This is a genomic window from Pseudomonas sp. NFACC04-2, assembly GCF_900119265.1.
Taxonomy (GTDB): domain Bacteria; phylum Pseudomonadota; class Gammaproteobacteria; order Pseudomonadales; family Pseudomonadaceae; genus Aquipseudomonas; species Aquipseudomonas fluorescens_AA.
In genome coordinates, this window is sequence record NZ_FPJC01000004.1 from 57,672 (window position 1) to 173,014 (window position 115,343).

Annotated in this window: 95 protein-coding genes and 1 tRNA gene (2 of these 96 cut by a window edge); 52 read left to right on the forward strand and 44 right to left on the reverse strand. The window is 61.7% G+C overall.

Features of this window, described 5'->3' with window-relative positions:
• Both BT125_RS06835 and BT125_RS06840 read left to right on the forward strand, forming a co-directional pair.
• Positions 1-1,545, forward strand: partial view of a bifunctional diguanylate cyclase/phosphodiesterase gene (locus tag BT125_RS06835; RefSeq protein WP_072405777.1) — the 3' portion only. 2,199 nt of this gene lie to the left of the window's left edge; only the last 1,545 of its 3,744 coding nucleotides appear in the window; the start codon falls outside the window, past its left edge; its stop codon occupies positions 1,543-1,545.
• Between the two features lie 15 nt (positions 1,546-1,560).
• A tRNA-Ile gene (locus BT125_RS06840) sits at positions 1,561-1,637 on the forward strand.
• Between the two features lie 59 nt (positions 1,638-1,696).
• On the opposite strand, the gene BT125_RS06845 is transcribed toward BT125_RS06840, so the two are convergent.
• A complete protein-coding gene (locus BT125_RS06845; protein ID WP_072405778.1) occupies positions 1,697-2,893 on the reverse strand; it encodes a type II toxin-antitoxin system HipA family toxin in 1,197 nt (398 codons plus the stop codon).
• Positions 2,893-3,144, reverse strand: coding sequence for a helix-turn-helix transcriptional regulator (locus tag BT125_RS06850; RefSeq protein ID WP_072405779.1), 252 nt, complete (start codon positions 3,142-3,144; stop codon positions 2,893-2,895). Before BT125_RS06850 ends, BT125_RS06845 begins: the two co-directional genes overlap by 1 nt.
• A gap of 348 nt (positions 3,145-3,492) precedes the next feature.
• Here BT125_RS06850 and BT125_RS06855 point away from each other — a divergent pair, with 348 nt between their 5' ends.
• From BT125_RS06855 to BT125_RS06905, 11 genes are all read left to right on the forward strand, one after another.
• On the forward strand, positions 3,493-5,856 hold the full coding sequence (locus tag BT125_RS06855) for a hypothetical protein (RefSeq protein ID WP_256573732.1): 2,364 nt from the start codon (positions 3,493-3,495) through the stop codon (positions 5,854-5,856).
• 35 nt (positions 5,857-5,891) lie between these two features.
• Complete coding sequence (locus BT125_RS06860; protein WP_060743121.1) at positions 5,892-6,353, forward strand: Lrp/AsnC family transcriptional regulator; 462 nt, start codon at positions 5,892-5,894, stop codon at positions 6,351-6,353.
• A gap of 279 nt (positions 6,354-6,632) precedes the next feature.
• On the forward strand, positions 6,633-8,315 hold the full coding sequence (locus BT125_RS06865; protein ID WP_072405781.1) for a flavin monoamine oxidase family protein: 1,683 nt from the start codon (positions 6,633-6,635) through the stop codon (positions 8,313-8,315).
• Positions 8,316-8,327: 12 nt separating this feature from the next.
• On the forward strand, positions 8,328-9,122 hold the full coding sequence (locus BT125_RS06870) for a carbon-nitrogen hydrolase family protein (RefSeq protein WP_072405782.1): 795 nt from the start codon (positions 8,328-8,330) through the stop codon (positions 9,120-9,122).
• Positions 9,123-9,184: 62 nt separating this feature from the next.
• Entirely contained in the window at positions 9,185-11,617 is a 2,433-nt protein-coding gene (gene pqqF / locus BT125_RS06875; protein WP_072405783.1) for a pyrroloquinoline quinone biosynthesis protein PqqF, read from the forward strand.
• A 170-nt stretch (positions 11,618-11,787) separates the two neighbouring features.
• Positions 11,788-11,862, forward strand: a complete 75-nt coding sequence (pqqA, locus tag BT125_RS06880; protein ID WP_003177660.1) for a pyrroloquinoline quinone precursor peptide PqqA — start codon at positions 11,788-11,790, stop codon at positions 11,860-11,862.
• 80 nt (positions 11,863-11,942) lie between these two features.
• On the forward strand, positions 11,943-12,854 hold the full coding sequence (pqqB, locus tag BT125_RS06885) for a pyrroloquinoline quinone biosynthesis protein PqqB (RefSeq protein WP_072405784.1): 912 nt from the start codon (positions 11,943-11,945) through the stop codon (positions 12,852-12,854).
• A gap of 196 nt (positions 12,855-13,050) precedes the next feature.
• Complete coding sequence (pqqC, locus tag BT125_RS06890) at positions 13,051-13,803, forward strand: pyrroloquinoline-quinone synthase PqqC (RefSeq protein WP_072405785.1); 753 nt, start codon at positions 13,051-13,053, stop codon at positions 13,801-13,803.
• The gene (gene pqqD / locus BT125_RS06895) at positions 13,800-14,075 is read left to right on the forward strand and encodes a pyrroloquinoline quinone biosynthesis peptide chaperone PqqD (protein ID WP_060740339.1); all 276 of its coding nucleotides are present in this window, start codon (positions 13,800-13,802) and stop codon (positions 14,073-14,075) included. The genes pqqC and pqqD overlap by 4 nt, the downstream gene beginning before the upstream one ends.
• A complete protein-coding gene (gene pqqE / locus BT125_RS06900; protein WP_072405786.1) occupies positions 14,047-15,216 on the forward strand; it encodes a pyrroloquinoline quinone biosynthesis protein PqqE in 1,170 nt (389 codons plus the stop codon). Before pqqD ends, pqqE begins: the two co-directional genes overlap by 29 nt.
• Positions 15,182-17,011 carry a S9 family peptidase gene (locus BT125_RS06905; protein WP_072405787.1) on the forward strand — a complete coding sequence of 610 codons (1,830 nt, stop codon included), beginning with the start codon at positions 15,182-15,184 and terminating at the stop codon, positions 17,009-17,011. The genes pqqE and BT125_RS06905 overlap by 35 nt, the downstream gene beginning before the upstream one ends.
• A gap of 80 nt (positions 17,012-17,091) precedes the next feature.
• On the opposite strand, the gene BT125_RS06910 is transcribed toward BT125_RS06905, so the two are convergent.
• The 11 genes from BT125_RS06910 to bioB form a co-directional block, all read right to left on the reverse strand.
• Positions 17,092-17,250 carry a YqaE/Pmp3 family membrane protein gene (locus BT125_RS06910; RefSeq protein ID WP_038436734.1) on the reverse strand — a complete coding sequence of 53 codons (159 nt, stop codon included), beginning with the start codon at positions 17,248-17,250 and terminating at the stop codon, positions 17,092-17,094.
• Positions 17,251-17,598: 348 nt separating this feature from the next.
• A complete protein-coding gene (locus tag BT125_RS06915; protein ID WP_072405788.1) occupies positions 17,599-19,377 on the reverse strand; it encodes an acyl-CoA dehydrogenase C-terminal domain-containing protein in 1,779 nt (592 codons plus the stop codon).
• A 245-nt stretch (positions 19,378-19,622) separates the two neighbouring features.
• Positions 19,623-21,419, reverse strand: coding sequence for an acyl-CoA dehydrogenase C-terminal domain-containing protein (locus tag BT125_RS06920; RefSeq protein ID WP_072405789.1), 1,797 nt, complete (start codon positions 21,417-21,419; stop codon positions 19,623-19,625).
• A 91-nt stretch (positions 21,420-21,510) separates the two neighbouring features.
• On the reverse strand, positions 21,511-22,800 hold the full coding sequence (locus BT125_RS06925; RefSeq protein ID WP_072405790.1) for a GGDEF domain-containing protein: 1,290 nt from the start codon (positions 22,798-22,800) through the stop codon (positions 21,511-21,513).
• 376 nt (positions 22,801-23,176) lie between these two features.
• Positions 23,177-24,982 (reverse strand): phenylacyl-CoA dehydrogenase, encoded by a 1,806-nt coding sequence (locus BT125_RS06930; protein WP_060740332.1) that lies wholly within the window; start codon positions 24,980-24,982, stop codon positions 23,177-23,179.
• A gap of 276 nt (positions 24,983-25,258) precedes the next feature.
• Positions 25,259-25,555, reverse strand: coding sequence for a pyrroloquinoline quinone biosynthesis protein PqqE (locus BT125_RS06935; RefSeq protein ID WP_072405791.1), 297 nt, complete (start codon positions 25,553-25,555; stop codon positions 25,259-25,261).
• A gap of 116 nt (positions 25,556-25,671) precedes the next feature.
• The gene (bioD, locus tag BT125_RS06940; RefSeq protein WP_072405792.1) at positions 25,672-26,352 is read right to left on the reverse strand and encodes a dethiobiotin synthase; all 681 of its coding nucleotides are present in this window, start codon (positions 26,350-26,352) and stop codon (positions 25,672-25,674) included.
• Entirely contained in the window at positions 26,349-27,161 is an 813-nt protein-coding gene (bioC, locus tag BT125_RS06945) for a malonyl-ACP O-methyltransferase BioC (protein ID WP_072405793.1), read from the reverse strand. The genes bioD and bioC overlap by 4 nt, the downstream gene beginning before the upstream one ends.
• On the reverse strand, positions 27,154-27,885 hold the full coding sequence (locus BT125_RS06950) for an alpha/beta fold hydrolase (RefSeq protein WP_072405794.1): 732 nt from the start codon (positions 27,883-27,885) through the stop codon (positions 27,154-27,156). Before BT125_RS06950 ends, bioC begins: the two co-directional genes overlap by 8 nt.
• Positions 27,878-29,056 carry an 8-amino-7-oxononanoate synthase gene (gene bioF / locus BT125_RS06955; protein ID WP_072405795.1) on the reverse strand — a complete coding sequence of 393 codons (1,179 nt, stop codon included), beginning with the start codon at positions 29,054-29,056 and terminating at the stop codon, positions 27,878-27,880. The genes BT125_RS06950 and bioF overlap by 8 nt, the downstream gene beginning before the upstream one ends.
• A 168-nt stretch (positions 29,057-29,224) precedes the next feature.
• The gene (bioB, locus tag BT125_RS06960) at positions 29,225-30,280 is read right to left on the reverse strand and encodes a biotin synthase BioB (protein ID WP_014340550.1); all 1,056 of its coding nucleotides are present in this window, start codon (positions 30,278-30,280) and stop codon (positions 29,225-29,227) included.
• 90 nt (positions 30,281-30,370) lie between these two features.
• On the opposite strand from bioB, the gene BT125_RS06965 reads away from it, so the two are divergent.
• From BT125_RS06965 to rarD, 5 genes are all read left to right on the forward strand, one after another.
• The gene (locus BT125_RS06965) at positions 30,371-31,111 is read left to right on the forward strand and encodes a ComF family protein (protein ID WP_072405796.1); all 741 of its coding nucleotides are present in this window, start codon (positions 30,371-30,373) and stop codon (positions 31,109-31,111) included.
• Positions 31,112-31,168: 57 nt separating this feature from the next.
• Positions 31,169-31,933 carry a TOBE domain-containing protein gene (locus tag BT125_RS06970; protein ID WP_072405797.1) on the forward strand — a complete coding sequence of 255 codons (765 nt, stop codon included), beginning with the start codon at positions 31,169-31,171 and terminating at the stop codon, positions 31,931-31,933.
• Positions 31,934-32,000: 67 nt separating this feature from the next.
• Complete coding sequence (locus BT125_RS06975) at positions 32,001-33,902, forward strand: PhoX family protein (RefSeq protein WP_072405798.1); 1,902 nt, start codon at positions 32,001-32,003, stop codon at positions 33,900-33,902.
• 213 nt (positions 33,903-34,115) lie between these two features.
• The gene (locus tag BT125_RS06980) at positions 34,116-35,090 is read left to right on the forward strand and encodes a serine/threonine protein kinase (RefSeq protein WP_060740323.1); all 975 of its coding nucleotides are present in this window, start codon (positions 34,116-34,118) and stop codon (positions 35,088-35,090) included.
• Positions 35,091-35,234: 144 nt separating this feature from the next.
• Complete coding sequence (rarD, locus tag BT125_RS06985; RefSeq protein WP_072405799.1) at positions 35,235-36,122, forward strand: EamA family transporter RarD; 888 nt, start codon at positions 35,235-35,237, stop codon at positions 36,120-36,122.
• A gap of 214 nt (positions 36,123-36,336) precedes the next feature.
• On the opposite strand, the gene BT125_RS06990 is transcribed toward rarD, so the two are convergent.
• Positions 36,337-36,858: a glycine cleavage system transcriptional repressor gene (locus BT125_RS06990; RefSeq protein ID WP_072405800.1), complete on the reverse strand. Its 522-nt coding sequence runs from the start codon at positions 36,856-36,858 to the stop codon at positions 36,337-36,339.
• A gap of 570 nt (positions 36,859-37,428) precedes the next feature.
• On the opposite strand from BT125_RS06990, the gene BT125_RS06995 reads away from it, so the two are divergent.
• Entirely contained in the window at positions 37,429-39,606 is a 2,178-nt protein-coding gene (locus BT125_RS06995; protein WP_072405801.1) for a malate synthase G, read from the forward strand.
• Between the two features lie 93 nt (positions 39,607-39,699).
• Here the strand turns inward: BT125_RS06995 and BT125_RS07000 are convergent, their stop codons facing one another.
• The gene (locus tag BT125_RS07000; RefSeq protein WP_072405802.1) at positions 39,700-40,146 is read right to left on the reverse strand and encodes a response regulator; all 447 of its coding nucleotides are present in this window, start codon (positions 40,144-40,146) and stop codon (positions 39,700-39,702) included.
• A 259-nt stretch (positions 40,147-40,405) separates the two neighbouring features.
• On the opposite strand from BT125_RS07000, the gene BT125_RS07005 reads away from it, so the two are divergent.
• The 8 genes from BT125_RS07005 (at position 40,406) to BT125_RS07040 (ending at position 49,786) form a co-directional block, all read left to right on the forward strand.
• Positions 40,406-42,340, forward strand: coding sequence for a putative nucleotidyltransferase substrate binding domain-containing protein (locus tag BT125_RS07005; RefSeq protein ID WP_305882487.1), 1,935 nt, complete (start codon positions 40,406-40,408; stop codon positions 42,338-42,340).
• Positions 42,337-43,044 carry a 3'-5' exonuclease gene (locus BT125_RS07010; protein WP_072405803.1) on the forward strand — a complete coding sequence of 236 codons (708 nt, stop codon included), beginning with the start codon at positions 42,337-42,339 and terminating at the stop codon, positions 43,042-43,044. Before BT125_RS07005 ends, BT125_RS07010 begins: the two co-directional genes overlap by 4 nt.
• A 224-nt stretch (positions 43,045-43,268) precedes the next feature.
• The gene (locus tag BT125_RS07015) at positions 43,269-43,787 is read left to right on the forward strand and encodes an RNA polymerase sigma factor (protein ID WP_072405804.1); all 519 of its coding nucleotides are present in this window, start codon (positions 43,269-43,271) and stop codon (positions 43,785-43,787) included.
• Positions 43,784-44,758: a FecR domain-containing protein gene (locus tag BT125_RS07020; RefSeq protein WP_072405805.1), complete on the forward strand. Its 975-nt coding sequence runs from the start codon at positions 43,784-43,786 to the stop codon at positions 44,756-44,758. The genes BT125_RS07015 and BT125_RS07020 overlap by 4 nt, the downstream gene beginning before the upstream one ends.
• Positions 44,759-45,003: 245 nt before the next feature.
• Positions 45,004-47,442 (forward strand): TonB-dependent siderophore receptor, encoded by a 2,439-nt coding sequence (locus BT125_RS07025; protein ID WP_072405806.1) that lies wholly within the window; start codon positions 45,004-45,006, stop codon positions 47,440-47,442.
• A gap of 217 nt (positions 47,443-47,659) precedes the next feature.
• Positions 47,660-48,790, forward strand: coding sequence for a PepSY-associated TM helix domain-containing protein (locus tag BT125_RS07030; RefSeq protein WP_072405807.1), 1,131 nt, complete (start codon positions 47,660-47,662; stop codon positions 48,788-48,790).
• A complete protein-coding gene (locus BT125_RS07035) occupies positions 48,787-48,966 on the forward strand; it encodes a hypothetical protein (RefSeq protein ID WP_072405808.1) in 180 nt (59 codons plus the stop codon). Before BT125_RS07030 ends, BT125_RS07035 begins: the two co-directional genes overlap by 4 nt.
• 190 nt (positions 48,967-49,156) lie before the next feature.
• Complete coding sequence (locus tag BT125_RS07040) at positions 49,157-49,786, forward strand: glutathione S-transferase family protein (protein WP_072405809.1); 630 nt, start codon at positions 49,157-49,159, stop codon at positions 49,784-49,786.
• Here BT125_RS07040 and BT125_RS07045 read toward each other — a convergent pair.
• From BT125_RS07045 to BT125_RS07065, 5 genes are all read right to left on the reverse strand, one after another.
• Positions 49,783-49,986, reverse strand: coding sequence for a hypothetical protein (locus BT125_RS07045; RefSeq protein ID WP_072405810.1), 204 nt, complete (start codon positions 49,984-49,986; stop codon positions 49,783-49,785). The two genes, BT125_RS07040 and BT125_RS07045, sit on opposite strands and share 4 nt — an antisense overlap.
• Entirely contained in the window at positions 49,983-51,356 is a 1,374-nt protein-coding gene (gene creD / locus BT125_RS07050) for a cell envelope integrity protein CreD (RefSeq protein WP_072405811.1), read from the reverse strand. The genes BT125_RS07045 and creD overlap by 4 nt, the downstream gene beginning before the upstream one ends.
• 155 nt (positions 51,357-51,511) lie before the next feature.
• Entirely contained in the window at positions 51,512-52,930 is a 1,419-nt protein-coding gene (gene creC / locus BT125_RS07055; RefSeq protein WP_072405812.1) for a two-component system sensor histidine kinase CreC, read from the reverse strand.
• The gene (creB, locus tag BT125_RS07060; RefSeq protein ID WP_072405813.1) at positions 52,930-53,610 is read right to left on the reverse strand and encodes a two-component system response regulator CreB; all 681 of its coding nucleotides are present in this window, start codon (positions 53,608-53,610) and stop codon (positions 52,930-52,932) included. Before creB ends, creC begins: the two co-directional genes overlap by 1 nt.
• A gap of 69 nt (positions 53,611-53,679) precedes the next feature.
• Positions 53,680-54,186 (reverse strand): retropepsin-like aspartic peptidase RloA2, encoded by a 507-nt coding sequence (locus tag BT125_RS07065; protein ID WP_072405814.1) that lies wholly within the window; start codon positions 54,184-54,186, stop codon positions 53,680-53,682.
• Between the two features lie 313 nt (positions 54,187-54,499).
• On the opposite strand from BT125_RS07065, the gene BT125_RS07070 reads away from it, so the two are divergent.
• Positions 54,500-55,387: an acyltransferase gene (locus tag BT125_RS07070; RefSeq protein ID WP_072405815.1), complete on the forward strand. Its 888-nt coding sequence runs from the start codon at positions 54,500-54,502 to the stop codon at positions 55,385-55,387.
• Here the strand turns inward: BT125_RS07070 and BT125_RS07075 are convergent, their stop codons facing one another.
• Positions 55,388-55,957 carry a DUF2780 domain-containing protein gene (locus BT125_RS07075; RefSeq protein WP_072405816.1) on the reverse strand — a complete coding sequence of 190 codons (570 nt, stop codon included), beginning with the start codon at positions 55,955-55,957 and terminating at the stop codon, positions 55,388-55,390. It abuts the gene before it with no gap.
• Positions 55,958-56,258: 301 nt separating this feature from the next.
• Here BT125_RS07075 and BT125_RS07080 point away from each other — a divergent pair, with 301 nt between their 5' ends.
• The 4 genes from BT125_RS07080 (at position 56,259) to BT125_RS28325 (ending at position 58,793) form a co-directional block, all read left to right on the forward strand.
• Positions 56,259-56,681: a DUF3757 domain-containing protein gene (locus BT125_RS07080; RefSeq protein ID WP_072405817.1), complete on the forward strand. Its 423-nt coding sequence runs from the start codon at positions 56,259-56,261 to the stop codon at positions 56,679-56,681.
• 105 nt (positions 56,682-56,786) lie between these two features.
• Complete coding sequence (locus BT125_RS07085; RefSeq protein WP_072405818.1) at positions 56,787-57,362, forward strand: hypothetical protein; 576 nt, start codon at positions 56,787-56,789, stop codon at positions 57,360-57,362.
• A gap of 188 nt (positions 57,363-57,550) precedes the next feature.
• Positions 57,551-57,763 (forward strand): cold-shock protein, encoded by a 213-nt coding sequence (locus BT125_RS07090; RefSeq protein WP_072405819.1) that lies wholly within the window; start codon positions 57,551-57,553, stop codon positions 57,761-57,763.
• A 22-nt stretch (positions 57,764-57,785) separates the two neighbouring features.
• Positions 57,786-58,793, forward strand: a complete 1,008-nt coding sequence (locus BT125_RS28325) for an RHS repeat-associated core domain-containing protein (protein WP_083564472.1) — start codon at positions 57,786-57,788, stop codon at positions 58,791-58,793.
• 114 nt (positions 58,794-58,907) lie between these two features.
• On the opposite strand, the gene fdhA is transcribed toward BT125_RS28325, so the two are convergent.
• The 8 genes from fdhA to BT125_RS07135 form a co-directional block, all read right to left on the reverse strand.
• The gene (fdhA, locus tag BT125_RS07100; RefSeq protein ID WP_072405820.1) at positions 58,908-60,107 is read right to left on the reverse strand and encodes a formaldehyde dehydrogenase, glutathione-independent; all 1,200 of its coding nucleotides are present in this window, start codon (positions 60,105-60,107) and stop codon (positions 58,908-58,910) included.
• A 167-nt stretch (positions 60,108-60,274) separates the two neighbouring features.
• Entirely contained in the window at positions 60,275-61,132 is an 858-nt protein-coding gene (gene purU / locus BT125_RS07105) for a formyltetrahydrofolate deformylase (RefSeq protein WP_060740301.1), read from the reverse strand.
• A 159-nt stretch (positions 61,133-61,291) separates the two neighbouring features.
• Complete coding sequence (locus BT125_RS07110; RefSeq protein WP_072405821.1) at positions 61,292-61,924, reverse strand: sarcosine oxidase subunit gamma; 633 nt, start codon at positions 61,922-61,924, stop codon at positions 61,292-61,294.
• Between the two features lie 193 nt (positions 61,925-62,117).
• The gene (locus tag BT125_RS07115; RefSeq protein WP_072405822.1) at positions 62,118-65,135 is read right to left on the reverse strand and encodes a sarcosine oxidase subunit alpha; all 3,018 of its coding nucleotides are present in this window, start codon (positions 65,133-65,135) and stop codon (positions 62,118-62,120) included.
• Positions 65,132-65,461 (reverse strand): sarcosine oxidase subunit delta, encoded by a 330-nt coding sequence (locus BT125_RS07120; RefSeq protein ID WP_014340581.1) that lies wholly within the window; start codon positions 65,459-65,461, stop codon positions 65,132-65,134. Before BT125_RS07120 ends, BT125_RS07115 begins: the two co-directional genes overlap by 4 nt.
• Positions 65,462-65,475: 14 nt before the next feature.
• Positions 65,476-66,726, reverse strand: coding sequence for a sarcosine oxidase subunit beta (locus BT125_RS07125; RefSeq protein WP_003177603.1), 1,251 nt, complete (start codon positions 66,724-66,726; stop codon positions 65,476-65,478).
• A 21-nt stretch (positions 66,727-66,747) separates the two neighbouring features.
• Entirely contained in the window at positions 66,748-68,001 is a 1,254-nt protein-coding gene (gene glyA, locus BT125_RS07130) for a serine hydroxymethyltransferase (protein WP_003206308.1), read from the reverse strand.
• Between the two features lie 310 nt (positions 68,002-68,311).
• Positions 68,312-69,016 (reverse strand): TraX family protein, encoded by a 705-nt coding sequence (locus BT125_RS07135; RefSeq protein ID WP_072405823.1) that lies wholly within the window; start codon positions 69,014-69,016, stop codon positions 68,312-68,314.
• Between the two features lie 194 nt (positions 69,017-69,210).
• On the opposite strand from BT125_RS07135, the gene BT125_RS07140 reads away from it, so the two are divergent.
• A complete protein-coding gene (locus BT125_RS07140; RefSeq protein ID WP_072405824.1) occupies positions 69,211-70,251 on the forward strand; it encodes a threonine aldolase family protein in 1,041 nt (346 codons plus the stop codon).
• Between the two features lie 117 nt (positions 70,252-70,368).
• Here BT125_RS07140 and gbcB read toward each other — a convergent pair whose 3' ends face one another.
• The gene (gene gbcB, locus BT125_RS07145) at positions 70,369-71,469 is read right to left on the reverse strand and encodes a glycine-betaine demethylase subunit GbcB (protein WP_060743118.1); all 1,101 of its coding nucleotides are present in this window, start codon (positions 71,467-71,469) and stop codon (positions 70,369-70,371) included.
• A gap of 284 nt (positions 71,470-71,753) precedes the next feature.
• Between gbcB and gbcA the strand changes: the two genes are divergently transcribed.
• On the forward strand, positions 71,754-73,046 hold the full coding sequence (gene gbcA, locus BT125_RS07155; protein WP_072405825.1) for a glycine-betaine demethylase subunit GbcA: 1,293 nt from the start codon (positions 71,754-71,756) through the stop codon (positions 73,044-73,046).
• Between the two features lie 114 nt (positions 73,047-73,160).
• On the opposite strand, the gene BT125_RS07160 is transcribed toward gbcA, so the two are convergent.
• From BT125_RS07160 to BT125_RS07205, 10 genes are all read right to left on the reverse strand, one after another.
• Complete coding sequence (locus BT125_RS07160) at positions 73,161-74,405, reverse strand: metallophosphoesterase (protein WP_072405826.1); 1,245 nt, start codon at positions 74,403-74,405, stop codon at positions 73,161-73,163.
• A gap of 27 nt (positions 74,406-74,432) precedes the next feature.
• Positions 74,433-76,301: a c-type cytochrome gene (locus BT125_RS07165; RefSeq protein ID WP_072405827.1), complete on the reverse strand. Its 1,869-nt coding sequence runs from the start codon at positions 76,299-76,301 to the stop codon at positions 74,433-74,435.
• A 153-nt stretch (positions 76,302-76,454) separates the two neighbouring features.
• A complete protein-coding gene (locus BT125_RS07170) occupies positions 76,455-79,907 on the reverse strand; it encodes a GMC oxidoreductase (RefSeq protein ID WP_072405828.1) in 3,453 nt (1,150 codons plus the stop codon).
• 1,010 nt (positions 79,908-80,917) lie between these two features.
• Positions 80,918-81,484, reverse strand: coding sequence for a GNAT family N-acetyltransferase (locus BT125_RS07175; RefSeq protein ID WP_072405829.1), 567 nt, complete (start codon positions 81,482-81,484; stop codon positions 80,918-80,920).
• 321 nt (positions 81,485-81,805) lie between these two features.
• On the reverse strand, positions 81,806-82,576 hold the full coding sequence (locus BT125_RS07180) for an electron transfer flavoprotein subunit beta (protein ID WP_072405830.1): 771 nt from the start codon (positions 82,574-82,576) through the stop codon (positions 81,806-81,808).
• A 12-nt stretch (positions 82,577-82,588) separates the two neighbouring features.
• Positions 82,589-83,809: an electron transfer flavoprotein subunit alpha gene (locus BT125_RS07185; RefSeq protein WP_072405831.1), complete on the reverse strand. Its 1,221-nt coding sequence runs from the start codon at positions 83,807-83,809 to the stop codon at positions 82,589-82,591.
• Positions 83,809-85,758 carry a dimethylglycine demethylation protein DgcB gene (gene dgcB, locus BT125_RS07190; RefSeq protein WP_072405832.1) on the reverse strand — a complete coding sequence of 650 codons (1,950 nt, stop codon included), beginning with the start codon at positions 85,756-85,758 and terminating at the stop codon, positions 83,809-83,811. Before dgcB ends, BT125_RS07185 begins: the two co-directional genes overlap by 1 nt.
• A 170-nt stretch (positions 85,759-85,928) precedes the next feature.
• Entirely contained in the window at positions 85,929-87,989 is a 2,061-nt protein-coding gene (dgcA, locus tag BT125_RS07195; RefSeq protein WP_072405833.1) for a dimethylglycine demethylation protein DgcA, read from the reverse strand.
• Positions 87,990-88,004: 15 nt separating this feature from the next.
• A complete protein-coding gene (locus tag BT125_RS07200; RefSeq protein ID WP_030139308.1) occupies positions 88,005-88,535 on the reverse strand; it encodes a DUF5943 domain-containing protein in 531 nt (176 codons plus the stop codon).
• A gap of 79 nt (positions 88,536-88,614) precedes the next feature.
• Positions 88,615-89,592 carry a dipeptidase gene (locus tag BT125_RS07205; RefSeq protein WP_030139307.1) on the reverse strand — a complete coding sequence of 326 codons (978 nt, stop codon included), beginning with the start codon at positions 89,590-89,592 and terminating at the stop codon, positions 88,615-88,617.
• A gap of 235 nt (positions 89,593-89,827) precedes the next feature.
• On the opposite strand from BT125_RS07205, the gene BT125_RS07215 reads away from it, so the two are divergent.
• On the forward strand, positions 89,828-90,229 hold the full coding sequence (locus BT125_RS07215) for a lysozyme inhibitor LprI family protein (RefSeq protein WP_072405835.1): 402 nt from the start codon (positions 89,828-89,830) through the stop codon (positions 90,227-90,229).
• Between the two features lie 32 nt (positions 90,230-90,261).
• Positions 90,262-90,678: a DUF3010 family protein gene (locus BT125_RS07220; RefSeq protein ID WP_072405836.1), complete on the forward strand. Its 417-nt coding sequence runs from the start codon at positions 90,262-90,264 to the stop codon at positions 90,676-90,678.
• A 120-nt stretch (positions 90,679-90,798) separates the two neighbouring features.
• On the opposite strand, the gene BT125_RS07225 is transcribed toward BT125_RS07220, so the two are convergent.
• Entirely contained in the window at positions 90,799-91,974 is a 1,176-nt protein-coding gene (locus BT125_RS07225) for an AAA family ATPase (RefSeq protein ID WP_072405837.1), read from the reverse strand.
• Positions 91,975-92,042: 68 nt separating this feature from the next.
• Complete coding sequence (locus BT125_RS07230) at positions 92,043-93,002, reverse strand: GlxA family transcriptional regulator (RefSeq protein WP_072405838.1); 960 nt, start codon at positions 93,000-93,002, stop codon at positions 92,043-92,045.
• 192 nt (positions 93,003-93,194) lie between these two features.
• On the opposite strand from BT125_RS07230, the gene BT125_RS07235 reads away from it, so the two are divergent.
• From BT125_RS07235 to BT125_RS07260, 6 genes are all read left to right on the forward strand, one after another.
• Entirely contained in the window at positions 93,195-94,139 is a 945-nt protein-coding gene (locus BT125_RS07235; RefSeq protein ID WP_072405839.1) for a choline ABC transporter substrate-binding protein, read from the forward strand.
• Positions 94,140-94,210: 71 nt separating this feature from the next.
• Complete coding sequence (locus tag BT125_RS07240) at positions 94,211-95,098, forward strand: 3-dehydrocarnitine:acetyl-CoA trimethylamine transferase CdhC (RefSeq protein ID WP_072405840.1); 888 nt, start codon at positions 94,211-94,213, stop codon at positions 95,096-95,098.
• A gap of 182 nt (positions 95,099-95,280) precedes the next feature.
• Complete coding sequence (locus BT125_RS07245; protein ID WP_072405841.1) at positions 95,281-96,246, forward strand: L-carnitine dehydrogenase; 966 nt, start codon at positions 95,281-95,283, stop codon at positions 96,244-96,246.
• Positions 96,247-96,426: 180 nt separating this feature from the next.
• Positions 96,427-96,903 (forward strand): thioesterase family protein, encoded by a 477-nt coding sequence (locus BT125_RS07250; protein ID WP_072405842.1) that lies wholly within the window; start codon positions 96,427-96,429, stop codon positions 96,901-96,903.
• A gap of 20 nt (positions 96,904-96,923) precedes the next feature.
• The gene (locus tag BT125_RS07255) at positions 96,924-98,087 is read left to right on the forward strand and encodes a gamma-butyrobetaine dioxygenase (protein WP_072405843.1); all 1,164 of its coding nucleotides are present in this window, start codon (positions 96,924-96,926) and stop codon (positions 98,085-98,087) included.
• Between the two features lie 370 nt (positions 98,088-98,457).
• Positions 98,458-98,721, forward strand: a complete 264-nt coding sequence (locus BT125_RS07260; RefSeq protein WP_072405844.1) for a hypothetical protein — start codon at positions 98,458-98,460, stop codon at positions 98,719-98,721.
• A 117-nt stretch (positions 98,722-98,838) separates the two neighbouring features.
• Here BT125_RS07260 and BT125_RS07265 read toward each other — a convergent pair whose 3' ends face one another.
• Positions 98,839-99,942, reverse strand: coding sequence for a choline metabolism transcriptional regulator GbdR (locus BT125_RS07265; RefSeq protein WP_060740272.1), 1,104 nt, complete (start codon positions 99,940-99,942; stop codon positions 98,839-98,841).
• Positions 99,943-100,526: 584 nt separating this feature from the next.
• Entirely contained in the window at positions 100,527-101,903 is a 1,377-nt protein-coding gene (locus BT125_RS07270; RefSeq protein ID WP_072405845.1) for an L-serine ammonia-lyase, read from the reverse strand.
• A 425-nt stretch (positions 101,904-102,328) separates the two neighbouring features.
• On the opposite strand from BT125_RS07270, the gene BT125_RS07275 reads away from it, so the two are divergent.
• The 10 genes from BT125_RS07275 to dbpA all read left to right on the forward strand — a co-directional run.
• Positions 102,329-103,276, forward strand: coding sequence for a choline ABC transporter substrate-binding protein (locus BT125_RS07275; RefSeq protein ID WP_072405846.1), 948 nt, complete (start codon positions 102,329-102,331; stop codon positions 103,274-103,276).
• A gap of 71 nt (positions 103,277-103,347) precedes the next feature.
• Positions 103,348-104,193 carry a choline ABC transporter permease subunit gene (choW, locus tag BT125_RS07280; RefSeq protein WP_014340605.1) on the forward strand — a complete coding sequence of 282 codons (846 nt, stop codon included), beginning with the start codon at positions 103,348-103,350 and terminating at the stop codon, positions 104,191-104,193.
• A complete protein-coding gene (gene choV, locus BT125_RS07285) occupies positions 104,190-105,368 on the forward strand; it encodes a choline ABC transporter ATP-binding protein (RefSeq protein WP_072405847.1) in 1,179 nt (392 codons plus the stop codon). The genes choW and choV overlap by 4 nt, the downstream gene beginning before the upstream one ends.
• A 364-nt stretch (positions 105,369-105,732) precedes the next feature.
• Positions 105,733-106,353 (forward strand): transcriptional regulator BetI, encoded by a 621-nt coding sequence (betI, locus tag BT125_RS07290; RefSeq protein WP_072405848.1) that lies wholly within the window; start codon positions 105,733-105,735, stop codon positions 106,351-106,353.
• Positions 106,354-106,432: 79 nt separating this feature from the next.
• Complete coding sequence (gene betB, locus BT125_RS07295) at positions 106,433-107,905, forward strand: betaine-aldehyde dehydrogenase (RefSeq protein ID WP_072405849.1); 1,473 nt, start codon at positions 106,433-106,435, stop codon at positions 107,903-107,905.
• Positions 107,906-108,123: 218 nt separating this feature from the next.
• Entirely contained in the window at positions 108,124-109,827 is a 1,704-nt protein-coding gene (gene betA, locus BT125_RS07300) for a choline dehydrogenase (RefSeq protein WP_072405850.1), read from the forward strand.
• Between the two features lie 296 nt (positions 109,828-110,123).
• A complete protein-coding gene (locus BT125_RS07305; RefSeq protein ID WP_072405851.1) occupies positions 110,124-111,566 on the forward strand; it encodes a TldD/PmbA family protein in 1,443 nt (480 codons plus the stop codon).
• On the forward strand, positions 111,566-112,903 hold the full coding sequence (locus tag BT125_RS07310; RefSeq protein ID WP_072405852.1) for a TldD/PmbA family protein: 1,338 nt from the start codon (positions 111,566-111,568) through the stop codon (positions 112,901-112,903). Before BT125_RS07305 ends, BT125_RS07310 begins: the two co-directional genes overlap by 1 nt.
• 201 nt (positions 112,904-113,104) lie before the next feature.
• The gene (mdtD, locus tag BT125_RS07315) at positions 113,105-114,532 is read left to right on the forward strand and encodes a multidrug transporter subunit MdtD (protein ID WP_072405853.1); all 1,428 of its coding nucleotides are present in this window, start codon (positions 113,105-113,107) and stop codon (positions 114,530-114,532) included.
• Positions 114,533-114,838: 306 nt separating this feature from the next.
• Positions 114,839-115,343 carry the beginning of an ATP-dependent RNA helicase DbpA gene (gene dbpA / locus BT125_RS07320; protein ID WP_230149652.1) on the forward strand. The gene runs 833 nt beyond the window's last position, so only the first 505 of its 1,338 coding nucleotides appear in the window; the start codon lies at positions 114,839-114,841; its stop codon lies beyond the right edge, outside the window.

Genomic DNA, 115,343 nt, shown 5'->3' on the forward strand with positions numbered 1-115,343 from the left:
CTGCATGACAGCGCGTTTTACGCAGCGATGTGGCACCAGTTGACGGCCGAGGGACACTGGCAGGGAGAGATCTCCAACCGGCGCAAGAACGGCGAACTGTATCCCAGCTGGCTGACCATCAGCGCGGTGCGCAATCGCGACCGGCAGATCACCCATTTCGTCGCGGTCTTCGCCGATATCTCTAGCCTCAAGCACGCTCAGGCCCGGCTCGATTACCAGGCTCACCACGACCCGCTGACGGGCCTGCCCAATCGCACGCTGTTCGAAAGCCGCTTGCTGGCCGCTCTCAACAGCCAGCAGGAAAACGGCGGCCAGGGTGCCGTGCTGTTTCTGGACCTCGACCGCTTCAAGCACATCAATGACAGCCTCGGGCACCCGGTTGGCGACCTGCTGCTCAAGGGCATTGCCGTGCGCTTGCGCGAGCAGCTGCGCGACATCGACACCGTGGCGCGCCTGGGCGGCGACGAGTTCATTATCCTGCTGCCGGGCCTGCAACAGCCCAGCGATGCCGAGCACATCGCCCAGAAGCTGTTGAACTGCTTTACCGCACCGTTCCAGGCCGGCGAGCATGAGTTCTTCATCAGCGCCAGTATCGGCACCAGCCTCTACCCCCAGGATGGCTGCGACGTCGCCACGCTGGTCAAGAATGCCGATGCGGCGATGTACCGCTCCAAGGCCAAGGGACGTAACCGGGTGGAAAGCTACACCCGCGACCTCACCGCCCAGGCCAGCGAACGCGTGGCCTTGGAACACGAACTGCGCCGAGCGATTGAACGCAACGAGCTGTCATTGTCCTTCCAACCGAAAATCAGCCTCATCGACAATCGCCTGGTGGGGGCCGAGGCACTGATTCGCTGGTACCACCCGACATTTGGCGACGTTCCCCCCGAACACTTCATCCCGTTGGCGGAAGAAAACGGCATGATCCTGCAAATTGGCGACTGGGTACTGGAACGCGCCTGCCGGCAACTGTGCGAATGGAACAGCACCTACGAAAGCCTCGGTCCCCTGTCGGTCAACCTGGCCGGCGCCCAACTGCGCCAGCCCAACCTGCTGGGGCGTATCGAACAATTGCTGCGCGAACACCAGCTCCGGCCCGGCTTATTGCAACTGGAAATTACCGAGAACTTCATCATGAGCCAGGCCGAAGAGGCCCTGACGGTGCTGCACCAGTTGAAGAACCTCGGCGTACAACTGGCCATCGACGACTTCGGCACGGGCTATTCCTCCCTGAGCTACCTCAAGCGCCTGCCGCTGGACATCCTCAAGATCGACCAGTCCTTCGTCCGCGGCCTGCCCGACGACCCGCACGATGCGGCCATCGTGCGGGCAATTATCGCCCTGGGCCGCAGCATGCAATTCACTATCATCGCCGAGGGCGTCGAAACCCTGGCCCAGCAGCAATTCCTGAGCGAAGAAGGCTGCGAACAGATCCAGGGCTACATCGTCAGCCTGCCCCTGTGCGCCGACGAGTTCGCCGCAACGTTTCTTCGTATGACCGTATCGGATTTTTCGGATAGCACAGCCGAGAAACCGTCGCTATAATCCGCGACCTACTGAGGGCCTATAGCTCAGTTGGTTAGAGCAGAGGACTCATAATCCTTTGGTCCACGGTTCGAGTCCGTGTGGGCCCACCATACAAAAAAGCCGCGCATTGCGCGGCTTTTGCGTTCTTGAGCCTGTTGACTCTTGCGCCCTAGGCGAAGGTCTTCATAAATGGCTCTGCACACTGCCTGATGGCTGCGACCACATTCGGTGCCTGCTCACAAAGTTCAGTCGAGCGGGCCAGCACTTGTTCCAGTGCTTGCAACTGTTTGCGGATTACTTCTTCTGGCCGGGCAACATCACATACCCGAGCGAAGTCCAACAGGCCCTGTCGCGAGGCAAATAGCGACTTGTTGCCGACCAGATCAAGGGCCAATACATCTCTTGGAATATAGGCCGTGGTGTTGACGATGTCGTAGGCAGGCGCCAACCGCGCGTCGCGCTGGGTAGGGTCGGAATAGAGCAGCCCGAAGTTCTTCAGATGGGCATCACCATTGCCGACGATGCAGCTCAAGGCCACGATGGCAAATAAATGGGCCAGGGAGTCCTGCACTTGCTCGGACGGGCAGAAAAGACGGATGGCTTTGGCAATGGCTGAATAGCTCTTGCTGTACTTTTGCCCCGCAGCAAGCCCCATCAATGCGGCCATGTCCTCGAAGCCGATGGGGTTGAGCTGCTCGTCTCGATCGAAGCGACGCATAACGAACAGCTTGGAATTATCGGAAAGGTAGAACTTCGGCACCTTGATCCCGGCCTCCCTGGCTACAGACATGCAGAGGAACTCATTGATCGCCAGCCCCGGAAATTCGTCCCGGCCGCTCTTGATAATCAAGTCGGAGGTTTTCGAGGTAAACCGTTGCGCAGCACCATCCTGACGCTCTGGAACGAGCACCTTGGGCTGCACGCCCGATATTCCGGCACGCAGAATGTAACGATCCACCAAGTCGGCAAAAATGTCCTGCGCACCATCCCAGGCCAGGATTTCCTCCAGCCGTTCTCCAGGAAACTGTTGGCGTAGTAGAAGCGCATCGACCTCCGGTGAACTCACCTCCACCCGCCCGATAGGCGAGCTACTGCCAGACAGTGCAAGCAGCAGCATGGGGTCGACGTTCGTCACCTTGGCCAGACGGTTGCGTAGCTGCTCCAAGACGTAACCTTCGGGCAGATTCATCTGGAAGATCGGGTGCAACTCTCGATGACGGTATTCATCCAAGCGCACAGGCATCAATAAACTGATTGCCGCCTGTGCATCAGCATCTTCGCGATAACGAAACAGGTAGTCTCCAGCACTGGAGAGGATCCTCCCGCTATCACCTTCAGGCGTTACTACCCGCAGCAAGGTCGTCATCAGTCGAACACTCTCTGGATTTCGTCAAGCGTAGGCATCGCAGCCGGTACCACGGCGAACTCACAATCCAGGGCCCCCAGGACTCGTGCATAGGCAAGCATCCCCACCGACGGGTCACCCTTTTCGATGGCAATGACCTTCTGCCGAGTGACACCTGCCAAGGTAGCGAGATTGGCCTGGGTCAGGCCGCGATTGAGGCGGCGCTTACGAACCTGCTCGCCCAGACGCACGATGATGAGGGAATAATCCATGTTATGTATACAAGACAAAAAAGATTAAATGTAACGTATACCTAACCTCCAAAAAAATCAAAGCAGATATGCCCTCGAAGTTAACGTACTCACCTTTCACCGGAACATCCGTCCCCCGAATCGACTTCAAAAGCTCTCCGTTGTTTGACCGCGATAGCAACTTTGGTAACTGCCCGCCCCCTTTCCTTGTTCCTCGACTCACCTGGAAGTAATACTCTGGGGAATTAACGACGGGCGAAGACCCCACGTCCAAGCCGTTCAACCTCCTCAAGCGAGATCCCCATCATCGCCAGCCCCAGCCTCTCCCGCCTGTTTCTTGAACTGTTCTGGCAACTCGGCATCCTGCTGGTGCCGGCTTTTTTCGTCACGATACTGCCTCCCCCATTGGCTTTGCTGGCGGTGTTGTTCTTCGGCCTGCTGATGGGGTTTGCCGCACGATTCGGTTTTCTGTCGGCCGGGCGAGTCTGTGGCAGGTTGATCGTCGGCGCCGTGTTCGGCCTGGGTTTCAGTGTGGGTCGGGCCTTGCCTGAGTGGTGGGGCATCCTGGCGGCCATCGCCAGCATCGGCGGCGGCCTGGTGTGTGTCAGTGCCTGGGAGCGGCGCCTGGGTTTGGCGTCCGTTTCCGGCAAAGGCGCCAGTGCTTGGGGTGGAAGCGAGCCGCAATTGACGCCTGAAGGCGAGCCGATCCGGGTGTTCAACCACAGTGAAATCGCCATGGGTGGCCCCACTTATTGTGACTACCTGTTCCCCGACGGCGTGCTCCTGCAAGGCCTTGGCTCTTCGTCCATGTTCTCCCGCGACGGGCGCTATTTTGCGGCGACCGTACCGTCCCGGCAGAACTGGGGGCTGGTCATCCTCGACCGTCAACAGCGCCAGGTGTACCGCTGTGCCGACAGCGAACTCTGGAAGTTGGACGCTTTTGATCTCGGCGTGTTGAGCGGGCGCCATAGCCCACTGGTAGACGACAGCGTTCGCGAAATCCGACTGGATGAGCTGCTCCAGACGGCCAGCGTTACCCACTTGGTTCCTTTCGCCGACCTGTGGCTGGACTCCGATTGGCATCCCGAGCAGCTTCAACATACCTTCGAGCGGCGCTCTGCGGACGGCCAGCACTGCCTGCGGGGCGACATTGCCTTGCCCGCGACATTTCGCGACCTGGCCCAGCCGCTGGAACCGCTGGTTTCACCGCGCTATAGCATCAGCGTCAACGGGCAACCGGCCGGCCTGCTGATGGCGGCCGATGCGCCGTTGGTATGGAGCAGCGATCAACGCGCCCTGGTGTGTCTGGCCCAGGAACAAACCCCTCATGCAGACGGCGACCAGTATTGGTTGTGGCAGCTCGACCAGGGCTGGCGCGCCCTGACCTCGCCTTGGGTGAAGAGCGAAGCAGAACCGTCCTTCTATTGGCACGAGTTGCTGGGTCTCGACGCAAGCCATGTGCAGATCGGCTCGTATCTTGACTATCCGCGACCGGGCTCTGGGCGTTATGGCTACCGCTTGGACAGTATCCACGGCGACATCGAAACCCAGGTCGGTCACGACGCCCAAGGTCGCGTGCAAGTCGGCGAATTTGCGCTGACCCGCATGACCATCGCCATGCCGTTGGACAGCCAAGGCCAGCGCGGCGATTCATTCATCGAAACGCAGCCAATGCAGGACGGAGTGCGCGGACGGCTGACCTGGCTTGGCGATAATCCCGACGGGCTGGGCGGTTATCGCTGTCAGATCGGCGATTGGCAATTGCCCGGCCGATGGTTGTTGGATCATCGGGTCTCCGATTGCCGGCGTTACCTGGCCCTGCTGCCCTTCGACGGTGCCACGACGGTCGCGACCCACGGGGTGGTTGCCGATCTGAAGGAGCGACAGCTGCTGCAGGGGCCCACGATGTGGGTCGCTCGCCTGCTCGATTTCCGCGCAGGCCGGCTGAGCCTGGCGGTGGTGGCCGGCCGTCTCGATCAAGACCTGGAGAGCAGCGCGCTGCAACGCTTCAATATCCCCGCGCCGCAGAGCGATAGCGACCCTTCGTTCTTTCAACCCGATGAGCAATCCCGGCTGTTCTACGACACCGTGGAGCTGCAGGTGACCGATTCGCAACTGCACAGCGTTACCCCCTGGCGCCTGGTGGATCGCCCCCAAGTGGCCAACGCCGAAGGAGACTTCATCCTGCCCGCCCCCAACCAGCAGGATGCGGCCTGGTTGTTCGGCAGCGAGACGGAATATGCCGACAGTTGGGTGCGGGCGCGGACGCCTCGGCTTGGCGGCTACCTGCTGACTGCATCAGGCTGCGCGTTGAGCGACCTGGCACCCTCGATGATCTGGTCGGCGGATGGTCGCTATCTGGCCCTTACCTGTATGGCTAGCGACGTGACCGAGCTGTGTGGCAGCTATCGAGGCTGGCAGTTGCTGCTGCTGGATGTCCAGGCGCACACGTTGCGAGTGCATCCGCAATGGCTGGGCAACCGCCCCTTGTTTGAAGGTTTCGACGATGATCAAGTGCGCGTGCGCTGTTTTGAACGCGATTGGGAAGCGGAGGACAATGACGACCCAGGTTCGGTACAGTCATTGCCTCTGCCCCTTTTGCTGCAAGCGTCCGCTGAACAGCTGGTGTGCCAGGACGGCTTCTGGCTAAGGCCTTCGCAAGTATACCTGGCCCCCGCCTGGCGAGCGCTGGCCTTACCCGCCATTGGCTATTTCGAACGCAAGAGCCTGTAACATGCTCGCCACCGATGCCCACGCCGGAGCCCACCTTGCCTGACACCCGCCCTCCCGTCCTCGACGAAATCGACCGCCAACTGATCGCGGCCCTGCAAATCAATGCCCGGGAAAGCGTCGCCATGCTGGCCCGACAGTTGGGCATCGCCCGGACAACCGTCACTTCGCGCCTGGCGCGCCTGGAAAAGACCAAGGTGATTACCGGATATGGCGTGCGCCTGGGCCAACGGGTGATTGATGGTGGTTTGCAGGCTTACGTGGGTATCAAGGTGCAACCACGCTCCGGCAAAGACGTGTTGCGACGCTTGAGCGCCATGGCCCAGGTCCAGCAGTTGTGTGCGGTGAGTGGCGAGTTCGATTACGTGGCCTGGCTGCGCACCGATTCGCCGGAACAACTGGACCAGTTGCTGGACCAGATCGGCAGCGTGGACGGTGTGGAGAAGACCACCACCTCGATCATCCTCAGCAGCAAGATCGATCGAGGGCAGCCGGTCTAGCCCCCTACATGACTTAACCTGTGGGAGCGAGCTTGCTCGCGATAGCGGTCTGTCAGTTTATGAAAGCGCTGACTGAACCGGCGCTATCCGCGAGCAAGCTCGCTCCCACATGGGACAGGATTCGTCATTATGATTTCAGAACAGATCAAAATGACGGAATTACACTCAAAACGACGACATATTGTGTCTTATTAACGTGTTCTACCCTCCCTAGAATGGCTGGCATCTTTCCTATACTCAGACGCGAGCACCGCGTCGAGTCGTCCATCAAGGTCCGCCATGAACAAGAGCAATCGCCACCCAGCAGACGGTAAGAAGCCCATCACTATTTTCGGGCCGGACTTTCCTTTCGCCTTTGACGACTGGATCGAACACCCGGCGGGCCTGGGCAGTATTCCCGTTCACAACCACGGTACGGAAGTGGCGATTGTGGGTGCCGGGATCGCCGGTCTGGTGGCGGCATACGAGTTGATGAAGCTGGGACTCAAGCCCGTGGTTTACGAGGCGTCGAAAATGGGTGGGCGCCTGCGCTCACAGGCGTTCAACGGCGCCGAAGGGGTGATTGCCGAGCTGGGCGGCATGCGTTTTCCGGTGTCCTCCACCGCGTTCTACCATTACGTCGACAAACTGGGCCTGGAAACCAAGCCCTTTCCCAACCCGCTGACCCCGGCGTCCGGCAGCACGGTCATCGACCTGGAAGGCCAGACCTATTACGCACAGAAACTGGCGGACCTGCCCGCACTGTTCCAGGAAGTCGCCGACGCCTGGGCCGATGCACTGGAGGATGGTTCGCGCTTCGGCGACATCCAGCAAGCGATCCGTGACCGCGACGTGCCACGTCTCAAGGAATTGTGGAACACCTTGGTGCCGTTGTGGGACGACCGCACTTTCTACGACTTTGTCGCTACCTCCAAGGCGTTCGCCAAGCTCTCGTTCCAGCACCGCGAAGTGTTCGGCCAGGTCGGCTTCGGCACGGGCGGCTGGGATTCGGACTTCCCCAACTCGATGCTGGAAATCTTCCGCGTCGTGATGACCAACTGCGACGACCACCAGCACCTGGTGGTCGGCGGCGTCGAGCAGGTGCCCCACGGCATCTGGAATCACGTACCCGAACGCTGTGCGCACTGGCCAGAAGGTACCAGCCTGAATTCGCTGCACCTGGGCGCCCCACGTAGCGGCGTGAAGCGCATTGCCCGTGCGGCCGATGGCCGGTTCAGCGTGACGGACGTGTGGGAAAACACCCGTGAGTACGCCGCCGTGCTGGTCACGTGCCAGAGCTGGTTGCTGACCACCCAGATCGAATGTGAAGAAGCGCTGTTCTCGCAAAAAATGTGGATGGCCCTGGACCGCACCCGCTACATGCAATCGTCGAAGACCTTCGTGATGGTCGACCGACCGTTCTGGAAGGACAAGGACCCGGAAACCGGGCGCGACCTGATGAGCATGACCCTGACCGACCGCCTGACCCGTGGCACCTACTTGTTCGACAACGGCGATGACAAGCCAGGGGTGATTTGCCTGTCGTACTCCTGGATGAGCGACGCGCTGAAAATGCTCCCGCATCCGGTGGAAAAACGCGTGAAGCTGGCCCTCGATGCCCTGAAGAAGATCTACCCCAAGGTGGACATCGCCGCACGGATCATCGGCGATCCGATCACCGTGTCCTGGGAAGCCGACCCGCACTTCCTCGGTGCCTTCAAGGGCGCCCTGCCCGGCCACTATCGCTACAACCAGCGCATGTACGCGCATTTCATGCAGGACGACATGCCGGCCGAACAACGCGGGATCTTTATCGCCGGCGATGACGTCTCATGGACACCCGCCTGGGTTGAAGGCGCGGTACAGACCTCACTCAATGCCGTGTGGGGAATCATGAAGCACTTCGGCGGTGAAACTCACGCCGAGAACCCAGGTCCAGGTGATGTGTTCCACGAGATCGGTCCGATCGCCCTGCCTGAATAAAAGGAGTTTTCGATGCGCGTAGCCCTCTACCAATGCCCACCGCTGCCACTGGATCCGGCCGGCAACCTGCACCGCCTGCACCAGGTGGCGCTGGAAGCCAGGGGCGCCGATGTGCTGGTGCTGCCGGAGATGTTCATGACCGGCTACAACATCGGCGTCGATGCGGTGAATGTGTTGGCCGAGGTCTACAACGGCGAATGGGCGCAGCAGATCGGCCGCATCGCCAAGGCCGCCAATCTGGCGATTGTCTATGGCTACCCAGAACGTGGCGAAGACGGGCAGATCTACAATGCGGTGCAACTGATCGACGCCCAGGGCGAGCGTCTGGCCAACTACCGCAAGAGCCACCTGTTCGGCGACCTTGATCACGCCATGTTCAGCGCCGGCGACTCAGCGCTGCCCATCGTCGAGCTCAACGGCTGGAAGCTCGGCCTGCTGATCTGCTACGACCTGGAATTCCCGGAAAACGCCCGACGCCTGGCCCTGGCCGGCGCCGAGCTGATCCTGGTGCCAACCGCCAACATGCAACCCTACGAGTTCATCGCCGACGTCACCGTGCGCGCCCGAGCCATCGAGAACCAGTGTTTCGTGGCGTACGCCAACTACTGCGGCCATGAAGCTGAATTGCAGTATTGTGGCCAAAGCAGCATCGCCGCACCGAATGGCAGTCGCCCGGCGCTAGCGGGGCTGGACGAGGCCTTGATCGTCGGAGAGCTGGATCGACAACTGCTGGACGACTCCCGCGCGGCCTACAACTACCTGCACGATCGCCGCCCCGAGCTTTACGACGCCCTGCACAAACACTGATTGAGGATTGAGAAAGGGCCCTGATCCGCTAGCATGGGCGCATCCTTGTTCTGGAAGCGCCCATGCCGGTCCCCGATTCCCTCCGCCCCCACACTGAAACCCTGGCCAACGGCTTGCGGGTCACATTGCGTCACGTCCCGGGCCTCAAGCGCAGCGCCGCGGTACTGCGCGTCGCCGCTGGCAGTCATGACGCCCCCCTGGCCTGGCCGGGCATGGCGCACTTGCTCGAACATCTGTTTTTCCTCGGTACCGAACGGTTTCCCGCCGAGGAGAATCTGATGGCCTACGTGCAGCGGCATGGCGGTCAGGTCAATGCGCGTACCAGTGAACGCACCACGGATTTTTTCTTCGAACTCCCTCCCGCAACCTTCGCCGACGGGCTGGAACGGCTGTGGGACATGCTCGCCCAGCCACGCCTGGACGAAGCTGATCAGTTGCGGGAACGGGAAGTGCTGCACGCGGAGTTCATCGCCTGGTCCCAGGATGCGGCTGCCCAACGGCAGCTGTCCTTGTATGACGGCGTGTCAGCGTCCCATCCACTACGGGGTTTTCACGCCGGCAATCGCGACAGCCTCGCCGTGGAACACGCCGAATTCCAAACAGCACTGCACAACTTCTATCGCCGCTTTTACCAGAGCGGCCAGATGACGTTGAGCTTGGTCGGCCCACAAAGCATCGACGCCTTGAAAGCGCTGGCGCAACGGTTCGGCAGCCATGTATCGGCCGGTGAAGCGGTCGCTGGATCGTCGCCGCCAAAACTGATGGCATCGTCCCAGACGCATTATCAACAGGCCCAAGAAGGTTGTCTCGACCTGCTGTTCGCCTTCGAAGCGTTGCCCGCCGCCTCCCCCCAAGCCCTGGACTTTCTCTGTACGTGGCTGAACTCCAGCAAACCGGGCGGCCTGCTCGCCACGTTGCGTCAGCTCGGCCTGGCTGACAGCCTCAAGGCCACTGCGCTGTATGAGTTTGCCGGACAAGGGCTGCTGCACATCGAATTCAAGCGCGGCAACACTCAGACAGCGGCGCAAGTCCAGCCGTTGCTGCATGACTGGTTGGGATTCTTTGCCGCCCAGGACGATTGGGCGCCGTTGCGCCAGGAGTTCACCGCGTTGCTGCAGCGACGGCAGGAAGCAGGATCGGCCTTGCAGTTGGCCCGCTGGGACTGTGAAGGACGTGACACGCCGCTGCTGGCAAACGACCTCGTGAGGCTCAGGGAAATTCTCAGGCAGCTGCACCCCGCCGATACCGTCGTGAAACCCTGGCAACTGCCCGCGCCCAATCCGTTCCTGCAAACACCAAGCGAAGCGCCTCGCGCCGGGCTGATACGCGGTCAGACCAGCGCCCACCGCGGCTTGAGAACCTTCGCCCAGGATCGCTCCCGGGGCCGGCGGGAACGCTCGCCCATGCAGTTCAGCCAGGCGCTGCCAGACAACGGTCGTGAAGGCGCGGTGTACCTGCGCTGGCAACTGGCGACCCAAGCACCGCTCGACGTTCAATCCAGGCTCGACCGGCACCTGCAGGATGTGCGCGAAGAGGCTCGGCAGGCCGGCGTGGACGTCAGTTTCGAAGCGTCCGCCCATCAATGGCTGCTGAAACTGGTCGGTTTGCAGACACCGCTGCCGTTGGTGCTCGAACACGTTCTGGCGAAGCTTGCCCAACCACTGCCAATGGCCCAGGCCGGTGACGAAACGCCGTCGATGCCGATTCGACAGCTGTTGAAGGCGCTGCCGAATCATTGCCGACAATCATCAACGCTGCCAATGCCCGACAGCGATCGAAATCTGTGGACAACGGCCCGCTGGGACGGGCTGTCCATCGGTCTGTCGGCCGCCATCCAAGGGGCGCTTGGCCCGGTGCTGGCCCGTGTGCCGGGAATTGCCGGCGAGGACGCCAGCCTGGCGACGGCGCCGCGTGGGCAACGCATCTGGCATAGGCTCCAGACCCACGGTGAAGAGTCGGCCGTATTGCTGTTTTGTCCGACCGCCACCTCGGCGCTGGCCGACGAAGCCGCCTGGCGGTGGCTGGCACAGCTGTGCCAGACGCCGTTCTACCAGCGCCTGCGCGTCGAGTTGCAGGTGGGTTATGCGGTGTTCAGCGGGTTGAAGCAGGTCGATGGGCGAACCGGGGTGTTGTTCGGCGTCCAATCGCCCAGCCTCTCGGCGGCGGAACTGATCGCCCACCTCACGCAATTCCTGGCCGGGTTACCGGCGCTGATCCAGCATCTTGATGAGGCGTCCCTTACTCGCCAGCAGCAGGCACTCGCCGCCCAACTCCAGAGCAGTGCTCTGCCCTTCGCCCAGGCCGCCGAACTGCTCTGGCAGGGCAAGCTGGCTGGCCGGCCGTCGGATTATCTTGAGCAACTGTCCGCTGCCATCCTGTGCCTGGATCGCGCCCAGCTCGAGACTGCCGCCCAGGGTCTGCTCGATGCTCAAGGGGGATGGTATTGCCTGAGCAATGGCGCTTGCCCGTCAGAACACTGGCAAGCGGCGCAATGATCATTGCAGACGCTGTAATGAGCTTTCTTCGAGAATCGCGGCGAACGAATTTGTCAGATTTAGTAACATAGGCGCCTAAGCATCTGAACATCTCCGCACGGAGGTGGACTATATGTATAAGTCTCCACCGTTCCATCGAACCAAAGCCCCCCAACCAAAGGAGTATTCCCATGTCCTGGTCCAAACCCGCATATATCGACCTGCGTATCGGTTTCGAAGTCACCATGTACTTCGCCAGCCGCTGATTGCTGCAGGCGATTAAGCACGCAGCACTACGCCTCGGCCAGCCGAGGCGTTTTTATTTCGGTTTGCAGATGGAGCAGCCATGTTCGTCCAGATTCTAGGTTCCGCCGCCGGTGGCGGTTTCCCCCAGTGGAACTGCAACTGCGCCAACTGCGCAGGTTTTCGCAACGGCAGCCTGCGGGCCCAGACGCGGACCCAGTCGTCCATCGCCCTGTCCGATGACGGCGTGAACTGGGTGCTGTGCAACGCTTCCCCGGACATTCGCGCCCAGCTTCAGAGTTTCGCCCCAATGCAGCCGGGCCGGGCCCTGCGCGACACCGGCATTGGCGCGATCATCCTGATGGACAGCCAGATCGACCACACCACCGGTCTGCTCAGCCTGCGCGAAGGTTGCCCGCATCAAGTCTGGTGCACCGACATGGTCCATGAAGACCTGAGCACGGGCTTTCCATTGTTCAACATGCTGACCCACTGGAACGGCGGGCTGAGCTGGAATCGCATCGAACTCGACCAGAGCTTCACCATCGCCGCCTGCCCGAACCTGCGCTTCACCCCGCTGCCCCTGCGCAGCGCCGCACCGCCTTATTCACCCCATCGCTTCGACCCGCACCCGGGCGACAACATCGGGCTGATCGTCGAAGACCTGCGCACGGGCGGCAAGCTGTTCTATGCCCCGGGCCTGGGCAAGGTCGACGAGTCGTTGTTGGCGATCATGGCCGGCAGCGACTGCTTGCTGGTGGACGGCACGATGTGGGACGACGATGAAATGCAGCGCCGTGGCGTTGGCACCCGCACCGGCCGGGAAATGGGCCACCTGGCCCAGAACGGCCCCGGCGGCATGCTGGAAGTGCTGGAGCAACTGCCCGAGCAGCGCAAGGTCCTTATCCATATCAACAACACCAACCCGATCCTGGACGAAGACTCGCCCGAACGGGCCGAGCTTGTACGCCGAAAGATTGAAGTGGCCTACGACGGAATGAGTATTGAGTTGTAGGAAGCTCGGAACCAATGTGGGACGACAGTCAACGCCTGTGCTGGCTGATAGGACGCCTTCGCGAGCAAGCCCGCTCCCACAGAGGCTGAGTAACTCGATATTTCATACACCGCAAAATCAATGTGGGAGCGGGCTTGCTCGCGAAGAGGCCAGACCAGCCACCCCAACCGCCAGCGGTTATTCCCCGGAGACCGAAATGACTGACACCCCCCTGTCCCCCGCCGAGTTCGAAACGGCCCTGCGTGCCAAAGGTGCGTATTACCACATCCATCACCCCTACCACGTGGCGATGTATGAAGGCCGTGCCACTCGCGAGCAGATCCAGGGCTGGGTCGCGAACCGTTTCTACTATCAAGTGAATATCCCGCTCAAGGACGCCGCGATCCTGGCCAACTGCCCGGACCGGGAAATCCGTCGCGAGTGGATCCAGCGCCTGCTCGACCATGACGGCGCGCCCGGCGAAGATGGCGGCATCGAGGCCTGGCTGCGGCTGGGCCAGGCGGTGGGCCTGGACCCCGACCAACTGCGCTCCCAGGAACTGGTGTTGCCGGGGGTGCGCTTCGCGGTGGACGCCTATGTCAACTTCGCCCGCCGGGCCAGCTGGCAAGAAGCCGCCAGCAGCTCGCTGACCGAACTGTTCGCCCCGCAGATCCACCAGTCGCGCCTGGACAGTTGGCCCCAGCATTACCCATGGATCGACCCGGCCGGCTATGAATATTTCCGCACCCGTCTGGGCCAGGCCCGGCGCGATGTGGAGCATGGCTTGGCGATCACCTTGCAGCACTACACCACCCGCGCAGGGCAGGAACGCATGCTGGAGATTCTCCAGTTCAAGCTGGACATCCTCTGGAGCATGCTCGATGCCATGAGCATGGCCTACGAATTGAACCGCCCGCCCTATCACAGCGTGACCGACCAACGGGTTTGGCACAAAGGAATTACCTTATGAGTTTCGACCGCAGCCAAACCCCGCGCTGGCGCCCCGGCTATCGCTTCCAGTACGAACCGGCCCAGAAAGGCCACGTGCTGCTCTATCCTGAAGGCATGATCAAGTTGAACGACAGCGCTGCGCTGATCGGTGGCCTGATCGACGGCGAACGGGATGTCGCGGCCATCATCGACGAGTTGGCCAAGCAGTTTCCCGACGTGCCGGAACTCGGTGACGACATCGAGCAATTCATGGAGGTCGCCCGTGCACAGCACTGGATCGAACTTGCCTGACACCACCGGCTTGCCGCCCAGGCCGGAAGTCGGCCTGCCACTGTGGCTGCTGGCGGAGCTGACCTATCGGTGCCCGTTGCAATGCCCGTACTGCTCCAACCCGCTGGACTTCGCCGAGCAGGGCAAGGAGTTGAGCACCGAGCAGTGGTTCAAGGTCTTTCGCGAAGCCCGGGAGATGGGCGCCGCGCAGCTGGGTTTTTCCGGTGGCGAGCCGCTGGTGCGCCAGGACCTGGCCGAGCTGATCGGTGAAGCGCGCAGGCTGGGTTTCTATACCAACCTGATCACCTCCGGCATCGGCTTGACCGAACAGAAAATCAGCGACTTCAAGAAGGCCGGGCTGGACCATATCCAGATCAGTTTCCAGGCCAGCGACGAGCAGGTGAACAACCTCTTGGCCGGCTCTAAGAAGGCCTTCGCGCAAAAACTGGAAATGGCCCGGGCGGTGAAGGCCCATGGCTATCCGATGGTGCTGAACTTCGTGACCCACCGGCACAACATCGACAAGATCGATCGCATCATCGAGCTGTGCATCGCCCTGGAAGCCGACTTCGTCGAACTCGCCACCTGCCAGTTCTACGGCTGGGCGCAATTGAACCGTGTCGGCCTGCTGCCCACCCGGGAACAACTGGTACGCGCCGAGCGCATCACCAATGAATATCGCGCCAAGCTGGAAGCGGAAGGCAATCCGTGCAAGTTGATCTTTGTCACACCGGACTACTATGAAGAACGACCCAAGGGCTGCATGAACGGCTGGGGCAGCATCTTCCTCACCGTCACGCCGGACGGCACGGCACTGCCCTGTCACGGTGCCCGACAGCTGCCGGTGCAGTTTCCCAATGTGCGTGACCACAGCATGCAGCACATCTGGTACGACTCGTTCGGCTTCAACCGTTTCCGCGGTTATGACTGGATGCCCGAACCGTGCCGCTCTTGCGATGAAAAGGAAAAGGACTTTGGCGGTTGTCGCTGCCAGGCGTTCATGCTCACGGGGGACGCCAGTAACGCCGACCCGGTGTGCAGCAAATCCGAACATCACGGGGTGATTCTCCAGGCGCGCGAAGACGCCGAGCACGCCACGCAAACCATTGAACAGTTGGCCTTTCGCAATGAACGAAACTCGCGCCTCATCGCTAAAGGCTGAGCCTTTCAGCGCCGCCCAGGCCGTTGCCGCCGGCACCGACTTCGCCGAACTGCAGGTCGGGCCCTTGGGCTTGTTCTGGAATGAATACCGCCCCGCGGACGGTGCCTGCCGGATCTGGCATTGGCAAGAGGCCGAGGCCCGCTGTTTGACGCCGGACGGATTCAGCGCGCGCAGCCTGGTCTATGAATACGGCGGCGGGTCGTTCTGCCTGAGCCATGACGGCGTGCTGTTCGTCAATGAAACCGACCAGCAGCTGTACCACCAATCGCTGAGCGACGGGCAGCCCGTGGCGCTGACCTCCGGTGAGTGCCGCTACGGGGACCTTGGCTTTGCCGGTGGCCAGGTGTTGGCGGTGGAAGAACAAGCCGACCAGCATCGCCTGGTGTCGATCGGGTTGGCGGATCATCAACGGCATCTACTGGCTGAAGGTGCCGATTTCTACGCTTCGCCGACCCTGAGCCCGGACGGCCAGCGGCTCGCCTGGGTTGAGTGGAGCCGCCCGTATCAACCCTGGACAGCCACGCGGTTGATGTTGGTCGAACGCAATGCTTCGGGTTGGGGCGAGCCACGCTGTGTGGCCGGCGACGGTGAGCAAGAGTCTATTCAGCAACCGCGCTTCGACGCGGCCAGTCGCCTTTATTGCCTGAGTGATCGCGGTGGTTATTGGCAGCCCTGGAGGGAGTCGGGCCAAGGCCTGGAACCACTGCCCGCCGCCGAAGCCGATCACGCCCCGGCGCCATGGCAACTGGGTGGCTGCACCTGGCTGCCGCTGGATGAACACACGTACCTGGCGAGTTGGACCGAAGCGGGCTTCGGGCGCCTGGGCCTGTGTCGCGGTGACGACGCCAGTGAAGACTTTACCGGCACCTATACCCGCTTTCGCAGCCTGGCGCTGGATGAGCGGTTCATCTATGCCATTGCCGCTTCGCCGACCGGCCCGTCGGCGGTCATTGCCATCGAGCGGCATAGTCATGAAGTGGCGGTGCTGGCCGGCGGTGTCGCGCCATTGCCCGTCGAACAGATCAGCCGTCCTCGAACCCTGCGGTATCCATCCGGGTCAGGCGAGGCCCACGGGTTCTTTTACCCGGCCATGAATGTACAGGCGAAGCCCCCCCTTGTGGTGTTCATTCACGGCGGCCCCACCTCGGCCTGTTATCCCCTGTTCGATCCGCGAATCCAGTATTGGACCCAGCGTGGCTTTGCCGTTGCCGATCTCAATTACCGCGGCAGCAGCGGCTATGGCCGGGCCTATCGGCAGGCATTGCATTTGAACTGGGGCGTGGTGGATGTCGAGGATGCCTGCGCGGTGGTTGCCTACCTGGATGAACAAGGCCTGATTGACGGCCGTCATGCGTTCATCCGGGGTGGCAGTGCCGGTGGCTACACGACCCTCTGCGCCTTGGCGTTCCATGAGGTCTTCCGTGCCGGCGCCAGCCTCTATGGTGTGAGCGACCCGGTCGCCCTCGGCCGGGCCACGCACAAGTTCGAAGGTGATTATCTGGATTGGCTGATCGGCGACCCGCAACAGGACGTCGAACGCTACCGCGCCCGCACCCCGTTGCTGCACGCCGGAAACATCCGTGTGCCAGTGATTTTTTTCCAGGGTGAACTGGACGCCGTAGTGGTCCCGCAGCAAACCCGCGACATGGTCAGTGCCTTACAGGCCAACGGCGTGGCCGTCGAGGCGCACTACTACCCGGATGAGCGCCACGGTTTTCGCAAAGCCGCGAACCAGGCCCATGCGCTGGAGCATGAGTGGTTGTTCTATCGCAAGGTGATGGATGGCGATCTGTAGGAAGCCAAACACACTGTGGGGGCGAGCAAGCTCGCTCCCACAGGGGAAATAGACCATGCAATTGAATTCGCGCCAGATCCTCAGCGCTTAGCGATGATGTAAACCGCATGCACAATGCCTGGGATATAACCCAGCAGTGTCAGCAGGATGTTCAGCCAGAAAGCCCCGCCAAAACCCACCTGCAGAAACACACCCAATGGCGGCAGCAGGATGGCGATGATAATTCGAATGATATCCATGGATGACTCCCTGATTGGCGATGGCTACATTGCCATACAGCTCATTGACCCCTGACCGCTCGTCAGGGTTCAGTGAATAACACTCAGGAAAGACGACCCGAACGGCCAACCCTGCGCAACGGTATAAAACGCAGACAAAAGAAAACCCCGCCGAAGCGGGGCTTTGCAGACTGTTTCCCTGACATCCATTTCACTCCGCCGTCCTGGCAGAATCCTACGTGTCCGTGTTGTTACTTTTGCGCGTCCTGCGCGGCGTCCATGTGAAGTAGATTAGCCCTGGATCCAATCTGCCGATAGAGGGAAAACGCCAGTACATTGTGTAAGCGTTTGCTTACACAATGTCAGTTTTTAGAACTGCCCGGGCTTTAACAGAAACAGCGACTCGCTGCCGGCTTTCACCGAAGCACTCAGGGAGTGAATGCGCGGCAGCAGGCGAGCGAAATAGAACCGCGCCGTGCCCAGTTTGCTCGCGTAGAAATCATCCTGGTTTTCTTTGCCAAAGGCCGCCTTGGCCATCAACGCCCACATGTAAGCATAAGCGGTGTAGCCGAACGCCTGGAGGTACTCCACCGAAGCGGCGCCGATTTCGTTCGGGTTGTTCTTCGCCCGGTCCAACAACCATTCGGTCAGCTCATCCAGCGTACCGACCGCGTCGTTCAGTGGCTTGGTGAACTCCATCAGGTCACTGCTGGCGGTGGCAGTGAAATGGCGGATTTCATCGGCGAACAGCCGGTAGAACGCACCGCCACTGCCGACGATCTTGCGCCCTACCAGATCCAGTGCCTGGATACCGTTGGTACCTTCGTAGATCTGGGTGATGCGCACGTCACGCACCAGTTGCTCCTGGCCCCATTCACGAATGTAACCATGGCCGCCGAACACCTGCTGACCATGGACCGTGGTTTCCAGGCCCAGGTCGGTCAGGAAAGCCTTGGCCACTGGGGTCAGCAACGCCACCAGATCTTCGGCGCGCTTGCGGGTGACCGGGTCTTCGCTGAACTTGGCGGTGTCGAGTTGCATCGCCACGTAGGTGGAAAATGCCCGGCCACCCTCGTTCGAGGCCTTCATGGTCAGCAGCATCCGACGCACGTCGGGGTGGACGATGATCGGGTCTGCGACCTTGTCCTTGTTCTGCGCACCAGTGGGCGAACGGCTTTGCAGGCGGTCACGGGCATATTCGACGGCGTTCTGGTAGGAACGTTCGCCGGAGGCCAGGCCTTGGATGCCAACCCCCAGACGCTCGTAGTTCATCATGGTGAACATCGCCGCCAGGCCTTTGTTCGGCTCGCCGACCAGGTAGCCCACCGCTTCATCGAAGTTCATCACGCAGGTGGCGGACGCCTGGATGCCCATCTTGTGTTCGATCGACCCGCAATTGGCCGCGTTGCGCGCGCCCAGGCTGCCGTCGGCATTGACCATGAACTTGGGCACCAGGAACAGCGAGATACCCTTGGGGCCCGCCGGTGCGTCTGGCAGTTTCGCCAGCACCAGGTGAATGATGTTCTCGGTGAGGTCGTGCTCGCCACCGGTGATGAAAATCTTCGTGCCACTGACCTTGTAGGAACCGTCGGCCTGAGGTTCGGCCTTGGTGCGGATGATCCCCAGGTCCGTACCGGCATGAGGCTCGGTCAGGCACATGGAGCCAGCCCAGACGCCGGCGTACATGTTCGGCAGGTACGCCGCCTTCAGTTCTTCGCTGGCATGGGCATTGATCGACAGGCAGGCGCCAGCGGTCAGCATCGGGTACAGGCCGAAGGACAGGCTGGCGGAGTTGACCATTTCCTCGACCTGGGCCGAAACGGCCTTGGGCATGCCCATGCCGCCGTACACCGGATCACCACCGACACCGACCCAACCGCCTTCAGCGTAAGTCTTGTAGGCCTGTGGGAAACCTGCCGGCGTGGTGACGGCGCCGTCGGCCCAGTGGCAACCTTCTTCGTCAGCGGCGCGACTGAGGGGGGCGATGCTTTTGCTGGTGACTTTGCCGGCTTCTTCGAGGATCGCTTCGACCGTTTCAGCGTCCACGGTGTCGGCCAGCACCGGCAATTGGGCCCAGAGTTTCGTGACCTCGAACACTTCATTGAGGACGAAGCGCATATCGCGCAGCGGCGCTTTGTAGTCAGCCATGGCAAACCTCGCAGGATCTAAACAGTTGGGTTCGTAAAAGACGGTTTCGCAATGACCTGAGTGTACCTCAACAACTTTTACGACACATAGGGTCAACCAGTGACTGTTTTGTTATTTTTAGTCACAACCCGGTATTTTGGAGATTAATCGTAGCGAGGGAGCTTGCTACCGCTTGAGTGCGCAGTACTCACAAAAAGAGGCTGCTACGCAGCCCAGCGGGAGCAAGCTCCCTCGCCACGGTTCAGTCAGAGTGCAAACAACTCCGCCGGCAGTTGCATCAGACAATCGCTCCCCGCCTCGATGGCAGCCCGATGGGCGGTCGTACGTGGCAGCAGGCGCTTGAAGTAGAACTCGCAGGTCGCCAGTTTGGCCTGGCAGAAATCACCGTCACCGTTGCCACTGTCGAGTTGCGCCTGGGCCACCAAGGCCATGCGCAACCACAGATAGGCCAGGATGATGTAGCCGCTGTACATCAGGTAGTCCACCGAGGCGGCACCCACTTCATCCGGGTTTTTCATGGCCGTCATGCCAACCCGTGTGGTCAGCTCGCCCCACTGTCGGTTGAGCTCCTCGAGTTGCGCGACGTACTCCTTGAGCTGCGGATGCTCGGCATTGGCGGCGCAGAATTTATGGACGATCTTGGTGAAACCTCGCAGCAATTTGCCCTGGCTACCCAGCACCTTGCGCCCCAGCAGATCCAGGGCCTGGATGCCGTTGGTGCCCTCGTAGATCGGCGCGATGCGGCAGTCGCGCACCAACTGCTCCATGCCCCACTCGCGAATGAAGCCGTGGCCGCCGAACACTTGCATGCCGTGGTTGGTTACTTCCAGCCCGGTGTCGGTCATGAAGGCCTTGCAGATCGGGGTGAGAAACGCCAGCAGGTCCTCGGCCTCCTGACGCGCGGTTTCGTCCCGGCTCAGGTGGGCGGTATCGAGCAGTTGCGCGGTGAAATACGTCAGCGCCCGGTTGCCTTCGTTGAAGGCCTTCATGGTCAGCAACATCCTGCGCACATCGGGATGGACGATGATCGGGTCGGCGACTTTTTCCGGCGCCTTGGGACCGGTCAGCGCGCGCATCTGCAGACGGTCGTTGGCGTATTTGATCGCGCCCTGGAAGCTTGCCTCCCCCAGGCACAGGCCCTGCATGCCGGTGCCAAGCCGGGCGTGGTTCATCATGGTGAACATGCAGTTGAGGCCCTTGTTCGGCTCGCCGATCAGGAAACCCTTGGCCCCATCGAAATTCAACACGCAAGTGGCGGAGGCCTTGATGCCCATCTTGTGTTCGATCGAGCCACAGGAAACGCCATTGCGTGCCCCGGCCTCACCGGTGGCGTCGGGGAGGAACTTGGGCACGATGAACAACGAGATGCCTTTGGTCCCGGCGGGGGCGTCCGGCAGCTTGGCCAACACCAGGTGGATGATGTTATCGCTCATGTCGTGTTCGCCGGCGGAAATGAAGATCTTGCTGCCGGAGATCGCGTAACTGCCGTCGGCCTGGGGCACGGCGCGGGTCTTGATGATACCCAGGTCGGTGCCACAGTGGGCTTCGGTCAGGCACATGGTGCCGGTCCACTGGCCGGCGGTGAGTTTGCTCAGGTAGGTCTGTTTCTGTGCTTCAGTACCATGGGCATGAATGGCCGACATGGCACCGTGAGTCAGGCCCGGATACATACCCCAGGACGTGTTGCTGGAGCCAACCATCTCGCTGATGACCAGGCCCAGGGAGCTGGGCAATCCTTGGCCACCATAAGCCGGATCTGCCGCCAAGCCGTGCCAGCCGCCTTCCACGTACTGTGCGAAAGCCTGCTTGAAGCCTGTAGGCGTGGTGACGACGCCGTTGTCGAAATGGCAACCTTCTTCATCACCGGAGCGATTGAGCGGCGCCAGCACATTTTCACAAAATTTGGCGCCTTCCTCGAGGATCGCACTGACCATGTCCGGGCTGGCATCGCTGGCGCCCAGCTCGGCATAGCTGCCATGGAAATCGAAGACGTGATCGATCAGAAAGCGCATATCGCGCAGGGGGGCTTTGTACTCGGGCATGGTGGTTTTCTCCGGTAGCAGATCGTTCCAACCTACTGCCGGCCACCCTGGCCCACAATCACAGTCCAGACGCTGAATGCGCCGTCATCACTCAACCCGCGGCAGCTTCCATGCGCACCGCGCCGCGGCGGTTCTGGCCGAAGGCAACTACACAGTTGCGCCCCGCGCCCTTGGCGTTATACAGCGCCTGGTCGGCGGACTTGAGCACTTCTTCGGGCGTGCGCTGCTCAAGGCGCTCCGCGACGCCGATGCTGACCGTCACCGATACGCTGGAAGCACCCACGCCGGAGCGACGCTGGCGGCCTTGCTGATCGTCCTGGGGACGGCTATCAGGATTGCGCAGCTGGATGGCATACGTCTCGATGGACTGGCGGATGACTTCCAGATGGGGCATGCACTCGTCGATGGTCTTGCCTGCGAACACCAGGGCAAATTCCTCACCGCCGTAGCGATACGCCCTACCGCCACCGCCGATCTTCGACAACTTGCTGGCGACCAGGCGCAGCACCTGGTCGCCCACGTCGTGGCCGTGGGTGTCGTTGAATTTCTTGAAGTGATCCACATCACTCATCGCCAACACATAGTTGCGCCCCAGGCGCTGCATGCGTTCGTTCAGTGCCCGCCTGCCCGGCAGGCCAGTGAGTTCGTCACGGAAGGCCATTTGATAGGCCTCGTGGGCAACCGCCGCGGCGATCATCAACATCACCTGACTGCACATGATGTTCAGGGTGAACGGCAGGATAAAGGTCTTGGGCAGCATCCAGAACAACCCCAGCACCCCCACCAGTTGCGCCGCGTGCAATGGCCGGGGATTGCGCCAATATTGCCAGGCCAACAGCAGGAACGCGGCGGCGAACATCGGGTAGGACAATTGGATCAGACTCATCCAGGCACCGTGCAACGCGGGCCAGCGGATCTCCGAGAGCCACAACAACAAGGCCTGGGGGAAACTCTGCTCCAAGGCCAGCGCCACACTGCCAAAGACCAGCAACACCGCGAACCGCGCCACCATGTCCTGGAACAGGTGGGTGCGTTCCTGCCACGCCGCGAACAGCCCGAACAACAGCGGCAACAACAGGCAGACGAGATGGAACACCACCGCAGCGTCTTCGCGCACCTTACCGTTATCGCGGTAGAAGTCGGTCTGGGTGTCCAGGAGAAAGTAGGCGATATACACCGTGACCATCAGAAACAGTTCACGTTGACGCCGGTAGACCGCGCAATACGCCCCGCCTAGCAACAACACCAACGTCGGGAGAACGTTGAACAGCGAGGTGAAGAAAACGTTGAGATCCTTGACGTAGGCAGCCGCAAGCCCCGCCACCAACAACAGCAATGACGGTAGGAAATGGCTCAAACGTACAGCGGAAGAACGCGGCAAGGGTAAAGCTCCAACCCGGCTGATCAAAGATGGCATTGTGCCTGCAATTGGAACAGTAAGGCACGCGAGATGTGACAGATGTCACACTGCCATCGCTGTAACGGCAGAGGGGACGGTTTTCTTAGGGGTGAGTTGGATGAATATTGTTTCAGGATCCACAGTTGATCTGTGTGCGAGCTTGCTCGCGATGGCGCTTGTTCAATAGATATCTCCATGGGCTGACACACCGCTATCGCGAGCAGGCTCGCTCCCACAGGGGCCCGTGGTAGATACAAGTTTCGTGGCTATGAACATTCCAATGTGGGATTTGCGGCGGACATGAAAAAACCGCTGCTCCCGAAGAAGCAGCGGCTTTTTTCAAAAAACCGCGTAAGGCTTAGTAACCCAGCGCGAAGTCTTCTTCTTTCATGTCCATCAGGTTGTTCGCGCCCGACAGCATGGTTGCCACGTGGGTACGGGTACGCGGCAGGATGCGCTGGAAGTAGAAGCGCGCGGTCTGCAGCTTGGCGGTGTAGAAGGCTTCTTCGGTGGTGCCGGCTGCGAGCTTTTCCGCCGCCAGACGTGCCATGTCGGCCCAGAAATAGGCCAGGCAGGCGTAACCGGAGTACATCAGGTAGTCCACCGATGCCGCGCCCACTTCTTCACGATCCTTCATGGCCGCCATGCCGACCTTCATGGTCAGCTCGCCCCATTCCTTGTTCAGCGCAGCCAGGGGTTCGACGAACTCCTTGACCGCTTCGTTGCCTTCGTTGCTCTGGCAGAACTTATGGACGATCTTGGTGAAGCCCTTGAGTGCCTCGCCCTGGGTCATCAGCACTTTACGGCCCAACAGGTCGAGGGCCTGGATGCCGGTGGTGCCTTCGTACAGCATCGAAATACGACTGTCACGAACGTTCTGCTCCATGCCCCATTCGGCGATGAAGCCGTGGCCGCCGTAGATCTGCACGCCGTGGTTGGCCGATTCGAAACCGACTTCGGTCATGAAGGCCTTGGCGATCGGCGTCATGAACGCCAGCAGCGCATCGGCTTTTTTCTTTTCTTCTTCGTCCACGCCGTATTTGACGATGTCGACCTGCTTGGCGGTGAAGTAAACCATCGCCCGGTTACCTTCGGCGAAGGCCTTCATGGTCAGCAGCATGCGACGCACATCAGGGTGAACGATGATCGGGTCAGCGGCCTTGTCTGGCGCTTTCGGGCCCGTCAGGGAACGCATTTGCAGACGATCGCGAGCGTACTTCAGGCCGCCTTGGAAGCCGATCTCGGCGTGGGCCAGGCCTTGCAGCGCGGTGCCCAGACGTGCGGTGTTCATGAAGGTGAACATGCAGTTCAGGCCTTTGTTCGCCGGGCCGATCAGGTAACCGGTGGCCGCGTCGAAGTTCATCACGCAAGTGGCGTTACCGTGAATGCCCATCTTGTGTTCCAGGGAACCACAGCTCACCGCGTTGCGCTGACCAATGGAGCCGTCGGCGTTGGGCAGGAATTTTGGAACGATGAACAGCGAAATGCCCTTGGTGCCAGCCGGTGCGTCCGGCAGGCGTGCCAACACGATGTGGACGATGTTGTCGGCCATGTCGTGTTCACCGGCCGAAATGAAGATCTTCGTACCGGAAACCTTGTAGGAACCGTCGGCCTGAGGCTCGGCCTTGGTGCGCAGCATGCCCAGGTCGGTGCCACAGTGCGGTTCGGTCAGGCACATGGTGCCGGTCCATTCGCCGGACACCAGCTTGGTCAGGTAGGCCTCTTGCTGTTCGGGCGTACCGTGCTCGGAAATCGTGTTCATCGCGCCATGGGAAAGGCCCGGGTACATGCCCCACGACCAGTTGGCTTCACCGACCATCTCGCTGACCGCCAGGCCCAGGGATTCCGGCAGGCCTTGACCGCCATGCTCGACGTCGTGGGCCAGGCTTGGCCAGCCGCCTTCGACGAATTGCTTGTAGGCTTCCTTGAAACCGGCCGGAGTTTTCACGCCGGACTCGCTCCAAGTGCAACCTTCGATGTCGCCCACACGGTTCAGCGGAGCCAGTACCTGCTCACAAAACTTGGCGCCTTCTTCGAGAATGGCGTCAACCATGTCCGGAGTTGCGTCCTGGCAAGCCGGAAGGCTCTGATAATGCGCTTCGTAACCAAGCAGTTCGTCACGAACGAAGCGAATATCACGCAAGGGGGCCTTGTAGTCAGGCATAGCGATAAACCTCTGCTGATGTAACCGGGAATGAACGACCGCGTGGATTTTTTGTAGCGGTCAAACAGTTGTTTGAAACATACGTTTACGCCCAAATCTTGTCAAGCGCCGATCTTTTGCCGTTCGTCATCAGCCTGAGAAAAATGTCAGACACAGGAAACCCATCGCCCTGAAGAATCCGCGATGCGCGTAGGAAAGATTAGTTGAGCAATAGGACGTTAGAGACAAAAACGCCGCGAATAATCGCGGCGTTTTGGCAAAATCTGAAGAACAGGATCAGGCAAAAGTATCGATCAATGTCCCGAGCATTTCGTCGGATGCCTTGGCGACGTTGGCGCCCAGTTGCACCTGGAACTTGCCCTGGGCCATTTCGACCATGTTAGCGGCCTGATCCGACTGCTGGCTACGATCCACCGAACGCAAGCGATCAACCTGGACTTCCGAGGACTGACTGGTGACCGAACGCTCGATCGTATTGTTGGCGATCTGGCTGGAGGCCTGATCAACGCGGTTCTGCCCTGTCTGAATCGTGCTCAGACCGGCATAGAACGCGGTGTTTCCTGAGATTTGCATGGCAGAGCTCGTCTTCTTGAAGGGTCGACAGTGGCCATTGAATCAGAAGCCCCGGGAAAAGGCTCGACAAAAACACTAATGGCACAGTGCCGTGTCATAGGCAAAACCTTGGGGTCTCAGTCCAGCAGATCCAGTTGCAGGTGTCCAGCCACGGCTTCGGCCGTCACGCTCTGGATCCGCGCCACCCTGCCCAGGCACGGCGCCGGAAGTCGCTCGGCCAAGGTTGCCAGGTTTTCTTCCAGGCGCGAGGTGGCCGGGTCGATGATGTTCGCGACCCACCCGGCAAGCTGCAAGCCATCACGGGCGATAGCCTCGGCGGTCAGCAATGCGTGACTGATGCAACCCAGGCGCACGCCCACCACCAGAATCACCGGCAAGCCCAGCGCGATCGCCAGATCGGAAAGATTGTCCTGGCCGGCCAGCGGCACGCGCCAACCACCCGCGCCTTCGATCAAGGTGAAGTCGGCGCCCAGCGCCAGCACTTCGCGCATCGGGGCGAGTAGCGACTGCACCGTCAACGCAACGCCCGCTTCCCGGGCGGCCAAGTGCGGCGCTATCGCCGGTTCGAACGCCACCGGATTGACCTGTGCATAAGTCAACGGTATCGAGCATTCGGCCAGCAAGGCCAAGGCATCGGCGTTGCGCAGGCCCTTGGGCGTCACGTCGCAGCCAGAGGCCACGGGTTTTCCGGCAGCCGTGCTCATGCCAGCCTGCCGGGCAGCATGCAGCAGGCCCGCCGCGACGGTGGTCTTGCCTACATCGGTGTCGGTGCCGGTGATGAAATAGGCCTTGCTCATAGCGGTTTCTCCAAAACGGCGTAGACCACTTGGTAAGTTGCCGGCAGCCCCTGGACCTGACGAAACTGCTCATAGGCTTCAACCAGCGCGAGAATCCGCGCCCTGCCCGTCAAGCCACCAGGGCGACCAGGGTTCAGATTGTGGGCACCCAAAGCTTTCAATTCATGCGTCAGGCTGCGCACGTCAGGGTAATGCAACACATGAGGACGGTTTTCAAGGCTGACGACATTCAGCCCACTGGCCGCGCAAAGGTGCTGATACGTCTCGAACGCACGGAAACGGTTGACGTGCACCAAGCCGTCCACCTGACGCCAGCTGTCGCGTAATTCGTACAAAGTGCCCACGCAGAGGCTGGTAAAGGCCAACACCCCACCCGGCTTCAACACACGATGGGCCTCGCTCAACACCGTGGCGAAATCCGCGCACCATTGCACCGCCAGGCTGGAGAACACCAGGTCGCAGCTCGCCGCCTGCAAAGGCAGCCGCTCAGCATCACCGGCGACAAAATATTCGGCACCACCCTGGGGACGCGCATGGTTGAGCATGCCTTCGGCGATATCCACCGCCAGGCCGGTGGCCGCACCAAAACGCGCACCCAAGGCCCGAGTGAAATAGCCGGTGCCGCAGCCCAGGTCCAGCCAACGTTGCGGCATGAAAGAGGGCGGCAAACGACCGAGCAATTGCTGGCCCACGTCGCGCTGCAACTCGGCGACGCTGTCATAGCTGCTCGCCGCCCGGGAAAACGAAGCCGCTACCTGGCGCTTGTCGGGCAAGGCACCGGGCAATGGAGGGAGAGACAAATCAGTCATCGCCGGACTCATGCAAAAAAACCTGGATCGCCGCCGCTATACCGTGAGGGTCCTCCAGAAGGAATCCGTGGCCGGCCTGTTCAATCAGACCGATTTCGACGTCCGGCAGCAAGGCCAGCAAATCACCCGCGGCCTCGGCTGGTACCAGGCCATCGAGCCCGGCAAACAGATGCAGTTGCGGACCACGGAAACTTTGCAACGCAGCGCGGGTGTCCAATCGCGCCAGCAGTTCGAGCCCGGCCATCGAGACATCGGGCGAAGTGCTTGGCGCCCCGGCCAACAACAACCGCGACAACCCGCGTGGATCGCTGCAACCCTGGGCACACAGCAGACTGAAACGCTTGAGGGTCTGGCGTGGGTCGGCCGCACAACCGGCGAGAAAGCCATCGAACGTCTGGCCGTCCATTGCGCTCGGCCATTGCTCGTGGGCGACAAAGGACGGATTACTGGCCATGGTCAGCAGGCCGCAGCAGCGTTCACCCCGGCGCGCCGCCAGCGCCGAGGCCAGCATGCCGCCCAGGGACCAACCGCCCAGCCAGGTGTCCTGAGGCACGGTGGCGTCCAATTCTTCGAGCCATTCATCGGGGTCGCTCGATAGCAGTGCCGGCAACGGCTCGATTTCCACCCGCAGGTGTTCGTCGAGCCCTTGCAAGGCCGCCGCCAGCGGTTCCAGCGGAGAAACACCCAAGCCCCAACCGGGCAGCAAAATCAATCGATCACGCATGGCTTGGCTCCGGTCCCAACAGGGCAAAACACTCGGCCAGTGCATTCAACAATAGCTGCACCTGGGCCTCGCTGTGGGCGGCGGTCAGGGTCACGCGCAAACGAGCGCTGCCGGCCGGCACGGTGGGTGGGCGGATCGCCGTGACCATCAGTCCCCGTTCACGCAGCATCTGCGACAAGCGCATGGCCCTCCCCGCATCGCCCACCAGGATCGGCTGGATCGGCGTGAAGCTGTCCATCAATTGCAGGCCGATCTGCTCGGCACCCTGGCGGAACTGGCGGATCAGCACCTGTAGGTGTTCGCGCCGCCAATGCTCGTCGCGCAGCAGTTCAAGGCTCTTGAGCGTGGCACAGGCCAGGGCCGGCGGTTGGCTGGTGGTGTAGATGTAGGGACGTGCGAACTGGATCAGGCTTTCGATCAGCTCCTCGCTACCGGCGACGAAGGCACCGGCGGTGCCAAAGGCCTTGCCCAGGGTGCCGACCAGCACCGGCACGTCGTCCTGGCTCAAGCCGAAATGTTCGACGATACCGCCTCCATGGGCCCCCAGCGGACCGAAGCCGTGGGCATCGTCGACCATCAGCCAGGCGCCCCGGGCCTTTGCCTCACGGGCCAGGGCCGGCAGGTTGGCAATGTCGCCGTCCATGCTGAACACGCCGTCGGTGACCACCAGGGTATTACCCGTGGCTTTCTCCAGGCGACTGGCCAGACTCTTGGCATCGTTGTGCAGGTATCGGTTGAAACGCGCACCGGACAACAGCCCGGCGTCGAGCAGCGAAGCATGATTGAGGCGGTCTTCCAGCACCGTATCGCCCTGCCCCACCAGTGCGGTGACCGCGCCGAGGTTGGCCATGTAACCGGTGGTGAACAGCAACGCCCGCGGACGCCCCGTCAGGTCGGCCAACGCTTCTTCCAAGGCGTGATGGGGGCTGCTGTGGCCGATCACCAAATGGGAGGCGCCCCCCCCGACTCCCCAACGCGCCGCGCCGGCGCGCCAGGCCTCGATCACTTGCGGGTGATTGGCCAGGCCCAGGTAATCGTTGTTGCAGAACGCCAGCAATGGCTGGCCGTCCACCACGACTTCCGGGCCTTGGGGGCTTTCGAGCAGCGGGCGCTGGCGGTAGAGGTTGTCGGCACGACGGGCAGCCAGGCGTGCGGCGAGATCGAAGGGCATGCAGGCCTCGGGGTGAACCGTTTATGGACGGAGTGAGATCCCTGTGGGAGCGAGCTTGCTCGCGATGAGGCCATTACATTCAACATCTCTGTCGGCTGTTATACCGCCATCGCGAGCAAGCTCGCTCCCACAGGGTCTTGCATTCCAATCAGGGCATCGGTGATGCGATCAGACAGCGGCGTTGTAAAACTGCTCGCTGCTCTTCTGCTCCACCAGCGCCTGTTCGATTGCCGCCTGGTGCACTTCGTCGGCATGTTCTTCGCGGGCTTCGGGCTGGATGCCCAGGCGTGCGAACAATTGCATGTCCTTGTCGGCTTGCGGGTTGGCGGTGGTCAACAGCTTGTCGCCGTAGAAAATCGAGTTGGCGCCGGCAAAAAACGCCAGGGCCTGCATCTGCTCGTTCATCGCTTCACGACCCGCGGACAGGCGCACATGGGACTGGGGCATCATGATCCGCGCCACGGCAAGCATGCGGATGAAATCGAACGGATCGATGTCTTCGGCATTTTCCAGCGGCGTGCCGGCGACTTTGACCAGCATGTTGATCGGCACCGATTCCGGGTGCTCCGGCAGGTTCGCCAGCTGGATCAGCAGGTTGGCGCGGTCGTCCAGGGACTCGCCCATGCCCAGGATGCCGCCGGAGCAGATCTTCATCCCCGAATCACGCACATAGGCCAGGGTTTGCAGGCGCTCGCTGTAGGTACGGGTGGTAATGATGCTGCCGTAGAACTCTGGCGAGGTATCAAGGTTGTGGTTGTAGTAGTCCAGGCCAGCCTGGGCCAGCGCTTCGGTCTGTTCCTGATCGAGACGACCCAGGGTCATGCAGGTTTCCAGGCCCATGGCCTTCACGCCTTTGACCATTTCCAGCACATACGGCATGTCCTTGGCCGATGGATGTTTCCAGGCCGCGCCCATGCAGAAACGGGTCGAACCGATGGCCTTGGCCCGCGCAGCCTCTTCGAGGACCTTCTGCACTTCGAGCAATTTCTCTTTATCCAGACCGGTGTTGTAGTGACCGGACTGCGGACAATATTTGCAATCTTCCGGGCAAGCGCCAGTCTTGATCGACAGCAGCGTGGAAACCTGGACGCGGTTGGCGTCGAAGTGCGCGCGGTGCACGGTCTGCGCCTGGAACAACAGGTCATTGAATGGCTGGACAAAGAGTGCTTTGACTTCGGCCAAAGACCAGTCATGACGCAGGTTGGCAGTGGTGCTGGCGCTCATGGGCATTTCCTTGATTATGCTTGGCTGGCGCCTGGGGCATGCAATACCCACAGGTGCGACACGGATGTTCGGCATATTTAAGGAAGAGTCATGCACTGTCAACCACGATACAAAGGTCCGGTTTACATCTGGTCAAAAAATAAACAATTCTGCCTGCTGTGCGGCGAAAGCACCGATACGCCACAGCCTATCTGCACGCCTTGCGAAAGCGAGCTGCCCTGGCTCGGCGATCAATGCAGCATTTGCGCCCTGCCACTGCCCATGGCCGGACTGCGTTGCGGCCAATGTGCCTCGCGGCCGCCGGCCTTCGAGCGGGTCCTGGCGCCCTGGGCTTACGACTTCCCGGTGGACAGCCTGATCACCCGTTTCAAGCACCAGGCGAAATGGCCCCTTGGCCGGCTGCTGGGCGAACTGCTGGCGCAATCGCTGCAACATCATTTCGACGAAGGGCTGGAACGGCCCGACGCACTGGTACCGGTGCCACTGGCAACCCGGCGTTTGCGCCAGCGCGGTTTCAACCAGGCGGCGCTGCTGGCCCGCTGGCTCAGTGGGCCGCTGGTGATCCCTTGCGAAGAACACCTGCTGCGACGCACCCAGGACACGCCTGCCCAACAGGCCCTCGGCGCCAGGGCCCGACGACAAAACCTGCGCCAGGCCTTTGCCCTCGCCCCCCAGGCAACGTTACGCAATCGTCACCTGGCGTTGGTCGACGATGTGCTCACCACCGGCGCCACCGCCCAGGCCCTGGCCGCCCTGTTACTCGATGCCGGCGCTGCGCGGGTCGATGTGTATTGCCTGGCCCGCACGCCGAAACCCGGCGAACCGGCTTGACGTGCCGCGCCCAAGGCGCCAACGTCCCTCATCGACTTTTGCACGCAGCTTGCCGTCATGTCATTGCCTACGCTTCTGACCCAGCACATCGTTCGGCGACCACAACGCATCGCCCTGTTGCAGCACATCGCCGAACAGGGCTCGATCACCCGCGCCGCCAAGAGCGCGGGCCTGAGCTACAAGGCGGCATGGGATGCCATCGATGAGTTGAACAACCTCGCCGACCATCCGTTGGTGGAACGTAGCGTCGGCGGCAAGGGCGGTGGCGGCGCCAGGCTGTCGGAGGAAGGCCAACGGGTGCTGCGCCTGTATCAGCGCCTGCAAGCGCTGCAGGCGCAACTGCTGGAAGCCAGCGAAGACGCCGGAGACCTGGGTCTGCTCAGTCGCCTGATGCTGCGTACCAGTGCCCGCAATCAATTGCATGGCAAGATCCTGGGCATCGAGGCCCAGGGACACAACGACCGGATCCGCCTGGAGCTGGCCCGGGGCCTGGTCATCGAAGCGCAGATCACCCATGACAGCACACTGCGCCTGGAGCTGGATGTCGGCACCGACGTGGTGGCGCTGATCAAGGCCGGCTGGCTGGAATTACACCCAGTCGAACAAACGCAAAAGCCCGGGATCAATACGCTGCGCGGCATGATCGAGCAGGTCGACGCCGCCCAAGACGGCCCCAGCGAAGTGCGCATCGGCTTGCCCAACGGCCAGACGCTATGCGCCCTGGCCGCCCCGCTTCAGTTGCAAGCGCAGCACCTGGCAGCCGGCTCACCGGTGCAAGTGACGTTTTCAGCGACAAATGTGCTGCTCGGCACACCGCTGTAGCGCGCTGCAACAATAGTTTCATCGACCCGCTTTAAGGTGACTGCCAAAACCAGCAGGGAGCCTGATGATGAGCCTATTAGAAGAAAACCAATCCACCGACCTGGAAAAGATCGTCGGCCTGAGCCGGCGCAGTTTCATCAGCGCCGGTGCCCTGTGCGGCGCGGCGATGTTCCTGGGCGGCAACCTGCTGAGCCGCAGCGTGCTGGCCGCCGCCGTGAGCGAAGGCAACAGCCGGCTGCTGGGTTTCAACAGCATCGCCGCCGCCACGGCCGACACCATCACGCTGCCGCCGGGCTACAAAGCCTCGGTGCTGATCAGTTGGGGCCAGCCGCTGCAGAAAAACGCACCGGCGTTCGACCCCAGTGGCAATGGAACAGCCCGCGCACAGGAAGTGCAGTTTGGCGATAACAACGACGGCATGAGCCTGTTCGAATTCCCCGACGACAAGAACCGGGCGTTGATGGCGATCAACAACGAATACACCAACTACCGCTACCTCTTCCCCCACGGCGGCCAGCCGCAGTCGGCCGAAGACGTGCACAAGGCCCAGGCCAGCGAAGGGGTGTCGGTGATCGAGGTCCAGCGTCGTCGCGGCCAGTGGCAGTTCGTCCAGGAATCGCGCTACAACCGCAGGATCCACGGCAACACGCCGATTCGCCTGCGCGGCCCGGCCGCCGGTCACGATCTGATGAAAACCAGTGCCGACAAGAGCGGCAAGAAAGTGCTGGGCACCTTCCAGAACTGCGCCAACGGCATGACGCCGTGGGGCACCTACCTGACCTGCGAAGAAAACTTCACCGACTGCTTCGGCAGCAGCAAGACCGACCTGCAGTTCGACGAGGCGCAGAAACGCTATGGCGCCACCGTCACCAGCCGCGAGATCAACTGGCACCTGTACGACCCGCGTTTCGACCTGGCGAAGAACCCCAACGAACTCAATCGCCATGGCTGGGTGGTGGAAATCGATCCGTTCGATCCAGAATCCACGCCGGTGAAACGCACCGCCCTGGGCCGCTTCAAACACGAAAACGCCGCCCTGGCACAAACCAGCGACGGTCGCGCCGTGGTGTACATGGGTGACGATGAGCGCGGCGAATTCATCTACAAGTTCGTCAGCCGCGAGCGCATCAACCATCGCAATGCCAAGGCCAACCGCAACCTGCTGGACCACGGCACCTTGTACGTGGCGCGCTTCGATGCCGGCGATGGCAACCCGGACCATCCCAAAGGCAAGGGCCAGTGGATCGAGCTGACCCACGGCAAGAACGGCCTCGACGCCAGCAGTGGCTTCGCCGATCAGGCCGAGGTGCTGATCCATGCGCGCCTGGCCGCCAGCGCCGTGGGTGCCACCCGCATGGACCGTCCTGAATGGATCGTGGTCAGCCCGAAAGACGGCCAGGTCTATTGCACGTTGACCAACAACTCCAAGCGCGGCGAAGACGGACAACCGGTGGATGGGCCGAACCCTCGGGCCAAGAACGTCTACGGGCAGATCCTGCGCTGGCGCACCGACCGCGACGATCATGCCTCCAAGACCTTTTCCTGGGATCTGTTCGTGGTCGCCGGCAACCCGACGGTACACGCCGGCACGCCGAAAGCCGGGTCGTCCAACATCAACCCGCAGAACATGTTCAACAGCCCCGACGGCCTGGGCTTCGACAAGGCCGGCCGGCTGTGGATTCTCACCGACGGCGACTCCAGCAACGCCGGGGACTTCGCCGGCATGGGCAACAACCAGATGCTCTGCGCCGACCCCAACAGTGGCGAAATCCGCCGCTTCATGGTCGGACCGGTGGGCTGCGAAGTGACCGGGATCAGTTTTGCCCCGGACCAGAAAGCCTTGTTCGTCGGGATCCAGCATCCAGGGGAAAACGGTGGTTCGACCTTCCCTGAGCACCTGCCCAACGGCAAGCCGCGGTCTTCGGTGATGGTGATTACCCGGGAAGATGGCGGGGTCATCGGCGCCTGATAGGGCCTCATCGCGAGCAAGCTCTCCCACAATGTGGACTGCCCCAAAAAGTTGGACACCCATCTGACTTTTGGGGGCAGTCCAATGGATCCGCGATCCCTGTGAGAGCGAGCTTGCTCGCGATAACGTCAGCACAGCCGCCACCTATCTGCCTCTGTCTGCGCTACCATGCTGTGCCGGACGCGGCAGCCCTGCCGCTGCGCAGGAGTCAGCATGTCCCATCCGTTCGAAACCCTCACGCCCGACCTGGTGCTCGATGCCGTTGAAAGCATCGGTTTTCTCAGCGACGCCCGCGTGTTGGCCCTCAACAGCTACGAGAACCGCGTCTATCAGGTCGGTATCGAAGATTCCGAGCCGCTGATCGCCAAGTTCTATCGTCCCCAGCGCTGGACCAACGAAGCGATTCTGGAAGAGCACAGCTTTACCTTCGAACTGGCCGAATACGAAGTGCCCGTGGTAGCGCCGCTGATCCACAACGGCGCCAGCCTGCACGAACACGCCGGGTTTCGTTTCACCCTGTTCCCTCGTCGCGGTGGCCGCGCGCCGGAGCCGGGCAATCTCGACCAACTCTATCGCCTGGGACAATTGCTCGGGCGCTTGCACGCGCTCGGGGCGACCCGGCCGTTCGAGCATCGCGAAGCCTTGGGCGTGAAGAATTTCGGCCACGATTCACTGGCCACCGTGCTGGCGAGCGGCTTCGTTCCCCGCAGCCTGCTGCCGGCCTATGAGTCGGTCGCCCGGGACTTGCTCAAGCGCGTCGAAGAGGTTTACGCCGCCACGCCCCACCAGAACATCCGCATGCACGGCGATTGCCATCCCGGCAACATGATGTGCCGCGACGAGGTGTTCCACATCGTCGATCTGGACGACTGCCGCATGGGCCCGGCAGTGCAGGACTTGTGGATGATGCTCGCCGGCGATCGCCAGGAGTGCCTGGGGCAACTGTCGGAACTGATGGACGGCTACCGTGAGTTCCACGACTTCGACCCCCGTGAACTGGCGCTGATCGAACCGCTGCGGGCCCTGCGCCTGATGCACTACAGCGCCTGGCTGGCGCGGCGCTGGGACGACCCGGCGTTCCCCCGCAGCTTCCCGTGGTTCGGCAGCGAACGCTACTGGGGCGACCAGGTATTGGCGTTGCGCGAGCAACTGGCGGCGCTCAATGAAGAGCCGTTGAAATTGTTCTGACCCTATTGCGGGTCCCTTTGTGGGAGCGAGCTTGCTCGCTCCCACAAAGGGATTTGCGCTGGAACCCTCACAAAGGTTCACAGCACAATCTGACAAATCTCCTTACAATCACGCCTTTGTTAGCTGCCTAAGCAAGGATTCTGCATGCAAGCCGCCAACCCGCGTCGCGGGTATATCCTGGGCCTGAGTGCCTACATCATCTGGGGTCTGTTCCCGATCTACTTCAAGGCCATCGCCAGCGTGCCGTCAGTGGAAATCATCATCCACCGGGTGCTGTGGTCGGCCCTGTTCGGCGCGGCGTTGCTGCTGGTCTGGAAACACCCGGGCTGGTGGCGCGAACTGCGGGACAATCCACAGCGCCTGGCCACCCTCGCCCTGAGCGGGACACTGATCGCGGCCAACTGGCTGACCTACGTCTGGGCGGTGAACAACGAACGCATGCTCGAAGCCAGCCTGGGCTACTACATCAACCCGCTGGTGAACGTCTTGCTGGGCATGCTGATCCTCGGCGAGCGCCTGCGCCGCATGCAATGGCTGGCGGTGGGGCTGGCGGCCGTCGGCGTGGCGCAGCAGGTCTGGCAAGTGGGCAGCCTGCCCTGGGTGTCGCTGGTGCTGGCGCTGACCTTCGGTTTCTATGGGCTGATCCGCAAACAAGCGCCGGTCAAGGCATTGCCGGGGCTGGTGGTGGAAACCTGGATGCTGGTGCCGATCGCCATCGCCTGGTTGCTGTTCAATCCCACGGCCACCAGTGCCCAGGCCGCGTTCTGGACCACCTCCGAAGCCTGGTGGCTGGTAGCAGCCGGCCCTGTGACCCTCGTTCCGCTGGTGTGCTTCAACGCCGCGGCCCGACATTTGCCCTACACCACCCTGGGGTTTCTCCAGTACATCGCACCGACGCTGGTGCTGCTGCTCGCCGTGCTGCTGTTCGGTGAGCACCTGTCATCCAGCACGCTGGTGGCGTTCCTGTTCATCTGGGCCGGGCTGGCGGTGTACAGCGTCGATGCGGTGCTCAGCATGCGCCGGCGCAGCTGATCAAAAAACGCACAAACCTCTACAGGCCACGGCTGCCGTGGCCTGCGCTTATCCTTCCCAAGGTTATCCACAGCGTGATCCCCGCCGTTTGTGCACAAGCCCTTGAAAACTGGTGATTTTTTGATCATTGGCCGCTGAACCCCGGCGGGCCTGGGCTGGGGCCGGGTCTCTACAGGTTATCCACAGGCAGGCGCAGTTTTTCCTTGGATAACCTTCATTGCACTTCGTCGCTGAGCTTGAATTCCACCATCAACTCATCGGCCAAGGTCTCCAGACGTTCCTGCAAGGTCTCCAGCGACAGGGTCAAGGGCACGCCCAGAATCGCTTCGGCATGAAACAGTAGCTCACTGCTCATCGGTGCCGGCCGGACATGGGTCACCAGCCGCTCGACATTGACACCCTGCTCGCTCAACAACCGGGTGATATCCCGCACGATGCCAGGACGATCGTTGCCCACCAGTTCCATGGTGATGGGTTTCCAAGTGCAGGACTCCTCAACGGCGCTTTCAGCGATCAATACGCGGATGCCGTGGGCCGCCAGCCCCTGCAAGGCTTCGGTCAGTTCCTCATGGGCCTCGGCCGGGGCGCTGAAGCGCACGATCCCGGCAAATTGCCCGGCCAGGTGCGCCATGCGGCTTTCCAGCCAGTTGCCGCCATGTTCGGCAATGCACTCGGCGATGCGCTCGACCTGCCCGGGCTTGTCCGGGGCGAAAACAGTGATGACGAGGTGGTCCATGGCGCAGTCCTCTTGTGGTGGAAGGAACAGTATAGGCAGGACGCGCAAGTGCTGTGGCGAGGGGATTTATCCCCGTTGGGCTGCGAAGCAGCCCCCCCAAGACATTCAACTCAATCTGTCTGATACACCGAAGTGTCGGATTTAGGGCCGCTTCGCGCCCCAACGGGGGTAAATCCCCTCGCCACAGGGACTCGTGCGCTCACGTCAATCGTGTACAAGTTTTAATATTTATCTGGAACAATCCACAGCTTTTTTGAGAACATCAGAAGCCGCGCCGTGACTGTACTGCTTTAGTCGGTCGCGGAACGACGCAATTAGTCTAATTTTCACAACCGCAATTGATCATGTAGTATGCCGCAGCGCGCACTACATAATCGCGATACCCCTGTTGTACCGATGTCTGCTTAAGGCCAGTCGCATCCCTGAAAAGCCCCGTCAGCAAGGCTTGAATACCCAGCCGCCAGCGATGGCATGTACTGGTTCCGGGGTTTGTGGTTTAAATGTCCCGAGGCTTCATTGTCAAAATCGAAGAGCTGAAAAGCGAAATAGCTGAGCAGAGTGAGGCAAGCAATGACTGAACACGTTCAAGTCGGTGGCCTGCAGGTCGCCAAAGTCCTGTTCGACTTCGTGAATAACGAAGCCATTCCCGGAACCGGCCTCACCGCCGACGCGTTCTGGGCCGGTGCCGACAAGGTCATCCACGACCTGGCCCCGAAGAACCAAGCCCTACTCGCCAAACGCGATGATTTCCAGGCGCGGATCGATGCCTGGCACCAGGCCCGTGCCGGCCAGGCCCACGACGCCGTGGCTTACAAAGCCTTCCTGCAAGACATTGGCTATCTGCTGCCAGAAGCGGCGGATTTCCAGGCCACGACCCAGAACGTCGATGACGAAATCGCCCGCATGGCCGGCCCGCAGTTGGTGGTGCCGGTGATGAACGCCCGCTTCGCCCTCAACGCCTCGAACGCCCGCTGGGGTTCGCTGTACGACGCGCTGTACGGCACCGATGCCATCAGCGAAGCCGATGGCGCGGAAAAAGGCAAAGGCTACAACAAGGTGCGCGGCGACAAGGTCATCGCCTTCGCTCGCGCCTTCCTCGACGAAGCGGCCCCCCTGGCGGCCGGCTCCCATGTCGACTCCACCGCGTATAAGATCGTCGACGGCAAACTGGTGGTCGCCCTCAAGGGCGGCAGTAACAGCGGCCTGCGTGACGATGCCCAACTGATCGGCTTCCAGGGCGATGCCTCGGCACCGACTGCCGTGCTGCTGAAACACAACGGCCTGCACTTCGAAATCCAGATAGACGCCAGCACCCCGGTCGGCCAGACCGATGCCGCCGGCGTCAAAGACATCCTGATGGAAGCCGCGCTGACCACCATCATGGATTGCGAAGACTCCGTGGCGGCCGTCGATGCCGATGACAAAGTGGTGATCTATCGCAACTGGCTCGGCCTGATGAAGGGCGACCTGGCTGAAGAAGTCGCCAAGGGCGGCCAGACGTTTACCCGCACCATGAACCCTGACCGTGTCTACACCGCCGTGGACGGTTCGGGCGTGACCCTGCACGGCCGCTCGCTGCTGTTCGTGCGTAACGTCGGCCACCTGATGACCATCGACGCGATCCTGGACAAGCACGGTAACGAAGTGCCGGAAGGCATTCTCGACGGCCTGGTCACCAGCCTCGCGGCGATCCACAGCCTCAACGGCAACACCTCGCGCCGCAACAGCCGCACCGGCTCGGTTTACATCGTCAAGCCGAAGATGCACGGCCCGGAAGAAGCCGCGTTCACCAATGAGCTGTTCGGTCGCGTCGAAGACGTGCTGAACCTGCCGCGCAACACCCTCAAGGTCGGGATCATGGACGAGGAGCGCCGTACCACGATCAACCTCAAGGCCTGCATCAAGGCTGCCAGCGAGCGCGTAGTGTTTATCAACACCGGCTTCCTCGACCGTACCGGCGATGAAATCCATACCTCCATGGAAGCCGGTCCGATGGTGCGCAAGGCCGACATGAAAGCCGAGAAGTGGATCGGCGCCTATGAAAACTGGAACGTCGACATCGGCTTGAGCACTGGCCTGCAAGGTCGCGCGCAAATCGGCAAGGGCATGTGGGCGATGCCGGACCTGATGGCCGCGATGCTCGAACAGAAAATCGCTCATCCGCTGGCCGGCGCCAACACCGCGTGGGTTCCCTCGCCGACCGCCGCCGCCCTGCACGCGCTGCATTACCACAAGGTCGACGTGTTCGCTCGCCAGGCCGAACTGGCAAAGCGCGCTCGCGCTTCGGTGGACGACATCCTGACCATCCCGTTGGCCGTCAACCCGAACTGGACGCCGGAGCAGATCAAGAACGAACTGGACAACAATGCCCAGGGCATCCTCGGCTATGTGGTGCGCTGGATCGACCAGGGCGTCGGCTGCTCCAAGGTGCCGGACATCAACGACATCGGCCTGATGGAAGACCGTGCGACGCTGCGTATCTCCAGCCAGCACATCGCCAACTGGCTGCGCCACGGCATCGTCACGCAAGACCAGGTGATGGAAAGCCTCAAGCGCATGGCGTCGGTGGTCGACCGCCAGAACGCCAGCGACCCGTTGTACCGGCCGCTGGCACCAGACTTCGACCGCAACATCGCCTTCCAGGCGGCGGTCGAACTGGTGATCGAAGGCACGAAGCAACCTAACGGCTACACCGAGCCGGTGTTGCACCGTCGCCGTCGCGAGTTCAAGGCAGCCAATGGCTTGTGATTGAGCGGTAGACGCGGCACAAAAAAAGCCCTGATCTTTCGATCAGGGCTTTTTTTGTGCCGCTGTGGGAGCGCCGGTCCGCGGCAGACGGTCTTAAAGATCCAACCCCAACTCATGCTTGACCAACCCCAGCAGCTTGTCGGTATCGATCGGCTTGAGCAGAAAGTCCACCACGCTCAAGTGCATGGCTTCGATGGCGTCCTTCACGTCGGCATCGCCCGACACGATGATGATCGGCAGCGCCGCCCGCTCGGACTCGCGCACCAGGCGGACCAGTTCCAGGCCATCGACATTGCCCATGCGCAGGTCGGTGATCAGCAGGCCGATCGACGGCTTGGTTTCCAGCATCTTGAGTGCTGTTTCACCGCTGGCGGCGGTCATGCAGTGAATCCCGTCCAATGCCAGGATCTCCGACAACAACTCACGAGCGTCCTTATCGTCATCAACAATCAAGACGCGCTGCGGCGGCAGGTCAGGTTCCAACATGACGGCACTCAGCGCCTCGCGCTCGGCGTCACTCAAAATATCGTGGTCAGGCATGGTGCTCTCTACGTTCTTTAAATCGATCCCCTGGCACAGTGGTCAGACATCGTTCTGCGGCGCTTCAATGTGCACTTCGTCGGATTTTTTTCCAAGAACATTCAATGAAGATTTTTCTGACGCCTGGCGTAAGAGTTTTCCGTAAGTCCGGCCCTTAGGCTGCGACCTAGACTTACGTCCAATGGGCACCCCGCGCTGAGGGGCCGACCATGGGGAACAGATCCGACCACAACAATTCGAATAAGACTGCGTAATGGTTATGAAAAAAGCGGACGCCTTCATCCAGGCAGGGAAAACCGCGGTGTTGCAAAACATCCAGGGAACGCTGCAATTTCTCCAGCGCTTTCCGCCGTTCAACCAAATGGAAAATGCCCACTTGGCCTATCTGGTGGAGCAATGCCTGCTGCGCTTCTATGCCCCGGGCGACACCATCATCAAACCGGCCGACGGCCCGGTTGAGCACTTTTACATCGTCAAGCAGGGTCGGGTGGTGGGCGAACGCCCGCATTCGGCCAAGGGTGGCACCGAGACCACCTTCGAGATCACTACTGGCGAATGTTTCCCCCTGGCCGCGCTGCTGGGCGAGCGGGCCACGCGCACCGAGCATCGGGCCGGCGAAGACACGTTCTGCCTGCAACTGAACAAACTGGCCTTCATCAAGCTGTTCGCTCTGTCTGCCCCATTTCGCGATTTCGCCCTGCGTGGGGTCAGCAGCCTGCTCGACCAGGTCAATCAGCAGGTCCAGCAGAAATCCGCGCAAACCCTGGGCACCCAGTACTCTCTCAATACCCGGCTGGGTGAACTAGCGATGCGCCATCCAGTCAGTTGCAGCCCGGACACGCCGCTGCGCGAAGCCGTGAAACTGATGCACGAGCAGCAGGTCGGCAGCATCGTGGTGGTCAATGAGCAAAAAGCGCCGGTGGGGATTTTCACTTTGCGCGACCTGCGGCAGGTGGTGGCCGATGGTTCCGGGGACTTTTCCCAGGCCATCGCAGGACACATGACCCAAGCCCCCTTCTTCCTTTCGCCAGACCACAGCGCCTTCGACGCGGCCATCGCCATGACCGAGCGCCACATCGCCCACGTCTGCCTGGTCAAGGACCAGCGCCTGTGTGGCGTGGTCTCGGAGCGCGATCTGTTTTCCTTGCAGCGCGTCGACCTGGTGCACCTGGCCCGGACCATCCGCAACGCCCCCAGGGTGGAAAACCTCGTGGCCCTGCGCGGCGAGATCGGCCAACTGGTGGAGCGCATGCTGGCCCACGGCGCGTCGTCGACCCAAATCACCCACATCATCACCCTGCTCAACGACCACACGGTGTGCCGCGTCATCGAGCTGACCCTGGCCGACAAAGGCGACCCGGGGGTGCCGTTCAGTTGGCTGTGTTTCGGCAGTGAAGGCCGGCGCGAGCAGACCCTGCACACCGACCAGGATAACGGCATTTTGTTCGAAGCCCGGGACGCCGCCCATGCTGCACAGATCCGTGGCCTGCTGTTGCCCATCGCTCAACAGATCAACCAAAGCCTGGCCCTGTGCGGCTTCACCTTGTGCAAGGGCAACATCATGGCCGGCAACCCCGAGCTGTGCCTGTCCCGTGCAGAATGGGCCCGGCGCTTCGCGTCATTCATTCGCGAAGCGACGCCGGAAAACCTGCTGGGCTCGAGCATCTATTTCGACCTGCGGGTGGTCTGGGGCGATGAGCAAGGTTGCGAGCAGTTGCGCCAGCAGATCCTCGGCCAAGTGGCCGACAATCGTCTGTTCCAGCGCATGATGGCCGAGAACGCGCTGCGTCATCGCCCGCCGGTGGGACGCTTCAGGGACTTCGTGCTGAGCCGCAAGAATGGCGAAAAGGCGACCCTGGACTTGAAAGTGCAGGGCCTGACGCCCTTCGTCGACGGCGCCCGCCTGCTGGCCCTGGCCAACGGCATTGAAGCCAACAATACCCTGGAACGCCTGCGACAACTGGTCGTCAAGGAAGTGATCGAACCGCTCGATGGCGCGGCTTATGAAGAGGCCTATCACTTCATCCAGCAAACCCGCATGCAGCAACACCAACTGCAAACCCGCGAGAACCTGCCCTATTCCAACCGCGTTGACCCCGACAGCCTCAACCATCTGGACCGACGCATCCTGCGCGAATCCCTGCGCCAGGCCCAACGCCTGCAAAGCAGCCTGACGCTGAGGTACCAGTTGTGAACCTGTTTTCCTGGCTGCGCCCGGCCCAACCGACATTGCCCGACGCGCTGCAGCAGCGCCTGGAGCGCCTGCCCGCGCCCTCGCCACTGGGCGAAGGCGACCTGCGGGAGCAACGCTGGGTCGTCCTGGACCTGGAAACCACCGGGTTGAACCTTAACAAGGACCAGGTGCTGTCCATCGGCGCGGTGGTCATCGAAGACGGTGCCATCGACTTCAGCCAGCAATTCGAACGTACCTTGCAGTGCAATCAGCAAAAGCTCGGCCCCAGTGTGTTGATCCATGGCCTGGCGCCCAGTGCCATCGCCGCCGGCAGCGACCCGGCCGAGGCGCTGCTGGCGTTCATGGCGTTCGTGGGCGACAGCCCGCTGCTGGCCTTTCACGCGCCGTTCGATTCCCACATGCTCGGGCGCGCCTTGAAAGACCATCTGGGCTATCGCCTGCAGCATCCGTTCCTCGACGTGGCGGACTTGGCCCCGATGCTTTGCCCGCAAGCCCATTTGCGCAAATCCGGCCTGGACGAATGGATCGACTGGTTCAAGCTGCAAGTCTTCGATCGCCACAACGCCAGCGCCGACGCCCTGGCCACGGCGGAACTGGCGCTGATCCTGTTCAGCCGCGCCCGTCAGCAACAGATCCACAGCCCGCTTGACCTGCAACAGCGCCTGGGCCAGTGGAAACGGCGACAGCAGGCGCCTTCGCTTTGAAAGATGAACACACTCACTGTGGGAGCGAGCTTGCTCGCGATGGCGTACTGTCAGTCGGCATTGATGTTGACTGACCTGTCGCTATCGCGAGCAAGCTCGCTCCCCCACAGACCCGGCCTCAATTTCCGTGCCTGCACTGCCCGACCAGCGCCAATTGCTTTCCCGCCCCCGCCTCTGCCACAATCGCGAACAATTCTCGTTACTTAAAACATCGGTGATGCTCCGTGTCGTCAGTCCCTAGCCCCCACAGTGATCTGGTTGGTGCGTTATACCGTGACCATCGCGCTTGGCTATTGGCATGGCTGCGACGCAACGTGGCGTGTGCGCACCGGGCAGAAGACCTGAGCCAGGACACTTTCGTGCGCTTGCTGGGACGCGAGGACCTGAAGGCGCCCCGCGAACCCCGGGCGTTTCTGGTGGCCATCGCCAAGGGCCTGTTGTTCGATTATTTCCGTCGAGCGGCATTGGAGCAGGCTTACCTCACCGAACTGATGCTGATCCCCGAGGCCGAGCAGCCTTCGGTGGAAGAACAGCAAATCATCCTGGAAGACCTCAAGGCCATCGATCGCCTGCTCGGCAAACTGTCGAGCAAGGCACGCGCAGCCTTCCTCTATAACCGCCTCGACGGCCTCGGCCACGCCGAAATCGCCGAGCGCCTGGGGGTTTCGGTGCCGCGGGTACGGCAGTACTTGGCCCAGGGCATCCGGCAGTGCTACATCGCCCTGTACGGTGAACCGACATGAGCCAGGCCCATGCCAAACCGGTCTCGGCCAGCGTGCTGGATGCCGCCATTGCCTGGCAGTTATCCTTGGACGCGAGCGGCGCCCAGGAGCATGAAGCGTTCGCCCGCTGGCATGCCGCCGATGAAGAGCACGCCCGCGCCTGGCGGCAGTTGGGCATGCTCGACCAGCGCTTCAGCGTGGCCAACGGGCCGGCACGGGCGGCGCTGCTGCAATCGCGGGTGAGCATTCGCCGGCGGATACGCAAGATTGGCAGCGGCCTGGCCAGCGTTGTCGCGGTCATCGGCCTGGCGTTGTTTGCCAGTGAACGTTACCTGCCGCTGGATTACTGGCTGGCCGATCAGCGCACCGCGACAGGCGAGCAACGCACCTTGCGCCTGGCCGACGGCACGCTGATCAACCTCAACACCCACAGTGCGCTGGACGTGCGTTTCGATGACAAGCAGCGCCGTATCGTCCTGCAGGAAGGCGAAATCCTGGTGGAGACCGGCCACGACGACCCGCGCCCGTTCATTGTCGAGACCCGCGAAGGCCGCCTGCGTGCGTTGGGCACACGATTCCTGGTCAAGCGTGAAGACGAAGGCACGCGCCTGAGCGTGTTGAAATCTGCCGTGGCGGCGCATCCCCAGGCCACGGACAGCGAACAGATCCTGCGCGAAGGCCAACAAGTGCTGATGCGCCGCGATGGCCTCGGGCCGACCGTTGCCCTGAGCCCCGGCGCCGATGCCTGGACCCGCGGCATGCTGGTGGTGGACAACGCCCGCCTTGAAGACCTGGTCCATGAGTTGGGGCGTTACCGGCGCGGCTATCTGGGCGTCGAGCCACAAGTGGCCGACCTGCGCATCACCGGCAGTTTCCCGCTGCACGACACTGACTTGGCACTGACCGCCCTGTTGCCGACCTTGCCGGTGCAGGTCGGATATCACACGAAGTGGTGGGTGTTCGTCGAACCGAAGAGCGGGGCCAAGCCCTGAGGGATGTTGTGTGAGGCAGGCCGCCTTCGCGGGCAAGCCCGCTCCCACAGGGGAATGGCGGCACACACAATATCGTGGGCGGCTCGGTCAGTGTGGGAGCGAGCTTGCTCGCGATGAGGCCATCACTGACACAAAGCCACCAACCTGCAAAACGAATCTAAATTATTTTCATCCAGCCCTATCACTTTTCGATTTTCATCCGGCACCCAGGCAATTGAGAAACATTTCCATTCAGGAGCCGCCGTATGTCCCGCCCGCTAGACACCCTGTTGCGCCCCAGCCTGTTGGCCGTCGCCATTGCCTTTGCCGTCCCGTTGACCAGCACCCCGCTGCTGGCCGCCGAACAAGCCACGAGCGTGCGCACCTACAACCTGCCCGCCGCGCCCCTGGCCAGCACCCTGAACCAGATCGCCAGCCAGGCCGGCCTCGCGCTGAGCCTGAATCCTTCCCTGGCCTCGGGCAAGACCTCGGCCCCGGTCCAAGGCCAGTTCGACGCCACCGGCGCATTGCGCGAGGCCTTGCGCGGCACCGGCCTGCAACTGGAACAAAGCAGCGCTGGCACCTACAGTCTGGTGGCGGTGCCCGAGGGCGTCATGGCGTTACCGGAAACCAGCGTGATCGGCGCCGGCACCAGCGAAACCGCGTGGGGCCCGACCGAGGGCTACGTCGCCACCCGCACCGCCGCCGGCACCAAGACCGACACGCCGATCGTCGAACTGCCGCGCTCAGTCTCCGTGGTCACCCGTCAACAGATGGAGGACCGTTCGGTCCTCAACCTCAATGACGCCCTGCGCTACACCGCCGGTGTGCAGAGCAGCGGCTACGGTTCGGATTCGCGCAACGACTGGCTGCTGGTTCGCGGCTTCGTGCCGACTCAATTCCTCGACGGTCTGCCGTTGCCCAAGGGCAACTACATCACGCCAAAAATCGAGCCCTGGAACCTGGAGCGCATCGCCGTGCTGCGCGGCCCGGCGTCGTCGGTCTACGGCCAGACGCCACCCGGTGGCATGCTGGACATGGTCAGCCGTCGCCCGCAAGCCGAAAGCAGCCATGAAGTCGAACTGCAGGCCGGCAGCTACGAGCACAAGCAGATCAACTTCGACAGCACCGGTAAGGTCGATGACGAAGGCCAGCTTCTCTATCGGGTCAGCGGCACTGTGCGCGACAGCAATTCCCAGGTCGACCACATCCCGGACAAGCGCTACAACCTCGCCCCGAGCCTGACCTGGAACATTAACGACGACACCCGCCTGACCTTCCTGTCCCAGTACACCCGCGACGACACCGGCATCACCGGGCAATTCCTGCCGTTGCAAGGCACCAAACTGTCTTCGCCGGCGGGCAAGATTTCCCATCACAAGAACCTGGGCGACCCGGATTGGGAGTTCTACGATCGCACCTACTACGCGCTGGGCTACAACTTCGAACATCGCCTGAACGACACCTGGCAGTTCCGCCAGAACCTGCGCTACACCAAGAGCGACCTGGAATTCCAGGGCATTTCCGCCGGCGGCTCGTTCTTTCCGGATGGTCCAGACCAATCGGTGAGCGCCGACGGCACCGTCAAACGCAGTGCCAGCATCGTTGACGAAGACATCAGCCAATTTGCCGTGGATAACAATTTCCAGGCTGACTTCCAGACCGGAGCCTTGAGTCATACGTTGCTGCTGGGACTGGACCACCAACGCTCCAACAGCAATGCCCGCTGGAAGTGGGGCTCTGGCGGTGTGCCTACCAGCAACGTCAACAACCCGACCTATGGGCAGGACTTCTCCAACGTCCAGTACTTCACCATGTACGACTACAACCAGAAAACCAACCAGACCGGCCTGTATGTCCAGGACCAGATCGCCCTGGACAACTGGCGCCTGACCCTCGGCGGCCGTGAAGACTGGATTCACACCGGCACGGTGTTCCACAACCAGAACGATGCGACCAACACCCAGCGCGACAAGAAATTCAGCGGTAACGCGGCACTGAGCTACGTCTTCGACAATGGTGTGACGCCTTACATCTCCTTCGCCCAGTCGTTCCAGGCGGCGGCAGGTTCAACCGTCAATAGCACCGACGCGTTCAAACCAACCGAAGGCGAACAGTACGAGGCCGGCATCAAATACCAACCGCCGGGCACCAAAACCCTACTGACGGCTGCGGTGTTCGATCTGACGCAGCAGAACAACTCGGTTACCGAAAACAACATCACTCGCCAAGTGGGCGAAGTTCGGGTGCGCGGCCTGGAACTGGAAGCCTCGGGCGATGTGACCGACAACCTGAAGCTCATCGGTTCCTACACCTACAACGACAGTGAAATCACCAAGGGCACCGCAGCGGAAAAAGGCAAGCGCATGGCCCAGGTGCCACGCAACCAGGCCACCGCTTGGGCGGACTACACCTGGCACAACGGCCCGCTGGATGGCTTCGGGGTCGGTGCCGGCGTGCGGTATGTCGGCGACACCTACGGCAACACCACCAACACCGACTGGGGTCATGTCGGCTCCTACACCGTGTATGACGCCTCGGCCCACTACGACCTCGGGCGTTTGAACAAGACCCTCAAAGGCGTCACGGTGGCGGTGGACGCGAAGAACATTTTCAACAAGGACTACCTGTCCACTTGCGATGGCTTCTACTGCTATTACGGCGATCAACGCAATGTCGTCGCCAGCGTGAATTACAAATGGTAAACGGTTAGCATTTGCAAAACCTTTTGAGGGCAGCTGTACCCGGGGCCTGTCAGTCAAATGAAACCCCTGTTGGAGCGAGCTTGCTCGCGAAGACGGCGTAACAGTCAACATCGATGTTGTCTGGCACACCGCTTTCGCGAGCAAGCTCGCTCCAACAGGTTTCGCGGCTTGACTGATGAGGCTCAGGCATCGAGGCCCTCTTGCATTCGGATCGCTCATGAAAAGCAAAACCATCCGCCGCTGGTCCTTCGTCCATACCTGGACCAGCCTGATCTGCACGGTGTTCCTGCTGATGCTGGCGATCACCGGGCTGCCGTTGATCTTCCACCATGAAATCGAGCATCTGCTGGGAGACGCTCCCGAGTTCCGGGAAATGCCCGCCGACACGCCACACCTGGATCTTCAGCAATTAGTGGAAAAGGCCAAGGCCCATCGCCCGGGCGAGGTGATCCAGTACTTTGGCTGGGACGACGACGATCCCAACGGCATCTTCACCATCATGGCGCCGACACCGGACACCGAGCCCAACTCCTCCCATACCTTCATGCTCGATGCGCGCACCGGCGAGGCCCTGGAAATGCCCTCGGCCAACGGCGGTTTCATGATGGTCATGCTGCGCCTGCACGTGGACATGTTCGCCGGGTTACCGGGCAAGTTGCTGCTCGCCTTCATGGGCCTGTTGTTTGTGATTGCCATCGTTTCCGGGGTGGTCCTGTACCTGCCGTTCATGCGGCGCTTGAAGTTCGCCACAGTGCGCCAGGACAAATCCACGCGCCTGCGCTGGCTCGACCTGCACAACCTGATCGGTGTTGTAACGCTGGTCTGGGCGCTCACCGTGGGCGTCACGGGCGTGATTGCCGCGTGCGCCGACCTGATCATCGCCGCCTGGCGCAATGACAGCCTCAGCGCCATGGTCGAACCCTATCGCAACACCCCGCCGCTGGCGCAATTGGCCCCGGCCACCCGTTTGCTCGACATCGCCAGGGACGTCGCGCCGGGCATGGAACCCAGCTTCATCGCCTTCCCCGGCACGCTGTTTTCCAGCCAACACCACTACGGCGTGTTCATGAAAGGCAGCACCCACCTGACCTCCCATTTGCTGACACCGGTATTGATCGACGCCAGCACCCTGGAGGTCACCGCCGTCGCCGAACGACCGTGGTACATGGACGTCATGAGCCTGTCTCTACCGCTGCACTTCGGCGACTACGGCGGGCGGCCGATGCAGATCTTCTGGGCGACCCTCGACGTGCTCACCATCATCGTCCTTGGCAGCGGCGTCTACCTGTGGCTGGTGCGGCGCAAAGCGGCCAAGCGTGCAACGGTCGGTACGGAGGTCGCCTCGTGAGGCCACGGCAATCGAGTTTCTGGAAAGTGTTTGGTATTCCCGTGGTGATTGGCGCACTGAGCGCGGCGGGGTTGTTTTCGGCGTTGCTGGGCGATGGAGCGTGGGATGCAGTGGCCTGGGTCGGCCTGGGGATTCCTACGGTACTGGGAGTCTGGGGATTGCTCAAGCGCGGATAACCCGGCCAGGCATGAAACCTGTGGGAGCGGGCTTGCTCGTGGAGAGGGAGTGTCAATCGCAGTGACTTGTCCGACGTACCGCTTTCGCGAGCTCGCTCCCACATGGGAATCGAGTCAGGCTATCCGCCCCTCGCCAGCCGTCCCGGAACTGTCTAGGCTAAGCTCCTGGCTGTTTATCGAGGATACCCGCATGTCCACCCCCAGCATGACGCTGTTCCACAACCCCGCTTCGCCCTTCGTTCGCAAGGTCCTGGTGCTGCTGTACGAAACCGGCCAGCAAGACCGCGTGGCGTTGCAGCTCAGCCAGCTCACACCGGTCAAGCCGGACCGCGCGCTGATCGAGGACAACCCGTTGAGCAAGATCCCGGCCCTGCGCCTGGCCAACGGGACGGTGATCCATGACAGCCGGGTCATTCTCGATTACCTCGACCACCAGCATGTCGGCAACCCGTTGATCCCCCGCGAGGGCGCGGCTCGCTGGCGGCGTTTGACCCTGGCCTCCCTGGCCGATGGAGTCATGGATGCGGCGGTGATGATCCGTTACGAAACCGCGCTACGTCCTGTGGAAAAACACTGGGACGAGTGGCTCGATGCGCAACGGGACAAGATTCGCCGGGCCCTGGGCCTGCTCGAAGCCGAGGCGATCGCCGAACTAGCCAGCCATTTCGACGTGGCCTCCATCAGCGTGGCCTGCGCCCTGGGCTACCTGGACTTGCGCCATCCCGACCTGGAATGGCGCAAGGCCAACCCGCAATTGGCGGCGTGGTTTGCCGAGGTGAGCTTGCGGCCTTCGATGGTAGCGACCGTGCCCAAGATTTAGTGCTGCACTGGCTGTACCGGCCCCATCGCGAGCAAGCTCGCTCCCACATTTGATCCGTTGCCCGGATAATCGAGGTCTCCTGAGGGAGCGAGCTTGCTCGCGATAGGGTCACTGCGGTCCAGCGGAAACAACCCGGTAATCAGCGCCACCAACATCGCGCCCTCCCGCTGATCCTCACGCAACCCCAACGACCGGCTCATTTCACCTCTCCCAGCTCAAAACTCATCGCTGCGGCCGGTTTCGCCCCGACCCCATACCAATCCAGCTTGCGGGTCAGCACCATGAACACGCCCAGCAGGCCGAACAGCAACAGCGACCCCATCAGCAGCGCATAGTCCTCCGCGCTCAACAGGCCGTAGAGCAAACCGTACAAACCCGCCAGCCCCGCCGAAAACCCCAGGCCGTGGCTCACGCTGCGCAACACATGGCAGACATAAAACCCGATCAGCACGACACAGGCACTGGCCGATACCAGGTACGCCAGGGTGAAGCCGATGTGCTCGGACAGCGACAACAGCAGCAGGTAGAAGAACGCCAGCGCCACGCCCACCAAGGCGTACTGGACCGGGTGGACGGCCAGGCTCTTGAGCACTTCGAAGAGAAAGAAGCCGGCGAACGTCAGGGCAATGAACAGCAGCGCATATTTGATCGCCCGGTCGCTCTTGAGGTACTGGTCCACCGGGTCGATGAAACTCACACCGAAGGCCCGGCTGCGGAACGCTTCACAGCTATCGCTCGGCTCGCAGGCTTGCAATGTTTCCAGCAGGTTGGTGGAGAAAAACGACGTCTGCCAGTCGGCACTGAAGCCCTGCTCATTGATCTCGCGATTGCTGGGCAGATAGTTGCCAATGAAGCTCGGGTGCGGCCAGTCCGCCGACAAGTGCACTTTGGTGGATTTACCCACCGGCAGAATCTGGAACTCGCCAGTGCCTTGCAGGCGCAGGTCAAAACCGAAGGTCAGCTCGGGACCGCCCTGGGCGGTGATCATCGGCAGCGGCACATGCACACCCTGCCCCAGCCAGCCAAGCCGCGAACCGGGCAGGAAGTCGACGGTCTGCTGGTTCAGCGTCAGGGTCAGCGCGTTCTCGATGCCACGAATATCGCTGATGCCTACGCTCAAGTACGGTTCGTCGAAGCGGTAGTCGGCAAAGTCCTTGGCGGCGACGCCATAGCGCTCAGGCACCTTGAAGCGGCCATCGATCCGGTTATCGGCGTGGAACATCCGCGCTTCGTAGATGCCCCGGGCACGGGTTTCGGTGCGGACCTGGCCGTCGAGCTCGAATTGCTCCGGCAAGAAATACAGCTCGCCCGTTCGCTCGACGGTTTCCAGGAAACGCACGCCGGTCTTCTCGTTAGTGTTCCAGACCTTCACGCTCTTGCGAAACGGCACCACGATCATCGGCCCGATCAGTTGCTGGCTGTAGCTGGAGCTGCGGGCGATGTCCTGCAGCACACCGTCGCGCAATTCCTGGCGCTCATCGATGAGGCCGTTGATCATCAGCAACGGGATCATCAGCAAGAGAATCAAGAGGGCGATCATGCCCAGTTTTATAGCGAGGCTGCGGTTCATGTGGGGCTCTCCCTGTTCGAATGAGGGAGAGTCTGGGGTGGCTGTGTGAGGGGTTTATGGGGGGAATGTGGAGATTGTGTGGAGAACCGGGAACCTCTGTGGCAACGAGCTTGCTCCCACAAGGATGAGTGTTCAGCCAGATAGCAGCTGCGGCTTCAGGGCAGCCCCAAAACCACTTCCACCCCGCCCTCGACATTGCCAATACTGAACTGCCCACCATGCAACTGCACCACCTCCTCCACGAAGTTGAGTCCCAGGCCGGTGCTCTTGCGGCCGCTGTCCGGCCGCGGCAGGGAATAGAAGCGTTCGCTCAGGCGGGGTAGCGCGTAATCGGGAATCGGTGCGGCCTGATTGAACAGGCGGATCTCGATGCGACTCCCACGGCGTTCGGCGCTGACCCGTAGCAAGCCGTTGACGGGGGTGAAGTCCAGGGCGTTTTCCAGCAAATTGCCCAAGGCCTGGCGCAACAGGAACGGCTCTCCCGTCAACGTCAGGTCGGCAGCGATGTGCTGTTCAACCTTCAACTGGCGGCTTTCGATCCAGCCGCCGCGCGCTTCCAGCAACTCGTCCATCAACGCCACCAACGGCACCGAGACCTCTTCTTCCAGCCCCTGGCGCTGCTCGATCTGGGCCAGGTTGAGCAAGCGTTCGATCAACTGCTGCATGCGTGCACTTTCGTTATCGATGTTACTGACGAAGCGCTGGTGCTGGGCGGCGGGCATGTCGCTTTGCAGCAGTTCGGCGGCACCGCGAATCGCCGCCAGCGGGCTCTTGAGTTCGTGGGTGAGCGTGTGCACGTAACGCTCGACGTACGCCTTGCCTTCGAGTTGGGTGCGCATGTGTTCCACGGCACCCGCCAATTGCTCGAACTCGCCGCCACGATAATGCGGCACTTCCACCCGACGCCCCTGGCTGACCGCCTGTGCGTAGCTCGTCAAACGCCGCAATGCCGCGCTGAGCCACCACGACAGCAAGCCGCCCAGCAACAAGCCCAAGGCGACCAAGCCGGCGCCATAGGCCAACAGACGCCGCTCAGTGCGGTCGACATAAGGCTGCAAGGAACTGTTGGGCTTGGCGACGGTGACAACGCCGATGATCCGGCCGTTGTCGCGGATCGGCGCGCCGACGTGCATCACCGAAGACGCCGGATCGTCCGGATCACTGCGGCTCGAGCGGGCGCCGTAGTGGCCGCGCAGGGTCAGGTAGACGTCGTTCCAGCGCGAATAATCCTGTCCTACTGCCACACCACTGGAGTCGAGCACCACGATGCCGTTGGCATCCGTGACGTAGATGCGATGGCTGACCTGGTTCTTCGGCAGGCCCCAGATTGTCGCTGCCGGCTGGCGCTCGCCGTAGGCGTTGAGCAACTGCGGCCAGCGATTCTGGTTGAGGGTGCCGGCCTTGAAATCGTCCCGCAGGATCTCGGCCATCAGGTTGGCGGTGTCCACCAGGGTTTCTTCGGTGGACTGGCGCACGCCGGGGCGGATTTCCTCCATGACCGTGTTGAGCACGAAATAGCCGGTCAGGGCGATAAACAGCACATACACCAGGAAAATCCGAATCCCCAACGACATCAGCTGTGCCCCGGGCTGTAGCTGTAGCCCAGGCCTCGATGTGTCTGGATCGGTTCGGCCTCGGCCCGGACCAGGCGCAACTTGGCGCGCACGCTCTTGATGTGGCTGTCGATGCTGCGCTCGTAACCGGCATCGCTGGCAACGCCCAAGGCATCGAGCAATTGTTCGCGGCTGAAGACCCGCTCGGGTTGCTCCAGCAGACAATTGAGCAGGCGGAATTCGTGGCGGGTGAGGTTCAGCGGTTTGCCGCGATAGTGGATCTGCACACGGTCGGCATCGACCTGAAACAGCGCCATGCCCGGCTCCACCGGTGGACGCGGCGCCACACGCTTGAGGATGGCCCGGACCCTGGCCGCCACCTCGCGCGGACTGAAGGGCTTGACCACGTAATCGTCGGCGCCGATCTCCAGACCGACAACGCGGTCGATTTCAGCATTGCGCGCGGTGAGAAAAATGACCGGGACGTCGCTGAAGCGCCTGAGTTGCTTGCACGTTTCGAAGCCGCTGATATCCGGCAGGCCGACATCGAGGATGATCAGGTCCACCGGGGTACTTTTCTGATGCTCGAGGGCCGCCGCGCCCAGGCTCAGCCACGTGGTGTCGAAACCTTCGCTCTGTAGGGCAAACACCAGCGTATCGGCGATGGCGGCTTCGTCTTCGACAATCAGGATATGAGGCATGGCTTGCGAGCCCGGCTGTAAAGTTGCCGGAACGGTGCCCCAAGCCTCGCAGCACGTCAATCGGGGAAATCAGCAGTCGGGTTTATCCGCCGTATAACGCCGTGCGGGGTTCACCGCCGCGCCGAACTCACGCAACGCCTTGGCGCCGATCAGCAACGGGTAGTTGAAACTGCTGCGGTCGGTCAGGTTGACTTCCACGGTGCGCTTGACGTTGCCCAGGCACATTTCCAGCTCCACCACCGGGCGCTTGCTGGGGGCGATCTTTTCGTCGTCGTCTTCATCTTCTTCGGAACGGGTCTTGATCTTGCTGATGCGCGCGACCTTGTGTTCATAGATCTTGTTGCTCGCATCCTTGGTCGCCAGGCGGAACCGCACCCAGTCATCGCCGTCACGGGTGAAGGTCTCGATGTCCTTGGCCGACAGCGAGGCGGTCAGGGCGCCGGTGTCCATCTTGGCCTTGAGTACTTCACCGCCGATTTCCGGCAGCGCAATGTATTCGTAGCGCCCGTACAGGGTCGGCTCAGCGGCCAGCACTGGGAGGGCCACCAGGGTAAGCAGGGCGAGAAGGGATTTCATGCAATTGGGCTTCCTGTGTGGGTGGGGTTTTAGACAGTGGCCGGTGGATTCGTTCGTTCATCGAGAGCAACCAAGCCCAGCACTATCCCTGTGGCGAGGGGATTTATCCCCGTTCGAGTGCGAAGCGCTCGCCATGGTGCTGAATCGCTGTACAGAATCCGGGCCGCTGCGCAGCCCGACGGGGATAAATCCCCTCGCCACAAAAGCGAACCCAGCATACCCGCCAAAAGGTGAAACATTCGTCCACACCGATTTGGCCTGGCGCCCGAAGCTTGCTTATCATGGCCCGCCCACCCGTCTGCAAGAGTCATCTATGCGCCGCCTGCTCACCGGCTGTTTCGTCACCCTGCTACTGTTGCTCAACACCCTGGTGCTGTTCGGGCCGCTGATGGTGTTCGCCCTGCTCAAACTGGTCCTGCCCGGGCGCTTTCGCGACTATGCGTCATGGGCGGTGATGTGGATCGCCGAGACCTGGGCCGAGATCGACAAGCTGATCTTCGCCCTGTGCATCCCCACCCGCTGGGACATCCGCGGCGGCGCGGACCTGCGCGGCGACACGTCTTATCTGGTGATCAGCAATCACCAGTCCTGGGTGGACATCCCCGCCCTGGTCCAGACCCTCAACCGGCGCACGCCGTTCTTCAAGTTCTTCCTCAAGAAGGAACTGATCTGGGTACCGTTCCTGGGGCTGGCCTGGTGGGCCTTGGATTACCCTTTCATGAAACGCTACACCAAGGCGTTCCTGGCGAAAAACCCGGAGCTGGCCGGCAAGGACCTGGAAATCACCAAGGCCGCCTGCGAGCTGTTCAAGCGTCAACCGGTCACCGTGGTCAACTACCTTGAAGGCACCCGTTTCACCACCACCAAAAGCCAACAACAGCAATCGCCCTTCACCCACCTGCTCAAGCCCAAGGCCGGTGGCGTGGCGTTCGTACTGGCGGCCATGGGTGAACAACTAGATGCGGTACTGGACGTGACGGTGGTGTACCCGCAAGAGAAGATTCCCGGGTTCTGGGACTTGATCAGCGGCGCGGTGCCCAGGGTCATCATCGACATCCAGACCCGCGAGCTGGACCCGGCGTTGTGGCAGGGCGACTACGAAAACGATCCGGTGTTTCGCCAGCGCGTGCAGAACTGGGTCAATCAGCTCTGGACTGAAAAGGACCAGCGTATTGCGGCTTTGCGCAACGAGGGTGGCTGATCAGACACCTGTGCCCCAAATACCACCCAGGTTCTGCAGCAACGAGCCGGCCACACCCTGCTGGCCGAGGTACTGCAGAATGATCGGGGCAAACTGGCCGATCATGCCACTGTCCATGCCCAGCGCACTGAAGGCATTGTTCAGGTCGCCGGTGTCCTTGACGTTACCCAGCAGACCATCGAGCAAAGCATTTTTGTCCGCCCCACCACCGAGCAGACCGCCCAGGCCATTGAGCCCCCCGATGGCGCTGTTGCCAGCGATCTGATCCAGGCCCGGCACACTTCTGCTCAACTCGGAGAACTGCGGCTCGCTGAGCCGATTCTTCGCCAGCCCCAGCATCGCACCGGCACCACCGATGGCCTGTTCCGGCGTGATCTTGAGTTCCGATCCCAGGGTATTGAGCAGACCGGCAGCTTTCGGCGCGGCGGTTACGACGCCTTCCTCCTCACCTGGGTTGCCCTGTATCGCCGACACCACATTGGCCGCATCGCTGAGGCTGAACTGCGCGAAGGCCGGGCTGGCGGCCAGTGTCAGCAGCCAAGACAGTGCAAAACCTCGTGAAACCTTCATCCGAGACATCCTCTTGAGCATGAAAAAGCTGCCCATAAAGAGCGGCGTAAAGCGTGTATTGGACTGACGCGAACAGTGATTGTTCCTAAACCTATTACGAGCATGGCCGATAGCCAGTACAGAAAATTCCTCATAGACCGTCAGAAGCGTCTGATTTAGCGAAAACTGCATACTTTTATATAGCTAAAAGTTACCAAACATCTTTATACAGTTCTAAATTGACATAAATAACCGTCAACATTGACAGTAGCGCCGCCCCGACCAAAGCCGTGAAATCGAACTGAGCCCTGGAGCCTGGCAAATGAAAAAAATACTGGCTGGAGGCGCGGCCTTGCTTTTGCTGAACATCGGTCATGTCCATGCCGGTGAAATAACATGCCCCGCCGTCACGGACATTCACAGAAACATTGAGTCTCTGGAAGACGTTTACTTCGTCGATATCCGGGAAGACCAGGAATGGAAGAGCGAAAGCCTGGTGGACGTGGTCGACCCGGCCTCCTTGCAATTCGAAGGTGCCGAGTACGTTACCCATGAGGACGATGGAGACGAGCAGACAGCCATCCGTACGACCATCACGTGCAGGTACGGGGCGATCAATCTGAAGTTGGACTACCAACAGATCCTGGAACCGGCCTTTTCAAAGTGGATGAGCAATCGCTGCGAAAGCGCGGATACCCGAATGTGCAGGTTGATGAACGGCGACTACTTCAACTTGATTTATTGATCGGTCATGGTAACCGCGTCACTGTTCCAGCACCGCCGCTCAAAGCCCCCTGCCCTCGCCTGCGCCATTCCCGTACAGTGCGGCTTCCTCCAGCAGAGTTTGCCCATGAACGTAAAAATCGGCGGCGCCACCCTCGCGGTCATCCTGACCGGCATGCTCATCGCCCTGGGCGTCAGCGAATGCCAGCGCGGTCCGCTGAACCCGGAACTTGCCGATGGCACCAGCGAAGAACAAAAGACCTGGCAGACCATCGAACACCGCATCAAGCGCTCCGACCCGACCCTGACGGAGGTGACCCGCGACCAACAAACCCTGACCGTGCTCTACCTTCCAGGCCCTTGCGCGGATGACTGCGAGCCCTGGGTCCCACACATGCTGCGCGTGGTCGGCCACGGTCTGGCGGCGCTCAATGGCACACCGGGGGGCAAGCAATACACGCAAGTGACGGTCAAGGCGCATATTGTTGACGGTGCTGATGTGGAACTGGTCTACGACATGCAGGGCTTCGACGCCATCAAGACACAACAGGGTGGCTACGTCACCTTTGCCAGCATGCCCCACCGCCTGGACTTCAGCGCCGCTGCCCTGAGCCAGGCGCAAGACTATTGCCAAGGCCCCAGCGCCCGGGGCTTCTACCCTGAATTCTGCGACCGGGTCACGACCGAACCTGCACACCCATAACCGTGGCATGACCACCTCGCGCATCACCTGAATATCCCCTGCCACCGGTTATTTCCTCTCGGTATTGCCTACTGTCAACTCTGACAGTAGGCAGCTGTCCGGACCGACTTTAAGCTCCAAGCGTGTCAACGAAGCAAGGCCATGGACAACCAGGCCTGTATTCATTCGGGCAAGCAGAGACAATAAAAATGAGCGACCGAATCATAGGAACCGTTAAATGGTTTAACGATGCAAAGGGCTATGGCTTCATTACATGTGGCAAAGGTGGCGAGGAATTGTTCGTTCACTATTCCGCGATATCCGGCGAGGGTTACAAAACGCTGAAGCAAAGACAAACCGTTTCCTTTGAAATCGAGAGAGGAGCGAAAGGCATGCAGGCTACGAGAGTGACACCGGAATAGAAGCTAGCCGAGGAGCTGACTCATGTCATCGAACCGTCAAACCTTGCTTTGTCACTACCGCTACGACCCACTCGATCGTCTGGCCGATTGCTCGCCATCGGCCCAGGTCAGCACCCAACGCTTCTATCTCAAAGAGCGCCTGAGCAGCGAAATACAAGGCACGGTACAACGGTCAATTTTTCAACAAGACGATCGACTCCTGGCCCAACAGCTGCGCCAGCCTGGTACCGTCGAAACCACATTGCTCGCCACCGATCAACAACGCACGGTGTTGCACGCGGTCGCTGCCGCGCAGTCTCATGCCCTCGCCTACACACCTTTCGGTCATCGTCCCCTGGAAAACGGTCTACTCAGCCTGCTCGGCTTCAACGGTGAACGACCGGATCCGGTAACCGGACACTACTTATTGGGCAACGGGTATCGGGCGTTCAACCCAGTGACGATGCGATTCAATAGTCCAGACAGACTGAGCCCCTTTGGCAAAGGCGGCTTGAATGCCTACGGCTATTGCTCGGGGGACCCGATCAACCGCGTGGATCCAGCAGGTGAGTTTGGAATACCAATCGCGACCGTCCAAACCGTCCAACGAGCGCTGACCATCGCCCTGCACTCCATTGTTCCTGTCGGCATGATTTTCGGTCCAAAAGTGTCCAGCCGCCCTTCCCTGTGGGCTGCCCGTGTCAGTCTGACGGGCTCGGCCACCAGCATCGTGGGGGCAACCCTACAGCTCCTGGGTAACCCGGCCGGAGCCCATGTATCCGCGGTGGGCACCGCAGCGTTGGTGTTTGGAGCCGGCGCCCGCGTCGCTGTGGCGGTAAGTACCGCCAAAGCCGGATCACTGTGGGAAACCGTGAAGACTAATTTCTGGAACATTCTGGGGTTTTCCGATCCAACCGACACGCCCTTGCCTAACAGTATTCCCAGACGTACCTCCTCGTCCGCTGAATCAAGCATGGCCTCATCGGACCCTCCCGGTTCGCCCCAGGTGGCAAATTCAAATATCAGAGAAACAACTAAGCCTAACCTTTAAGAAAGACGTCAACAGACAAGGGTTTGATGGCACACACGATTCATATTCAAAAACCGCCTCTGATGCTTATAAAAAAAGGCGGCAGAATCTGCCGCCTTTCTTCACTCAGTTCACTTACGCCGCACTGAACAACTTATGCGGGTCAATCACAAACTTCTTCGGCACACCCGCATCGAACTCACCATAACCCTTCGGCGCATCATCCAGGCTGATGACCTGCACACCCACGATTTCGGCGATGTTGATACGGTCCCACATGATCGCCTGCATCAGTTGGCGGTTGTACTTCATCACCGGGGTCTGGCCGGTGTGGAAGCTGTGGGATTTGGCCCAGCCCAGGCCGAAGCGGATGCTCAGGCTGCCCATTTTTGCCGCCGCATCGACTGCGCCCGGATCTTCGGTGACGTAGAGACCGGGAATACCGATCTTGCCAGCGACGCGGACCACCCCCATCAACGAGTTGAGCACGGTGGCCGGGGCTTCGTGCTTGACGCCGTCATGGCCATGGCCACGAGCTTCGAAGCCTACCGCATCGACAGCACAGTCGACTTCAGGCTCGCCCAGCAGCGCAGCGATCTGTTCGTGCAACGGTGTATCGGTAGACAGGTCGGCAATTTCGAAACCCTGGGCCTTGGCGTGAGCCAGGCGGACCGGGTTGACGTCGCCGATGATCACCACCGCCGCGCCCAACAGGCGAGCGGAAGCGGCAGCCGCCAGACCGACCGGACCGGCACCCGCGATGTAGACGGTGCTGCCAGGGCCAACACCAGCAGTGACGGCGCCGTGGTAGCCGGTCGGCAGGATGTCGGACAGGCAGGTCAGGTCACGGATCTTCTCCATGGCCTTGTCGCGATCCGGCAGTTTCAGCAGGTTGAAGTCGGCGTACGGCACCAGCACGTACTCGGCCTGGCCGCCGGTCCAGTCGCCCATGTCCACATAACCATAGGCACCGCCGGCACGGGCCGGGTTGACGCTCAGGCAGACGCCAGTGTGTTGCTCCTTGCAGGAACGGCAGCGCCCGCAAGCCACGTTGAACGGCACCGACACCAGGTCACCGATTTTCAGGTTCTCGACGTCGCTGCCCTTTTCGATCACTTCACCGGTGATCTCGTGACCCAGGACCAGGCCGGTCTGGGCAGTGGTACGACCGCGGACCATGTGTTGGTCGGAGCCGCAGATGTTGGTGGAGACCACGCGCAGGATGACACCGTGCTCAATCTTCCTGCCGCGCGGGTCCTGCATTTTTGGATAGTCGATTTTCTGTACTTCGACCTTGCCGTTGCCGAGATACACGACACCACGATTACCAGACATGCTTTCACCTCGCTGTTGTTTTTGTGGAACTGCGTTGCCCAGGCAGGCAGCGCGTTGATTGCTCGGGTTAGTGCTTGTGTCTTGTTTCTTTGTTGTCTGAAGGGCCTCATCGCGAGCAAGCTCGCTCCCACAATTTTGACCGCGTACCCCTTGCTCGCGATGCCGGCCTAAAGAACGACCGTGCGATTGGCGTTCAAGAACACCCTTCTTTCGATGTGATACCCCACCGCCCGGGCCAGGGTGAGCCCTTCGATGTCCCGGCCCTTGGCGATCAAGTCTTCGGGATAGTGGCTGTGGTCCACCACTTCCACGCCCTGGGCGATGATCGGGCCTTCGTCCAGGTCGTTGTTGATGTAGTGCGCCGTGGCGCCCACCAGCTTCACGCCTTTGTTATAGGCCTGGTGATATGGCTTGGCCCCTTTGAAACCCGGCAGCAGCGAGTGATGGATGTTGATCGCCTTGCCGTCGAGCTTGCGACACAACTCCGGCGACAGCACTTGCATGTAGCGGGCAAGGATCACCAGCTCGGCACCAGTGTCTTCGATCACCTGCCACACCTGTCGCTCCTGGGCCGGCTTGTCGTTCGGGTCCAGGGGAAAATGGTAGTAGGGAATCTGGTGCCAATCGGCCAGCGGCTTGAGGTCGGGGTGGTTGGATACCACAGCCACCACGTCCATGGACAACTGACCGATGCGCTGGCGGTAGAGCAAATCGTTGAGGCAATGATCGGCCTTGGAGACCATGATCACCACTTTGGGCCGATAGTTGGGCGGCGTCAGTTCGAAGACCATGCCGAAAGCTTGCGCCCGTTCGGCCAGGCCGGCGCGAAAGGCCTGCTCGTCAAAACCGTCGGGCTGGCGAAACTCCACGCGAATGAAGAAACGCGCCGAGAGCCGGTCGTCGAAGGAATGGTGCTCGGTGACATAGCAGCCCTGCTCGAACAGAAAGCGAGTCACCGCATCCACCGTGCCGAGCACGCTGGGGCAGTCGGCAGTCAAGATCCATGTATCCGGGGCGCGGCTCATTGCGGTGACTCCTGTTCAAAATTTACTGGGCGACAAAGAACCCTGTGGCGAGGGAGCTTGCTCCCGCTCGACTGCGCAGCAGTCGCCTGATATTGGGGGCTGCTTCGCAACCCAGCGGGAGCAAGCTCCCTCGCCACAAAAGCATTCCAAGGCCATCAATCAGGCCTGCACGCTCAACCCATACTCAGCCGCGGCATCCTGCAACCACAGCCACCAGTAATCGGAGAAGCTGCGGCGGATCACCAGTTCCCAGGTGTCTTCGCCCGTGTGGCGGATCACCAGTTGCGACTTGGCGAACACCGTACCCACGGCCTTGCCCACCGGGAAGTTGCTTGGGTGTACATCGTAGCTGGTGGATTTCATCAACACGTCGCGCACGTTCGGGCCGGACAGTTCGAGGATCTGCTGGCCGCCGCTGACGTTGACAATCTGGATGTGCAGGTCGCCCAGGGCTTCACGCAGTTTCTGCTCGGCGGCGAACTCTTCGCCAGTGGGCACCACCAGCAGCCACTCATCCGGGCCGAGCCATTGCAGGCTGGTTTCACCCTTGACGATGACGGCCAGGGCGCCTGGCAATTCCAGGCCCAGGGCCTTGTGCACGCCCGCGGCGAACGCCGGGTCATGGCCATCGCCACGGAGGGTCAGGTGGCCCAGGAGTTTTTTCTCGCGCACGGTCACACCGGCGTTCTTGCGACCCTTGCCCACCAGGCTGGCGAGGTCGGCATGGTGCAGCGACGACTCGGCCTTGGCCCCGGTGGTTGGGCGTTGTTGGTACACGTTGACTGCGGTCATATGGAGCACCTGTCTTGAATTCTGTTGTTCCGGCATTTGTGGTGACTGTCCTGCCGCCTTCGCGAGCAAGCCCGCTCCCACATTGGATTGATGCCTGGCTCAAATTCCTTTGGCGACTTCGATCCTGTGGGAGCGGGCTTGCTCGCGAATCAGGCGACGCGGTGTAACTGCCCACCACAGGACCAAAGTCCCTTTAGATATTCTGCCGATCCCCCTTCGGATCGAAGAACACCGAAGAAACGATCTCTGCCTCGATCACGCTGCCATCGGCCAATGGCGCGAACACTCGCTCGCCCATCCGCTTGAGGCCGCCCTTGACCACACCCATGGCAAATGAATAACCCAGGGAGTTATGGGCGTAGCTGGAGGTCACGTGACCCACCATGGTCATCGGGATCGCCTGCTTGGTGTTGAACACCAGTTGCGCGCCTTCCGGCAGCCAGACATTCGGGTCGATCGGCTTGAGCCCCACCAGTTGCTTGCGGTCTTCACGCACGCAATCCTCGCGATTCATGCCACGCCAGCCGATCCACGAGAACGGTTTGGTCCGGCCTACGCACCAGCCCATGTTGAGGTCGTCCGGGGTCATCGAGCTGTCAGTGTCCTGACCGACGATGATGAAGCCCTTCTCGGCCCGCAATACGTGCATGGTCTCGGTGCCATACGGGGTCAGGTTGTATTTCTTCCCGGCCTCGACGATCTGCTCGAGCACGCCCATGGCGTAGTCGGCCTGTACGTTGATTTCGTACGACAGTTCACCCGTGAACGAAATCCGGAACACCCGTGCCGGCACGCCACCTACCAAGCCTTCCTTCCAGGTCATGAACGGGAACGCGTCCTTGTCCAGGTCGATGTCGGTGACTTCGCTCAGCAGCTTGCGGCTATTGGGCCCCGACAGGGTCATGGTCGCCCAGTGGTCGGTGACCGAGGTGAAGTACACCTTCAGGTCCGGCCATTCGGTCTGGTGATAGATCTCCAGCCATTGCAGCACGCGCGCCGCGCCGCCCGTGGTGGTGGTCATCAGGAAGTGGTTGTCCGCCAGACAGGCCGTCACACCGTCGTCGAAGACCATGCCGTCTTCCTTGCACATCAGGCCGTAGCGGGCCTTGCCCACGTCGAGCTTGGTCCAGGCGTTGGTGTAGACGCGGTTGAGGAACTCGCGGGCATCCGGGCCCTGGATGTCGATCTTGCCCAGGGTCGAGGCGTCCAGCAGGCCGACGCTGTCACGCACCGCCTTGCATTCGCGCTTGACCGCGGCGTGCATGTCTTCGCCGTTCTTCGGGAAGTACCAAGGGCGCTTCCACTGGCCGACGTCTTCGAACTCGGCACCGTTTTTCACATGCCAGGCATGCAGCGCGGTGAAACGCACCGGCTCGAAGATGTGCCCACAGTGCCGGCCAGCCACCGCGCCGAAAGTCACCGGCGTGTAGTTCGGACGGAACATGGTGGTGCCCATCTGCGGGATGCTCACGTTCAGCGAACGGGCCGCGATGGCCAGGCCGTTGACGTTGCCCAGTTTGCCCTGGTCGGTACCGAAGCCCAGTGCGGTGTAGCGCTTGACGTGTTCCACCGACTCGAAGCCTTCGCGGGTGGCGAGTTCGATGGCGGCGGCAGTGACGTCGTTCTGCAGGTCGACGAATTGCTTCGGCGCCCGTGCGGTGGATTTTTCGTGAGGCACCTGGAACAGCGCCAGGGTCGGCTCTTCATGACGGCTCAGGGCTTTGGGCAACACGCCCTCCACTGCCTTGAAGCCGGCTTCGCTGGCCGCGCGCACGCCGCCTTCGAAACCGTCGGCCAAGCTGTCGCCGAGGCTGTAGACACCGTTCACACCGCCGACGCATACACGTTTTTGCGGTGCTTCGCCCGGTACGAAACCGAGGATGTCTTCACGCCAGATCGGCTTGCCGCCCAGGTGCGAAGCCAAGTGAACCACCGGGCTGTAGCCACCGGAGCTGGCCACCAGGTCGCAGTCCAGCCATTCGCCAGGGCTGGTGACTTTATGGGCGCGGACGTCGATCGCGGCAACACGTGCCCCGGTGACGCGCTTGCTGCCACGGGCCTCGACCACGGCACTGCCGGTGAGGATACGGATGCCCTTGGCGCGGGCTTCTTCCACCAGCGCGCCACGTGGGTTGCTGCGCGCATCGGCCACGGCCACCACTTGCAGACCGGCGTCGAACCAGTCCAGGGCGACGCGATAGGCGTGGTCGTTGTTGGTGCTCAGCACCAGTTTCTTGCCTGGTGCCACGCCGTAGCGGCGCACGTAGGTCGACACCGCACCGGCCAGCATGTTGCCCGGCACGTCGTTGTTGCCGTAAACCAGCGGGCGCTCGCAGGCGCCGGTCGCCAGCACCACGCGCTTGGCGCGAACGCGGTTGATACGCTGGCGAACCTGGCCAATCGGCGCACGATCACCGAGGTGGTCGGTAAGGCGCTCGTGGATGGTCAGGAAGTTATGGTCGTGGTAACCGTTCACCGTAGCACGAGGCAGCAACACCACTTCGGGCATCGAGCGCAGTTCAGCCACCACAGCCGCGACCCATTCGGTCGCCGGCTTGCCGTCCAGGCTCTCGCGGGAGTCGAGCAGGCTGCCGCCGAACTCTTCCTGCTCATCGGCCAAGATGACGCGCGCACCGCTGCGGGCCGCGGCCAACGCGGCGGCCAAACCAGCAGGGCCAGCACCGACGACCAACACGTCGCAGTGACGGTTCATGTAGTCGTAGGTGTCCGGATCGTTCTCGGTCGGCGAGCGGCCCAGGCCGGCGGCCTTGCGGATGTACTTCTCGTAGGTCATCCAGAACGATTGCGGGTACATGAAGGTTTTGTAGTAGAAGCCCGGCGGCATCAGCTTGCCGCCGACCTTGCCGAGAATGCCCATCATGTCGTTGTTCACGTTCGGCCAGCCGTTGGTGCTGGTGGCGACCAAACCTTGGTACAGCGCCTGTTGCGTGGCGCGCACGTTCGGGATCTGCGTGGCTTCGGTGGCACCGATCTGCAGCACGGCGTTCGGCTCTTCGGCACCGGCGGCGAAGATGCCGCGCGGCCGGGAATACTTGAAGCTGCGACCGATGATGTCGACACCGTTGGCCAGCAGCGCAGCGGCCAGAGAGTCGCCCTCGAAGCCTTTGTAGGTCTGGCCGTTGAAGGTGAAGCTCAACACTTTGTTGCGGTCGATCCGTCCGCCGTTGGACAGGCGATTGATCTGGCTCATACCTTCTCTCCCAGAGCCTGTGCAGCCGCTTTCGGACTGTCAGCCTTGTCGGTGAACTGCGGCTTTTGGCCGATCTTGTAGGTTTCGAGAATCTCGTAGGTCACGGTGTCACGGGTCACGTTGAAGTACTGGCGGCAACCGGCGACGTGGTCCCACAGTTCATGGTGCAACCCGCGTGGGTTGTCACGGAAGAACATGTAGTCGCCCCACTCCTCGTCGGTGCAGGCGTTCGGATCCAGCGGACGCGGGATATGCGCCTGGCCGGATGCGTGGAATTCCTCTTCGGAGCGCAGTTCGCCGCAGTGAGGACAGAAGATGTGCAACATAGGGATTTCTCCTGTTAGTGGGCGACGGCAGCAGCGCCGTGTTCGTCGATCAGTGCGCCGTTGTGGAAACGGTCGATGGAAAACGGCGCGGCCAGTGGGTGCATTTCACCCTTGGCCAGGCTTGCAGCGAAGACGTTGCCCGAACCCGGGGTGGCCTTGAAGCCGCCGGTGCCCCAACCGCAGTTGAAGAACATGTTCGGCACCGGGGTCTTGGAGATGATCGGGCAGGCATCTGGCGTGGTGTCGACGATACCGCCCCATTGGCGGTTCATGCGTACGCGGGACAACACCGGGAACATCTCGACGATGGCCTGGACCGTGTGCTCGATCACCGGGTACGAGCCACGCTGGCCGTAGCCGTTGTAGCCGTCGATACCGGCACCGATCACCAGGTCGCCCTTGTCGGACTGGCTGATGTAGCCGTGCACGGCGTTGGACATGATCACGCTGTCGATGATCGGCTTGATCGGCTCGGACACCAACGCTTGCAGCGGATGGGATTCGATCGGCAGTCGGAAGCCCGCGAGCTTGGCCATGTGCCCGGAGTTACCGGCCGTCACCACGCCGACGCGCTTGGCACCGATGAAGCCCTTGTTGGTTTCCACACCGATGCACACGCCGTTTTCCTTGCGGAAACCGATCACTTCGGTCTGCTGGATCAGGTCCACGCCCAACGCGTCCGCCGCCCGGGCAAAGCCCCAGGCCACGGCATCGTGACGGGCCACGCCGCCGCGACGCTGGACGGTGGCGCCCATCACCGGGTAGCGGGTGTTTTTCGAGCAATCCAGGTACGGGATCTCGTCGGCCACTTGCTTGGCGTTGAGCAGCTCGCCATCCACGCCGTTGAGGCGGTTGGCGCTGACGCGACGCTCGGAATCACGGATGTCCTGCAGGGTGTGGCACAGGTTGTAGACGCCACGCTGGGAGAACATCACGTTGTAGTTCAGGTCCTGGGACAGGCCTTCCCAGAGTTTCATCGCATGTTCGTACAGGTGGGCCGATTCGTCCCACAAGTAGTTGGAGCGCACGATGGTGGTGTTGCGCGCGGTGTTACCGCCGCCCAACCAGCCCTTCTCGACCACCGCCACGTTGGTGATACCGTGTTCCTTGGCCAGGTAGTAGGCGGTCGCCAGACCATGTCCGCCACCACCGACGATGACCACGTCATAGACCTTTTTCGGGGTCGGCGTGCGCCACATCCGCTGCCAGTTTTCGTGATGGCTGAGTGAGTGTTTGAAGAGGCCGAAGCCCGAATAGCGTTGCATAGTCATTACTCCAAAACCGACTCAGCGATAAACCGGGAAGTCCGCGCACAGGGCCGCCACTTGCTGTGCGACATTGGCCTCGACATCGGCATCGCCGAGGTTGTCGAGAATGTCGCAGATCCAGCCGGCCAGCGTGACGCACTGGGTAACCTTGAAGCCACGGGTGGTCACCGCCGGGGTGCCGATGCGCAGGCCCGACGTCACGAATGGCGATTGCGGGTCGTTCGGCACGGCGTTCTTGTTGACGGTGATGTGGGCGCGGCCCAGGGCAGCATCGGCATCCTTGCCGGTCAGGCCCTGACGGATCAGGCTGACCAGGAACAGGTGGTTATCGGTACCACCGGACACTACATCGTAGCCGCGCTTGATGAACACGCCAGCCATGGCCTGGGCGTTATCGATCACTTGCTGCTGATAAGCCTTGAAGCCAGGCTCCGCCGCTTCCTTGAAGCACACCGCCTTGCCGGCGATCACGTGCATCAGCGGGCCGCCCTGGGCGCCGGGGAATACCGCGGCGTTGAGCTTCTTCTCGATTTCTTCGTTGGCCTTGGCCAGGATCAGGCCACCACGCGGACCGCGCAGGGTCTTGTGGGTGGTGGTGGTGACCACGTCGGCGTACGGCAGCGGGTTCGGGTACAGACCGGCGGCAACCAGGCCAGCCACGTGGGCCATGTCGACGAACAGCAGGGCACCGACCTTGTCGGCGATCTGACGGAAACGTGGGAAATCCAGGGTCTTGGAGTAAGCGGAGAAACCGGCCACGATCATTTTCGGCTTGTGCTCCACCGCCAGGCGCTCGACTTCGTCGTAGTCGATCAGGCCGGTGGTGGTGTCGATGCCATATTGCACCGCGTTGTAGAGCTTGCCCGAAGACGACACCTTGGCACCGTGGGTCAGGTGACCGCCATGGGCCAGGCTCATGCCCAGGATGGTGTCGCCGGCCTGCAGCAGGGCCAGGTACACGGCGCTGTTGGCCGAAGACCCGGAGTGCGGCTGGACGTTGGCGTAATCGGCACCGAACAACTGCTTGGCACGCTCGATGGCCAGGGCTTCGACTTTGTCGACGTGCTCGCAGCCACCGTAGTAGCGCTTGCCCGGATAGCCTTCGGCGTACTTGTTGGTCAGGCCGCTGCCCTGGGCCTCCATCACGCGCTTGCTGGTGTAGTTCTCCGACGCGATCAGCTCGATGTGATCTTCCTGGCGTTGCTCTTCGGCGTTCATCGCCGCCAGCAGCGCATCATCGTAGCCTTGAATTTGGTCTTGTTTGCTGAACATCGCGTCTCTCCCAGCGGCGGCGGTGCGCCTTTCGTCTCGGTGAGGCACGGACCATTCGGTCGTGCCCTTTGGATGCGATGGTATGGCTGGCGCAGGCATGTCAAATGCCTATGGACGCCACGCAAAGGTGCGTTTACGACATGCGCTGCAAAGGAGGCCCGGCGCCAACCTCCGTGGCGAGGGAGCTTGCTCCCGCTCGGCTGCGCAGCAGTCGTAAAACCGGCAAACGCGGTGCACCTGACAAATCGCATTCTCAGGCCTTGGGGCTACTTCGTAGCCCAGCGGGAGCAAGCTCCCTCGCCACAACGGATTAAGCAGCGACCTGGCGAACCGCGAGCAAAACCAGGAAATGCGCCGGATAAAGGCCATAGGCCCAGCGCCGCATCGCCGGTGGATGAAAACGACCGGCATGTCGCAAAAGCACCTGCCCAAGCCATGGCGCGATCAGGCAAGCCACCAGCCCCCACAACGCCACCCCATCGCCCAACCACGCCGCGCCATACAACACTCGCCATTGGTTGGCCGCCACGCAGACCAGCCCCGGCAACAACGCCATGAACAAGGGACGCGTGAATACCAGCAACATCGTCAGCGGCAGCAGCACACCAAAGAAACCGAACATCAGTCGCGACGAAAACAGCACCGCCAACAGCAACGCCATCACCGCCAGGCATCGCGCCTCCAAGGTGGGCGTTTGCCAGCAGCGCGCCACCAACAATCCCAGCACCAGGGTTGGCATCACATTCAGGGTGGTGGGATCAGGAATGAACAAGCGGTAGGGAATTTCGCTGACGGCACTGAATAGCAGCAGCCAGCCCAGGTATCGCCATGGAGCGGCACTGGCACCCCTGCGCGCCAGATTCGCCGCCATCGCCAGGCAGAACCACGGGAATGCCAGTCGCCCCGGCACATAGAGCCAGTCGACGGAAAAACCGACATATCGCAGATGATCGAGGACCATCGACAAAAGAGCCAACCACTTGAGCAGGTCCAGGGCCCCGTCACGCCGGTTCATGTATAAAGCCGCGCGACGAGATTGATACTTTCCGACAGAAACATCCGGTGTGTTCCCCCACTAATCTTGGGTAAAGTGCGCACCAGTATCGACCACGGCGCTGTGGACCCAAACACGCCGAACCAAGGAGCGCCCCACCCGGGCATTCCGCCAGGGATCTCTTTATCCAGGACTCTCTATTCAGGAGCAAGGCCATGACCGACAAGAGTCAACAGTTTGCCAGCGACAACTATTCCGGCATTTGCCCCGAAGCCTGGGCCGCCATGGAAGAAGCCAACCAGGGTCACCAACGTGCCTATGGCGACGATGAGTGGACCCACCGCGCGGCGGACGATTTCCGGGCCTTGTTCGAAACCGACTGCGAAGTGTTCTTCGCGTTCAACGGCACGGCGGCCAACTCCCTGGCCCTGTCCTCGCTGTGCCAGAGTTATCACAGCGTGATCTGCTCGGAAACCGCCCACGTCGAAACCGACGAATGCGGCGCACCGGAGTTCTTCTCCAACGGCTCCAAGCTGCTGCTGGCACGTACTGAAAACGGCAAGCTGACCCCCGAAGCGATCCGCGAGATCGCCCTCAAGCGCCAGGACATCCACTACCCCAAGCCTCGGGTCGTCACCCTGACCCAAGCCACGGAAGTCGGCAGCGTCTACACGCCGGATGAAATCCGCGCCATCAGCGTCACCTGCAAGGAACTGGGGCTGAACCTGCACATGGACGGCGCGCGCTTTTCCAACGCCTGCGCCTTCCTCGGCTGCTCCCCGGCGGACCTGACCTGGAAGGTCGGCGTGGATGTGTTGTGCTTCGGCGGCACCAAAAACGGCATGGCGGTAGGGGAAGCGATTCTGTTCTTCAACCATGACCTGGCCGTGGATTTCGACTACCGCTGCAAACAGGCCGGGCAACTGGCGTCGAAAATGCGCTTCCTGTCCGCGCCCTGGGTCGGCCTGCTACAGAACGACGCCTGGCTCAAACACGCCCGCCACGCCAACCACTGCGCCCAATTGCTGGCAGAACTGGTCAACGACATTCCCGGCGTGGAACTGATGTTCCCGGTCCAGGCCAACGGCGTTTTCCTGCAACTGTCGGAACCGGCCATCGCCGCGCTGACCGCCAAGGGCTGGCGCTTCTACACCTTCATCGGCAAGGGCGGCGCACGCTTCATGTGCTCGTGGGATACCGAAGAAGCGCGGGTGCGGGAATTGGCGGCAGATATTCGGGAAGTGATGGTCGGCTAAGGAAAGACTCACTCAAGACCGGGCCGGACCACTGTTTGGCCTGGGGACATGACTAACCTGTGGCGAGGGGATAAATCCCCTCGCCACAAGAGCTCATCACCCGCCAGAGAGAACGGATCAGAACTCGATCCGTACATCCCCCTTCGGCACGCTGCAGCACGACAGGATGTAGCCCTCGGCCTCGTCGTCTTCGGTGATGCCGCCGTTGTGATCCATCTCCACCTCCCCGCCCAGTTTCAGCACCTTGCAGGTGCCGCAGATGCCCATGCCGCAGGCCTTGGGGATCATCATGCCGAGCTTGGCGGCGGCGGCGTGTACGGTTTCGCCCGGGCCCACGCGGATGCTCTTGCCAGAGGAAGTGAACTCCACCAGGTGCAGGTCCGCCGCATCGACTTCCGGCGCGTCGGCCGCTTGTTCGGCCTGTTCCACGGCGTCGGCACGGGCTTCCGGTGGCGTGGCGCCGAAGGATTCTTCGTGGTAACGCTTCATGTCGTAGCCAGCCGCTTCCAGCAGGCGCTTGACCGCGGTCATGTACGGGGTCGGGCCGCAACAGAACACTTCGCGCTCGAGGAAGTCGGGCACCATCAATTCCAGCATTTTGTGGTTCAGGTAACCTCGATACCCGGCCCAAGGCTCGCCCAGGCCATGTTTTTCACAGATCAGGTGCAGGCTGAAGTTATCGATCCGCGATGCCATGTGTTCCAGCTCGCGGTGGTAGATGATGTCCTTGGGCGACCGGGCGCTGTGGATGAAGGTCATGTCGACATTGGCGTTGGTGTCGTAGAACCAGCGGGCCATGGACATGCACGGCGTGATTCCCACGCCACCGCTCAGATACAGGACTTTCGGGCTCGGGAAATCGATGGCGTTGAACAACCCCACCGGCCCGTGCACCGCCAGCTCCTGGCCTTCATGCAACGTATCGTGCAGCCAGTTGGACACCTTGCCCCCCGGCACGCGCTTGATGGTGACCGAGAAGCTGTAGGGCACCGACGGCGAACTGGAGATGGTGTAGGAACGCATGATCGGCTGGCCTTCGATTTCCAGCTCCAGGGTGACGAACTGCCCCGGCTTGAAAAAGAACATGATCGGCTGATCGGCCATGAAGCAGAAGGTGCGCACATCCCAGGTTTCCTGGATGACTTTGACGCAACGTACGATATGTCGGCCATTGGCCCAGGTCTGGGTGGTGACCGGGTTCAGGAAGTTATTGGACATGCTGATCTCCACGGCCGACTGTCGGCCTTCATGATGGCGATTGTGCGCAGGCGCTTGGGTGACCATTTACCTATCTGCGACATTCACATACTTATCGCGACCAGCCCTTAACTACCGGGGCTTGCGCGTCGGGAACAGATTGGGCCATGTCGCCCATGGATAAGGTTCGCCCCCTGCGCGGCCCCACACTCGCCCCAACAGATAAACAAAGTTTTCTGCCTTGCGTAGCACAACCGATTAGTCATTTTCACCGGCTCCGCTTAGAGGGCCACGAGGATAAAACGATGGACACCACTACCCTGAGCCTGGGCGATCCGCTGGAACCCGCACGCAAGGCCACCGCGCAAATGCTGCAAGAGCGCGAGCGCACCTTCTCGCTGCCGCAACCGTTCTACAGCGATGAGCGCCTGTTCGATATCGACATGCAGGAAATCTTCCAGAAGGAATGGTTGATCGCCGGCATGACCTGCGAGATCCCGGCCAAGGGCAACTACCTGACCCTGCAAGTCGGCAAGAACCCGATCATCGTGATCCGCGGCGCCGACGGTGTGGTCCACGCGTTCCACAACGTCTGCCGCCACCGCGGTTCGCGGCTGTGCACCAGCGAAAAGGGCAAGGTCGCCAAACTGGTCTGCCACTACCACCAGTGGACCTACGAGCTGGACGGTCGCCTGCTGTTCGCCGGCACCGAGATGGGCGCCGACTTCGACATGAAGCAGTATGGCTTGAAACCCGTGAACGTGAAGACCGCGGGCGGCTACATCTTCATCAGCCTGGCCGAGAACCCGCCGGCCATCGATGATTTCCTGTCGACGCTGAACCATTACATGGAACCGTACGACATGGAAAACACCAAGGTGGCGGTGCAAACCACCTTGATGGAAAAGGCCAACTGGAAGTTGGTCCTGGAAAACAACCGCGAGTGCTACCACTGCGGCGGTTCGCACCCGGAATTGCTCAAGACCCTGCTGGAATGGGACGACGTCACCGACCCGCGGGCCGACCAGGCGTTCAAAGACCACGTGGCCGCGTCCGCCGCCGCCTGGGACGCCGAGAAGATCCCTTACGCCCACGCCAGTTTCGGCCTGCGCAACCGGATCGTGCGCATGCCACTGCTCAAGGGCACCGTATCGATGACCATGGACGGCAAGCAAGGCTGCGCCAAGCTGATGGGCCGCATCAAGAACCCGGATCTGGGCTCGATGCGCATCCTGCACCTGCCGCACTCGTGGAACCACTGCATGGGCGACCACATCATCGTGTTCACCGTGTGGCCGATCAGCGCCCAGGAAACCATGGTCACCACCAAGTGGCTGGTGCACAAGGACGCGGTCGAAGGCGTGGACTACGATGTGGCGCGCATGCGTGAAGTCTGGGACGCCACCAACGACCAGGACCGTCGCCTGGCCGAAGAAAACCAGCGCGGCATCAACTCCACCGCCTACCAGCCTGGCCCATACTCCAAGACCTATGAGTTCGGCGTGGTGAACTTCGTGGACTGGTACAGCGAGCGCATGCTCAACAACCTCGGGGCCGAGCCTGCACCGTACCTCAAGGGCGTTCCGGTCCAGGGCTGACAGCAAAAGCTTCGCGAGCAAGCCCGCTCCCACAGTTGACCGAGTTTCTTCAGAAAGAATGCGGTCGAATGTGGGAGCGGGCTTGCTCGCGAAAGCGATCTAGCATTCAACCCATTATTTGGAAGACCACCGCACCGACCCATCCTCCCCATAAAACGTCTCTTCGATGTTCTCCCCCATCAACCGCACCTTCACGTACCCATTCAACACCCGCTCCGGATACGCCTCGTCTCCCGCCAACTGGGTTTCCGACCAAAGCACCCGGGCATGCCCGTTCAGCTCGCTGGTGGTGCCATAGGGAATCGCCCCGTGCCCGGCGCAGCGCGCGTGCAACCCGCCTTGCGGCGCGTAGCAGATGCCGTTGTGTAAATGCCCCCAATACCAGTAATCCGGCTCACGCCCCAGGGCATCGCACACCGGCTGGTAGAGGGCGGTCTTGTTGTGACCGGAAATATCGAAGCCCTGGTGATGACTGAGCACCATCAACTTCTTGCGCTTGGGCAGGGTTTTCATCCACTCGATCTGCTGGGTGTTGAGGGTGCCGTCCATGTACAGGTTCATCGCGTCCGAGGCGTAGGCACTGTCCAGGCCAACCACCAGCCAGTCGTCGTTGTACAAGGCAAAGTAGCTGGTGCCTTGCTGCACCGGAAAACGCTTGGCCAGTTCCTTGAAGTAACCGTGGGCACCGCTGTACATCTCGTGGTTGGAGTTGAGGGTGAACGAGCCGTGCTTGCCCTGGGGCCAACCGACCATGTCGACGTCTTCCTGGGAGTGGGTGCCGGCGTAATACACATCCCCCAGGTGGATGGTGAAATCGGCCTGGGCCAGTTGCATCTGGTTGGCCACGGCCACCGCCGGCGCGTGGCTGTCGAAGGGCCCGGTGCCCCAGTCGCCGGCGATGGCCAGGACCACGTCGCTGTCCATTTTCACCAGGGCCGGATTGGTGGCGAACGGTGCATGGTGGCGCAGGTTCTCGATCCACTTGAGCAGCGCCTCGCTCCACAGCAGGTCCAGCAGCTCCCATTTGCGGCAGCCCAGCAAGGTGCCGTCCTTGAGCACCCGGGTCGGCAGTTCGTCTTCGCTTTGCGGCAACGGCGTGGGGTTGCCGATCTTCAGGATCGACAGGCCGTGGGCCAGCTCCCAGGGTACGGCCGGCTCGTCATCCGGGAGGTCGCCATGCTCGATGACGTGCCGCGCCTGGTCGTGCCCGCGCTGCAACAGTTTGACGATGGCTTGAAACTCCTCGGGCTCCAGGTCGTTGACGAGTTTCTTCCAGGACATCTCCAGCCGCGTGACCAACCCGTGCAGGCGGACCTTGACCTTGTCGAACTCATGTTCCCAATGGTGCAGTAATGACATGTGAACGCTCCTTCGCAGTGCCCTGGGCTACAGGGTCTTCATGAATTCGATCAGGGCCCGTTTGTCGACGTCCGGCAGTTGCGTGCCATACAGGTGGCCGCCGTTGTGGTTGCCTTCCAGGCGGGTGTCGTATTTGAAATCCGCCGATGCTTTCATTTGCGCGCCGCTGGTGACGAAGCCGACCTTCTCCTGGTCGTAAATGTCAGAGCCGGTGTAGAACACCTGCGGACGCTGTTCCGGTGGTTGCAGCAAGTCCCACAGGGTCGGCACCGAACCGTTGTGCAGGTACGGCGCCCGCAGCCAGATGCCATCGGTGGGGGTATTGCTGTAGCTCTGGGTCTTGCGGTAGGCGCCAAAGTCGAACGGCGGTTTCTTGAAGCCGTGGAACGCCGTCACCAGGCCTGTGGTGAAGGAATTCAGGCGATGGGGATCAGTGCCCAACTGGTCGATGTTGGTGGTGACCTGGCCGGTATCGCTGCGGCCGAAATCATGGCAGCCCGCGCAGTTTTTCTCCCAGATCGGTTTGCCCTGGGCGACTTTCGCCGAGTCCAGGGCGAACGGCCAGACCGGTGCCTTGTGGCCCAGCAGCCAGTTGGTCACCCGGTTGAAACTCGGCGGCAGCACCGATTCCGGCGTCGCGCCCACGGCCATGGCCGCTGCGTAGTTGCGCTCGTGGATCTGGTTGTTATTGCCGTCCCAATGCAGGTACATGGACTCGCGGGGTTTCTGGTTCCAGACCTGTGGCAGATCCACGGTGCCGATGGTGGAGTCATCCGGGAAGCCGAACACCACCATTTTGGTCGGGTTGAAGGTGTCGGTCCGCCCTGGCCCCTGGGCCGGGCGCAGCTTCTGCCAGGCATAGGCCTGCTTCTGCTTGAGCAGCGCGCTCTTGGCCATCGGGATGATCAAGTAACGGTTGTACAGTTTTTCGAAAAAACCCAACTGGAACTTGCCATTGATTGCCGCCATCACCGCCTCGGGAGTGAATTTCGGGTCGCTGGCGCAATCGTAGGCAAACCACTGGAAGGCTTGCAGTTGCAGGGTATTGGCCGGCGCGGCGGCGACCGGCACTGCCACGTCAGTGACATTGGCCCGGTAGGAACCGGTGTGACACAGGGCGCAATTGGGCTCGACAGTGGGGTAACCGAGTTGCCGCTTGGCCATGCCGATGGGCAGGTCTTTGCCGTTCTCATAGAGAAACCCGAACACTTCGTAGCCGCCCGGCTTGGGCAGTTTTTCCGGGCACATTTGCGGCAGCACGGCGAACAGGTAGTAGGGAATCCGCGCCTCGATGCCCAGGCCGATGGCGGCGTATTTGTAATGGTCTTCGTCGGAGGCGAAGTCCGGTTGCGGCACCTCCCGGATCATTTGGTACCAGGTCTGGTAGCCAATGAAACCCAGCAACACGACCACCACCCACATGCCGACCTTGAACCCGTGGCTCTGCCAGCGCAGCGCCCAGCCGGCGCGCCATTCCCGCCAACCGGCGCACAGTAGGGCCCGCGGACGATTGGCCACCGGGCTGCCCAGGTACAGCAGCACGCCCAGGATCAGGAACATGCTCAGGTCGCCCATCAACATCGGCACAAACAATTGGCCCTGGTCATTGGTGTTGATCAGGTAGATCCAGAACACCACCGCCACCAGCCGCGACAGCACGCACAACCACGAATGCACGACGAAACGCGGCGCGTTGAACCCCGAGGGCATGTAGAACAGGCTGATCCCTACCAGCAACATGCCGGCGTTCTCCAGCCAGGGATCGGACAATACAGGTGGCAGGCCGATCATGGACGTCAGCAACGCCGGCGCGAACAACGCCGGAATCGCAAAGAACATGTTCATGACGATCCCGACCCAGATGATGCGTTGGAACCAGCGGATGTAAGCGTTCATGGCATCCTTTTCCTTATTCTTGGCTCAGAGCAAAGCTTTTGTGGCGAGGGAGCTTGCTCCCGCTGGGTCGCGCAGCGGCCCCAGATTTCAGAAGCGACGACTGCTGCGCAGCCGAGCGGGAGCAAGCTCCCTCGCCACGGATCAGTTGTGCCCCTAGCCGAGGGCAGTCTTTTCCAAGTGCCCAAGAATGATCGGATACACATCCACCACCGCATCCTTGCCGAACATGCAGTCGATATGGCCATACCCCGGCACTTCGTGGCGGCTGAACAACTGCGGGCCATGCATCTCGCACAGTCGCTCGTAGGTCTTGAGGGTGCTTTGCGGCAGGTAGCACTGGTTGTCGGCACCGCTGATGAAGCAGATCGGCAACTTCAACCGATCGAAATGCGGCATGTAGACGTCGTTGCCCTTGAAGTCCACCAGGTGCCCCTTGCGCACGATCAGCGCCAAGTGCTCGAAGGTCTGGATGTTCGACTCGCCGAACAACTCATGCAGGTTGTCGTGCAGGGTTTCGTTGAGCGTGTCGTGGCGGTACAGCGATGCATACATGAACGTGATGCGATGGCAGACCGGGTTGGTGCAATAGCCCTGGGCCTCGATCCGGGCATAGCCATTGAGGGCCTTGTCGTAGAGTTTGTTGAACCAGCTTTCCTTGGTGTCGGCATAGGCCGTGAGGGACTTGATGCCGATCGCATCGAGCATCCCCGGCAAGTGTAAACCGGCCTTCAGGCCGGTGGCGGTGGCGACCACCGTGTCGGCGGCGATCTGCGAGCAGACCACCGAGCGCACGCCCTGCAGCCCCGCCAGCATCGACATGAAGAACGTCGTCGCACCGTAGCAATGCACCACGCACTGCACGTCACGGGCCAGGGTCGCTTGCTGGATCTGTTCGATGGCCGCCTTGAAATCGTACTGGGCCACCTGGTCGCCGTTCCATTCGTGCTTGCTGGCCGGCAGCAGGATACTCACCCGCAAATCCAGGAGCCAAACGTCGTACTCGTGCTTGCAGAGGTATTCCAGCAGGTTGGTGTGGATGGTGTCGGTGGAGAAAATGTTCGAGCCCACACCCAAGCCATGCACCAACATCACCGGACCTTTGGTGCCGGCCTGATAACGGGTCAGGCGCAGCTCGACGTTGTCTTCAGTCTGGAAAAAATGCACCACCGGCGCCGGCGCATCCAATGGCCGTTTCAACCGGGGCGGCGCGTCCGGGTTGAAATAGACGTCGCCGGCGAAGACACCGCCGTAGCTCTCCCACAGGATCCCGGCAAAGAACTTGCCGAATCGCGCCAATGCCTCAACGCGCTCACGCTCGTTGCGGGCGTTGAGCACTTTCATGGTGGTCATCTGCTTGGCGAAGTCGGCCGGCAGGATGTGCATCACGCCGCTGCCAATCACTGTGCCGGTCTTGTCCGGCCCGCGATAGAGCGTGACATAGAGCGTGCTGGTGTCGTGCCAGATATTCAGCACGCCGTTGTCCTCGGGCACGGTCTTGAAGGCGCTGAAGTAATAGTCGCTGCCGTCCTCGGCGGTCAGCTTCATGTCGTAGTTCATGTGCCGTACGCCGACCTGTTCCTGGTACTGCTCGAACAGGTTGAACACCCCATTGCTGGCCACCAGTGGTAGCGGTGAGAGCAGCGGTGCATCGAGGGTGCCCACCAGGGTTGCGGCGTGCTCCGGCTCCTTGATCAGACGGTTGAGGTCGGCGGCGGTGATGGTCAGGGTGAATTCGATGGGCGAGTTGTCGGCCTTGCCGCGCTTGGCCGCCGTTTCGTACAGGCTCAGATCGGTGCCCTGGGCCTGGGTGAAGGCCGTGGAGAAGTAGCCCTTCATGGTTTCGGTGAACTGCACGCCGAGGGTCGGCGGCGCCACCGCTTTGCGCGGGGCCGAGGGTAGCGTGTAGTCGATGATCCAGCCACGGTCGGCCGCCAGCAGCCCCATGTTGCGCTCGCTTACCGCCGAGATGGTCAGCAGCGGGTTGACCGCCAGGGACGTGGGGATCACCGCACCGTCAGTCACGTACAGGCCCGGGTAGACATCGGTGCCACTGGCGCCACTGAACACCTGGCCCTTGTGGTTCACCACCCCTTGCGTCGCGTCCTCGCCCATCACGCAACCGCCCAGGGGATGGACCGAGACGATGCTGTGCTTGAGCAGCTTGGTCCAGATCGGGTTCTCGACCCAGATCCCGCCCAGGGCCTTGGTGCTCTGGTGCAGCCGCTCGTTGCCAAGGGTAACGTTCTCCTGTTCGCCGACGCCGGGCCAGTCGATGCGCAACTGGTCCTTGTTGTCGAGCAGCATGCGGCCCTTGGCGTTGTCATGGCTCATGATCAAGTAGGTCTGCATGTTGTGCAGCGCGCCGTAATACGGCCCGCGCAGGAAACTCTCGGCCTCCCGGCCCTTGTACTTGAGGCTGGCACCGAAACCGGTGTCGGTGGCCACGCCGATCATTTCGGCAAACGCCGCCATGCTCGGCACCATGGCCCGGCCGAGGGCGCCGGGAATCGAACCTTCCTCGATGACCATGCGGCTGCGCCAGTCGCCTTCGGTGCGCATGTCGATGATCGAGGTGATGCACGGCCCCACCGGCTCCAGCTCCTTGGCCGGATGGGCGCCGAAACCGATGCCATTGATGACTTGGTCGCAATTGTGGCCGAACCCGAGGATGTCGCCGTTACCGCTCATGTGCTCGCCCAGTTGGCCGGACATGGCCAGGCCCTTGTCCCGCGAGCGCAACATGATTTCGGTGGAGCCCAGGGTGCCGGCGGACACCACCACGATATCGGCCCGCACGAACAACGTGGGCGCCGAGAACAGCTCGCGGCCGCTGTCCAGGTATTGGAAGTGCACGATCCAGCCGTTGCCGTCGCGCTCCAGGTGCCGCACCTCGGCTTGGCAGAAAATCTCCGCGCCGTGGTTCCAGGCATCCGGCAGGTAATTCATCAGCGTGGTGTTCTTGGCCTTGTTGTTACAGCCCGAGACGCAATCGCCACAGCCATTGCAGGGCAACTGTTCGACACCGACGTGGTTGAGGTTGTTGGGCAGCTTGTCGAAGGTCACATTGATCGGCGGCTTGTAGAAATGCGCGCCTTGCTTGAGGTAATCGGCCGACTTCTTGTGGGCGTCGAGCTTGGGCAGGTTCGGTTCTGAAGTCGGGTAAGGGTTGGGCTTGAGCATCTCCCGGGCCCGGGCGTAGCCGTCCTTGAGCAGCGTGTCGCGGTGCTCCCGTACCGCCAGGGGCCAGCGTGGGTCGTCGAACACGCCAGGCTCCGGCTCCAGCGCAACGTTGGCATTGATCAACGACGTGCCGCCCAGGCCGCAACCGACCACCACGTTCTGCTGGGCGTTGACGTGCAGGTCGAACAGCCCGGTGCGCGAGCCGATATGCCCGTCCGGGTCATGGACCTGCAGTTCCTCGGTGGCCGCGAGCAGGGTGTTGGGGTATTCGCCGGGCTGGATCTCCCGGCCACGCTCCAGCAGGCACACCTTGCGTCCGGCCCGGGACAGGCGCGAGGCAGCAATGCCGCCACCGTAGCCGGAACCGATGACGACGACGTCGTAATGCTCCTGGATATCACTGATGGGGGTTGAGATCCGTGTCATGTTCAAGTCCTCTCAGGCAGAAGGGGCAACTCTGCGGTTGCCTGCAAATCGACAGGCGCACGAACGCCTGGCCATTGTCCCGTGCAGGGGCCAGCGGCAGTCAGCGGTGCTACAGGGGGGGAAAACGGACGCTATAGACGTGCACGCTGATTGGCGGCGCGACGGTGGATGCGTTTATGCAGCGAAGCAGGCGGTGCCGGGACGCAGGTCAACAGGGGGAGCGGGTGCGAGCGGGGGTGCGTGCTATCCATCATGTGTTCTCCCTGAACCTGATGTGGATAAAGTGCGATGTCCTTGTGCCATGGAAGTGAAGACAGCCGAAAGACCTGCGTCAAGGTTGGGCCTTAGAACTGTATGAAATTTGATCTATCGCGATTTGCGCTATGCTTGCCGTGGCCTGTAGCGTTTGGCGAACAAGTTATCCACAAGGCCACCCACAGCAAATGGGGACAAGTGTGCGTAAGTCGGGCATTTTCTCCGTGGCAAAGTGAATAAAACCGTGACTTATGGACAATCACGGTTTTACGGGTTCATCGGTTGTTTTTTGAACAAATCCCTGTAAGCCCCGATAAGCATGGGCTGTGGCGGTGAGCAAACACCTTATCCACAGAAGCGCCAACAGTGTTTGGGGGTAATTTTGACGATTCTGTGGAAAACCTCTGGGACGGCCTGTAAATCGCGGTTTTCGGGAGGTTTTACCGATAAAAAACACCAATCGATCATTTTATGATCAATCCACTGAACGCCTTGTTCCGTATGGCTTGCAGCATTGAGCGAACATCTTATCCACAGAAGCGCCAACAGAGATTGGGGGCAAGTTTCGCCTGATAGGAGTCGTTATTCACAACAAAAAGCCAATAAAAACCGTGGGTTAGACTGGCTACTTTTTGATCGGAGGCCGGCAGGGCCCGATTTGCATGGGGTGCAGCGAGGGGCGAACAGGTTATCCACAGAGGCGCGCACAGGGATTGTGGGTAAACACATGCCCCTGTGGGATCTGGGCCAACCTGCTACGGCCGATGCATGAGGTAGGCCGCGCCCGTTACTTGAATCAACGGATGCGGGACGACCTGACAGGTTTTGACGATGCCAAAGCCATGGCGCTCATAAAAACGCCGGGCGCCGGTATTCGCGGCGTAGTCGATCAGGCTCAGGCCCTTGAGTGCCAGTTGATCGGCACGCTGTTGCGCCAGTTCGAGGAAGCGAACGCCGAGCCCCTTGTTACGCCAGCCTTCATGCAGGGCCAAGCTTGAGATATAGAGGGTGTTGGGCACTTCCATGTCGGCGTAGGGCGCCAGGACCGGGTCTGTGACTGGGGCCGCCTGTGGATCATGACGCGTGACATAAGCGTGCATCATGCCGATGACCTGTCCGTTGGCCTGGGCGACAAGGCAGTTCTGGTAGGAAAAATCTACACCTTCCCGAGCATAACGCGCGGCGCCCACGTCAAGCAGATCCTGACCAGGCTCCGCCAGCTGACTCCAGATGTAATCCGACGCACCCTCTGAGGAAATCCGGAACAGACGGGCGATCTCCCGTGCATCCGTGGGCAAGGCCGGGCGAATTGCTACTTCCATTGATAGGACTCCATTGGCGATGAAACGACCTTTTTCACCCACAGGCTTGAGTCACGGCAACCCGCCAGGCCAGCGGTTTTATGGCCGGATGTTGCAGCAGGTCAGGTGGGTGTTTTTTGAGCGCAGGCCTGGATGGCCTGGTTTACCGCGGCGGGCCGAGCAGGTTATCCACAGTGGTGCACGCGGGCATTATGGGTAAACATATGACCCCTGTGGGAGCGGGCTTGCTCGCGAATTCGGTATGTCAGGCTGCATTTTCGTCGCTGACACACCGCCTTCGCGAGCAAGCTCGCTCCCTCCGGAATTGAGGTATTCCTGGGGTTAGCGAACAACCCCTTCCTCAATCAACAACTTGAGAATGGCCTCGGCCCCCGCCTCCGGGCTCACGCCCTTGAGCACTTGCCCGCCTCCGCCGCTAGCCTTGGCCGTGGCGGCTTTCATGCGGTCGGCGCCGCTCTTGGCCTTGATCACTTTCAAGCGCTTGGGGCGTGGCTTGGCCGGTTGCAGGGTCGCCACCGCCAGCAAGGTGTCGTCGATCACTTCGACTTCCTCGGCATGCAATGCCCCACGCCGGGCCGGGCCGTAGGCGCTTTGCCGAGGTTTTGGCGCGGCGTTATCCACAGTGGCCAGGAACGGCAGGCGCACTTTGAGACGGCGCCGTTGGCCACGGGGCAAGGCTTGCAGCACCAGGGCCACGCCGCCGTCGATGGATTCGACCTGGGCCAGCCCCACCACCAACGGCCAACCGAGGTTTTCCGCCAGCAGGAAGGGAAGCATGCCCGAGCCTTCACCGGTTTCCGCCTGGCTACCGGTCAGCACCACTTGGGCGCCAGCGTCACGCAGGTATTCGGTCAGGGCCGGCAGGGCGTCGGCCCCGTCGGGATTTTCCAGGACGTGGAGTTCATCCAGGCCCATGCCCAGGTAGGCGCGCAGGGCCGGTTCGGCCACGTCACCGGCGTGCAGCACTTGCAGGTCGTTGCCGGCCAGTTGCAGGCCCAGTTCCACGGCCCGGGCATCCTGTTCGGCACGCCGAGGCCGACCCGAGGTCGGGTGCGCGCCGATGGACACCAGGCTGATCACTTGAGTACTCATGGTTGAATCCTTTTAAGCCGCATCGCGCTTGGCTTCGTTGCGATAAGCCTCTACCGCCGCGATCAAGGCCTGGAGAATCGCCGCGCTGTCACCAATCACCGACAGGTCTGCCCGTTTGATCATGTCGCAACCCGGGTCGAGGTTGATCGCCACCACCTTGTCGCAGGCGCCAATGCCCTGCAGGTGCTGGATCGCCCCGGAGATCCCCACGGCCACGTAGACCCGTGCCGTGACCCAGGTACCGGATGCGCCGACCTGACGGTCCCGCGCCATGAAGCCGTCGTCCACCGCCACCCGCGAAGCGCCTTCGGTGGCGCCCAGGGCCGTAGCGGTCTGGTGGAACAGTGCCCAGTCCTTGACCCCGTTGCCGCCGGAGAAAATGAATTCGGCCTCGGCCATCGGGATCGCCCCCGGGTCCACCGCCACCGCACCCAGATCTTCGATACGCGACAAGCTGCGCGCCACGCTTGTGGATAACTCCACCGGCAGGGCTTCGTGACGGGTTTCACTGACCGGCTCAGCGCATTCGGCCGCTGCCAGGATCAAGCGCGCCAACGGCCGGGCCAAGTCTTGCAGGCCCGCGCCGGCGCGGCCAATGCACTCCTCGCCCTTGACCTGCCAGACCCGCGTGGCCGGGCGTTCGCCCAGGGCTGCGGCAAAACGCCGGCCCAGTTCACCGCCACCGGTGCGGCTGTCGGGCAGCAGCCAATGGCGTGGGTTGAATTGGTTATCCACAGCCCGCAGGCCCTGGACCCGTTGTTCCGGTGCATAACCACTGAAGGCCTCACCTTCCAGTACCAGCAAGCGGTCGACACCGGCCGTGGCGAAGGCGTTTTCCTTGTGCTCGCCGAATACCACTGCCAGTACCGCGCCGTCCGTCCCCGCAAGCTGATGGGCCAGGCCCAGCAGATCGCGGTCGTGGCTGCTGAGGCGACCACCGACCATGTCCGGCACCACACTGATGTAGAACGCCGGTTGCGGCACCTGATGCAGCGGCAATTGCACTTCGGTCGCGGCGGTACGCTTGGTCGCGCCCCCCTGCTGGGCACCGCTGCGGTCGATGCGCTTGATGCCGTTGGGACCGATGAAACCGATGCCATGAACGTTCTTGCGAATGACGCCGTTGGGGCCCATCCAGCTGTGCTGGACCGGCTGCATGGCCGCGTGCAGCGGGTGCAGACGGTTACGGGCGATCCACTCGGCGCGAGGGTCGCGGCGGATGATGTCGCTCATTAATGCACCTCCGCAGGTTCACGTTTGGCTGGGGCAACGGGTTTGCTCGGGGCTGCGTCTTCAAGCAGTGCGTCAGCCACCAGTTCGGCAATGTCCTTGATCATTGGCCGCGGTTCGACCACGCCTTCGAGCATCGCGGTGCACTGTGGACAACCCACTGCCACCAGCTCAGCGCCGGTTTCGCGAATGTCGTCCATGCGCATGTCCGGAATCCGCTGCTTGCCTGGAATGTCAGTGATCGGCGCACCACCACCACCGCCGCAGCAACGCGAACGGAAACCGGAACGCTGCATCTCCTTGACCTCGATACCCAGCGCACGCAGCACCTGGCGCGGCGCCTCGTATTCGCCGTTGTAGCGGCCCAGGTAGCACGGATCGTGATAGGTCACGCTGTCGCCCTTGTGCTGGCCGAGGTTCAGCGCGCCGGCGTCGATGATCTCCGCCAGGTAGGTGCTGTGGTGCTGCACCAAGTAATTGCCATCGAAGGCGCCGTATTCGTTTTTCAGCACGTGGAAGCTGTGGGGGTCGCAGGTGACGATGCGGTTGAAGCTGTATTTGGCCAGGGTCTGGATGTTGCGTTTGGCCAACAGCTGGAATGTCGCTTCGTCACCCAGGCGCCGGGCCACGTCGCCACTGTCGCGTTCTTCGAGGCCGAGCACGGCAAAATCGATTTTCGCCGTCTTCAGCACTTTGACGAACGCGCGCAAGGTGCGCTGGTTGCGCATGTCGAAGGCACCGTCGCCGACCCAGAACAGCACGTCGGTGGATTTCTTCTCGCTGAGCAGGTTCAGATTCAGGTCCGCCGCCCAGTTCATCCGCCCGCCCGGGGCAAAGCCGCCAGGGTTGTCGGTGGCGATGAGGTTTTCCAGCACCTCGGCACCCTTGTTCGGCGTGGCGCCTTTTTCCAGGGTCAGGTGGCGGCGCATGTCGACGATGGCATCGACGTGCTCGATCATCATCGGGCATTCCTCGACGCACGCGCGGCAGGTGGTGCAGGACCACAGGGTCTCGGCGTCTACCAGGCCGTTGACGATCGGCTGATGGGGATTACCCGCATGTTCGCCCACAGGTTTGCCCGGGTATGGGCTGCCAGCGAATTTCGCATCGGTGCCGCCAGCGAGGCCGACGACCATGTCCTGGATGAGTTTTTTCGGGTTCAACGGCTGGCCGGCCGCGAACGCCGGGCAGGCCGCTTCACACTTGCCGCACTGCACGCAGGCGTCGAAGCCCAGCAGTTGGTTCCAGGTGAAGTCCTTGGGTTTCTCCACGCCCAGTGGCGCGGCGGGATCGTTCAGGTCCAGCGGCTTGAGACCGGTGGAACGGCCGCCGCCAAAGCGCTCGGCGCGGCGGTGCCAGGCCAGGTGCAGGGCACCGGCGAAGGCGTGCTTCATCGGCCCGCCCCAGGTCATGCCGAAGAACAATTCCGACACGCCCCACAACACACCGACACCCAGGACCGCCGCCACCAGCCAACCGCCGAAGTTCTCCGGCAGGATGCCCGCCACCGGCAGGGTCACCAAGAAGAACGACGCCGAAAACGCCAGCAGGCTTTTCGGCAGGCGCATCCACGGGCCCTTGGACAAACGGGCGGGCGGATTGCGTCGACGCAGGTAGACGAAGATCGCACCGACGAACATCACGGCCGACATCAACAGCAACGCATAACCGAGGAAGCGGTTATGCAGGCCAAACCCGTGGACCAGGATCGCCAGCACCACCGACGCCACCGCACCACCGGCCGTGGCGACGTGAGTGTTGGCAATGTATTTGTCCCGCGCCACTACGTGGTGCAAATCCACCATGTAGCGCTTGGGCATGGCAAAGAGACCGCCGATCAGGTCGACCTTGGCCGGTCGTCCCCGGCGCCACATGTTCACCCGCCGCAAGGCGCCGAGGACCGCGAGGCCCAGGGCTGCGAACAGCAGGATTGGAAGAAGGGTGTTCAGCATGGTGAAGCTCCCAAAGACCTCAGGTCTTGCAGGCACAGAAACCTGGATGTCTTGCTCGATCCCTGTGGGGGCGAGCTTGCTCGCGAAGACGGACTCAGATCCAACCTAAATGTCGACTGATCCACCGCTATCGCGAGCAAGCTCGCTCCCACAGGGTTATCCACAAGCCGTTAGAAATCCTTGCACAACCGCAGGGCGTCGTAGATGGCCGCGTGGGTATTACGCTGGGCCACGCAGTCGCCGATACGGAACAGCAGGTAGCCATCGCCGCTCTGCTCCAGGCACGGCTGAGGCTTGATCGCGAACAAGGCTTCGACGTCGATCTGGCCCTTGTTGCGCGAACCTTCCTTGAGCGCGTAGTAGATTTCTTCGTCCGGCCGCACGCCGTTTTCCACCACCACCTGGTCCACCACGCGTTCTTCCTTGGCGCCGGTGTATTCGTTTTCCAGCACCGCCACTAGCTTGTCGCCTTCGCGGTAGACCTTCTCCAGCATCATGTCCCCGGTCATGATCACTTCCTTGGGGTACATGCTGCGGTAGTACGTGGGGAACGAGGTCCCGCCAATGGCCACGCCCGGCTTGATGTCGTCGGTGACGATCTCGACCTGGCTGCCCTTGTCGGCGAGGAAGTCGGCCACCGACATGCCGGTGAACTCGCAAATGGTGTCGTAGACCAGCACGTTCTTGCCCGGCGCAACCTTGCCGTCGAGCACGTCCCAGCTGCTGACCACCAGCCCTTCGGCGGCGCCCCAGTGTTCGTTCTGCTCCACATTCGGATGCCCGCCAACGGCCAGCACCACCACATCCGGACGCAGGTCCATGATGGTCGCCGCATCAGCCGCCACGCCCAGGCGCAGGTCGACTTTCAGCCGCGCCAGTTCCAGCTGGAACCAGCGGGTGATACCGGCAATCTGGTCCCGTTGCGGGGCTTTCGAAGCGGTAGTGATCTGCCCGCCGATGAATTCCTTCTTCTCGAACAAGGTCACGTCGTGCCCACGTTCGGCGGCCACACGTGCCGCTTCCATCCCGGCCGGGCCGGCACCGACGACGACCACTTTGCGCTTGGGCCCGGTGGACTTCTCGATGATGTGCGGCACGCCCATGTATTCACGGGAGGTCGCGGCGTTCTGGATGCACAGCACGTCCAAGCCTTGGTACTGGCGGTCGATGCAGTAGTTGGCACCGACGCACTGCTTGATCTGGTCGATCTGGCCCATCTTGATCTTGGCGATCAGGTGCGGGTCGGCGATGTGGGCACGGGTCATGCCGACCATGTCGACGTAACCGCCCTCCAGGATCCGCGTGGCCTGGTTCGGGTCCTTGATGTTCTGCGCGTGCAGCACCGGGACCTTGACCACTTCCTTGATACCGGCGGCCAAGTGCAGGAACGGCTCCGGTGGATAACTCATGTTCGGGATGACGTTGGCCAAGGTGTTGTGGGTGTCGCAACCCGAGCCCACCACGCCGATGAAATCCAGCATGCCGGTGTCGTCGTAGTACTTGGCGATCTGCTTCATGTCCTCGTGGGACAAGCCGTCCGGGTGAAACTCGTCGCCGCACAGGCGCATACCCACGCAGAAATCGTCGCCCACTTCGGCGCGCACGGCCTTCAGCACTTCCAGGCCGAACTTCATGCGGCCTTCGAAGCTGCCGCCCCATTCGTCGGTACGCTTGTTGACCCGCGGGCTCCAGAACTGGTCGATCATGTGCTGGTGCACGGCGGACAGCTCGACGCCGTCCAGGCCACCGGCCTTGGCACGTCGTGCCGCCTGGGCGTAGTTGCCGATCACCCGCCAGATTTCTTCCGGCTCGATGGTCTTGCAGGTGGCGCGGTGAACCGGCTCACGCACGCCGGACGGCGACATCAGGGTCGGCCAGTTGAAACCGTCCCAGCGCGAGCGACGACCCATGTGGGTAATCTGGATCATGATCTTGGCACCATGCTTGTGCATGGCGTCGGCCAGGTTCTGGAAGTGCGGGATGATGCGGTCGGTGGACAGGTTCACCGAGCTCCACCATTCCTGCGGGCTGTCGATGGCAACCACCGACGAGCCACCGCAGATCGCCAGGCCGATGCCGCCCTTGGCCTTTTCTTCGTAATACTTGACGTACCGGTCGGTGGTCATGCCGCCGTCGGTGGCGTAGACCTCGGCGTGCGCGGTGCTGAGCACGCGGTTGCGGATGGTCAGCTTGCCGATCTGGATCGGCTGGAACATTGCTTCAAAAGCCATGGCGCAATCCTCGACTTACAACGGCTTGACGATGAACAGGCCGTCGTCGTGGCCTTCTTCAGAACCGCCGTAGACCTGCTCGGCCACGGTGCGGATCGAACTGCCACGAGCGGCGAGGATCTGGTCCATGGCGCCGGCGAACCAGCCGGTGAACATGTAGTCGACCTTGCGCCCGACCTTGCCGTACACATAGACGAACGCCGAGTGTTCGAGCTTGACGCTGGCGGTGCCTTTATCCAGGTCGATGTCCTGGATCTTGAACAGGCCCCAGCCACGCTGGGACAGGCGCTTCATGTAGTGCTCGAACACCGCGACGCCTTCCAGGCCGTGGCATTCGGCTTCTTTTTCACACCAGTGCCAGGCGGATTTGTAGCCGGCCTTGTAGAGAATCTCGGCGTAGGCGTCGGCGCCCAGCACTTCTTCGATGCCCATGTGGTTGTTGACGAAGAAGTGACGCGGTACGTACAGCATCGGCAGGGCGTCGGACGTCCAGACACCGGTTTCGCTGTCGACTTCGATAGGCAGTTGCGGGGCGATCTTGGCCATGAAAACTTGACTCCGGAAATTCGTGGTATTGCCTGCGGCGCAGAGGGCCGCAGGTAGAGGATTAGCGATGCGGCGGCGGTTATTCGCCCCAGACGTCTTTCAGCACGTTGACCCAGTTCTCACCCATGATCTTGCGCACCACCCGCTCAGGGTGACCGCGCTTGAGCAGCGTCTCGGTGAGGTTCGGGAACTCGCCCACGGTGCGGATGCCCAGGGGGTTGATGATCTTGCCGAAGCTGGTCAGACGACGGGCGTAGCCCTTGTCGTGGGTCAGCATTTCGAAGAAATCCTGGCCGTGGCCCTGGGTGAAGTCGGTACCGATGCCGATGGCGTCCTCACCGACGATGTTCATGGTGTATTCGATGGCTTCGGCGTAGTCGTCGATGGTCGAATCGATGCCCTTGGCCAAAAACGGCGCGAACATGGTCACGCCGACGAAACCGCCGTGGTCGGCGATGAACTTCAGCTCTTCATCGGATTTGTTGCGCGGATGTTCTTTCAGGCCGGACGGCAGGCAGTGGGAATAGCACACCGGCTTCTTCGATTCGAGGATGACTTCTTCGGAGGTCTTGGAACCGACGTGGGACAGGTCGCACATAATGCCGACACGGTTCATCTCGGCGACGATCTCGCGACCGAAGCCCGACAGGCCGCCGTCACGCTCGTAGCAACCGGTGCCCACCAGATTCTGGGTGTTGTAGCACATCTGCACCACACCCACGCCCAACTGCTTGAAGATCTCGACGTAGCCGAGCTGGTCTTCGAAGGCGTGGGCGTTCTGGAAGCCGAAGATGATGCCGGTCTTGCCCTGTTCCTTGGCGCGACGGATGTCAGCGGTGGTTTTCACCGGAATCACCAGGTCGCTGTTCTCGCGGATCAGCTTCTGGCTGGCGACGATGTTATTGATGGTGGCCTGGAAACCTTCCCACACCGACACGGTGCAGTTGGCTGCGGTCAGGCCGCCCTTGCGCATGTCTTCGAACAGGTCGCGGTTCCACTTGGCAATGATCAGCCCGTCGATAACGATGCTGTCGGCGTGCAATTCGGCTGGGCTCATCAGGCAGTCCCCTTTTGTCAGCGATTCATGCGCCGAATCGTGTGCCGGCGCTTTGGGGCCAGCATATGCCTGAGGGCCGTCGCGACCCGGTGCAAAAACGACAGGGGAATTGCCGAAAGCGTCAATCCACGACAATGGGCTACGACAGGCCCGCCCTGCCCGTCTGTTCTTTACCCGACGGTTGCGCCAGAATCCGCCGCATCACTGGTTTTCACTGGACTTGAGCGGCAACGCGATGAAATCAATCTTCCTGGCTTTGGCACTGATGAGCACCCTGGCACACGCAACCGAAGACACCGAGCCCAATCCCTGCGACGAAGTTGAAAACGACGTCCAGACCCTGGCCTGCTCGGCCTATGGCAAGACTGCCGCCGAACAATTGCTCAACGAAAACCTGCAGAGCCTCTTTGAGCGCCTGCAAACCCGCTACGCCAGCGACAAGGCCCAACTCAACGACATCACCACCAAGGTCAAAGCCGCCCAACAACTGTGGCAAAAACAGCGCGACGCCGACTGCGCCATCGCCGCCTTCCCGGCCAAACCCGGCAGCGAAGCCTACAAAATCGCCGAAAACGACTGCATGGCCCAGGTGAGCGATGATCGGTCGGAGTTTTTGGAGTCGATTGGGCAGGAGTAAGCTGCACCCCCCCCTCGAGCAAAGAGATCCCCATGAAAACCTGCGGCATCGAAATCAAAGGCAGCGAAGCGATCATCGCCGTTGCCTCGCTGGAGCAGCAGGCGTTGACCCACATCGCCCTGACCACCAAGAAAATCGCCCTGGACGACAATGACGAAGCCGCCAACGTCAAGGCGTTCGCCGCCCAGGTGCGGGCGTTCGTGGTCGAAAATGGCATCGAACGCATCGCCATCAAGAAGCGCAGCAAGAAAGGCGAGTTCGCCGGTGGACCGACCACGTTCAAGATTGAAGGGGTTTTCCAGTTGCTGGAAGGCTGCGAGGTGACGCTGCTGTCACCGCAGACCCTCAACGCGCAGCACAAGAAACATGACTTCGCCTTGCCGGCGACCCTGAACAAGTATCAACACGAGGCATACAAGGCGGCGTGCTCGGCACTGATGAAAAAATAAAGTCGTTCCCCCCCGTGGCGAGGGAGCTTGCTCCCGCTGGGGTGCGCAGCGCCCCTGCTTTCAGGGCCTGCTACGCAGTCCAGCGGGAGCAAGCTCCCTCGCCACAGGCAAGTATCAGGTTCAGCGCTGCTTGCGATACCCCTTCAACCAATCCGCAAACGCTTTGTCCTCCAAGGCGTAACCACCGCGATTGGACTTCCACACCAGTTCCTTGTCACGCAGCGCGTCGATGCAGGATTGAATGGTCTGGGTGCCAGGCACGACTTCGCTGCCCATGCTCCTGAGCACCTTGCCCACGGCCTCCAACGTTGAATCGGTGAAGGGCGCAAAGGGTTCGTTGTTTTGCGAGCGCTCGGCCATGACCTGCAGCACTGCCCGTTGCGGCACCGTCAAGGCGTTCCAGGCGCTTTCAAACTCGGTCCAGACACCAGCACGGAGCATTTCGGCGCTGTTGCGCAGCAATTCATCCAAATGGCTCGCCTCACCCAGCTCCAAGGCAATTTCGCCAATGATGCTGCGCAGCATTTCAGGGCGGCGCCCTACCAACTCGAAGGCCTGATCCAGATCATCGGCATTGAACTGATTGGTTTGGGCCAGATGCGCGTTCAAATGGGCGGCATAGGCTTTGGTGAACTCTTTACCCAGCAATGGGAACGGGGTGATGCTGGACCCGTAGAACGGTTGGTTGCGGCTGAGTACCAGGTGAGCGAGTTTGTCGCGATTAGAGCCGGTGAACACCAGGCGCAGGCCGCTGGTATCACCCTCGCGACCTTGGTTGAGTTGGTCGCGGGCGGCCTTGAGGGCAAACATCGCGTTGACCCCGGCCTCGGTGGTCAACGCATGCTGGGCTTCGTCGATCACCAGCACAACGGTTTTACCGGCCGCACTGTGCAACAACTCCAACGCCTGGGTCAGCGTCGCCCCTTCGGGCAGTTGCGGCAGGCTGAAATCCCAGGACAGCGTGCGCAAGAAGCTGAGTTTGTCGATGCCCATGGATTTGGCCAGCTTGCGGATCCCCTTATCATAAGGCACCAGGGCCCCGGCGATTGCCGAAGCGATCAGGTCGGCAGGGTCTTTCTCCTTGTTGGCCCACAGGTCGACGTAGACCGCGAGCCAGCCGCGGGTTTGGCACTCGGGAATCAAGTCTTCGCGCAGGAACGTACTTTTTCCGGTACGTCTCGGAGCGGCCAGGAACAGGCCTGAGGTGTAATCCTGGATCCCGGCGCCGACCAGCCCATCGACAACATTGCGGGCCAGATCAGGACGCCGGAATACAAAACCGGGGTGCTTGGACATGGTTTTATACTCAATTATTGCGACAGGTATAATTTATAGTCGCGAGTATAATTGAGTATAAAAGCCTGTCAAACCACCTCCCGCCCATCCCCCTGCCGCCGCCGATCCTCCCGTGGACAGCGCGCGAACCGTGCCCGGTAACTGCGGGTGAAGTACGACGGTGACTCAAAGCCGCAGGCGATGCTCACTTCCAGTACGCTCATGTCGGTCTGACGCAGCAGTTGCCGGGCTTTCTCCAGGCGCAGGCGCAGGTAGAAGTTGCTAGGGGTGTCGTTCAGGTGCAGGCGGAACAGCCTTTCGAGCTGGCGCCGCGTGACGTTGATGGATTCGGCCAGGGCCAAGGTACTCAGGGGCGGTTCGCTGTGGGTTTCCATCTCGCCGATGACGTGCACCAGCTTCTTGTTGCGAATGCCATAGCGACTGGCGATCTCCATGCGCTGGTGATCTTTGCGCGGACGGATGCGGCCAAGCACGAACTGTTCGCTGACCTGGATCGCCAGCTCCGAACCATGGGCCTGGCCGATCAGGTCGAGCATCAGGTCGATGGACGCGGTGCCACCGGCGCAAGTGATGCGGCGACGGTCGATTTCAAACAATTCCTGGGTCACGCCAAGCTGCGGATAGGACTCCTTGAACGCCTCGATCGCTTCCCAGTGCAGGGTCACGCGATGCCCTTCCAGCAGCCCCGCCTCGGCCAGGACCACACTGCCGGTGTCGATGCCCCCCAGGATCACGCCTTCGTTGTCCAACCGATGCAGCCAGCGCTCCAGGGCCGGGGTGGCGAACTTAAGTGGTTCGAATCCCGCCACCACCCAAAGGGTCGCGCCCTTCTTCAACGGCTCCAGCGCGGCATCGGCGTTGACCGACATGCCGTTGCTCGCCAGCACCGCCCCGCCATCGACGCTCAACACATGCCAGCGATACAGCTCGCCACGAAAACGATTGGCGACCCGCAACGGCTCGATGGCCGAAATGAAACCGATGGCTGAAAAGCCCGGCATCAACAAGAAGTAGAAATCCTGGGACATGGAGCGCACTCGGTCGACGGGTAGCGTGCGGACCTTGATACGCCAGTTGCAAGCGTCGTTCAAGGGCGCAGGTCGCTGCAGTGCAAGAGCACGTCGCCGCTGTGCGTTTTGCCACACTTCGGGCTGCGTAACTTGGCATCACCGGCGCACAGACACCGGGCCCCATAACAATAAGCTGCCGAGGAACCCGACATGAAACGACTGATCAGCTCCTGCGTTCTTGCACTCAGCGGTACCACCTTAATGAATGGCGCCGTCATGGCCGCTGAACCCGCCGCGTGCCAGAACGTGCGCCTGGGCGTGGTCAACTGGACCGACGTCATCGCCACCAGCGCCCTGACCCAAGTGATGCTCGACGGCCTCGGCTACACGACCAAGCAGACCAGCGCCTCCCAGCAAATCATCTTCGCCGGCATTCGTGACCAACGCCTGGACCTGTTCCTGGGCTACTGGAACCCGCTGATGACCCAGACCATCACCCCATTCGTCGAAGCCAAGCAGGTCAAGGTCCTGGAACAACCCAGTCTCAAGGACGCCCGCGCCACCCTGGCCGTGCCGACCTACCTGGCCGACAAGGGCCTGAAGACCTTTGCCGACATCGCCAAATTCGAAAAAGAGTTGGGGGGCAAGATCTACGGCATCGAACCCGGCTCCGGCGCCAACACCCAGATCAAGGCGATGATCGCCAAGAACCAGTTCGGCCTGGGCAAATTCCAACTGGTGGAGTCCAGCGAAGCCGGCATGCTCGCCGCCGTGGACCGCGCCGTGCGGCGCAAGGAAGCCGTGGTGTTCTTCGGCTGGGCGCCGCATCCGATGAACGTCAACGTGCAAATGACCTACCTCACCGGCAGCGACGACGCCCTCGGCCCGAACGAAGGCATGGCCACCGTCTGGACCGTCACCGCGCCGAACTACGCCGAGCAATGCCCGAACGTCGGTCGCTTGCTGAGCAACCTGACCTTCACTGCCGAAGACGAGAGCCGGATGATGCAGCCGCTGCTCGATCACAAGGATCCGCTCGAATCGGCCCGGCAATGGCTCAAGGATCATCCGCAAGACAAGCAGCGCTGGCTCGAAGGCGTGACCACCTTCGACGGCAAGCCGGCCGCCGACAACCTCAAACTCACCAGTAACTGACCAAACGTTCTCCCTCTGCGCAGCATCAAACGGCTGCGCGGTGACTTACCACGCCTGAAGGAATCCGCACCATGAACCACGACGTCATCATCACCTGCGCACTCACCGGTGCTGGCGACACGACCGCCAAGAGCCCCCACGTGCCGGTCACCCCGAAACAGATCGCCGCCGCCGCCGTCGAAGCCGCCAAGGCCGGTGCCACCGTGGTCCACTGCCACGTCCGCGACCCGCAGACCGGCAAGTTCAGCCGCGACGTGGCGCTGTACCGCGAAGTGATGGAGCGCATCCGTGAGGCGGACGTGGACATCATCGTCAACCTCACCGCCGGCATGGGCGGAGACCTGGAGATCGGTGCGGGCGAACGGCCGATGGAGTTCGGCCCCAACACCGACCTGGTGGGTCCGCTGACCCGCCTGGCCCACGTCGAAGAGCTGTTGCCGGAAATCTGTACCCTGGATTGCGGCACCCTGAACTTCGGCGACGGCGACACCATTTACGTCTCCACCCCGGCGCAACTGCGGGCCGGGGCCAAGCGCATCACCGAACTGGGGGTCAAGGCCGAGCTGGAAATCTTCGACACCGGCCACCTGTGGTTCGCCAAGCAACTGATCAAGGAGGGCCTGCTGGACAACCCGCTGTTCCAGCTCTGCCTGGGCATTCCATGGGGCGCGCCGGCCGACACCACCACCATGAAGGCCATGGTCGACAACCTGCCGGCCGACGCGGTGTGGGCCGGCTTCGGCATCGGCCGCATGCAAATGCCGATGGCCGCCCAGGCGGTGCTGCTGGGGGGCAACGTGCGGGTCGGGCTGGAAGACAACCTCTGGCTGGATAAAGGCGTGCTCGCCACCAACGGCCAGTTGGTGGAGCGCGCAGGCGAAATCCTCAGCCGTCTCGGGGCGCGGGTACTTACGCCGGCCGAGGGCCGCAAGAAAATGGGCCTGACCCCACGCGGCTAAACCGAACGTGCACATTGGATCTGCAGTGACTGCAGATCTCAAGACCACCCAAGATCAAGTGTGGGAGCGAGCTTGCTCGCGATAGCGTCGGCGCATCCAGTGCATTTGCTGCGCCTGGAATACCGTCATCGCGAGCAAGCTCGCTCCCACAGGGAATCAGCGAATTATTCAGGAAAATCACCATGAGCTTTATCACCGACATCAAGACCTTCGCCGCCCTGGGCAGTGGTGTAATCGGCAGCGGCTGGGTCAGCCGGGCCTTGGCCCACGGCCTCGACGTTGTCGCCTGGGACCCGGCGCCTGGTGCCGAGGCGGCATTGCGCAAACGCGTCGCTAACGCTTGGGGCGCGCTGGAGAAACAGGGCCTGGCCCCTGGTGCCTCACAGGATCGGCTGCGCTTTGTCGCGACCATCGAAGAATGCGTGCGCGACGCCGACTTCATTCAGGAAAGCGCCCCCGAGCGCCTGGAACTGAAGCTCGAACTGCACGGCCAGATCAGCGCAGCCGCCAAGCCGAATGCATTGATCGGCTCCAGTACTTCGGGGCTGTTGCCAAGCGAATTCTACGAAGGAGCGACCCACCCGGAACGCTGCGTGGTCGGGCACCCGTTCAACCCGGTTTACCTGTTGCCGCTGGTAGAAGTGGTCGGTGGCAAGAACACCGCCCCCGAAGCGGTACAAGCCGCCATGCAAGTGTATGAATCCCTCGGCATGCGGCCGCTGCACGTACGTAAGGAAGTACCTGGCTTCATCGCCGACCGCCTGCTCGAAGCGCTGTGGCGCGAGGCCCTGCACCTGGTCAACGACGGCGTCGCCACCACGGGGGAAATCGACGATGCCATCCGTTTTGGCGCCGGCCTGCGCTGGTCATTCATGGGTACCTTCCTGACCTACACCTTGGCCGGAGGCGATGCAGGCATGCGGCACTTCATGGCCCAGTTCGGCCCGGCGCTGCAACTGCCCTGGACCTACCTGCCAGCGCCGGAGTTGACCGAGAAGCTGATCGACGATGTGGTGGACGGCACGAGGGAGCAACTGGGCAGCCACAGCATCTCGGCCCTGGAGCGCTATCGTGATGATTGTTTGCTGGCGGTGCTGGAAGCGGTGAAGACCACCAAGGCCAAGCATGGCATGGCCTTTAGCGAATAAACACTCCCCCTTGTGGCGAGGGAGCTTGCTCCCGCTGGACTGCGAAGCAGTCCCAAAACCGGCAAATGCGGTGTATCAGTCAAATCGTATTCGCTGGTTTTACGACCGCTTCGCGGCCGAGCGGGAGCAAGCTCCCTCGCCACAAGGGTGTACACCAGCGACTATTTGTGGAGTTCCAGCATGCCCACCCTCACCACCTATCAAACCCGCATCCTCCCCGAATGGGTCGATTACAACGGCCATCTACGCGATGCCTTCTATCTGCTAATTTTCAGCTATGCCACCGACGCGCTGATGGACCGGCTCGGCATGGATAGCCAGAACCGCGAGGCCAGCGGTCACTCGCTGTTCACCCTCGAACTGCACCTCAATTACCTGCACGAAGTGAAGCTCGACGCTGACGTGGAAGTACGCACGCAGATCATCGGCCACGACGCCAAGCGCCTGCATCTCTACCACAGCCTGCACCTGGCAGGCGGGGATAAAGAGCTGGCCGGTAATGAGCAGATGCTGCTGCACGTCGACCTGGCGGGTCCGCGCTCGGCGCCCTTCACGCAGCAGACCCTGGGCACACTCACCGCCCTGCTCGATGAACAGTCCGACCTGCCGCCGCCGGCCTATATCGGTCGGGTCATCGCACTGCCACCTGCCCGATAAGCCTCGAACAGGAGATCGCCATGAACACTGCCGCCGCGTTTGCCGACTTCCGCCGCTATCCCCTGGTCTGCGCGCTGGGTGCTGTAACGTCCTTGGCCGACCGGGTGCAGGTCACCTGGGTCGATGGCCGGGTCAGCCCTTTCCATCATCAGTGGCTGCGGGACAACTGCTCTTGCCCTCAATGCGTCTACACCGTCACCCGCGAACAAGTACTGGAAATCGTCGACGTGCCTGAAGACAGCGCACCCGGTGCGATCCGCCTCGATAGCGAGGGCTGCCTGTGCGTCGATTGGCAGGACGGTCACCAGAGCCGCTTCGACCCAGGCTGGCTACGGGCCCATGCCTATGATGACCAGTCCAGGGCCGAACGCCTGGCGAGCAAGCCCAAAAGCCAGTTATGGCGGCACGATCTGCAACTCCCGGTGTTCGATTACCAGGCCCTGATGGGTGACGCCGATGCGCTGTTGCAATGGCTGCTGGCGGTGCGCGACATCGGCCTGACTCAAGTGCGCGGCGTGCCCACCGAACCCGGTTCGTTGAAACAGATTGCCCAGCGCATTTCGTTCATTCGCGAGAGCAACTTCGGCGTGCTGTTCAATGTGCAATCCAAGGCCGACGCCGACAGCAACGCCTACACCGCTTTCAACCTGCCACTGCACAGCGACCTGCCAACCCGGGAGTTGCAACCGGGGCTGCAGTTTTTGCATTGCCTGGTGAATGACGCCGACGGCGGTGAAAGCATTTTTGTCGACGGTTTTGCCATCGCCGAGGCGCTGCGCCAGGAAGATCCCGAAGCCTTTGCCGCCCTGTGCGAAATACCGGTGGAGTTTCGCAACAAGGATCGCCACAGCGACTACCGCTGCCTGGCGCCCATCATTGCGCTGGATGCCCTGGGGCATGTCGCGGAAATCCGCATGGCGAATTTCCTGCGCGGACCGTTCGACACCACCGTCGAGCAAATGCCCAGGCTTTACCGAGCCTACCGACGCTTCATCGCCCTGACCCGCGCGCCACAGTTTCGTGTGATGCAACGGCTCGAACCCGGCCAGCTCTGGTGCTTCGACAACCGCCGTACGCTCCATGCCCGCAACGCCTTCGACCCGGCTTCCGGCGCGCGGCATTTCCAGGGGTGTTATGTGGATCGGGATGAGTTGTTGTCGCGGATTCTGGTTCTACAACGCTAGATCGCATAACGGCTATTCGCGAGCAAGCCCGCTCCCACAGGAGCCCACACTCCCATGTGGGAGCGGGCTTGCTCGCGAAGGCGGTTTGCTGGACACCCCATCAACCCCTGATTCACCCAGACAAAAAAATCCCCGATCAAGCCGTGACAGGATCGGGGCAGGTGCGTTACTGGAGGAGCTGTTGCGCGAGGGTGACCAAACCATCGTGATTCAGCTTGAGTTCAGTGTGCCCAGTCCGGATTAGCGGGAGTTAGCCGAAAACGACCTGCTCATAGGTATCCGGGCCATTGCGACAGTTTGCCCTTGCCGCCGCTTCGGGTGGCTACCAGAATCGAGACACGACCCCAATCCCTGAACAAGGAAAAGCGTCATGATGCACGCCGATTTGATCGACCAGGAAGACCTGCTGGGCCACCTCAAGGCCCTGGGGCTCCAGATACCCAGCGGTTCCACCGCCGAGCAGGCCTGTGAGTGCGCCGTGCGGGGTTTGGACCAGGCCCGTGCCAATGAACTGCGGCGGATGGTCAAGGACATGTACACCAGCAGCGCCACCATCCTGCCAGCCGTGCGCCAGGCAATCGACAAGCAATTGTTGCCGGCGCTGATGGATTACCAGCAAAACCACAACACCTGAAAAACCAATCGCGAGCAAGCTCGCTCCCACAGTGATCCCTGGTGTGCACACGCTCTATTGCACCCAGGCGATCTCCCTGTGGGAGCGAGCGTGCTCGCGATGAAGGCGCTAGAGGTCTTAGAGCCTAACACTGGCGAACGTCGATTCATTGCGCGCCTGGCTCAATGCCGACAGCGGCCCGGACAATGGCGACAGCACCAACGCCTGCGGTAGCGGCATCATCGCCACCTGTTGCGTGGTGTTTGAACCGACGCGCTCATCCCGCGGCGGAATGCCGAAGTATTCGCGGTAGCACTTGGAGAAGTGCGGGGTGGAAACGAAGCCGCACACCGAGGCCACTTCGATGATCGACATCGGCGTCTGCTTGAGCAGTTGTCGCGCACGAATGAGCCGCAGCTTGAGGTAATAGCGCGACGGTGAGCAGTGCAGGTATTTCTGGAACAACCGCTCCAGCTGACGCCGGGACACGGCGACGTACACCGCCAGTTCGTCCAGGTCGATCGGCTCTTCGAGGTTGGCTTCCATCAACGCCACGATTTCCTGCAACTTCGGCTGGTTGGTGCCAAGCATGTGCTTGAGCGGCACGCGCTGGTGATCCTGCTCGTTGCGGATACGCTCGTAGACAAACATTTCGGAGATCGCCGCCGACAGCTCGCGACCGTGATCGCGACTGATCAGGTGCAGCATCATGTCCAGCGGCGCGGTGCCACCGGAGCTGGTGAAGCGATTGCGGTCGAGGGTGAACAGGCGGGTGCTCATCGATACCCGCGGGAACGCTTCCTGCATCGCCGCCAGGCATTCCCAGTGCACGCTGCAATCGAAACCGTCCAGCAGGCCGGCGCAGGCCAGGGCCCAACTGCCGGTGCAGACCGCGCCGAGGCGACGGGACTGGCGGGCCTGGCTCTGCAGCCAGGACACGTGTTCACGGGTCACGGTGCGCTGGATGCCGATGCCACCACAGACGATGACGGTGTCCAAAGGCGGTGCCTTGTGCATGGAAGCGTCGGGGGTGATCTGCAAACCATCGCTGGCCCAGACCTGGCCGCCATCGACCGTGAGGGTGGTCCAGCGATACAACTCGCGACCGGATAGCTGGTTGGCCATGCGTAGCGGTTCCACCGCGGACGCCAGGGAAATCAGCGTGAAATTGTCCAGCAGCAAAAAGCCGATGGATTGAGGCGCACGGTTCTGGGGTTGGGCCCCGGAGTTGGACGTCGTCATCGCGGTATCTCCTCACACAAAGCGGGTGATGGCCTCAGGCGGAGGCTCTTGTTATTGCCACGTTCTCTTGCGCGAGACAGGGCTTTATCGGGATAGAGCAATTGCCATGCCTAAAATTGAATGTGTGTTCAATAAATCCTGAAAACGACATCGCGGCCTGTCTATATAAGGCGTGCATCGAGTCCGGGTTTTAGGTGCCATCAATGGCGGCAGGTACCGATCACAGAAGGCTGTGAGCAGTTCGGTAGCACTTGTGGGAACGGGGCTGCGCGGCTTGCGCAAGGAGTAGCACCACAGGTGCGGGTGACGGACGGTCGAGCGCGATTCAGCGGCTGGCTCGACAACGGATGTCTTGTCTGTTTGCGACGCGCTAAAAGGTGGCGTGTTTCAGGATGGGTGTGCATTTTGTGAGCGATTTTAAGAACAACCCGTGGCGAGGGAGCTTGCTCCCGCTCGATCGCGCAGCGGTCGCAAATCCTATTTACGCGATAACGGTGAAACACCGCGGGATCAGGCCTTGGGGTTGCTTCGCAACCCAGCGGGAGCAAGCTCCCTCGCCACAGAGAGCCCCGGCAATGCGTGCTTTAGCACTCCACCGCACTGACCGCCAAGCCGCCGCGTGAGGTCTCTTTATATTTATCATGCATATCGGCACCGGTATCACGCATGGTGCGGATCACCCGATCCAGGGAGATAAAATGCTGGCCATCCCCGCGCAGGGCCATTTGTGCGGCGTTGATGGCCTTGACCGCGGCGATCGCGTTGCGCTCGATGCACGGCACCTGCACCAGGCCGCCCACCGGGTCGCAGGTCAGGCCCAGGTTGTGTTCCAGGCCGATTTCCGCCGCGTTGCACAGTTGCTCCGGCGTGGCCCCGAGGATTTCCGCCAGGCCCGCCGCCGCCATGGCGCAGGCCGATCCCACCTCGCCCTGGCAACCGACCTCGGCGCCGGAGATCGATGCGTTCTTTTTGCACAGGATCCCGACGGCCGCCGCAGCGAGGAAATAATCCACGACGTTGGCGTCGGTGACCGCTTCGCTGAATTTCATGAAATAGTGCAGCACCGCCGGGATGATCCCCGCCGCACCGTTGGTCGGCGCCGTGACCATGCGCCCGCCGGCCGCGTTCTCCTCGTTGACCGCCAGGGCGAACAGGTTGACCCACTCCATGGCGCTGAGGGTCGAGCCAATGACATTGGGCTTGTTCAGCTCTTGGAGGCTGCGGTGCAACTTGGCCGCCCGTCGGCGCACATTCAAACCGCCCGGCAAGATGCCTTCGTGCTTGAGGCCCTGCTCGACGCAATCCTGCATGGCGCGCCACAGCTTCATCAGGCCACTGCGGATCTCTTCTTCGGACCGCCAGACCTTTTCGTTGGCCAGCATCAACTCGGCTACCCGCAAGTTGTGGGTACGGCACAGCTCAAGCAATTCTTCGGCACTGGAGAAATCGTAAGGCAGCTCTGTGCTGTCCAGATCCACCACGCCGCTGGAGGCCTGGGCCTGATCGACGACAAAGCCGCCGCCAACCGAGTAATAAGTGTCACGGTGCAGCTCGCCGTCGGCGCCCTCGGCCACCAGCGTCATCGCATTGGGATGGAAGGGCAGGTTCTCGTCGATCAGGCGCATGTCCCGGGACCATACGAACGGCACCGGCAGGCGACCGTCGAGCAGCAGGGTCTGGGTTTCACGCAGCAGCTCGATGCGCGGGCCGATCTGCGACGGGTCGATTGCGTCCGGCCACTCCCCCATCAGGCCCATGATCACGGCGTTGTCGCTGCCGTGGCCGATACCGGTGGCCGACAATGATCCGAACAACTGTACCTCTACCCGGCGCACATCATTGAGCAGGGCCTTTGCCTTCAGCGCTTCAACGAACAGCGCCGCGGCACGCATGGGGCCCACGGTGTGGGAACTGGACGGGCCGATACCGATTTTGAACAAGTCGAAAACGCTGATTGCCATTGCCGATAACCTCCAGAACAGGCACATCCGGGCGCAGGAGCGTCCGGTGACGGAGCTGCTACGCTCAACGCCGGGATGGCCGCATCATCCGGTTTTTGCCTTGGCGCCCGACGTCTGACACCGACGCAATCATGCCCACCAGCGCCGCCCGTCCCTGACCCCGGTTCTGCGGCGTTTTTCTGCGTGTCAGAGGCCCGTCAGGGGCGGAAAAAATCTGTAAACGACGTCACCGACACTGGATGCGACCATCCCTGTACTGGATACGACCCACCCTGTAGGCGTCAGATTTGCACTGGTACATGATCGGTTACGGCTCGTTTGCAAGGCCGCGTGTCAGAGAGTGCCCACGCGCCACCAACCGCAACATCCAATTAAGCGTGGTTGTCCTGACCGGACACCGCCGATAAAACACCAGGAGTCCACCCATGAAAGGTTCCAAGCCGTTGTTGTTGGCCGCCATGCTGAGTCTTCCGATGCTGGCCAACGCTGCAGAACCCGAAAAGTGCAGCACCGTCAACTTCTCCGATGTCGGCTGGACCGACATTACCGTGACCACGGCGACCACCAGCGTGGTGCTGGACGCCCTGGGCTACAAGACCAAGACCACCATGATTTCCGTGCCGGTGACCTACAAGTCTCTGGCCGATGGCAAGAACATGGATGTATTCCTCGGCAACTGGATGCCGACCATGGAAAACGACATCAAGGCCTACCGCGAAGCCGGCACCGTGGAAACCGTGCGCACCAACCTCAAGGGCGCCAAGTACACCCTCGCCGTGCCCCAGGCCTTGTATGACAAAGGCCTGCATGACTTCGCCGACATCCCCAAATTCAAGAAAGAGCTGGACGGCAAGATCTACGGCATCGAACCGGGCAACGACGGCAACCGCCTGATCCAGAGCATGATCGAAAAGAACGCCTTCGGCCTGAAGGACGCCGGCTTCAAAGTCGTCGAGTCGAGCGAAGCGGGCATGCTCTCGCAGGTCGACCGCGCCTCCAAGCGAGGCACCGACGTGGTGTTCCTCGGCTGGGCACCGCACCCGATGAACACGCGTTTCAAGATCCAGTACCTGACCGGCGGCGACGACTTCTTCGGCCCCGACTTCGGTGCCGCTACCGTGGCGACCAACACCCGCAAGGGCTACAGCCAGGAATGCAGCAACGTTGGCCAACTGTTGAAAAACCTGGAGTTCACCGTCGACATGGAGAGCACGCTGATGGGCAACGTGCTCGACGACAAGATGAAACCTGAGGCCGCCGCCAAGGCCTGGCTGAAGAAAAACCCTCAGGTACTCGATACCTGGCTCGCTGGCGTGACCACCATTGACGGTAAACCTGGCCTGGAAGCCGTGAAAGCCAAGCTTGCGCAATAACTGCTTATGTTATGCCGGGCGAGTTCGCTCGCCCGGGCTGTTTATTCCCTTGCATGCGGACGTTCACTACCATGCTTATTGATCAGAAAATACCTTTGGGCCAGTACATCGCGGGCTTTGTCGAATGGTTGACGCAAAACGGCGCCAACACATTCGACGCAATCGCGCTGTTTCTGGAAACGATGATTCACGGCGTGACGTTTGCGCTGACCTGGTTCAACCCCCTGGCCCTGATCGGCCTCATCGCGCTATTGGCGCACTTCATCCAGCGCAAATGGGGCCTGACCGTATTTGTCATCGCGTCCTTCCTGCTGATCCTCAACCTGGGTTACTGGCAAGAAACCATGGAAACCCTCGCCCAGGTGCTGTTCGCGACCCTGGTCTGCGTGCTGATCGGCGTGCCGCTGGGCATTGTTGCCGCGCACAAGCCGATGTTCTACACAATGATGCGGCCGGTACTCGATCTGATGCAGACCGTACCGACCTTCGTCTACCTCATTCCTACCCTGACCCTTTTCGGTCTGGGTGTGGTCCCGGGCCTGATCTCCACGGTGGTGTTCGCGATTGCCGCGCCCATCCGCCTGACCTACCTGGGCATCCGCGACGTTCCGGACGAACTGATGGACGCCGGTAAAGCCTTCGGCTGCTCCCGCCGCCAACTCCTGTCGCGTATCGAACTGCCCCATGCGATGCCAAGCATCGCGGCCGGTATCACCCAGTGCATCATGCTGTCGTTGTCGATGGTGGTGATCGCCGCGCTGGTGGGTGCCGATGGCCTGGGCAAACCCGTGGTCAACGCACTGAACACCGCTGATATCGCCCTGGGCTTCGAAGCCGGCCTGGCGATCGTATTGCTGGCAATCATGCTCGACCGAATCTGCAAACAACCCGACGCTAAAGTAGGGGGTGACGCATGAGCATCATTCGTTTCGAAGACGTCGATGTTATTTTCTCCAACCGCCCCAAGGCCGCGCTGGACCTGCTGGACAAGGGTTTTTCGCGCCCCGAGATCCTGCAGCAGACCGGCCTGATCGTCGGCGTGGAAAAAGCCAGCCTATCCATCGAGAAGGGTGAGATCTGCGTCTTGATGGGCCTCTCCGGCTCAGGCAAATCCAGCCTGCTGCGCTGCATCAACGGGCTGAACACCGTCAGTCGCGGCAAGTTGTTCGTCGAGCATGAAGGACGGCAGATCGACATCGCCTCCTGCTCCCCCGCCGAATTGAAGATGATGCGCACCAAGCGCATCGCCATGGTGTTCCAGAAGTTCGCTCTGATGCCTTGGCTGACGGTGCGCGAGAACATCAGCTTCGGTCTGGAAATGCAGGGCCGTCCCGAGAAAGAACGGCGCAAGCTGGTGGATGAAAAACTCGAGCTGGTGGGCCTGACCCAGTGGCGAAACAAGAAACCCGACGAACTGTCCGGCGGTATGCAGCAACGGGTCGGTCTGGCCCGCGCCCTGGCGATGGACGCCGACATCCTGCTGATGGACGAACCGTTTTCGGCCCTCGACCCGCTGATCCGCCAGGGTTTGCAGGACGAACTGTTGGAACTGCAACGCAAACTGCAAAAGACCATTGTGTTCGTCAGCCATGACCTGGACGAAGCCCTGAAACTGGGCACGCGGATCGCCATCATGAAAGACGGCAAGATCATCCAGTACAGCAAGCCGGAAGAGATCGTGCTGAACCCGGCGGACGACTATGTGCGCACCTTCGTCGCCCACACCAACCCACTCAACGTGCTCTGCGGTCGCAGCCTGATGCGCACCCTGGACAACTGCAAGCGCATCAACGGTTCGGTCTGCCTGGATCCGGGTGGCGACTCCTGGCTCGACCTGGCCGAAGGCAACACCATCAAGGGTGCCCGGCAGAACGGCGCGGCCCTGGACCTGCAAAACTGGGCACCGGGCCAATCAGTGGAAGACCTGGGCCGCCGTCCGACCCTGGTGGATTCCAACATCGGCATGCGCGACGCGTTGCAGATCCGCTACCAGACCGGCAACAAACTGGTGCTCCACGATAACCAGAAAGTCGTCGGGATCCTGGGCGACAGCGAGCTGTACCACGCCCTGCTTGGCAAGAACCTGGGCTAAGCCCACGCAAACAAAAACGCCGCGAGATGATCGCGGCGTTTTTGTTTGTGCCGTGCTGACTGCTGACTAGCTTGACCTGAAATGCAAACAACTGTGGCGAGGGGATTTATCCCCCCTCCACAACAGTATTCCAGCTATCAATCGGCGTCAGGCCTTCACACCAACCGACGAGTGTTATAAAGACATCCCAAAAAGTCCTCGCCCCTGTACTGCGGGTTTTCACACGTGGAGATCCCGACAAACAGCGACGACTTGTCATAGAACTTTGTTTTTGTTGATTGAACGTTCAATCAAAACAAAATAGACTGGCCCTCGCCATGACGGATTGTATTCGTCCGCCTGCAGGCCTAAGGAGATGTGCTAGATGCCCAAGGTCGGTATGCAACCCATCCGCCGCCAACAATTGATCGCAGCCACGTTGCAAGCGGTCGATCAGGTCGGCATGGGGGACGCCAGCATTGCGCTGATCGCTCGTTTGGCGGGTGTCTCCAACGGCATCATCAGTCATTACTTTCAGGACAAGAACGGCCTGATCGCGGCCACGGCCCAGTACCTGATGAGTGTCCTGAGCGAAAACGTCACCGCACGCCGCCAGGCGCTGGAGGACACCAGCCCGCGGGCTCACCTCAAGGTGATCATCGAAGGCAACTTCGACGCCAGCCAGGTCAATGGCCCGGCAATGAAAACCTGGCTGGCCTTCTGGGCCACCAGCATGCACCACCCGTCTTTGCACAGGTTGCAGCGGATCAACGATCACCGTCTGTATTCCAACCTGTGTTGCCAGTTCCGCCGCGTGTTGCCCGTTGATCAGGCACGCAGCGCGGCACGGGGCCTGGCCGCGCTGATTGACGGATTGTGGCTGCGCGGAGCGCTGTCGGGAGACGCGTTCGATACCGCCCAGGCGCACCAGATCGCTTACGAATACATGGATTTCCAACTGGCCAAGGCAGGGGCGCCAGAGCACACAGAACCGCTCGACTCCTGAACCCCCACCGCAGCGCGTAGTCAGCTATAAACGACACGCTCGGTGGCCAGCCAACCACTCATGCACTTGCGAGGACTTTATGGCCCGTTTCGAACTGCAAAAACTCTACATCGATGGCGCGTACAGCGATGCCAGCGGCGACGCCACTTTCGAAGCCATCAACCCGGCCAACGGTGAAGTACTCGCCCTGGTGCAGCGCGCAACGTTCGAGGACGTCGAGCGCGCCGTGGTCAGCGCCGAAAAGGGCCAGAAAGTCTGGGCCGCCATGACCGCCATGCAGCGCTCGCGCATCCTGCGCCGCGCCGTGGACATCCTGCGCGAGCGCAACGATGAACTGGCCGCCCTGGAAACCCTGGACACCGGCAAGGCCTACTCCGAAACCCGCTACGTCGACATCGTCACCGGCGCCGACGTGCTGGAATACTATGCCGGCCTGGTGCCCGCTATCGAAGGCGAGCAGATCCCACTGCGCGACACGTCTTTCGTCTACACCCGTCGCGAACCCCTGGGCGTAGTGGCTGGTATCGGCGCGTGGAACTACCCGATCCAGATCGCCCTGTGGAAATCCGCACCGGCCCTGGCAGCCGGTAACGCGATGATCTTCAAACCGAGCGAAGTCACCTCGCTGACCACCTTGAAACTGGCCGAGATCTATACCGAAGCCGGCGTTCCGCCAGGCGTCTTCAACGTCCTGACCGGCAGCGGTCGTGAAGTCGGCACCTGGCTGACCGAGCACCCGCGCATCGAGAAAGTCTCCTTCACCGGCGGCACCGACACTGGCAAGAAAGTCATGGCCAGCGCTTCGAGCTCTTCGCTCAAGGAGGTGACCATGGAGCTGGGTGGCAAGTCGCCGTTGATCATCTGCGACGATGCCGACCTGGATCGCGCTGCAGACACTGCGATGATGGCCAACTTCTACAGCTCCGGCCAAGTTTGCACCAACGGCACCCGCGTGTTCGTACCGAGCCACCTCAAGGCGGCCTTCGAAGCCAAGATCGCCGAGCGCGTGGCGCGCATCCGTATCGGCAATCCAGAGGACGAAAACACCAACTTCGGCCCGCTGGTGAGCTTCGCCCACATGGAAAGCGTGTTGGGCTACATCGAGAAAGGCAAGGCCGAAGGTGCACGCCTGCTGTGCGGCGGCGGTCGTCTGACCGACGGCGAATTCGCCAAGGGCGCATTCGTCGCCCCGACCGTGTTCACCGACTGCACCGACGAGATGACCATCGTGCGCGAGGAAATCTTCGGCCCAGTGATGAGCATCCTCACCTATGACACCGAAGAAGAAGTGGTTCGCCGGGCCAACGACACCGACTTCGGCCTGGCCGCTGGCGTCGTGACCCGCGACCTGAACCGCGCCCACCGCATCATCCACCAGTTGGAAGCCGGTATCTGCTGGATCAACGCCTGGGGCGAGTCCGACGCCAAGATGCCGGTCGGCGGCTACAAGCAATCGGGCGTGGGCCGTGAGAACGGCATCAGTTCGCTGAACAACTTCACCCGCATCAAGTCGGTGCAGGTCGAACTGGGCGATTACGCGTCGGTGTTCTGATCTGACCCCAGACCTGGGGCCGGGCTGAGGCTTTTGTGGCGAGGGAGCTTGCTCCCGCTGGGCTGCGAAGCAGCCCCAAACCAGCCCCACAGGTCATCCAGACAGAACACGGTCGCTCTGCATGCGACTGCTGCGCAGCCGAGCGGGAGCAAGCTCCCTCGCCACAAGGGCACTCGGCAACCGCGACCTGAACCCAATTCAAAAAGAGGGTGCATTTCATGTCCCAAGAATTCGATTACATCATCATCGGTGCCGGCTCGGCTGGTAACACGCTGGCCACCCGCCTGACCGAAGACGAGGGCGTCACCGTCCTGCTGCTCGAAGCCGGCGGCCCGGACTATCGCCTGGATTTCCGCACGCAAATGCCCGCCGCCCTGGCGTTCCCGCTGCAAGGCCGGCGCTATAACTGGGCCTATGAGACCGACCCGGAGCCGCACATGAACGGCCGCCGCATGGAATGCGGTCGCGGCAAGGGCCTGGGCGGTTCTTCGCTGATCAATGGCATGTGCTACATCCGTGGCAACGCCCTGGACTATGACAACTGGGCAAAACTGCCTGGCCTCGAAGACTGGACGTACCTGGACTGCCTGCCCTACTTCAGAAAAGCCGAGACCCGAGACATCGGCCCGAACGACTACCACGGCGGCGACGGCCCCGTGAGCGTGACCACGCCCAAGGCCGGCAACAACCCGTTGTTCCACGCCATGGTCGAGGCCGGTGTGCAAGCCGGTTACCCGCGTACCGAAGACCTCAACGGCTACCAGCAGGAAGGTTTCGGCCCGATGGACCGTACCGTCACGCCCAACGGCCGTCGGGCCAGCACCGCGCGCGGTTACCTGGACATCGCCAAGAAGCGCTCGACCCTGACCATCGTCACCCACGCCCTGACCGACAAGATCATCTTCGAAGGCAAACGCGCGGTCGGCGTGCGTTACCTGGTAGGCGCGGCTGAAGAGCGCGTCGAGGCCAGGGCGCGCAAGGAAGTGCTGCTGTGCTCCGGCGCCATCGCCTCGCCACAGATCCTGCAACGCTCCGGCGTCGGCCCGGCCCAATTGCTGGAAAGCCTCGACATCCCGGTGGTCCACGACCTGCCGGGGGTCGGCGAAAACCTGCAGGATCACCTCGAGTTGTACCTGCAATACGCCTGCACCCAACCGGTCTCGCTGTACCCGTCGCTGCTCTGGTACAACCAGCCGGCCATCGGGGCCGAATGGCTGTTCAACGGCACCGGTATCGGCGCCAGCAACCAGTTCGAGGCCGGCGGCTTCATCCGCACCCGCCCGGAATTCGATTGGCCGAACATCCAATATCACTTCCTGCCGGTGGCGATTAACTACAACGGCAGCAACGGCGTGAAGGAACATGGTTTCCAGGCGCACATGGGCTCCATGCGCTCGCCAAGCCGCGGCCGGATCCAGGCCAAGTCCAAGGACCCGCGCCAGCATCCGAGCATTCTGTTCAACTACATGGCCACCGAACAGGACTGGCAGGAATTTCGCGACGGCATCCGCCTGACCCGCGAGATCATGCAGCAACCGGCACTCGACCCGTTCCGGGGTCGCGAGATCAGCCCGGGCATCGAGGTGCAGACGGACGCGCAACTGGACCAGTTCATCCGCGAACACGCCGAAACCGCGTTCCACCCGTCCTGCTCGTGCAAGATGGGCACCGACGACATGGCCGTGGTGGACGGCGAAGGCCGCGTGCATGGCATGCAAGGGCTGCGCGTGGTGGATGCCTCGATCATGCCGATCATCACCACCGGCAACCTGAACGCGCCGACGATCATGATCGCCGAGAAAATCGCCGACAAGATCCGCGGCCGCAAGCCCCTGCCACGCAGCACCGCCCCGTACTACGTCGCCGGCGACGCGCCAGTGCGAGGCAAGCCGATGCGGGAAGTGGGGCCAATGGCTCAGTAAGACTCAGGACCGCCATCGCGAGCTTGCTCGCGATAGCGGTGCATCGGCTTGCATCAATGTCGGATGTACCGCTGTCTTCGCGGGCAAGCCCGCTCCCACAAAGGCACGACGGCCGGCACGGATTCCGCGGTCGCCGAAGATCCAGTGTGGGAGCGAGCTTGCTCGCGATAGCGTCCGCCCTGACAACCTCAGTATTCCCTCCTACCTTGATCCCTCCCCCGCCCCAGGCCTACTCTAGAGCCACAGCGTCAATGCACCGCACCTCGCTGCATCGCCACTCCAGACAAGGAGGTTTCATGTTCGACTTCCACCCCCGGCTCAAGGAGCGTTTTGCTGCCTTGCGCACGGGTGCTGAATTCTTTTCCCTGCGTTACGTGCGCGAATCCGGCCAGCATCTGTCGGTGCGCAAGAACGTCGCCGAACCGCCCAGCCTGAACCGTGATGAAGGTGCGATGCTCACCGCGCGGGTCAACGGTGTCGAGGCGTATGCCGCCACCAACGACCTGTCCCAGGCCGGTCTGCAAGCGGCACTGGATCGGGCCGAGCAACAGGCCCGACGGCTCAAGCCCCATGCCTTGCTGGATTTGCGCGAACAAGCGGTTTCCAGCGACCGCGCCGATTACTTCTCGCCGCATTTCGACCAGACCTTCCCGCCCCTGAGCGACTGCTACCAATTGCTCGGCGACGAATCGGCCGCAGTGCCCCAGGACGAGCGCCTGGTGAACTGGCAGGCCAGCATCGGCCTGGCCCAGGTCGAGCAGATCTACCTCAACAGTGCCGGCGCCGAACTGCGCCAGGCCCAACGCTTCATCTACCCAGCCCTGGATGTCACCGCCTTCGACGGCCACGACAGCCAGACTCGTACCCTGGGCCGGGAAAATTTCGGCCAGCAGGGCGGCTTCGATGTGATCAGCCGCTGCGGCCTGATCGGTGCCGGGCCGAAAATCGCCGACCAGGCCCTGCAGTTGCTGATGGCGCCGAACACCCCGCAAGGCCCCCGCGACCTGCTGCTGATGCCCGACCAGATGATGCTGCAGATCCATGAGTCCATCGGCCATCCGTTGGAACTGGACCGCATCCTGGGGGACGAACGCAATTACGCCGGCACCAGCTTCGTCAAGGCCAGCGACTTCGGACACCTGCAATACGGCTCCAACCTGTTGAACGTGACGTTCGATCCGAATATTCCCGAGGAACTGGCGAGCTACAGCCATGACGACGACGGTACAGCCGCCAGTAAACAATTCCTGATTCGTGAAGGTCGGCTGCTGCGGCCACTGGGCGGGGCACTGTCGCAGTTTCGCACGGGCCTGGACGGTGTCGCCAACAGCCGCGCCTGCGGTTGGAACCGCCCGCCCATCGACCGCATGGCGAACCTGAACATCGAGCCCGGCGACCAATCCCTGGAACAACTGGTCCAGGGCATCGAGCGTGGCGTGCTGATGCGCACCAACCGCTCCTGGTCCATCGACGACGCCCGCAACAAATTCCAGTTCGGCTGCGAGTGGGGCCAGTTGATCGAGAACGGCGAGCTCAAGGGCGTGGTGAAGAACCCCAACTACCGGGGTATTTCCGCGCAATTCTGGAAGAGCCTGCGCGCCGTGGGCGATGCCAGTACCCTCCAGGTTCTGGGCACGCCGAACTGTGGCAAGGGCGAACCGAACCAGGTCATCCGCGTCGGCCATGCGTCGCCAGCCTGTGTGTTCAGCAATGTTGATGTGTTTGGGGGAGATGCCTGATGAGCAGCGTCAATAATCAGGCCGGAGCGTTCAAGGCGCTGGTCGACTGGCTGCGCGATGCGTTGCTTGAATCCGAACAGTTCACCCTCGGCTATGCCGCCGAGTCCTCGGCCTTCGTGCGTTTCAACCACGGCAAGGTCCGCCAGGCAGGACAGGTGCAGCAGGCCAATGTCAGTTTCAAATTGATCGACGACGGGCGCCACGCCGACCTGCAGATCACCTTGTCCGGCGACCACGAGACCGACCTGCAACGCCTGGCCCAAGGGCTGCAACAACTGCGCGAAACCTTGCCGCTGCTGCCCGCCGATCCTTACCTGCTGCTCAACCCCGCCCCCTGGCAGAGCAACAATGTGCAGGACCATCCATTGCCCGAGACGGAACAGGCCGTTACCGAAATCACCCGCGCCGCCGAAGGCCTGGACCTGGTGGGGTTTTACGCCGCTGGGCCCATCAGCCGTGGTTTCGCCAGTTCTTCGGGGGCGTTTGGCTGGCATCAGGCCAACAGCTTCAACTTCGATTTCAGCCTGTTCCATGGCAATGGCCAGGCGGTGAAAGCCAGCTACGCCGGACATGAATGGAGCAGTGACGGATTTGCCCGGCGCTTCGAACAGGCCCGCGAGCAACTGGAGTTTCTCGGCCGCCCGCTGCGCACGTTGCCGCCAGGCGAATATCGCGCCTACCTGGCGCCGGCCGCGCTGGAAGAGATCATGGGCATGCTCAGTTGGGGCGGATTCTCGGCCCGTGCAATCGCCAGCAAGCAAAGCCCACTGCAGAAATTCTACGCTGGCGAAGCCCACTTCAGCCCCAACGTGTGGCTGACGGAGCAGGTCAGCGGCTCCTTGAGCCCGGCGTTTTCCGACGAAGGTTATCCCCGCGATGACTTGGGACTGATCGCCAAGGGCACGGCCAATGCGCGACTGGTCAACTCGCGCAGCGCCGCCGAATACGGCCTCGCGGCCAACGGCGCCAGCAGCTACGAATACCCGACGGCGCTGGACATGCGGGGCGGACAATTGGAGCAAAAACACATCCTCGAAGCACTCGGCACCGGGCTGTACATCAGCAACCTCTGGTACTTGAACTATTCGGACCAGCCGGCGGCGCGCCTGACCGGCATGACCCGCTTCGCCACGTTCTGGGTCGAGAACGGCCAGATCCAGGCGCCGGTCAATACCATGCGTTTCGACGACAGCGTCTACAGCCTGCTCGGCTCACAACTGGAAAGCCTGACCCGAGAGCGGGAACTTCTGCTCTCGGCCAGCACCTACAGCCAGCGAGCCACGGCCTCGATGCTATTGCCGGGAGCGCTGGTGAAGCGGTTGACCTTGACGCTGTAATAACCGAATTTGGCCGAGTACCCCGTGGCGAGGGAGCTTGCTCCCGCTCGACTGCACAGCAGTCGCAAAACCCTGCTGACCCAACGCATCTGAAACACCGCGGAGCCTGGTTTTAGGGTTGCTTCGCAACCCAGCGGGAGCAAGCTCCCTCGCCACAACAGCGGCACCTGTTCCTGATCAACACGCCATACAAGAGGCCCCATGCCCAACCGCGCTCCGCTCGACGCCGTCACTGCCCGCTGGCTTCCATGGGTCGTGGCGATCGCCTTCTTCATGCAGTCCCTGGACGGGACGATCCTCAACACCGCCCTGCCCGCCATGGCCAGTGACTTGGCGGAAAACCCGCTGCGCATGCAGGGCGTGATCATCGCCTACATGCTCACCGTGGCGCTGCTGATCCCGGCCTCGGGCTGGATCGCCGACCGCTTCGGCACCAAGAAGATCTTCTTCGGGGCGATCCTGCTGTTCAGCTTCGGCTCGCTGCTGTGCGCCCTGTCCAATTCGTTGAGCATGCTGATCGGCGCCCGGGTCATCCAGGGCCTGGGCGGTGCGCTGATGCTGCCGGTGGGCAGGCTGGTGGTGCTGCGGGCTTATCCGCGCTCGGAACTGGTGCGGATCATGGGCTTCATCACCATCCCCGGCCTGCTCGGCCCACTGATCGGGCCGACCATGGGCGGCTGGATGGTGGAGTACCTGACCTGGCACTGGATCTTCATCATCAACCTGCCGGTGGGCGTGATCGGCTGTTACGCGGTGTGGAAATTCATCCCCGACCTGCGCGGCAGCGAACGCACCCGGTTCGATGGCCTGGGGTTCCTGCTGTTCGGCGCGGCGATGGTGCTGATCACCGTCGCCATGGAGGGCCTGGGCGAACTGCACCTGCCACACCTGCGGGTAATGCTGCTGCTGTTCGGCGGCATGGCCTGCCTGGCGGCCTACTGGCTGCGGGCCGGGCATATCGAGAACGCGCTGTTCCCGCCGTCGTTGTTCAAGACCCGCACCTTCGCAGTGGGCATCCTCGGCAACCTGTTCGCGCGCCTGGGCAGCGGCGCATTGCCGTTCCTGGTGCCGTTGCTGCTGCAAGTCGCCCTCGGCTATTCACCGTCCCAGGCCGGCATGAGCATGCTGCCCCTGGCGGCAGCGGCCATGGTCGCCAAGTCCGTGGCCCGACCGCTGATCGAACGCCTGGGTTATCGCATCGTCCTGACCGGCAATACCGTGGCCCTGGGCGTGATGCTGGCGAGCATGGGCCTGGTCAGCGAACAGACACCGTACTGGCTGTTGCTAGCGCAACTGGCGGTGCTGGGGGCGATCAACTCGCTGCAATTCACCGCGATGAACACCGTGACCCTGATCGACCTGGACGACGCCAGCGCCAGCAGCGGCAACAGCCTATTGTCGGTGGTAGCGCAACTGTCTCTGAGCCTGGGCGTGGCCTGCGCCGGCGCCCTGCTCGGTGGCTTTACCGCCCAGGTGGGCAACGACGGGGTCGACACCGTGCTCGGCGCGTTCCAGCTGACATTCGTGACGGTAGGGATCATGGCGATGCTGGCGGCGACGATTTTTTCCCAGTTGTCCAAGCAGGATGGCCGGCGGCAGAAGCGTCCCGATGAGCATATCGAGCATTAAACCAGGCGCTTGGAACGCTGTCTGGGCATGCTGGCTCTTGTGGCGAAGGAGCTTGCTCCCGCTGGGGTGTGAAGCGCCCCCAAAATCGGTCAACACGGTGTACCTGAAATATCGCGTCGCCTGGGTTACGACTGCTGCGCAGCCGAGCGGGAGCAAGCTCCCTCGCCACGGGGGCCACACCACGCTCGTCCAGAACTTTCGAAGAAAGTGGCACGAGGCTGCTACACTGCGCGACATTTTGTTTTGCAGGCCAGTCCCGTGACCACCATTGCCACCGCTTTTAATACTTTGCCGCTGTCCGCCGCCATGCTGGCTAACCTCGAATCACTCGGTTATGCCCAGATGACGCCGATCCAGGCGCAAAGCTTGCCGGTGATCCTCAAGGGCATGGACCTGATCGCCCAGGCCAAGACCGGCAGCGGCAAGACTGCCGCCTTCGGCATCGGCCTGCTGAACCCGATCAACCCACGTTTCTTCGGCTGCCAGGCACTGGTGATGTGCCCGACCCGCGAGCTGGCTGACCAGGTCGCCAAGGAAATCCGTCGCCTGGCCCGCGCCGAAGACAACATCAAGGTCCTGACCCTGTGCGGCGGCGTGTCCTTCGGCCCGCAGATCGCCTCCCTCGAACACGGCGCCCACATCATCGTCGGCACACCAGGGCGCATCCAACAGCACCTGCGCAAGGGTTCGCTGGTGCTCGACGGCCTCAACACCCTGATCCTCGACGAAGCCGACCGCATGCTCGACATGGGCTTCTACGACGCCATCGAAGACATCATCCAGCAGACCCCGGAACGCCGCCAGACGCTGC

What these genes read in the sequence shown, in the direction of transcription:
- BT125_RS06965 (WP_072405796.1), top strand. Translation starts at nt 30,371, where the DNA reads ATGCACTGTCAACCACGATACAAAGGTCCGGTTTACATCTGGTCAAAA.
- BT125_RS06995 (WP_072405801.1), top strand. Translation starts at nt 37,429, where the DNA reads ATGACTGAACACGTTCAAGTCGGTGGCCTGCAGGTCGCCAAAGTCCTG.
- dgcA (WP_072405833.1), bottom strand. Translation starts at nt 87,989, where the DNA reads ATGGCTTTTGAAGCAATGTTCCAGCCGATCCAGATCGGCAAGCTGACC.
- creB (WP_072405813.1), bottom strand. Translation starts at nt 53,610, where the DNA reads ATGCCTCATATCCTGATTGTCGAAGACGAAGCCGCCATCGCCGATACG.
- BT125_RS06905 (WP_072405787.1), top strand. Translation starts at nt 15,182, where the DNA reads ATGAACGAAACTCGCGCCTCATCGCTAAAGGCTGAGCCTTTCAGCGCC.
- BT125_RS07125 (WP_003177603.1), bottom strand. Translation starts at nt 66,726, where the DNA reads ATGCAACGCTATTCGGGCTTCGGCCTCTTCAAACACTCACTCAGCCAT.
- BT125_RS06975 (WP_072405798.1), top strand. Translation starts at nt 32,001, where the DNA reads ATGAGCCTATTAGAAGAAAACCAATCCACCGACCTGGAAAAGATCGTC.
- pqqC (WP_072405785.1), top strand. Translation starts at nt 13,051, where the DNA reads ATGACTGACACCCCCCTGTCCCCCGCCGAGTTCGAAACGGCCCTGCGT.
- BT125_RS07135 (WP_072405823.1), bottom strand. Translation starts at nt 69,016, where the DNA reads ATGAACCGGCGTGACGGGGCCCTGGACCTGCTCAAGTGGTTGGCTCTT.
- BT125_RS07045 (WP_072405810.1), bottom strand. Translation starts at nt 49,986, where the DNA reads ATGAGCCGGTCGTTGGGGTTGCGTGAGGATCAGCGGGAGGGCGCGATG.
- BT125_RS07250 (WP_072405842.1), top strand. Translation starts at nt 96,427, where the DNA reads ATGCCCACCCTCACCACCTATCAAACCCGCATCCTCCCCGAATGGGTC.
- betA (WP_072405850.1), top strand. Translation starts at nt 108,124, where the DNA reads ATGTCCCAAGAATTCGATTACATCATCATCGGTGCCGGCTCGGCTGGT.
- BT125_RS07020 (WP_072405805.1), top strand. Translation starts at nt 43,784, where the DNA reads ATGAGCCAGGCCCATGCCAAACCGGTCTCGGCCAGCGTGCTGGATGCC.
- gbcB (WP_060743118.1), bottom strand. Translation starts at nt 71,469, where the DNA reads ATGTCCAATAACTTCCTGAACCCGGTCACCACCCAGACCTGGGCCAAT.
- BT125_RS07180 (WP_072405830.1), bottom strand. Translation starts at nt 82,576, where the DNA reads ATGAGTACTCAAGTGATCAGCCTGGTGTCCATCGGCGCGCACCCGACC.
- glyA (WP_003206308.1), bottom strand. Translation starts at nt 68,001, where the DNA reads ATGTTCAGCAAACAAGACCAAATTCAAGGCTACGATGATGCGCTGCTG.
- BT125_RS07165 (WP_072405827.1), bottom strand. Translation starts at nt 76,301, where the DNA reads ATGAACGCTTACATCCGCTGGTTCCAACGCATCATCTGGGTCGGGATC.
- BT125_RS06865 (WP_072405781.1), top strand. Translation starts at nt 6,633, where the DNA reads ATGAACAAGAGCAATCGCCACCCAGCAGACGGTAAGAAGCCCATCACT.
- purU (WP_060740301.1), bottom strand. Translation starts at nt 61,132, where the DNA reads ATGAGCCGCGCCCCGGATACATGGATCTTGACTGCCGACTGCCCCAGC.
- BT125_RS06915 (WP_072405788.1), bottom strand. Translation starts at nt 19,377, where the DNA reads ATGGCTGACTACAAAGCGCCGCTGCGCGATATGCGCTTCGTCCTCAAT.
- BT125_RS07120 (WP_014340581.1), bottom strand. Translation starts at nt 65,461, where the DNA reads ATGTTGCACATCTTCTGTCCTCACTGCGGCGAACTGCGCTCCGAAGAG.
- BT125_RS07160 (WP_072405826.1), bottom strand. Translation starts at nt 74,405, where the DNA reads ATGTCATTACTGCACCATTGGGAACATGAGTTCGACAAGGTCAAGGTC.
- bioF (WP_072405795.1), bottom strand. Translation starts at nt 29,056, where the DNA reads ATGCCCTTCGATCTCGCCGCACGCCTGGCTGCCCGTCGTGCCGACAAC.
- BT125_RS07025 (WP_072405806.1), top strand. Translation starts at nt 45,004, where the DNA reads ATGTCCCGCCCGCTAGACACCCTGTTGCGCCCCAGCCTGTTGGCCGTC.
- BT125_RS07000 (WP_072405802.1), bottom strand. Translation starts at nt 40,146, where the DNA reads ATGCCTGACCACGATATTTTGAGTGACGCCGAGCGCGAGGCGCTGAGT.
- pqqB (WP_072405784.1), top strand. Translation starts at nt 11,943, where the DNA reads ATGTTCGTCCAGATTCTAGGTTCCGCCGCCGGTGGCGGTTTCCCCCAG.
- BT125_RS06870 (WP_072405782.1), top strand. Translation starts at nt 8,328, where the DNA reads ATGCGCGTAGCCCTCTACCAATGCCCACCGCTGCCACTGGATCCGGCC.
- creC (WP_072405812.1), bottom strand. Translation starts at nt 52,930, where the DNA reads ATGTCGTTGGGGATTCGGATTTTCCTGGTGTATGTGCTGTTTATCGCC.
- BT125_RS07240 (WP_072405840.1), top strand. Translation starts at nt 94,211, where the DNA reads ATGAACCACGACGTCATCATCACCTGCGCACTCACCGGTGCTGGCGAC.
- BT125_RS07235 (WP_072405839.1), top strand. Translation starts at nt 93,195, where the DNA reads ATGAAACGACTGATCAGCTCCTGCGTTCTTGCACTCAGCGGTACCACC.
- BT125_RS07110 (WP_072405821.1), bottom strand. Translation starts at nt 61,924, where the DNA reads ATGACCGCAGTCAACGTGTACCAACAACGCCCAACCACCGGGGCCAAG.
- mdtD (WP_072405853.1), top strand. Translation starts at nt 113,105, where the DNA reads ATGCCCAACCGCGCTCCGCTCGACGCCGTCACTGCCCGCTGGCTTCCA.
- BT125_RS07270 (WP_072405845.1), bottom strand. Translation starts at nt 101,903, where the DNA reads ATGGCAATCAGCGTTTTCGACTTGTTCAAAATCGGTATCGGCCCGTCC.
- BT125_RS07215 (WP_072405835.1), top strand. Translation starts at nt 89,828, where the DNA reads ATGAAATCAATCTTCCTGGCTTTGGCACTGATGAGCACCCTGGCACAC.
- dgcB (WP_072405832.1), bottom strand. Translation starts at nt 85,758, where the DNA reads ATGCTGAACACCCTTCTTCCAATCCTGCTGTTCGCAGCCCTGGGCCTC.
- BT125_RS07070 (WP_072405815.1), top strand. Translation starts at nt 54,500, where the DNA reads ATGCGCCGCCTGCTCACCGGCTGTTTCGTCACCCTGCTACTGTTGCTC.
- BT125_RS07225 (WP_072405837.1), bottom strand. Translation starts at nt 91,974, where the DNA reads ATGTCCAAGCACCCCGGTTTTGTATTCCGGCGTCCTGATCTGGCCCGC.
- BT125_RS06950 (WP_072405794.1), bottom strand. Translation starts at nt 27,885, where the DNA reads ATGCGTGATCGATTGATTTTGCTGCCCGGTTGGGGCTTGGGTGTTTCT.
- BT125_RS07200 (WP_030139308.1), bottom strand. Translation starts at nt 88,535, where the DNA reads ATGGCCAAGATCGCCCCGCAACTGCCTATCGAAGTCGACAGCGAAACC.
- BT125_RS07080 (WP_072405817.1), top strand. Translation starts at nt 56,259, where the DNA reads ATGAAAAAAATACTGGCTGGAGGCGCGGCCTTGCTTTTGCTGAACATC.
- BT125_RS07245 (WP_072405841.1), top strand. Translation starts at nt 95,281, where the DNA reads ATGAGCTTTATCACCGACATCAAGACCTTCGCCGCCCTGGGCAGTGGT.
- BT125_RS07075 (WP_072405816.1), bottom strand. Translation starts at nt 55,957, where the DNA reads ATGAAGGTTTCACGAGGTTTTGCACTGTCTTGGCTGCTGACACTGGCC.
- BT125_RS06980 (WP_060740323.1), top strand. Translation starts at nt 34,116, where the DNA reads ATGTCCCATCCGTTCGAAACCCTCACGCCCGACCTGGTGCTCGATGCC.
- BT125_RS06935 (WP_072405791.1), bottom strand. Translation starts at nt 25,555, where the DNA reads ATGCAAATCTCAGGAAACACCGCGTTCTATGCCGGTCTGAGCACGATT.
- BT125_RS06990 (WP_072405800.1), bottom strand. Translation starts at nt 36,858, where the DNA reads ATGGACCACCTCGTCATCACTGTTTTCGCCCCGGACAAGCCCGGGCAG.
- BT125_RS07310 (WP_072405852.1), top strand. Translation starts at nt 111,566, where the DNA reads ATGAGCAGCGTCAATAATCAGGCCGGAGCGTTCAAGGCGCTGGTCGAC.
- gbcA (WP_072405825.1), top strand. Translation starts at nt 71,754, where the DNA reads ATGGACACCACTACCCTGAGCCTGGGCGATCCGCTGGAACCCGCACGC.
- BT125_RS06930 (WP_060740332.1), bottom strand. Translation starts at nt 24,982, where the DNA reads ATGCCTGACTACAAGGCCCCCTTGCGTGATATTCGCTTCGTTCGTGAC.
- BT125_RS07220 (WP_072405836.1), top strand. Translation starts at nt 90,262, where the DNA reads ATGAAAACCTGCGGCATCGAAATCAAAGGCAGCGAAGCGATCATCGCC.
- betI (WP_072405848.1), top strand. Translation starts at nt 105,733, where the DNA reads ATGCCCAAGGTCGGTATGCAACCCATCCGCCGCCAACAATTGATCGCA.
- BT125_RS07185 (WP_072405831.1), bottom strand. Translation starts at nt 83,809, where the DNA reads ATGAGCGACATCATCCGCCGCGACCCTCGCGCCGAGTGGATCGCCCGT.
- choW (WP_014340605.1), top strand. Translation starts at nt 103,348, where the DNA reads ATGCTTATTGATCAGAAAATACCTTTGGGCCAGTACATCGCGGGCTTT.
- BT125_RS28325 (WP_083564472.1), top strand. Translation starts at nt 57,786, where the DNA reads ATGTCATCGAACCGTCAAACCTTGCTTTGTCACTACCGCTACGACCCA.
- bioB (WP_014340550.1), bottom strand. Translation starts at nt 30,280, where the DNA reads ATGAGCGCCAGCACCACTGCCAACCTGCGTCATGACTGGTCTTTGGCC.
- BT125_RS07040 (WP_072405809.1), top strand. Translation starts at nt 49,157, where the DNA reads ATGTCCACCCCCAGCATGACGCTGTTCCACAACCCCGCTTCGCCCTTC.
- fdhA (WP_072405820.1), bottom strand. Translation starts at nt 60,107, where the DNA reads ATGTCTGGTAATCGTGGTGTCGTGTATCTCGGCAACGGCAAGGTCGAA.
- BT125_RS06910 (WP_038436734.1), bottom strand. Translation starts at nt 17,250, where the DNA reads ATGGATATCATTCGAATTATCATCGCCATCCTGCTGCCGCCATTGGGT.
- BT125_RS07175 (WP_072405829.1), bottom strand. Translation starts at nt 81,484, where the DNA reads ATGGAAGTAGCAATTCGCCCGGCCTTGCCCACGGATGCACGGGAGATC.
- BT125_RS07030 (WP_072405807.1), top strand. Translation starts at nt 47,660, where the DNA reads ATGAAAAGCAAAACCATCCGCCGCTGGTCCTTCGTCCATACCTGGACC.
- bioC (WP_072405793.1), bottom strand. Translation starts at nt 27,161, where the DNA reads ATGACTGATTTGTCTCTCCCTCCATTGCCCGGTGCCTTGCCCGACAAG.
- creD (WP_072405811.1), bottom strand. Translation starts at nt 51,356, where the DNA reads ATGAACCGCAGCCTCGCTATAAAACTGGGCATGATCGCCCTCTTGATT.
- BT125_RS07230 (WP_072405838.1), bottom strand. Translation starts at nt 93,002, where the DNA reads ATGTCCCAGGATTTCTACTTCTTGTTGATGCCGGGCTTTTCAGCCATC.
- BT125_RS07005 (WP_305882487.1), top strand. Translation starts at nt 40,406, where the DNA reads ATGAAAAAAGCGGACGCCTTCATCCAGGCAGGGAAAACCGCGGTGTTG.
- BT125_RS07305 (WP_072405851.1), top strand. Translation starts at nt 110,124, where the DNA reads ATGTTCGACTTCCACCCCCGGCTCAAGGAGCGTTTTGCTGCCTTGCGC.
- BT125_RS06920 (WP_072405789.1), bottom strand. Translation starts at nt 21,419, where the DNA reads ATGCCCGAGTACAAAGCCCCCCTGCGCGATATGCGCTTTCTGATCGAT.
- BT125_RS07170 (WP_072405828.1), bottom strand. Translation starts at nt 79,907, where the DNA reads ATGACACGGATCTCAACCCCCATCAGTGATATCCAGGAGCATTACGAC.
- BT125_RS07115 (WP_072405822.1), bottom strand. Translation starts at nt 65,135, where the DNA reads ATGAGCCAGATCAATCGCCTGTCCAACGGCGGACGGATCGACCGCAAC.
- BT125_RS06845 (WP_072405778.1), bottom strand. Translation starts at nt 2,893, where the DNA reads ATGACGACCTTGCTGCGGGTAGTAACGCCTGAAGGTGATAGCGGGAGG.
- bioD (WP_072405792.1), bottom strand. Translation starts at nt 26,352, where the DNA reads ATGAGCAAGGCCTATTTCATCACCGGCACCGACACCGATGTAGGCAAG.
- betB (WP_072405849.1), top strand. Translation starts at nt 106,433, where the DNA reads ATGGCCCGTTTCGAACTGCAAAAACTCTACATCGATGGCGCGTACAGC.
- rarD (WP_072405799.1), top strand. Translation starts at nt 35,235, where the DNA reads ATGCAAGCCGCCAACCCGCGTCGCGGGTATATCCTGGGCCTGAGTGCC.
- BT125_RS07085 (WP_072405818.1), top strand. Translation starts at nt 56,787, where the DNA reads ATGAACGTAAAAATCGGCGGCGCCACCCTCGCGGTCATCCTGACCGGC.
- BT125_RS07065 (WP_072405814.1), bottom strand. Translation starts at nt 54,186, where the DNA reads ATGAAATCCCTTCTCGCCCTGCTTACCCTGGTGGCCCTCCCAGTGCTG.
- BT125_RS07090 (WP_072405819.1), top strand. Translation starts at nt 57,551, where the DNA reads ATGAGCGACCGAATCATAGGAACCGTTAAATGGTTTAACGATGCAAAG.
- BT125_RS07255 (WP_072405843.1), top strand. Translation starts at nt 96,924, where the DNA reads ATGAACACTGCCGCCGCGTTTGCCGACTTCCGCCGCTATCCCCTGGTC.
- pqqF (WP_072405783.1), top strand. Translation starts at nt 9,185, where the DNA reads ATGCCGGTCCCCGATTCCCTCCGCCCCCACACTGAAACCCTGGCCAAC.
- BT125_RS07275 (WP_072405846.1), top strand. Translation starts at nt 102,329, where the DNA reads ATGAAAGGTTCCAAGCCGTTGTTGTTGGCCGCCATGCTGAGTCTTCCG.
- BT125_RS07140 (WP_072405824.1), top strand. Translation starts at nt 69,211, where the DNA reads ATGACCGACAAGAGTCAACAGTTTGCCAGCGACAACTATTCCGGCATT.
- BT125_RS06970 (WP_072405797.1), top strand. Translation starts at nt 31,169, where the DNA reads ATGTCATTGCCTACGCTTCTGACCCAGCACATCGTTCGGCGACCACAA.
- pqqD (WP_060740339.1), top strand. Translation starts at nt 13,800, where the DNA reads ATGAGTTTCGACCGCAGCCAAACCCCGCGCTGGCGCCCCGGCTATCGC.
- BT125_RS07260 (WP_072405844.1), top strand. Translation starts at nt 98,458, where the DNA reads ATGATGCACGCCGATTTGATCGACCAGGAAGACCTGCTGGGCCACCTC.
- BT125_RS07265 (WP_060740272.1), bottom strand. Translation starts at nt 99,942, where the DNA reads ATGACGACGTCCAACTCCGGGGCCCAACCCCAGAACCGTGCGCCTCAA.
- BT125_RS07205 (WP_030139307.1), bottom strand. Translation starts at nt 89,592, where the DNA reads ATGAGCCCAGCCGAATTGCACGCCGACAGCATCGTTATCGACGGGCTG.
- BT125_RS06850 (WP_072405779.1), bottom strand. Translation starts at nt 3,144, where the DNA reads ATGGATTATTCCCTCATCATCGTGCGTCTGGGCGAGCAGGTTCGTAAG.
- choV (WP_072405847.1), top strand. Translation starts at nt 104,190, where the DNA reads ATGAGCATCATTCGTTTCGAAGACGTCGATGTTATTTTCTCCAACCGC.